This is a genomic window from Streptococcus sciuri (genome assembly GCF_024814375.1).
Classification (GTDB): domain Bacteria; phylum Bacillota; class Bacilli; order Lactobacillales; family Streptococcaceae; genus Streptococcus; species Streptococcus sciuri.
Window position 1 is genome coordinate 1 of the sequence record NZ_JANUXX010000008.1, and the last position, 93,843, is coordinate 93,843.

The 93,843-nt window shown below is 37.9% G+C and carries 96 protein-coding genes, 1 pseudogene and 1 riboswitch; of the genes and pseudogenes, 20 read left to right on the forward strand and 77 right to left on the reverse strand.

All coding sequences use genetic code 11. From position 1 onward, the window contains the following. Positions 1-793 precede the first annotated feature (793 nt). The gene (gene ccpA / locus NXS10_RS06870) at positions 794-1,795 is read right to left on the reverse strand and encodes a catabolite control protein A (protein WP_259139064.1); all 1,002 of its coding nucleotides are present in this window, start codon (positions 1,793-1,795) and stop codon (positions 794-796) included. Positions 1,796-2,055: 260 nt separating this feature from the next. On the opposite strand from ccpA, the gene NXS10_RS06875 reads away from it, so the two are divergent. From NXS10_RS06875 to NXS10_RS06900, 6 genes are all read left to right on the forward strand, one after another. Further along, positions 2,056-3,009: an IS30 family transposase gene (locus tag NXS10_RS06875; protein ID WP_259139065.1), complete on the forward strand. Its 954-nt coding sequence runs from the start codon at positions 2,056-2,058 to the stop codon at positions 3,007-3,009. Beyond that, positions 3,002-3,661, forward strand: coding sequence for an SdpI family protein (locus NXS10_RS06880; protein ID WP_259139066.1), 660 nt, complete (start codon positions 3,002-3,004; stop codon positions 3,659-3,661). The genes NXS10_RS06875 and NXS10_RS06880 overlap by 8 nt, the downstream gene beginning before the upstream one ends. Positions 3,662-3,820: 159 nt before the next feature. Beyond that, the gene (locus NXS10_RS06885) at positions 3,821-4,906 is read left to right on the forward strand and encodes a M24 family metallopeptidase (protein WP_259139158.1); all 1,086 of its coding nucleotides are present in this window, start codon (positions 3,821-3,823) and stop codon (positions 4,904-4,906) included. A 115-nt stretch (positions 4,907-5,021) separates the two neighbouring features. Beyond that, the gene (locus NXS10_RS06890; protein ID WP_259139067.1) at positions 5,022-5,696 is read left to right on the forward strand and encodes an NAD(P)H-dependent oxidoreductase; all 675 of its coding nucleotides are present in this window, start codon (positions 5,022-5,024) and stop codon (positions 5,694-5,696) included. Positions 5,697-5,714: 18 nt separating this feature from the next. Further along, positions 5,715-6,107 (forward strand): lactoylglutathione lyase, encoded by a 393-nt coding sequence (gloA, locus tag NXS10_RS06895; protein WP_259139068.1) that lies wholly within the window; start codon positions 5,715-5,717, stop codon positions 6,105-6,107. 82 nt (positions 6,108-6,189) lie between these two features. Beyond that, entirely contained in the window at positions 6,190-7,116 is a 927-nt protein-coding gene (locus NXS10_RS06900) for a glycosyltransferase family 2 protein (RefSeq protein WP_259139070.1), read from the forward strand. A gap of 105 nt (positions 7,117-7,221) precedes the next feature. Here the strand turns inward: NXS10_RS06900 and NXS10_RS06905 are convergent, their stop codons facing one another. From NXS10_RS06905 to rplK, 19 genes are all read right to left on the reverse strand, one after another. Beyond that, positions 7,222-7,497, reverse strand: coding sequence for a bacteriocin immunity family protein (locus NXS10_RS06905; RefSeq protein WP_259139071.1), 276 nt, complete (start codon positions 7,495-7,497; stop codon positions 7,222-7,224). A 632-nt stretch (positions 7,498-8,129) separates the two neighbouring features. Continuing rightward, complete coding sequence (gene smpB / locus NXS10_RS06910) at positions 8,130-8,597, reverse strand: SsrA-binding protein SmpB (RefSeq protein WP_259139072.1); 468 nt, start codon at positions 8,595-8,597, stop codon at positions 8,130-8,132. Positions 8,598-8,617: 20 nt separating this feature from the next. Next, positions 8,618-10,936, reverse strand: a complete 2,319-nt coding sequence (rnr, locus tag NXS10_RS06915; protein WP_259139073.1) for a ribonuclease R — start codon at positions 10,934-10,936, stop codon at positions 8,618-8,620. A 72-nt stretch (positions 10,937-11,008) separates the two neighbouring features. Beyond that, on the reverse strand, positions 11,009-11,245 hold the full coding sequence (secG, locus tag NXS10_RS06920; RefSeq protein WP_115268683.1) for a preprotein translocase subunit SecG: 237 nt from the start codon (positions 11,243-11,245) through the stop codon (positions 11,009-11,011). A gap of 46 nt (positions 11,246-11,291) precedes the next feature. After that, positions 11,292-11,438, reverse strand: coding sequence for a 50S ribosomal protein L33 (gene rpmG / locus NXS10_RS06925; RefSeq protein WP_259139074.1), 147 nt, complete (start codon positions 11,436-11,438; stop codon positions 11,292-11,294). Further along, positions 11,435-12,628 (reverse strand): multidrug efflux MFS transporter, encoded by a 1,194-nt coding sequence (locus tag NXS10_RS06930; protein ID WP_506005119.1) that lies wholly within the window; start codon positions 12,626-12,628, stop codon positions 11,435-11,437. The genes rpmG and NXS10_RS06930 overlap by 4 nt, the downstream gene beginning before the upstream one ends. A gap of 44 nt (positions 12,629-12,672) precedes the next feature. Beyond that, the gene (gene coaE, locus NXS10_RS06935) at positions 12,673-13,278 is read right to left on the reverse strand and encodes a dephospho-CoA kinase (RefSeq protein WP_259139075.1); all 606 of its coding nucleotides are present in this window, start codon (positions 13,276-13,278) and stop codon (positions 12,673-12,675) included. After that, positions 13,275-14,096, reverse strand: a complete 822-nt coding sequence (gene mutM, locus NXS10_RS06940) for a DNA-formamidopyrimidine glycosylase (protein WP_259139076.1) — start codon at positions 14,094-14,096, stop codon at positions 13,275-13,277. Before mutM ends, coaE begins: the two co-directional genes overlap by 4 nt. Before the next feature lie 185 nt (positions 14,097-14,281). Further along, a complete protein-coding gene (gene era, locus NXS10_RS06945) occupies positions 14,282-15,178 on the reverse strand; it encodes a GTPase Era (protein WP_259139077.1) in 897 nt (298 codons plus the stop codon). Positions 15,179-15,206: 28 nt separating this feature from the next. After that, complete coding sequence (locus NXS10_RS06950) at positions 15,207-15,608, reverse strand: diacylglycerol kinase family protein (protein ID WP_259139078.1); 402 nt, start codon at positions 15,606-15,608, stop codon at positions 15,207-15,209. Then, positions 15,589-16,086, reverse strand: a complete 498-nt coding sequence (gene ybeY / locus NXS10_RS06955) for an rRNA maturation RNase YbeY (protein WP_259139080.1) — start codon at positions 16,084-16,086, stop codon at positions 15,589-15,591. Before ybeY ends, NXS10_RS06950 begins: the two co-directional genes overlap by 20 nt. Positions 16,087-16,185: 99 nt before the next feature. Then, positions 16,186-17,268 (reverse strand): PhoH family protein, encoded by a 1,083-nt coding sequence (locus NXS10_RS06960; RefSeq protein WP_373318052.1) that lies wholly within the window; start codon positions 17,266-17,268, stop codon positions 16,186-16,188. A gap of 85 nt (positions 17,269-17,353) precedes the next feature. After that, the gene (locus NXS10_RS06965) at positions 17,354-17,569 is read right to left on the reverse strand and encodes a YozE family protein (protein WP_259139082.1); all 216 of its coding nucleotides are present in this window, start codon (positions 17,567-17,569) and stop codon (positions 17,354-17,356) included. Between the two features lie 87 nt (positions 17,570-17,656). Next, positions 17,657-18,523 carry an RNA-binding virulence regulatory protein CvfB gene (gene cvfB / locus NXS10_RS06970; RefSeq protein WP_259139083.1) on the reverse strand — a complete coding sequence of 289 codons (867 nt, stop codon included), beginning with the start codon at positions 18,521-18,523 and terminating at the stop codon, positions 17,657-17,659. Positions 18,524-18,749: 226 nt separating this feature from the next. Next, positions 18,750-19,307 (reverse strand): ribosome recycling factor, encoded by a 558-nt coding sequence (gene frr / locus NXS10_RS06975; protein ID WP_259139084.1) that lies wholly within the window; start codon positions 19,305-19,307, stop codon positions 18,750-18,752. Between the two features lie 6 nt (positions 19,308-19,313). Further along, positions 19,314-20,048 (reverse strand): UMP kinase, encoded by a 735-nt coding sequence (pyrH, locus tag NXS10_RS06980; protein ID WP_259139085.1) that lies wholly within the window; start codon positions 20,046-20,048, stop codon positions 19,314-19,316. A 108-nt stretch (positions 20,049-20,156) separates the two neighbouring features. Further along, complete coding sequence (locus NXS10_RS06985; RefSeq protein ID WP_259139087.1) at positions 20,157-20,342, reverse strand: hypothetical protein; 186 nt, start codon at positions 20,340-20,342, stop codon at positions 20,157-20,159. Between the two features lie 129 nt (positions 20,343-20,471). Then, positions 20,472-21,161, reverse strand: coding sequence for a 50S ribosomal protein L1 (rplA, locus tag NXS10_RS06990; RefSeq protein WP_259139088.1), 690 nt, complete (start codon positions 21,159-21,161; stop codon positions 20,472-20,474). 97 nt (positions 21,162-21,258) lie between these two features. Continuing rightward, entirely contained in the window at positions 21,259-21,684 is a 426-nt protein-coding gene (gene rplK / locus NXS10_RS06995; RefSeq protein ID WP_259139089.1) for a 50S ribosomal protein L11, read from the reverse strand. A gap of 160 nt (positions 21,685-21,844) precedes the next feature. Here rplK and NXS10_RS07000 point away from each other — a divergent pair, with 160 nt between their 5' ends. After that, positions 21,845-22,192 carry a DUF3397 domain-containing protein gene (locus NXS10_RS07000; protein ID WP_259139090.1) on the forward strand — a complete coding sequence of 116 codons (348 nt, stop codon included), beginning with the start codon at positions 21,845-21,847 and terminating at the stop codon, positions 22,190-22,192. 125 nt (positions 22,193-22,317) lie between these two features. Here NXS10_RS07000 and tuf read toward each other — a convergent pair whose 3' ends face one another. The 7 genes from tuf to ppc all read right to left on the reverse strand — a co-directional run bounded on the left by tuf (position 22,318) and on the right by ppc (position 32,005). Then, complete coding sequence (gene tuf / locus NXS10_RS07005) at positions 22,318-23,514, reverse strand: elongation factor Tu (RefSeq protein ID WP_259139091.1); 1,197 nt, start codon at positions 23,512-23,514, stop codon at positions 22,318-22,320. Between the two features lie 152 nt (positions 23,515-23,666). After that, entirely contained in the window at positions 23,667-24,290 is a 624-nt protein-coding gene (locus tag NXS10_RS07010; protein ID WP_259139092.1) for a putative bacteriocin export ABC transporter, read from the reverse strand. A 1-nt stretch (position 24,291) separates the two neighbouring features. Continuing rightward, entirely contained in the window at positions 24,292-26,310 is a 2,019-nt protein-coding gene (locus NXS10_RS07015; RefSeq protein WP_259139093.1) for a DUF1430 domain-containing protein, read from the reverse strand. Between the two features lie 48 nt (positions 26,311-26,358). Next, the gene (locus tag NXS10_RS07020; RefSeq protein WP_259139094.1) at positions 26,359-26,655 is read right to left on the reverse strand and encodes a lactococcin 972 family bacteriocin; all 297 of its coding nucleotides are present in this window, start codon (positions 26,653-26,655) and stop codon (positions 26,359-26,361) included. Between the two features lie 193 nt (positions 26,656-26,848). Next, a complete protein-coding gene (locus NXS10_RS07025; protein WP_259139095.1) occupies positions 26,849-27,733 on the reverse strand; it encodes a helix-turn-helix domain-containing protein in 885 nt (294 codons plus the stop codon). A 48-nt stretch (positions 27,734-27,781) separates the two neighbouring features. Continuing rightward, positions 27,782-29,083 (reverse strand): cell division peptidoglycan polymerase FtsW, encoded by a 1,302-nt coding sequence (gene ftsW, locus NXS10_RS07030; RefSeq protein ID WP_259139096.1) that lies wholly within the window; start codon positions 29,081-29,083, stop codon positions 27,782-27,784. 111 nt (positions 29,084-29,194) lie between these two features. Then, entirely contained in the window at positions 29,195-32,005 is a 2,811-nt protein-coding gene (gene ppc, locus NXS10_RS07035) for a phosphoenolpyruvate carboxylase (RefSeq protein WP_259139097.1), read from the reverse strand. A gap of 205 nt (positions 32,006-32,210) precedes the next feature. Here ppc and pepF point away from each other — a divergent pair, with 205 nt between their 5' ends. The 4 genes from pepF (at position 32,211) to NXS10_RS07055 (ending at position 36,165) form a co-directional block, all read left to right on the forward strand. Then, the gene (gene pepF / locus NXS10_RS07040) at positions 32,211-34,001 is read left to right on the forward strand and encodes an oligoendopeptidase F (protein ID WP_259139098.1); all 1,791 of its coding nucleotides are present in this window, start codon (positions 32,211-32,213) and stop codon (positions 33,999-34,001) included. 129 nt (positions 34,002-34,130) lie between these two features. Next, entirely contained in the window at positions 34,131-34,988 is an 858-nt protein-coding gene (locus NXS10_RS07045; protein ID WP_259139099.1) for a glycoside hydrolase family 25 protein, read from the forward strand. 50 nt (positions 34,989-35,038) lie between these two features. Next, complete coding sequence (locus NXS10_RS07050) at positions 35,039-35,518, forward strand: aminoacyl-tRNA deacylase (RefSeq protein ID WP_259139100.1); 480 nt, start codon at positions 35,039-35,041, stop codon at positions 35,516-35,518. Positions 35,519-35,526: 8 nt separating this feature from the next. Beyond that, entirely contained in the window at positions 35,527-36,165 is a 639-nt protein-coding gene (locus NXS10_RS07055; protein ID WP_259139101.1) for a histidine phosphatase family protein, read from the forward strand. Between the two features lie 34 nt (positions 36,166-36,199). Here NXS10_RS07055 and NXS10_RS07060 read toward each other — a convergent pair whose 3' ends face one another. After that, positions 36,200-37,102, reverse strand: coding sequence for an HAD family hydrolase (locus NXS10_RS07060; protein ID WP_259139102.1), 903 nt, complete (start codon positions 37,100-37,102; stop codon positions 36,200-36,202). A gap of 158 nt (positions 37,103-37,260) precedes the next feature. Here NXS10_RS07060 and lysS point away from each other — a divergent pair, with 158 nt between their 5' ends. Beyond that, entirely contained in the window at positions 37,261-38,751 is a 1,491-nt protein-coding gene (gene lysS, locus NXS10_RS07065) for a lysine--tRNA ligase (protein ID WP_259139103.1), read from the forward strand. A gap of 82 nt (positions 38,752-38,833) precedes the next feature. Here the strand turns inward: lysS and NXS10_RS07070 are convergent, their stop codons facing one another. The 3 genes from NXS10_RS07070 to NXS10_RS07080 all read right to left on the reverse strand — a co-directional run bounded on the left by NXS10_RS07070 (position 38,834) and on the right by NXS10_RS07080 (position 41,333). Then, a complete protein-coding gene (locus tag NXS10_RS07070) occupies positions 38,834-40,141 on the reverse strand; it encodes a DNA cytosine methyltransferase (protein ID WP_259139104.1) in 1,308 nt (435 codons plus the stop codon). A 73-nt stretch (positions 40,142-40,214) separates the two neighbouring features. Further along, positions 40,215-41,099, reverse strand: a complete 885-nt coding sequence (locus NXS10_RS07075) for a hypothetical protein (protein ID WP_259139105.1) — start codon at positions 41,097-41,099, stop codon at positions 40,215-40,217. A 6-nt stretch (positions 41,100-41,105) separates the two neighbouring features. Continuing rightward, a complete protein-coding gene (locus NXS10_RS07080) occupies positions 41,106-41,333 on the reverse strand; it encodes a helix-turn-helix domain-containing protein (protein ID WP_259139107.1) in 228 nt (75 codons plus the stop codon). Positions 41,334-41,891: 558 nt separating this feature from the next. Here NXS10_RS07080 and NXS10_RS07085 point away from each other — a divergent pair. Both NXS10_RS07085 and NXS10_RS07090 read left to right on the forward strand, forming a co-directional pair. Next, entirely contained in the window at positions 41,892-43,238 is a 1,347-nt protein-coding gene (locus tag NXS10_RS07085; RefSeq protein WP_259139108.1) for an Nramp family divalent metal transporter, read from the forward strand. Between the two features lie 16 nt (positions 43,239-43,254). Continuing rightward, positions 43,255-43,785 carry a biotin transporter BioY gene (locus NXS10_RS07090; protein ID WP_259139109.1) on the forward strand — a complete coding sequence of 177 codons (531 nt, stop codon included), beginning with the start codon at positions 43,255-43,257 and terminating at the stop codon, positions 43,783-43,785. Positions 43,786-43,827: 42 nt separating this feature from the next. Here the strand turns inward: NXS10_RS07090 and NXS10_RS07095 are convergent, their stop codons facing one another. The 8 genes from NXS10_RS07095 to NXS10_RS07130 all read right to left on the reverse strand — a co-directional run bounded on the left by NXS10_RS07095 (position 43,828) and on the right by NXS10_RS07130 (position 51,910). Continuing rightward, positions 43,828-44,985 (reverse strand): aminoacyltransferase, encoded by a 1,158-nt coding sequence (locus NXS10_RS07095; RefSeq protein WP_259139110.1) that lies wholly within the window; start codon positions 44,983-44,985, stop codon positions 43,828-43,830. A 106-nt stretch (positions 44,986-45,091) separates the two neighbouring features. Next, positions 45,092-47,089, reverse strand: a complete 1,998-nt coding sequence (metG, locus tag NXS10_RS07100; protein ID WP_259139111.1) for a methionine--tRNA ligase — start codon at positions 47,087-47,089, stop codon at positions 45,092-45,094. Positions 47,090-47,200: 111 nt separating this feature from the next. Then, entirely contained in the window at positions 47,201-47,836 is a 636-nt protein-coding gene (locus NXS10_RS07105; protein WP_259139112.1) for a DUF421 domain-containing protein, read from the reverse strand. Next, complete coding sequence (locus NXS10_RS07110; RefSeq protein ID WP_259139113.1) at positions 47,833-48,285, reverse strand: DUF3290 family protein; 453 nt, start codon at positions 48,283-48,285, stop codon at positions 47,833-47,835. The genes NXS10_RS07105 and NXS10_RS07110 overlap by 4 nt, the downstream gene beginning before the upstream one ends. A 68-nt stretch (positions 48,286-48,353) precedes the next feature. Further along, a complete protein-coding gene (lpdD, locus tag NXS10_RS07115) occupies positions 48,354-48,743 on the reverse strand; it encodes a prenylated flavin chaperone LpdD (protein ID WP_259139114.1) in 390 nt (129 codons plus the stop codon). Then, complete coding sequence (locus NXS10_RS07120) at positions 48,744-49,313, reverse strand: UbiX family flavin prenyltransferase (RefSeq protein ID WP_259139115.1); 570 nt, start codon at positions 49,311-49,313, stop codon at positions 48,744-48,746. A 148-nt stretch (positions 49,314-49,461) separates the two neighbouring features. Beyond that, the gene (locus NXS10_RS07125; RefSeq protein ID WP_259139116.1) at positions 49,462-50,937 is read right to left on the reverse strand and encodes a UbiD family decarboxylase; all 1,476 of its coding nucleotides are present in this window, start codon (positions 50,935-50,937) and stop codon (positions 49,462-49,464) included. 82 nt (positions 50,938-51,019) lie between these two features. Further along, complete coding sequence (locus tag NXS10_RS07130; protein ID WP_259139117.1) at positions 51,020-51,910, reverse strand: LysR family transcriptional regulator; 891 nt, start codon at positions 51,908-51,910, stop codon at positions 51,020-51,022. A 189-nt stretch (positions 51,911-52,099) separates the two neighbouring features. Here NXS10_RS07130 and NXS10_RS07135 point away from each other — a divergent pair. Beyond that, positions 52,100-52,820, forward strand: a pseudogene (locus NXS10_RS07135) (DUF554 domain-containing protein). Positions 52,821-52,916: 96 nt separating this feature from the next. After that, a complete protein-coding gene (locus tag NXS10_RS07140; RefSeq protein ID WP_259139118.1) occupies positions 52,917-53,744 on the forward strand; it encodes an exodeoxyribonuclease III in 828 nt (275 codons plus the stop codon). 34 nt (positions 53,745-53,778) lie between these two features. Here the strand turns inward: NXS10_RS07140 and NXS10_RS07145 are convergent, their stop codons facing one another. The 12 genes from NXS10_RS07145 to NXS10_RS07200 form a co-directional block, all read right to left on the reverse strand. Continuing rightward, complete coding sequence (locus NXS10_RS07145; RefSeq protein ID WP_259139119.1) at positions 53,779-54,126, reverse strand: arsenate reductase family protein; 348 nt, start codon at positions 54,124-54,126, stop codon at positions 53,779-53,781. Between the two features lie 12 nt (positions 54,127-54,138). Beyond that, positions 54,139-54,351 carry an MGMT family protein gene (locus NXS10_RS07150; protein ID WP_259139120.1) on the reverse strand — a complete coding sequence of 71 codons (213 nt, stop codon included), beginning with the start codon at positions 54,349-54,351 and terminating at the stop codon, positions 54,139-54,141. Between the two features lie 333 nt (positions 54,352-54,684). Beyond that, entirely contained in the window at positions 54,685-55,860 is a 1,176-nt protein-coding gene (locus tag NXS10_RS07155; protein WP_259139121.1) for a phosphoglycerate dehydrogenase, read from the reverse strand. Between the two features lie 50 nt (positions 55,861-55,910). Then, positions 55,911-57,002 (reverse strand): 3-phosphoserine/phosphohydroxythreonine transaminase, encoded by a 1,092-nt coding sequence (serC, locus tag NXS10_RS07160; RefSeq protein ID WP_259139122.1) that lies wholly within the window; start codon positions 57,000-57,002, stop codon positions 55,911-55,913. Positions 57,003-57,127: 125 nt separating this feature from the next. After that, positions 57,128-57,469 carry a P-II family nitrogen regulator gene (locus NXS10_RS07165; RefSeq protein WP_259139123.1) on the reverse strand — a complete coding sequence of 114 codons (342 nt, stop codon included), beginning with the start codon at positions 57,467-57,469 and terminating at the stop codon, positions 57,128-57,130. A gap of 18 nt (positions 57,470-57,487) precedes the next feature. Further along, entirely contained in the window at positions 57,488-58,723 is a 1,236-nt protein-coding gene (locus tag NXS10_RS07170; RefSeq protein ID WP_259139124.1) for an ammonium transporter, read from the reverse strand. A gap of 143 nt (positions 58,724-58,866) precedes the next feature. Next, positions 58,867-59,739 carry a 16S rRNA (cytidine(1402)-2'-O)-methyltransferase gene (gene rsmI / locus NXS10_RS07175; protein ID WP_259139125.1) on the reverse strand — a complete coding sequence of 291 codons (873 nt, stop codon included), beginning with the start codon at positions 59,737-59,739 and terminating at the stop codon, positions 58,867-58,869. A gap of 2 nt (positions 59,740-59,741) precedes the next feature. Then, positions 59,742-60,062: a DNA replication initiation control protein YabA gene (gene yabA, locus NXS10_RS07180; protein WP_259139126.1), complete on the reverse strand. Its 321-nt coding sequence runs from the start codon at positions 60,060-60,062 to the stop codon at positions 59,742-59,744. Further along, positions 60,055-60,855, reverse strand: coding sequence for a PSP1 domain-containing protein (locus NXS10_RS07185; protein ID WP_259139127.1), 801 nt, complete (start codon positions 60,853-60,855; stop codon positions 60,055-60,057). The genes yabA and NXS10_RS07185 overlap by 8 nt, the downstream gene beginning before the upstream one ends. Beyond that, a complete protein-coding gene (locus NXS10_RS07190; protein WP_259139161.1) occupies positions 60,852-61,730 on the reverse strand; it encodes a DNA polymerase III subunit delta' in 879 nt (292 codons plus the stop codon). The genes NXS10_RS07185 and NXS10_RS07190 overlap by 4 nt, the downstream gene beginning before the upstream one ends. Continuing rightward, the gene (gene tmk, locus NXS10_RS07195; RefSeq protein WP_259139129.1) at positions 61,730-62,374 is read right to left on the reverse strand and encodes a dTMP kinase; all 645 of its coding nucleotides are present in this window, start codon (positions 62,372-62,374) and stop codon (positions 61,730-61,732) included. The genes NXS10_RS07190 and tmk overlap by 1 nt, the downstream gene beginning before the upstream one ends. Positions 62,375-62,459: 85 nt before the next feature. Next, the gene (locus NXS10_RS07200; RefSeq protein ID WP_259139130.1) at positions 62,460-63,116 is read right to left on the reverse strand and encodes a CBS domain-containing protein; all 657 of its coding nucleotides are present in this window, start codon (positions 63,114-63,116) and stop codon (positions 62,460-62,462) included. 141 nt (positions 63,117-63,257) lie between these two features. Between NXS10_RS07200 and NXS10_RS07205 the strand changes: the two genes are divergently transcribed. Then, positions 63,258-64,106, forward strand: a complete 849-nt coding sequence (locus NXS10_RS07205; protein WP_259139131.1) for a beta-carotene 15,15'-monooxygenase — start codon at positions 63,258-63,260, stop codon at positions 64,104-64,106. A gap of 12 nt (positions 64,107-64,118) precedes the next feature. Here NXS10_RS07205 and NXS10_RS07210 read toward each other — a convergent pair whose 3' ends face one another. The 9 genes from NXS10_RS07210 to NXS10_RS07250 form a co-directional block, all read right to left on the reverse strand. Next, positions 64,119-64,823: an ABC transporter ATP-binding protein gene (locus NXS10_RS07210; protein ID WP_259139162.1), complete on the reverse strand. Its 705-nt coding sequence runs from the start codon at positions 64,821-64,823 to the stop codon at positions 64,119-64,121. Between the two features lie 8 nt (positions 64,824-64,831). Continuing rightward, positions 64,832-65,596 (reverse strand): ABC transporter ATP-binding protein, encoded by a 765-nt coding sequence (locus tag NXS10_RS07215; protein WP_259139132.1) that lies wholly within the window; start codon positions 65,594-65,596, stop codon positions 64,832-64,834. Next, the gene (locus NXS10_RS07220) at positions 65,596-66,549 is read right to left on the reverse strand and encodes a branched-chain amino acid ABC transporter permease (protein WP_259139133.1); all 954 of its coding nucleotides are present in this window, start codon (positions 66,547-66,549) and stop codon (positions 65,596-65,598) included. The genes NXS10_RS07215 and NXS10_RS07220 overlap by 1 nt, the downstream gene beginning before the upstream one ends. A gap of 3 nt (positions 66,550-66,552) precedes the next feature. Next, positions 66,553-67,422 carry a branched-chain amino acid ABC transporter permease gene (locus NXS10_RS07225; RefSeq protein WP_259139134.1) on the reverse strand — a complete coding sequence of 290 codons (870 nt, stop codon included), beginning with the start codon at positions 67,420-67,422 and terminating at the stop codon, positions 66,553-66,555. 101 nt (positions 67,423-67,523) lie between these two features. Further along, a complete protein-coding gene (locus NXS10_RS07230; protein WP_259139135.1) occupies positions 67,524-68,696 on the reverse strand; it encodes an ABC transporter substrate-binding protein in 1,173 nt (390 codons plus the stop codon). 132 nt (positions 68,697-68,828) lie between these two features. After that, complete coding sequence (locus tag NXS10_RS07235; protein ID WP_259139163.1) at positions 68,829-69,131, reverse strand: DUF2129 domain-containing protein; 303 nt, start codon at positions 69,129-69,131, stop codon at positions 68,829-68,831. Then, positions 69,121-69,573 (reverse strand): YlbF/YmcA family competence regulator, encoded by a 453-nt coding sequence (locus NXS10_RS07240; RefSeq protein ID WP_259139136.1) that lies wholly within the window; start codon positions 69,571-69,573, stop codon positions 69,121-69,123. Before NXS10_RS07240 ends, NXS10_RS07235 begins: the two co-directional genes overlap by 11 nt. 70 nt (positions 69,574-69,643) lie before the next feature. After that, positions 69,644-70,234, reverse strand: a complete 591-nt coding sequence (locus NXS10_RS07245; protein ID WP_259139137.1) for an ATP-dependent Clp protease proteolytic subunit — start codon at positions 70,232-70,234, stop codon at positions 69,644-69,646. A 154-nt stretch (positions 70,235-70,388) separates the two neighbouring features. Then, positions 70,389-71,258: a DMT family transporter gene (locus tag NXS10_RS07250; RefSeq protein WP_259139138.1), complete on the reverse strand. Its 870-nt coding sequence runs from the start codon at positions 71,256-71,258 to the stop codon at positions 70,389-70,391. Between the two features lie 112 nt (positions 71,259-71,370). Between NXS10_RS07250 and NXS10_RS07255 the strand changes: the two genes are divergently transcribed. Continuing rightward, positions 71,371-72,240, forward strand: a complete 870-nt coding sequence (locus NXS10_RS07255; protein ID WP_259139139.1) for a LysR family transcriptional regulator — start codon at positions 71,371-71,373, stop codon at positions 72,238-72,240. Positions 72,241-72,305: 65 nt separating this feature from the next. Here the strand turns inward: NXS10_RS07255 and upp are convergent, their stop codons facing one another. The 5 genes from upp to NXS10_RS07280 form a co-directional block, all read right to left on the reverse strand. Continuing rightward, a complete protein-coding gene (gene upp, locus NXS10_RS07260; RefSeq protein WP_259139165.1) occupies positions 72,306-72,935 on the reverse strand; it encodes a uracil phosphoribosyltransferase in 630 nt (209 codons plus the stop codon). A gap of 129 nt (positions 72,936-73,064) precedes the next feature. Continuing rightward, a complete protein-coding gene (locus NXS10_RS07265; protein ID WP_373318054.1) occupies positions 73,065-75,401 on the reverse strand; it encodes a glycoside hydrolase family 68 protein in 2,337 nt (778 codons plus the stop codon). Positions 75,402-75,553: 152 nt separating this feature from the next. Next, on the reverse strand, positions 75,554-76,714 hold the full coding sequence (locus NXS10_RS07270) for a MalY/PatB family protein (protein WP_259139141.1): 1,161 nt from the start codon (positions 76,712-76,714) through the stop codon (positions 75,554-75,556). Between the two features lie 10 nt (positions 76,715-76,724). Then, complete coding sequence (locus tag NXS10_RS07275) at positions 76,725-77,819, reverse strand: cystathionine gamma-synthase (protein ID WP_259139142.1); 1,095 nt, start codon at positions 77,817-77,819, stop codon at positions 76,725-76,727. Between the two features lie 131 nt (positions 77,820-77,950). Then, positions 77,951-79,585, reverse strand: a complete 1,635-nt coding sequence (locus NXS10_RS07280; protein ID WP_259139143.1) for a putative polysaccharide biosynthesis protein — start codon at positions 79,583-79,585, stop codon at positions 77,951-77,953. Positions 79,586-79,680: 95 nt separating this feature from the next. Between NXS10_RS07280 and NXS10_RS07285 the strand changes: the two genes are divergently transcribed. After that, positions 79,681-81,129 carry a UDP-N-acetylmuramoyl-L-alanyl-D-glutamate--L-lysine ligase gene (locus NXS10_RS07285; protein ID WP_259139144.1) on the forward strand — a complete coding sequence of 483 codons (1,449 nt, stop codon included), beginning with the start codon at positions 79,681-79,683 and terminating at the stop codon, positions 81,127-81,129. 380 nt (positions 81,130-81,509) lie between these two features. Here NXS10_RS07285 and NXS10_RS07295 read toward each other — a convergent pair whose 3' ends face one another. The 5 genes from NXS10_RS07295 to NXS10_RS07315 all read right to left on the reverse strand — a co-directional run bounded on the left by NXS10_RS07295 (position 81,510) and on the right by NXS10_RS07315 (position 86,326). Then, positions 81,510-82,163, reverse strand: coding sequence for a DUF1803 domain-containing protein (locus tag NXS10_RS07295; protein ID WP_259139145.1), 654 nt, complete (start codon positions 82,161-82,163; stop codon positions 81,510-81,512). 88 nt (positions 82,164-82,251) lie between these two features. Further along, positions 82,252-83,187: a manganese-dependent inorganic pyrophosphatase gene (locus NXS10_RS07300; protein WP_259139146.1), complete on the reverse strand. Its 936-nt coding sequence runs from the start codon at positions 83,185-83,187 to the stop codon at positions 82,252-82,254. Positions 83,188-83,263: 76 nt separating this feature from the next. After that, on the reverse strand, positions 83,264-84,013 hold the full coding sequence (locus NXS10_RS07305; RefSeq protein WP_259139147.1) for a DUF975 family protein: 750 nt from the start codon (positions 84,011-84,013) through the stop codon (positions 83,264-83,266). Between the two features lie 110 nt (positions 84,014-84,123). Next, complete coding sequence (pflA, locus tag NXS10_RS07310; RefSeq protein ID WP_259139149.1) at positions 84,124-84,912, reverse strand: pyruvate formate-lyase-activating protein; 789 nt, start codon at positions 84,910-84,912, stop codon at positions 84,124-84,126. Between the two features lie 79 nt (positions 84,913-84,991). Then, positions 84,992-86,326: a hemolysin family protein gene (locus NXS10_RS07315; protein WP_259139150.1), complete on the reverse strand. Its 1,335-nt coding sequence runs from the start codon at positions 86,324-86,326 to the stop codon at positions 84,992-84,994. 121 nt (positions 86,327-86,447) lie between these two features. Between NXS10_RS07315 and NXS10_RS07320 the strand changes: the two genes are divergently transcribed. Next, the gene (locus NXS10_RS07320) at positions 86,448-87,230 is read left to right on the forward strand and encodes an ABC transporter ATP-binding protein (RefSeq protein WP_259139151.1); all 783 of its coding nucleotides are present in this window, start codon (positions 86,448-86,450) and stop codon (positions 87,228-87,230) included. 19 nt (positions 87,231-87,249) lie between these two features. Here NXS10_RS07320 and NXS10_RS07325 read toward each other — a convergent pair whose 3' ends face one another. The 7 genes from NXS10_RS07325 to NXS10_RS07355 form a co-directional block, all read right to left on the reverse strand. Then, the gene (locus NXS10_RS07325; RefSeq protein WP_259139152.1) at positions 87,250-89,322 is read right to left on the reverse strand and encodes a cation:proton antiporter; all 2,073 of its coding nucleotides are present in this window, start codon (positions 89,320-89,322) and stop codon (positions 87,250-87,252) included. Between the two features lie 23 nt (positions 89,323-89,345). Then, entirely contained in the window at positions 89,346-89,546 is a 201-nt protein-coding gene (locus NXS10_RS07330) for a hypothetical protein (RefSeq protein ID WP_259139153.1), read from the reverse strand. 4 nt (positions 89,547-89,550) lie between these two features. Then, complete coding sequence (mnmM, locus tag NXS10_RS07335; RefSeq protein WP_259139154.1) at positions 89,551-90,099, reverse strand: tRNA 5-(aminomethyl)-2-thiouridylate-methyltransferase MnmM; 549 nt, start codon at positions 90,097-90,099, stop codon at positions 89,551-89,553. Then, on the reverse strand, positions 90,068-91,042 hold the full coding sequence (gene mnmL / locus NXS10_RS07340; protein WP_259139155.1) for a tRNA modification radical SAM protein MnmL/YtqA: 975 nt from the start codon (positions 91,040-91,042) through the stop codon (positions 90,068-90,070). Before mnmL ends, mnmM begins: the two co-directional genes overlap by 32 nt. A gap of 102 nt (positions 91,043-91,144) precedes the next feature. Continuing rightward, the gene (locus NXS10_RS07345) at positions 91,145-91,795 is read right to left on the reverse strand and encodes a phosphatase PAP2 family protein (protein ID WP_259139156.1); all 651 of its coding nucleotides are present in this window, start codon (positions 91,793-91,795) and stop codon (positions 91,145-91,147) included. Beyond that, the gene (locus tag NXS10_RS07350; protein ID WP_259139168.1) at positions 91,792-92,358 is read right to left on the reverse strand and encodes an ECF transporter S component; all 567 of its coding nucleotides are present in this window, start codon (positions 92,356-92,358) and stop codon (positions 91,792-91,794) included. Before NXS10_RS07350 ends, NXS10_RS07345 begins: the two co-directional genes overlap by 4 nt. A 69-nt stretch (positions 92,359-92,427) precedes the next feature. Continuing rightward, positions 92,428-92,565: riboswitch (FMN riboswitch) on the reverse strand. 41 nt (positions 92,566-92,606) lie between these two features. Further along, positions 92,607-93,843, reverse strand: a 1,237-nt coding sequence (locus NXS10_RS07355; RefSeq protein ID WP_259139157.1) for a GBS Bsp-like repeat-containing protein, incomplete at its 5' end; no start/stop codon positions are given.

Sequence of the window (93,843 nt, forward strand, 5' to 3'; positions counted from 1 at the left end):
TTGTGCTATAATGGCAGTGGATAGTTTTGGTGTGCCACTGATTTTTCAGTGGCTTTTTTTGCTTTACTGGAGCAAAAAGGGTTGATTATAAAACTCAGTATAACTATTCACATCACACAAACGCCCATGAGGATTGTCTGCTCTTAGCGCATCTCTTTTCTTCATGATCCTGTGCCAATAAAGCCACTCACTCAAAAAACCTTGGCTTCTTTAGCCAAGGCTTTATAGGACAATCCCCTCTCCTTTCACTCTGATAGAACATAGGCACAAACCAATAAAATGACTAGGTTAACACAATGGACTGTTGCCATCTTTAAACATCAAAATAATGTCTAAAAGAATACCCAGCAAAACCAATCAGTAATAATTTTTATTCATTGCTTTTTTCTTAAAATTTGATCTGATAACCAACAATAAGACTTGGAGCTTTCACCTTCTTATTAGCTTAATAGCTCTTTTTTAATGAAAAACTAGTATTACTTTCACAAAATCTAACTTAATAGCAAATCATGCTAGTTTTTTATTAGAGGGCTTTTTACCTCGCCTTAGTTTCATATCTGATTTCCTTCTTTGGATCTCCTTTATCTTATATCAAGTAGGATAGAATAAACAGTATCATTAGGCACTATTTTTGTTTGTAGAAAGACCCAAAATGAAAGTTTTTATACACTGAACCAACAATCAAGTGTCTAAAATCTAGGAATCTTATCGTTGACGATGATGAGGATTTACTAACCAATAACTACTAAAACGTAAAAAGACTAGAGCAACTTATTCCTCTAGTCTTTAGTGCTTAACGTGTAGAACCTCGCTTAATCAAACCATGATTAAGGACAATTTCCCTTTCAGCCAAATCTTCTTTGTGCATAATTTTTGTCAACATACGCATGCTAACAGCTCCAAGATCATAGACGGGTTGACTAATTGAGCTAAGATTAGGACGTGTAAACTGTGTTACAGAAGAATCATTGCTTGTAATGATTTCAAAATCCTCTGGCACAGACTTACCAGCTGCAAAGAGTCCATTTTGCAGCCCAGCTGCTAATTCATCATCTGCTACGTAGGCAGCCGTCGCTCCAGAATTAAGGACACGTTGAGCTAGATTATAGCCATCTTGATAGTGGTATTTAGCTTCAAAAATAAGACTTTCTTTAAACGATAAACAGTTGCGATTTAAGCCTTCTTTGTAACCATCCAAGCGCACCTTACCATTGATGTCATCAATAAGTGGACCTGATACAAAAGCAATATCATCATGCGTTTTGGCAAATAAATCCACGACCTCGCTGACTGCTTTTTGGTAGTCAATATTGACACTAGGCAGTTGATGTTCCAAATCAACTGTTCCAGCTAAAACAATTGGCGTGCGTGAACGTGAAAACTCAACACGAAGTTTTTCGGTCAAATGATATCCCATAAAGATAATACCGTCAACCTGCTTAGCAAACAGAGAATTGATAACACCGATTTCCTTTTCATCGTCTTCATCGCTGGAAGCTAAGACAATATTGTACTTATACATAGTAGCAATATCATCAATACCACGCGCCAAATTAGAAAAATAAGCATTGGCAATATTTGGAATCACAACTCCAACAGTTGTTGTTTTCTTACTCGCTAACCCTCGTGCCACAGCATTTGGACGATAATCCAGACGCTCAATCACCTCGAGAACCTTTTGGCGTGTGTTTTCTTTTACATTTTTATTACCGTTAACAACACGGCTGACCGTTGCCATAGAAACACCCGCTTCACGAGCAACATCATAAATCGTAATCGTGTCATCAGTATTCATATCCGTCTTCCCCTCATTTTCTTTTAAGCAGTAGTATAGCTTTTTCTAATAATTGAAAATTCGCTTTCAGTACAATTCTATCATGTTTTGTAAACACTTTCAAGATTTAACCTTAATTTTCTTACAAAAATTTTAGATCTGCTTTTTTATAAAAGTTCTTAAAAGTTCTAAAATGAAGTTAGCCAGTTTAAGAGTATGAAAAAACATCTCAGAGAGATATAATTGTAATCAATCACAACAACAATTAGAAGGCTTCTGAGATGCAAAACTATTATACACCAAAAGGGAAACACTTGACAATAGCTGACCGTCAATGTATTGAGCGTTGGCTTAAGGAAGGGCTCTCCAATCGTGAAATTGCTAGAAGATTGGCTAAGGCTCCTCAAACAATTAATAACGATGTCAAACGAGGGCTTGTTAGGCAACAGGTGCGAAAGGGAAAGTATGAGCTAGTCTATTCAGCTGACTTCGCTCAAAGCAATTACCAAAGGAAACGTCAAAAATCAGTTAAACCAACCTACCTCACTAAGGAGCTGAAAAAAGCGATTAGCCATTATCTAAATCAAAAATACTCGCCTGAGATGATGGGCAAAGCAGGAAGGGGAAGTGCACCTATCTCCACGATTTATGACTGGTGCCACAATGGGCAATTAGGATTGACAAAGGAGAACATGTTCTCCCCTCGCAATAATAAAGTTCAAACGAAGAAGGCTAGCCCTGTTTTCAAACCTGCTGGGAAATCCATCGACGAACGTCCAGAGAGTATTAACAAGCGCAAAAGGATTGGTGATTTCGAGATTGATACTGTCATTCAAACACGAGCTAAGAATGAGTGCTTACTGACTCTGACTGACTGTAAAAGTCGGCAGCAGTTGATTAGACTAATTCCTAATAGGTCTGCTTCTGCTGTCAATCTGGCATTGTTGGACATTTTAGAAGAATATGACATCAAGTCTATTACCACAGACAATGGGAGAGAATTTGTGCGATTGGCTAATGCATTTGACGAGAAGAATAGTTACTATGCCCATCCCTACTCTTCTTGGGAGCGTGGAACAAGCGAAAATTACAACCGCCTCATTCGGATGTGGCTACCTAAGGGAAGCAAAAATGCAGCTCAAAAACTGGTCGCTTTCATTAAACGTTGGATAAATCAGTATTCAAAGAAACTATTGGATGACAAATCTCCTCTGGAAGTTGAGTATAATGGCTAACTTGAACTTGAAATTTGCCGTTTGTATTCTCTCATATATTTTCTTGAAAATCCTAAAAAAAGAGTATAATCAAGATCGAGGAGGCGTTTTCAAAGAAAGTGAGGTACGGAATATGGAAAATAAAGGGTTTAATAAGTTGCTTATGATAGTAAGCTTTTTAGTTTTTCTTATTACTTATTATTTAACTAGCAGTCAATATTCTAGTATCATTGGATTGATTTACACCTTACTAATAACTATTCAGGTTTTGGTATTTTTTAATAACAATACTAAGAATAATTTACGTTGGTTACTAACGCTAGTTTTTGTGGTAATTATGGTTTTAAGTATTGTCAATTCCAACATGATTATAGATACAAAGTTATCGTTATTTCTTTTGTGCAGTTTCATTATTTTTATTGGGAATCTATGCTCTCTCATTCCTTATAATCCATTTATTGGGATAAGAATTTTTTCAACAAGGAATGATGAAGGAAACTGGAAAGCCACTCATAATATGTTAGCTGATTTAAATATACCAGTTAGCTGTTTGATTTTGTTACTTTCTAACTTTCTAAATATGAATATTGTAGTAACGGTTTCATTCACTATATGGCTTATTTTGCCAATCATTTATTCTATATGGATTTATCCTAAAAAAGGAGGAAACTAATATGAAGGTGGTAAGAAAAAATCCAAATGCCAGAATTTTTAATAAGTCTAATATAACAGACTTTCAATTACCTCTTGGCGGATAATTCTGCCGTAAATGCTTGCTTTTTGACATGATTTTTGGGAAAATAACACGTAGAAAGAAGGAAAGTCTATGTCTATGTCAAAACTTACTCAAATCCAAAATTACCTCCAGAACGAAAAAGCGAGCTTAGCTGTCATCTCTGATCCTGTCACTGTCAACTACTTAACCGGTTTTGTCTGTGATCCACATGAACGCCAAATGTTTTTATTTGTCTATGCCGACAGTGATCCTATTCTTTTTGTACCAGCGCTTGAGCTTGCTAAAGCGACTAGCCTAATTCAGTTCCCAGTCTTTGGCTATGTAGACTCTGAAAATCCTTGGGAAAAAATCAAGTCCGTCTTGCCATCAACAACTGGCAAAAAACTATTTGCCGAATTCGACCACTTAAATGTCACTAAATTTCAAGGCTTACAAAGTATCTTTGACGGACATTTTAACAATCTTACTCCCTTTATCCAACGTATGCGTCTTATCAAATCACAAGATGAAATTGATAAAATGCTAATCGCTGGACAGTACGCTGACAAGGCTGTTCAGATTGGGATTGATAGCATTTCTCTCAGTCAAACTGAGACAGATATTTTGGCCAAAATTGAATTTGGTATGAAAGAGCAAGGTATCAATAAAATGAGCTTTGAAACCATGGTTTTAACTGGTGACAATGCTGCCAACCCACACGGTGAACCTGGAGTCAATCAGATTGAAAATAATGCCCTCCTTCTTTTTGACCTTGGTGTCATGTACGATGGTTATGCATCCGATATGACACGCACTGTCGCTGTTGGACAACCTGACCAATTTAAACAAGATATTTACAAACTCTGCTTAGAAGCTCAACTAACCGCACAAGAATTTGTCAAACCTGGCGTTACTGCTAATGAAGTTGACAACGCTGCCCGCCACGTCATCGAAAAAGCAGGCTACGGTGAATACTTCAATCACAGACTCGGTCACGGTATCGGTATGAGTGTCCATGAATACCCCTCTATTATGGCTGGAAATAACCTTGAAATCAAGGAAGGCATGTGTTTTTCTATTGAGCCTGGTATCTACATTCCAGGTAAGGTTGGTGTTCGTATTGAGGACTGCGGTTATGTGACCAAAGACGGATTTAATGCCTTTACCCAGACACCAAAAGAACTTCAGTTTTTTGAAGGATAATCACTACAAAGGGAGTTTAATACTCTCTTTTTTGATATTTAGCATCATTAACCAAAATCAAGACTAGACCTTTTTCTCTGAACATGCTATTATAGGAGAAAAGCGGAGGTAAGATATGACTAAAGAAACCATCAAAGCACAGGTCAGAAAAGCCTTTGATCATCGTGTCTCTATTCGAGTCTACAATGACAAGGATATTCCAAAAGAAGATATGGACTACATTCTTGATATGGCTTGGCTTAGTCCATCTTCGATTGGGTTAGAGCCTTGGCGCTTCATCGTTTTGGATCGTAAAGCGATTTCTAAAATCGCCACTGACTTAAAGCCTGTTTCTTGGGGAGCAAAGTCTCAGCTTGATACAGCCAGTCACTTTGTTTTATTACTGGCTGAAAAGAAAGTCCGCTATGACAGTCAAGCCGTCAAAGACAGTCTCTATCGTAAGGAACTTGACAAAGAGATAATTGCTAGTCGTCTCCTGAGATATGAAGACTTTCAAAAAAATCATAAAACAATGGCAAATAGTGATCGTCTATTGTGGGAATGGGCAGCTAAACAAACCTACATTGCTCTGGCTAACATGATGACAGCAGCTAGTTTTATTGGTATTGATTCTTGTCCGATAGAAGGATTCCAAGATGAGCCAGTAAACGCTATTTTAGTCAAACATGGTCTTATTGATCCCAATAAGGAAAAACTAGCTAGCATGTTAGCTTTGGGATATCGTGCAAATACCCCCAAACATAAACGTGTCAGAAAAGATCGTCATACGGTGGTGACATGGGTAGATTAAAGTAAAAAGGAGATTATAATGCCATTTTTACACACTTGCATCCGTGTGAAAGACTTAGATGCTTCGCTCACCTTTTATCAAAAAGCACTTGGTTTTAAGGAAGTTCGACGCAATGACTTTCCAGATGCCAAATTTACCTTGGTTTATCTTGCACTAGAAGATGATCCCAACTATGAATTGGAGCTGACTTATAATTATAATCACGATGATTATAACCTCGGAGACGGATACGGACATATCGCTATCGGTGTTGATAATCTTAAGGAAAGCTACCAAAAACATAAGACAGTTGGATTTTCTGTCACAGATTTGTCTGGTTTACCTGAACACCCCAAGACATACTATTTCATCCAAGATCCAGATGGTTATAAGATTGAAATCATCGACTTAAAATATTCTAACCCTCTCTAGAACGCTACTCCATTTGGAGGATTAACTGTTCTGTTTAAGCTTTTCATGTTACAATAATCAAAAAGAGTTGAGAGGTATGAGCATGACTGTATTATCTATCGTTATCCCCTGTTATAACGAAGAAGAGACCATTTATCCTTTTTTGAAGTCAATGCAAAAGGTGGAAAAAAGTATGGAACACCAGCTCTCTTTTGAGTATATCTTTATCAATGATGGCTCAAAAGACAGGACATTAGAGCTGTTACGAAAAGTAGCAACTATCTATTCGAACGTACACTACATCTCCTTTTCGCGAAATTTTGGCAAGGAAGCAGGGATTTTAGCAGGACTTGAAGCGAGTACAGGTGATTTAATTACTGTTATGGATGCTGACTTACAGGATCCACCTGAATTACTCCCAAAAATGTACCAGAAAATCCAAGAAGGCTTTGATGTCGTTGGAACGTACCGTTCAAATCGCAAGGGAGAGCCTACTATTCGCTCTTTTTTTGCTAATCTTTTCTATAAACTCATCAATACCCTATCTGATACAGAGATGGTTGATGGAGTGCGTGACTTTCGTCTTATGACACGCCAAGTGGTGGATAGTATTCTCTTACTTGAAGAGGTCAATCGCTTTTCAAAAGGAATCTTTTCATGGGTTGGATTTGATGTGACCTATATCAAATTTGAAAACCGTGAACGTATAGCTGGTCAATCGAGTTGGAACTTTTTGAGTCTACTACGCTACTCTATTGATGGATTTATCAATTTTTCAAATATGCCTCTTAGTATTGCCACATGGATTGGGACATTAAGTTTTGTCTTTTCTTTTCTTGCCATTTTGTTTATCGTCATTCGTAAACTCATCTGGAACGATCCTGTCTCCGGTTGGGCAAGTACCGTATCCATCATCTTATTTATCGGTGGCATCCAGTTGCTCTGTCTTGGTATCATCGGTAAATACATTTCTAAAATTTTTACCGAAACTAAAAAACGTCCGATTTATATTGTTAAGGAGAAACGTTAATTGTATTATTATATTTATTCCAAAAACAAACCGATAGTTCGCCAAATAGACTATCGGTTTGTTTTTTTAACTTTCTATAAAGAAGTTCCTCATTACAACAAACTTCTACTTATTGTCCTTTGGCAATTTTCTGATAGGAACTCCCCACTCTCTCCCTGGAAAATCATGCAACAATTTAGCATAAAATTCAGAAGTAACAGGGGAGAGTTTACCTTTAATCCCAAGAAATCCTAGTCTCAATTTTAGATTAAATATAATCTTATAGAAAAATTCATTATTTTCTATATTATTTTTTGCTTCTATTATAATATTACGTTCTTCCATCGAAATATCTGAAAGGATGATATCTACAAGTTCTTCAGTAAACTCTTTTTCAGTCATACCTAACCTCCCATAAGGTGCGCATAGGCAGGATTATAGTATATGAAAGGTGATAAGGACTGCTTTGTTATAGATTGTATATAACCATTCACCATAACATTTGTGACATGATTAATAGTAGAGGTTGTTTGCAAAGCTCGCCATTCCCCTGTAGCAGAATTTTGATAGAAACTATAAGGATCTGCAGCATACTTCTAAATCCAACGTCCCCCATTTTCAAATGGAAGGTTAATATATACCAAATAGCGGGCTATAGTGGGCAAAATCCCCTCCCATGTCTGTAACAATAGCTTCTTTGATATTAAATGCATATAATTCCGACAATGTCACATGAGGAAGAGCGTCAGTTTGTTCATCCGCATAAACTGACGGAGCTACAAAAGGTAGAACTATCCACACTAATAGAAGTAATTTAACAATACTTTTTTCATATTATGCACTCTTTCTAAAGTAAATTAGTGAAAACAATATATAGAAAGTTGGGAAATACAAATATAGTTTCCGTTGATTTTCCCTCCCAGCGCAGTTCCCATTTTCTAAAAGAAGTATAATATATGTCTATCAAAATATAAACGATTACTTATCAGTGATTTCAATCGAAAAAGAGACGCTATCGTCTCTCTTTGAAGGTTTTATCGTCCATTAAAAGCTTTCATCTGTCTAGCGATGTTGCGGTCTTGCTCACGGCGTTTGATAGTTTCACGTTTGTCGTAGTCGTGTTTTCCTTTAGCAAGTCCGATAAGAACCTTAGCGAAGCCATTTTTGATATAGACTTTGAGGGGGACAAGGGTCATGCCAGTCCCTTTTAGCTCATCTTCTAATTTTGCGATTTCACGTTTTTTTAAGAGCAATTTTCGTGTTCTATCAGGGTCTTGATTCCAGATATTACCCTGATCATAGGGTGTGATGTAGACATTAATCAGCCAAGCTTCACCGTTTTTAATCTGAGCGTAGCCATCTTTTAGGGTGATTCTTGCGGAACGGATACTTTTAATCTCTGTCCCCGTCAAAACCAATCCCGCCTCAACGGTATCCACAATGATATAATCATGCCTTGCTTTTTTATTTTGTGCAAGTGCCTTATCTTTTGTTGTCGCCATCTCTACCTCCACTATCAGCTTTAGCGCTTACCTTTTTGCTTTTTATATGCGACATCTTTGTAAAAGAGCTTCTTCTTATTTTTACCTTTTTTATCGCCCTGTTCTTTTTTACGATTAGAAGCGTACGTTTCTTTCGAATAACGTGGTTTTCTGCGTTTATCATCCTTTTTATCGTTCTTGTCCTTAGGTACTTTTTCCACCACATCAAACTCACTTGGTAAATACTCAAAGTCAATGTCGCCTGTTTCCTTGTCTGATCGAACGAGTTTAACTCGGATTTGCTGTCCAACCTTAAAGACCTTACCAGACTTCTCACCATGAAGAGACATTGTACGCTCATTGTAGTAGTAAAATTCTGACAGAGTTGTGATATGGATGAGTCCTTCTATAGTATTTGGTAGCTCGACAAACAAACCAAATTTGACAACACTTGCTACCACTGCATCAAATTCTTCACCAACATGTTCTTCCATGTACTCAGCTTTCTTCATCGCCTCAACAACTCGTTCCGCATCAATCGCACGTCTCTCTAGGCTTGAGGTCTGACTAGCAATCTCAGGAATTTTAGATGCAAAATGCTCTGCATTGTCTTTTCTCTCCAGACTATACTCACGAATCATACGATGCACTAAAAGATCTGGATAACGGCGAATAGGACTGGTAAAATGTGTGTAATAATCTGCTGCTAAACCATAATGCCCATAATTATGCTCAGAATAGCGCGCCTGTTGCATGGATCGTAACAACATCGTAGACAACACATCACTCCCTGGTTTTCCCTCCACCTTTTTCATAAAATCTTGTAAAGCTGGCTGGCTAATCTTATTTGCCGTACCTCTGATAGGTACACCAAAGAGACTAGCGTAATCCATGAATTTCTGCAATTTTTCAGATTTTGGTTCCTCATGAATACGGTAAATGAAAGGCAAGTGTTGTCTTGTAAAATGTTCAGCTACCGTTTCATTAGCAACCAACATAAAAGATTCAATCATGCGCTCTGCAAGTCCACGCTCCCGCAAGATAATATCAACTGGGAAACCATTCTTATCGACGAGAATCTTAGCTTCCTGTGTGTCAAAATTCAGCGCTCCACGAGAAATTCTCATATCCTCTAAAATATTATGTAAAGCTACCATATAGTGGATGCTCTCAACAATAGGTTGATAACTGTCTATCAGCTCCTTGTGGCCTGCAATAATCTGATTGACATCGCTATAGGTCATTCGGAACGTTGTCTTGATAACAGATTGACAAATCTGATGTGAGACCACTTTCCCTTTAGGAGTAATCTCCATGAGACAAGACTGCGTTAAACGCTCAACGTTAGGGTTAAGAGAGCAGATACCATTTGACAAGCGCTCTGGTAACATAGGTACCACGCGATCCGTTACATAAACAGATGTTCCTCGACTGAGAGCTTCACGATCAAGCGCAGAGCCTTCTTTAACATAATAAGATACATCAGCGATATGGACACCTAGCTCAAAGTTACCATTGCCTAGTTTCTTGATATGAACCGCATCATCAAGATCCTTGGCATCCGCTCCATCAATGGTAAAAGTTATCTCATCTCTCAAATCAACACGTCCTACCAAGTCCTTATCTGTCGGACAATCAGGAACAGCTTTGGCTTCTTTTAAGACGTCCTCTGGAAATGCAGATACGATGTCCATAGATTCCAATACCTCTAGCACATCGATTCCTACATCATCCTTGTGTCCAATAATATCACGTACACTGGCTACAAAATAATCATGATGCTTAGTGGGATATTTCTCAATTGCCACCTTGATAATCTCCGTACCATCTAGGACAATCGGTTCTTTTTTGATATAGATTTTTTGTGTAATTTTCTGGTTTTTAGAGGTGATATAACCAGCGTATTTGGGATGTTCATCATCAAGGACAAACTTACCAACAACTGTTTTTAGACTACGCTCTATAATCGTAACCACACGTGCTTCTGCCGCCGTACCTTTTAGACGGTTAGCAGGCTTTTTAATAATCGCTTCAACGACATCACCGTCCACAGCGTAGCCTACATCGCCTCGCCCAATAAACAAATCTTCCTCGTCATCATCTACTACCAAAAATCCAAAACCTGCCTTATTAGCTCGAAAAGTCCCTGTCACAGTCACTTCTTTTTTGGTTTCTTTTTTAGCACGAAAAGAGAGATAACCAGCATCATCAAAATGGATAAGACCTTTACTCTCTAAGTAAGAGATGTCCTTTATCAACTTTGGAAAAGCTTTACTACCTGTCATCTCAAAAGCAACTGCCAAATCGTTAACACGGATTTTACCTTCTTTTTTTAGATAATCTAATATACGTTCTTTCATATGTTCTCAATTCTATTTCGATTTTGGAGGAAAAAGATAAAAAAGGAGCCAGACGTCGGTCAAGCTCACCTATTACTTACTTGATAAAACTACAAGTGCTAGAGCAATTGCTAACCAGAAAAAAACTAGAATTGCTGTCAAACGTTGCATAAACGCTTCAAATCCACGTGCCTTGGTACGTTCAAAAAGAGCTTCTGAACCACTACTATCAAACACATTGCTACTTGGATTTTTCTGAGGTTGCATAAAGACTGCAATGATAATCACTGCCGACAAAATAAGTAACAAGGTCAAGAGTAATTTATACATGTTATCTCCTCCACACTAGTCACTCTCCATTGTATCATAAAGCACCCTAACTTTCAATATGTAAAGTGACTTTTCTCTCTTTAGGACAATACTTGGGAACTTGAATTTTTTCAGGATGGGTTTGCTTATTTTTGCTGGTTAGATAATTGCGCCTACCACATGAAGTACAGACCAGATTGATTTTAACTCTCACACGATTTCCTTCACTCTAAGATATTTTCTAAAATTGATTAAACTCCACAAAAAGTTGACAAAAACAATGCCACATGTCACAAAAAAGACTGAACGATAACCTAGACTCGCTGCTACATTTGAACCAACCATTGGTCCTAGAACTTGACCTAGATAGCTAAACATCTGATTGTAGCTAAAAATCCTTGAAATTCCAGCTTTTGGTGTGATTTTAGTAAGAAGTGAATTGATACTTGGCATGAGAGACCCTGTTCCAAATCCGTAGAGAAAACGCAAAAGCCCCAATTGTAATGGTGTTGTAGCTAGCGCACAGAGAAAGTACATGCAAAAACTGTAAAAAAGAGCGATAAGTAGCAAACGATGGTTACCAATACGATCTCCCAAACGACCTAGATACGGACTGCTAAGCATACTCGAAAAGCCCATGGCAGAGACAATAAATCCAGAGACAAACATGAGATTTTCCTTTTGCCCCAAGTGGCGTATATAAAGCGTCAGAATCGGTGAAACGGACTGTGCAGAGACTTGGATAATCATACTCGTAATAAAAAGTCCAATCAAGATCTGTAAACTTTTTGCCTTCTTAAAAACCTCCCTAGTCGGCATAGTCTTTTCATGAGAGATAGGCTCAAAGTCCTCTCTGATGAAAAAGATCGTCATCAAACTGCAAATTAAGAGGAGGAAACCAACCAGTAAAAAAACACGACGAATCCCTAGCCATTCAGCTAAAATACCACCCAACAAAGGTCCGATAAGAGCACCACCGGTCACACCAGTTGCCAGTGTCCCAAGAGCATACCCAGAATGTTGCTTGGGTGCTTGCGAGGCAATCAATGCCGTAGAATTTGGTACATAGCCTGCAAACATCCCGTTTAATACTCTAAGAAATAGCAACCAGTGGACATTAGGTACAAAGGCAAGTCCACCCATCGTTAACGTCATAACTAGCCCCGCTCGCACCATCATAGGTTTACGTCCGTAACGATCGGCAAGCCACCCCCAAAGCGGTGCTACCAAAGCAGAAGCTAACGCAGACAAAGACACAGCAAGTCCTGCATACAACTCAACCAGTCCTTGTGGCGCACCTAGGTTCTCTACATATAGAACCATAAAGGGCATCACCAAAGAAAAACTGGCACCTGTGAAGAAATTCCCTAACCAAGCAATTTTCAAATTTTGTCGCCAATTCACCGTCTCGATTGGCATATCATCATCTTCTTTCTACATTAATTTTTTTATTGCGACTTATCAAGTGCTAATTGTGCTAAAAGAGCGTTTACCTTCTTTTTCAGCTCTTTTTTTGTGCCGTTATTGTCAATGACAATGTCGGCAAAGGTCTTCTTTTTATCAAGAGATAACTGGCTACTGAGACGCTTTTGTGCCTGTTCATCAGTATAGTGATTCCGCTCTTTAAGACGCTCAAGCTGTGTTTTTTTATCCACATAAACCAACCAAATAGCATCAAACCAGTCCGTATATCCTCCCTCTATCAAAAGCGGAATATCCATAAAAAAGAGGGGCTCACGTCCTGATAGTCTATCCCGTGCTTGTGCCAATTCTTCTCGGATAATATTATCTTGTAGCTGAGATAAAAGCAACAAATTGCTAGGATTACCAAACATCATCTCCGCTAATCTTGAACGATGAAGCTCTCCTGTATCATCTAGGATAGACTCACCAAAATGTTCAACCAACACTTGATAGAGCTTACCACCTTTTCTTTGTAAACTGTGAACTATCTTATCAGCATCAATAACCTGATAGCCTAACTCACGCAGTAACTCCACTACTGTGGATTTCCCTGACGCGATACCTCCTGTTATTCCAATAATGTTACTCATCTTTTCTGACAGAACGGACAAAAATGCGTTCCTCTTCCTCCAACCTTGATTTTCTCAATAGGTGTAGCACAACGAGGACAGGGCACACCTGTTTTGCCATAAACTTTCAGGTGGTCTTGCATAGTACCGTCCTCACCAAAGGCATTGCGATAGGTACGAATAGTAGAACCACCTTTTGCGATAGCTAACTGTAAGATACGAATAATATCATCGTGCAATTGCTCTACCTCTGTAGCTTTTAGACTACTTGCTTGACGTTCTGGATTAATACGACTTGCCCAAAGAACCTCATCCACATAGATATTTCCAAGTCCACTCACCAAAGTTTGATCAAGAAGCAGTGGCTTTATAGACTTATGATAACGAGCAAGATTACTCCTAAAAGGTTCTAGCAAAAAATCTTCCTTAGTCGGCTCTGGTCCGATTTTTTTGCGTTCAAAATATGCTAACAATTGTGACTTTGCCAAAAGTTCAAAAGTGCCGAACTTTCTGACATCTTGATAAACCAAAGTTGACCCATCATCGAGACTAAAAAAGAGATGAAAGTGTTTATTTTCTGGCACTTGTTCAGAAAAAAGCAAGTACTTGCCTTCCATACGTAAATGGGAGATGATAACCTTCTTATCAAGCTCAAAAATTAAGTATTTACCACGACGCTTCACTGCTTGAAAGGTTTGACCCAACAATTCATGTTGAAAATCCTGACTACCAAGTTTGACCAGTCGAGGAACCTTTATCATCACATCTTTGATTGTTCTTCCGACAATCAAATTCTCCAACCCTCGTCTGACGGTCTCAACTTCTGGAAGTTCTGGCATGGACATCCTCACTTTCTATAGTTAGTCATCAAAAGTCAAAACAAGAGAGTGCACAACAGCACACTCACACTCCATTTTTAACCTATTCATTCTATCATAAATTTAGCTAAAGTGCATGAAAGAAAACTACTATTCCTACCTTTACAACCATAAAATAGTTTGACAAAATCTGTCGTCAAACTGTCTTAATATTCTTTCTTATTGTAACCAAAGTCTGCAAGATCAAGCTTTTTGTCTCGCCAGTTTTTCTTGACTTTAACCCAAGTTTCAAGATACACTTTATCACCCAACATAAGCTCAATATCACGTCTAGCAAGACTACCAATTTTCTTGAGCATAGCACCTTTTTTACCAATAACAATGCCTTTTTGGCTGTCACGTTCGACCATAATCGTCGCTCTAATATGTACTTTATCTGTCTCCTCATCTCGCTTCATGCTCTCTACCACCACTGCTACAGAGTGGGGGACTTCTTCGCGAGTCAGCAACAACACTTTTTCACGAATCATCTCAGATACCAAAAAGCGTTCAGGATGGTCAGTAATCTGATCAGTTGGAAAATACTGAATTCCCTCCTCGAGATTGCTTTTGAGAATGTCTATTAGCCTTGGGATGTTATTGCCCTGCAGAGCTGAAATAGGTACAATTTCCTTAAAACTCATCTGACTGTTAAAATCCTCAATCTTCTCCAGAAGAGCATTTGGATGTACCTTGTCGATTTTATTGATGATAAGTATCACAGGTAACTTAGCCGCCTTTAGGCGCTCTATAATCATATCATCACCTTTTCCACGAGCTTCATCTGCTGGTACCATGAAAAGAACCGTATCTACCTCACGCAACGTACTATAGGCAGACTCTACCATAAAATCACCTAGCGCCGTCTTTGGCTTATGGATACCCGGAGTATCAATAAAGACAATCTGCTCATTTTCTGTCGTGTAAATCCCCATAATCTTATTACGAGTAGTCTGAGCTTTATCACTCATGATGGCAATCTTCTGCCCTATGACATGATTTAAAAAAGTAGATTTGCCTACATTTGGACGACCCAAAATCGCTACAAAACCTGATTTAAACATATATATATTAACTCTTCCTTTATTCTTTCTATCTAAAGATAAGCTTAAGTACCTTTGGCACAAAGATAATCAATCCTGTCAACACAGCATAGCAAGAAACAACTAGTACTGCTCCTGCTGCCATATCCTTTGCATTTTTAGCTAAAAGTGAAAAGTGATAACCACTAGCTAAGTCCACTACATTTTCAAGAGCAGAGTTAATCATCTCAAAAGCTACAACTAAAAAAATACTCAATAGTAAAAATAACCAATCAATAGCCGATACTTGAAAAATAAAGCCAGCAATAATCACAAGGATAGCTGTCACCATGTGCTTACGCATGTTGCGTTCTTCCTTAAACGCTGTCTCTATTCCTGTCATGGCGAACTCTATGCTAGTTAGTAAATCACGGTTTTTCCATTTTTTTTGATTATTGTCTTGTAAGTCCATAGGCGCTCAAAATCTCTTCTTGTAGCGTAAACATTTCTTCTTCTTCTTTTGGTGTGTAGTGATCATAACCATTGATGTGTAAAAATCCATGCACTGCTAAAAAACCCATTTCTCGCTCAAAAGAGTGACCATAGGCATGCGCTTGCTCGTATGCCTTGTCCACAGAGATAAAAAGCTCCCCAATATAGCTGTCAAACTCTGCCATCATTTCAGCCAATTCTGGATTAGAGTCCAGCATTTCCTCATCTATGGAAACCTCCTCATCTGGCTTATACTCCAAGCTGATGACATCCGTCGGACGATCAGTATTACGATAAGCGAGATTAAGCTCATGACTACGTTCATTCGTCACAAAGGTAACCCTCATTTCCTTATTCTCTTTTCCTATTTTTTCGGCTGCAAATTGCAACAATTCTATGGTTTGTTGTTTGATAGCTTCCGATACTTGATTGGTCTCATCAATCATTTCTACGTACATCTTTTTTACTCACATTCAACTATTTTATTAAATTTATTATACCATACTGGAATTTCAAAAGTCTCTTTAGAGGAAAACTGGTATAAATCTATCATAAAATCAACTCTCATCTGTAGTCGGCAAGTTGCCAATTATTTCGTAATTGGTCAAACCTGATGAATACTGTTCTGTTTTGATTGTTTTAGTCTCTTCTGCTATCTCCTTATCCTCATAAGCCGTGATGATTTCAGCAACAACAGGGTGACGTACCACGTCTTTTGCAGATAAATAAATAAAGTCAATCTGTTCGATATTTTTGAGCTTTTCGGTCGCATCAATCAAACCTGACTTAACATTACGGGGCAAGTCAATTTGACTAGTATCACCATTGACAATCATCTTAGAATTGAAACCAAGGCGTGTGAGAAACATTTTCATCTGCATAATAGTCGTATTTTGCGCTTCGTCAAGAATAACAAAAGCATCATCAAGTGTACGACCACGCATATAAGCAAGTGGAGCAATCTCAATAATCTCGCGTTCCATGAGACGTATCGTCTGATCTTTTCCAAGTATCCGATAAAGAGCATCATAAACTGGACGCAGATACGGATCCACTTTTTCTTTGAGATCACCTGGTAAAAAACCAAGACTCTCACCAGCCTCAACAGCAGGACGTGTGAGAATAATGCGCTTAACTTGACCGCGCTTGAGCGCCATCACAGCTATGGTCACTGCTAGAAAAGTCTTCCCCGTACCAGCTGGCCCTATACCAAAAACGATATCGTGCTTTTTGACGCTATCGATATAAACCTTTTGTCCAAGTGTTTTGACACGAATAGGATTGCCATAATTATCTTTTATAATTTCTTCTTCATAGAGTGCCACAAACTTATCAATATTGTCTGTTTGCACCATATTAAGAGCGGTAACGACGTCAGATGTATTGATTAACATACCACGTCCAACTAGCACTAACAGAGCATTAATGACGAGTCTTGCCTTCTCGACAGTCATTTTCTCACCGACAATCTGCACACGCTCAATTCGTGCGTGAATCGTCACACTTAATGCCTTTTCGATAACTTTCAAATGCCGTTCATTTGTTCCAAAGAGAATCATCATATCATCTGGATGAGCTAATTGAATATCAATTGAGTAATCTTGCAAATTCTCTGTCTCCCTCACTCTATACCCTTTCATTATATCATTTTATCAACTATGTGGTACGTAAAAATAATGGCTTACTATTTCAAAAACTTGATTTGATAGCAATCAGTTATCCTCTTCAATGTGCCAAGTACTCCTCCCAAATCTTATCAAAATCGCTCAAATTAAAAGAAAAACTCGCTTCATCTTCCAGATAACGACTAATTGTCTCAAAGTCTGTACTATGCTTTGGAAAAGTTGTTTCTTCAAAGACAAAACCTGCTAGCTGAGATGTAGCACTTGTTGTTTTTGCATTTCTTTGGGTCATTAACCAAGTGTAAAATGATTTTCGCATACTCGTCTCCTTTTTTAAAGATGATTCTTATTGTAACAAAAAAGCTGTTTAGAGGAAACTCTCAACAGCTCTCTTTCAACATTAATACTATTTGCCTGTCTCAATCAAATCTACACCAAATTGATCTTGTTTGATTTTCCCAGATTTCATGAGAACACCGAGGGATTTTTTAAATTGTCCTTTTGAGATACCAAAAGTTGCTTTAATATCAGCTGGCAAAGACTTATCATTTAGAGTCATATAGCCACCGTTTGCCTTTAGATAAGCCAAAATCATCTGTGCATCATTTTCCAACATTTCATAGGAACGAGGTTTAATTGAGAGGTTAAGTGTCCTATCCATCTTCCGAAATCCGATAACCCGAGCGTCTAAAACCTGACCCAAACGTGGCTCTACATAGCGTTCTGATGGGTGAATAAAGCCTAACATATTATTATCTGGTAAATAGACAAAAGTGCCACTCAATTTCAAACGATAGACAATCGCCCGTACATTTTGATTTTGCATATTATCATAGGCAGGAACTGCCAATCGCTGAAAAGTCATCTGATCCGCTAAAATTCCCCAAATCCGCTCCTTGCTATCCACCTCATAGCGGATATAAAGCTTGTCCCCCTTCTTTGGCCAGAGCTCCTTAAGTTCAGGCAAAATATCGATTGACACTACCACTTGCTTGTCAGGTAAGCCTGTATCGACAAAGACACCTAAATCCTTCCGAACATCTGTTACCTGCCCCCAACCAAACCTTGTTTTCGTTGCAGTTACCTCTAAGGTAGTTAAGCGCAACTTTTGTCTTATATCAGTATAAGCAAAGCCCTTGACAAGCTCCCCCAATTGGTGCTGCCCTTCTTCCTTTGCTAAGGCAAAAGTCACTCCGTCTTTTTGAATATAATAAAATTGGTCATTTTCGTCCGTCACAAGACCTGTGATGAACGTTGCTAATAATTGATTCATATCGTTCTTTCTATAGTGAAGAATTGGATTTACTCAAACCAGTCATTTGCTAGAAGAGCAAGCCCTATGATAGTAAAGAGAATATTATTTTCAAAGATTCTCCATATCAAGAGGAAAAAGTAGGAAATAAAACTAAGAATTTTCAGATGTTTTCTCTTCATTTTCTCACCTATTTTTCTAAAGGCAAAAAGGCTAAGGAAATAAGCCCTAGCCTAGCTCATCTATCTTAGACTTCTAGCAATTCTTTTTCTTTGTCTGCTGTCATCTGGTCAATTTTCTTAATGGCAACATCTGTCGCTACTTGGATGTCTTTTTCAAGCACTTTGAGTTCATCTTCTGTGATTTCTTTTGCTTTTTCTTGTTTTTTAACTACATCCATAGCATCACGACGAATGTTTCGGATAGCAACCTTAGCATTTTCACCGACTTTTTTCACGTCTTTTGCTAACGCTCTACGTGTTTCCTCTGTCAAAGCTGGAATGACCAAACGAATGACAGAACCATCATTTGCTGGGTTGATACCAAGATCAGACTCATTGATGGCACGCTCAATATCCTTAATAGAGCTCTTGTCAAATGGAGAAATCAATAGAACACGTGCTTCTGGTACAGTGATAGAAGCCAATTGATTAAGCGGTGTAGGTGCTCCGTAATACTCCACTTCGATACGATCCAGTAAGGAGGCATTTGCCCGTCCTGCACGGATACTTGCGAACTCACGAGCAAGAGAGTGATGCGACTGCTCAAAGCGCTTATTTGCTTTATCAATAATAGGATTGACCATAACTTTTTACTCCTCAGATATTTTATTTGATACTGTTGTTCCGATTTGCTCACCAAAGACAACACGTTTGATATTACCCGTTTCATTCATGTTAAAGACGACAAGGTCAATATCATTATCCATAGATAGGGTTGACGCAGTAGCGTCCATAATCTTAAGACCACGCTTAATTACTTCAACGTGTGTCAACTCATCAAACTTGATAGCATTAGCATCCTTTTTAGGATCAGCATTATAAACACCATCAACACCATTTTTAGCCATAAGAATAGCTTCTGCTTCAATCTCAGCTGCACGAAGCGCTGCCGTTGTATCTGTCGAAAAATAAGGGGAACCTATACCGGCACCAAAGATGACAATTCGTCCTTTTTCTAAATGGCGCAGAGCGCGCCCACGAATATAAGACTCAGCTACATTTTGCATTGGTATAGCAGTCTGGACACGTGTGTCTACACCATACTGCTGTAAACTATCTGCCATAACAAGAGCATTCATCACTGTTCCAAGCATACCAGTATAGTCTGCTTGGACGCGATCCATCCCTGCAGCAGCTGCAGGTTCTCCACGCCAAAGATTGCCACCACCAATCACAAGTGCAGTCTGCACACCGGATTGATGAACTTCTGCAATCTCCTTAGCGATATCCTGAACAGTAGATAAATCAATACCAACACCCTTGTCACCAGCCAATGCTTCCCCCGACAATTTAATTAAAATACGATGATATTTCGGTTCAACCATTTTAATTCTCCTTGTTTTATCCCATCTATTCTATCATATTTTACATGATTCTCCTAGTACTTAGATAGGATTTTTTAACAATCATAGCTGATAATAACTAGTACTATTTTATTTTTTCTTTAACCACTCGTGATATTTTCCGACCAGATTAATCGCCATTTGGCTAGCCAATGCCACTGAAAATGCCTCTGTCCCCTCTAAGTAATCATCTGTCACTTCCATCTTACTTTCATTGTAAATATCCATTAGACTCTCTTGCGACAAAGTCTTTTTAAATGCTTCAAATTCGTTCATATGCTTTTTCCTTCCTCTTTACTCTATTAATTAGTGTATCATCAAGTCTTCTAAAATACCATTATAAGCCTGCTAAATACGTGATTTATTTCACCACACAAAAAGACCCTAAACGGGTCTTTTTCACAACTAAAGTGAACTTGGATCAACCTTGATACCAATACCTTGAGTAGTTGTGATAGAAAGGTTTGTGATGTATGTTCCTTTAGTTGTAGCTGGTTTTGCTTTAACGATTGTGTCGTTGAAAGCCTTGAAATTTTCAACCAATTTGTCAGTATCAAATGACACTTTACCGATAAGAGCTTGAACGTTTCCTGCTTTGTCAGCACGGTAAGTAATCTTACCACCTTTAGATTCTTCAACAGCTTTTGCAACATCCATAGTTACAGTACCTGTTTTAGGGTTTGGCATGAGATTACGAGGACCAAGCACACGACCAAGACGACCAACGATAGCCATCATATCTGGTGTTGCGATGACAACATCAAAATCAAGCCATCCACCGTTGATTTTTTGGACAAGGTCGTCCTCACCAACAAAGTCTGCACCAGCAGCTTTTGCCTCTTCAGCCTTTGCACCACGAGCAAATACCAAGACACGTGAAGTTTTACCAGTACCATTAGGCAAGACCATCGCACCACGAATTTGTTGATCAGCCTTTTTCACGTCAATATTAAGGTTGTAAGCAACTTCTACAGTTGCATCAAATTTCGCAAAGTTAGTTTCCTTTGCAAGAGCTACAGCTTCTTCTACGCTGTATGCTTTAGTGCTATCAACTTTTTCAAGAGCAGCACGCAAGTTTTTACTTTTTTTAGCCATTATATTTTCTCCTTGTAATGTGGTCTAACGATTTTAGTGAAATCTCCCACGTCACTCATCAGATGTTGATGAAGTCGTGCGGGTTTAGTGGGGACTGTTAGTCAGTAACAGTGAACCCCATTGAACGAGCAGTACCTTCGATCATACGCATAGCAGACTCAATGTTTGCAGCGTTAAGGTCAGGCATTTTAGTTTTAGCGATTTCTTGCACTTGTGCACGCGTAACGCTAGCAACTTTCGTTTTGTTTGGCTCACCTGAACCTTTTTCAACACCTGCAGCTTTTTTCAATAGAACAGCAGCCGGCGGAGTTTTTGTGATGAAGTCAAATGATTTATCTTCATATACAGAGATAACTACTGGGATAATCATACCAGCTTGATCAGCTGTACGAGCATTAAACTCTTTAGTGAATCCCATAATATTGATTCCTGCTTGACCAAGAGCTGGTCCAACTGGTGGAGCTGGTGTCGCTTTACCAGCAGGAATCTGAAGCTTAACAACTTTTTCGACTTTTTTAGCCATTTAAATATCCTCCTGTTGTGGTTCTTTCGGTAATTATAAATTTTTACCTCCCACAGATATACTTTTCAGTATACCTAACTATTATAACTTATTTCTAAAATAAATCAAGTTTTTCTTTTAAAAAGTTTACAAGTTACTTTGCAAAAGGTAAAATAGAGACATGATATATAAGTTTATTGCCCTTCTGTTACTTGTCTTAACACCTATTTTTTCTTCTATCATTGTCAATCTACTTGGTTTGAAGCGCTTCAAGTGGCTTTTTTCAGATATTGCTTTTCCCTTGTATATCTTGGAAATTTTTCTTCTCTCCAGCAAATTTTTAGCGCATGGGCTTTTTCCCTATCTCATTTCACTATTTAGTTTCTCAGCGTTAATGATTGCTATCTTTCTTATCTTAAAAAAACATCATTTTAGTTATAGACGATTTGTTAAACTCTTTTGGAGAGTAGGTTTTCTGATTGCTTCATTAGCTTACTTTGGTCTTGTCATCTATATTTTTCTTATCTAAAATTTTACTGCCGTCTCTACCGAACGGCTTTTTATTTTACAAAAAATTAAAAAAAACGAGCCTCATGAGCTCGTTACAATTAAAGTTGTCTGACTATAATTGTTAATTTGGGAACTTAATACTAATTAAGCTTCGATTTCAGATACGATACCTGAACCAACAGTACGTCCACCTTCACGAATAGAGAACGTAGTACCTTGTTCAACAGCGATTGGGTGAATCAATTCAACATCAATAGTCACGTTATCACCAGGCATAACCATTTCAGTACCTGCTGGTAATTCGATTGAACCAGTTACGTCAGTTGTACGGAAGTAGAATTGTGGACGGTAGTTATTGAAGAATGGGGTGTGACGTCCACCTTCTTCTTTAGTAAGGATGTAAACTTCACCTTTAAATTTAGTGTGAGGTTTGATTGATCCTGGCGCAGCCAACACTTGACCACGTTCGATTTCGTCACGTTGGATACCACGAAGAAGTACACCAACGTTATCTCCTGCAAGACCTTCATCAAGTTGTTTACGGAACATTTCAACACCAGTAACAACTGCTTTTTGGATTTCGTCACGGATACCAACGATTTCAACTTCATCGTTGACTTTAACTGTACCACGATCAATACGTCCTGAAGCAACTGTACCACGTCCAGTGATTGAGAATACATCTTCAACAGGAAGAAGAAGTGGTTTATCAGTGTCACGTTTAGGTTCTGGAATGTACTCATCAACAGTATTCATCAATTCCATGATGATGTCTTCGTACTTTTCGTCACCTTCAAGCGCTTTAAGAGCTGAACCTTGAATAACTGGAATATCATCACCTGGGAAATCGTATTCGCTAAGAAGGTCACGGATTTCCATTTCAACCAACTCAAGCAATTCTTCATCGTCAACCAAGTCAACTTTGTTCATGAAGACGATAAGGTGTTTAACACCTACTTGACGTGAAAGAAGGATGTGTTCACGAGTTTGTGGCATTGGACCATCAGTTGAAGCTACTACAAGGATAGCTCCATCCATCTGAGCGGCACCAGTAATCATGTTTTTAACGTAGTCTGCGTGCCCTGGCGCATCGATGTGTGCATAGTGACGTTTTTCAGTTTCGTATTCAACGTGCGCAGTGTTGATAGTGATACCACGTTCACGTTCTTCTGGAGCAGCATCGATAGAAGAATAATCTTGTGGTTGGTTAACTGCAGATGGAAGACGGCGAGCAAGAACTGTAGTAATTGCAGCTGTCAAAGTAGTTTTACCGTGGTCAACGTGCCCAATTGTACCAATGTTAACGTGTGGTTTACTACGATCGTATTTTTCTTTTGCCATTTTAGGAAAAGCCTCCAATAAAATATATTTTATAGATAGACGGTAGGCAATACAGTCTAACTTTACCTTATTATTTTAACAAATTACGGTAAAATTGCAAGCCTTAACCACGTCTTTTTCAATTTTTGAATGTTTTGTCTATTTCTAAACTCTTAAAGCGCAATAATTTTATCTGTTCTTTGCCACACATTCTTATTGTGAGTAGCGATGATAATGATGCGCTTATCATTTTTCATATCAATCAAAAGATTCATCAATTCTGTTGCATTCGTTTCATCAAGTGCTGCCGTAGGCTCATCTGCCAAGATTAGTGGAGGATCTTTTAAGATTATCTTTGCCAAAGCCACGCGCTGTGCTTCTCCACCTGATAGCGTATAAATTTTCTGTTCTAATCGTAAATACTCAAGTCCTACTTTGGACAATGCAGCTAGTTGTAAACTTTTACGTTCACTCTTTGATAAACGCTTACCGATAAGTCCTAAATCCAGATTTTCTCTAATACTATCATTTTCTAATAATCCAAAGTTTTGAAACAAATAGCCCAACGTATCTTTAAAATAGCGGTTTGTTTTAATCTGCTTAAGCTCTTGATTATCGTAAATTATGCTGCCTTTATCGTAAGTTTCGAGCTTAGCAATCATATTTAAAAGTGTTGTTTTTCCTTTGCCACTATTACCTATTAATGCATAGATTTTTCCGGTCTCAAAGGTGATAGAAAAGTCAGTAAATACCTGACGTTCTCCAAAGTGTTTGGCTATATTCTTTACTGTGATCATACTATTTTCCTTTCAAGATAGACACTGATTTAGCATTTTCACGAGACGCTTGATACCCCAGTGTCGCTAAAAGATTTCCTAAAAAAATAAGTCCTACGAAGCTTACTATGCCTACCAACCTAGTTAAATAGAAAACGGGACCAATAGCTATCACTAAGCTAGCAAACTGTATGAGTATGTAGGTCTTATGCAGTTCTAAAAAACGCATACCCGCTAATCTTTTGATGAAAATATCTCTTCTAAACTGTTCAAAATAGACTAAATTCATTACATCAAATAACAAAATAGAAGTCCCAACGCTTAAGAACACACCTACAATCATAGTCAATAAACGTACATCCTCATCATGTACTTGCTGAAGAAACTGTAGTCTATCATTCGTAATGTAGGATACACTACTATATAAATCCTTATTTTTCAACAATTTAACCAATTTATCATAACTATTAAAGTGCATTGAGTTTACAGCAACACCTGCCCAATACTGATACGAATTTGGCGTAGTGCCCGTTGACTTTGGTGTCACTACTACAAATACAGGCGAGATAACCAATTGTTTTTGCGTTGCCCTAAGGAAAGCATTGTATAAGAAACAATCTCTATCTTTGATATAATCTACCCTTGGTTCTTTTAAATCAAACACCTTTGGACTGGTGATGTCTTCTGTCTCATGTGACAAGTCATCCAACAACTGGCTAGCTTTCTTTTGATAGGCAGCTTCTTGTCCCTTTAGACTTTTTGGAAATACGAGAGCATATTCTCCTGTTGAGAAATGTGTGATATAATCCTTGGTTTCTTTAGATAAGTGTACATTTCCTTTTTTAAAATAATCAGGTGTCACATACAAAATAGGATGGTTATCCAAAAGAAGAGACTGAAAGTTTCTGCTTTCAACACTATTAGCGCTGGTAAAATCAACTGCTATTGCTTGGTGAGAAGCAACTGCCTCTTCACTCATCTGATACCACTTTTTATCACTTTCTTGCATTTTTTCTTGTGTCTCAAGACCAGCTCCGAAGTTAAGTCGAGGCTGTACCTCAGATTTGTGCCTTGTCCAATCATTCTCTCCTTTTTTCAAAACTAAGTGGTTATCATAAGCTGCTTTCCCCTCTTGTATAGCCCACCCAACCGTAACAATAGTTGCTATCTGACAGACAATTAAGAGAAAAAATACATTTTTTAGCGGAAGTTTTCCCTTTAACAAATCGCATAAGTGAACTTCTTTTACTGCTAAAATATAAACACCCGCAAGTAAAATAGACATAGACATTAAGATAAGAATATAAAAAAGAGTACCAACTAAAACAAGGAGAGCTTGCGTGGAATATAGTTCACCAAAGCCCAGCAGTATAGAGCAACCGATGCCAATCGATAATAGAGCTGAAGTTAGTAATGTCAAACCATCTTGATAACAGAGACGTTTAAAAATACGGTAGGAACTTTCACCGGAGATGAGACGTACACTGACCGAACGCATATCTTTGATTTTAGTTGTCACAGCGATAGAAAAGAAAGTGATTACAAAAATTAGAACTGTTATTAGACTCACTTGATTAAGAGCTACCGAAGCAAGTATCATGAGTAAAGGTGTTTTGGTATCAGCAACTGCGCTATAGCCTAAACTCATGAATTTTTGCGCTAACTCTTTTGAACTCAATCGTCCTCCTATGATGAGATAACTATTGACAAGGTCGCTTTCACTTGCGCTTTTGGCATTAGCAACTGTTAGTTTACGAGGCCTCTTTCCTTTACCATAAAACTGATAAGTAAAGTCTGTTTTTCCTTTCTGATTTGGCTCTACAATCCGTCTTGCAATAACACTCTCTTTATTGTCGGCTAGCTTTGTCAGAGCACTAGTCAACTCTTTTCTATTGGCTACTTTTTTGCCTGCTATATTTGAGCCGACAACAGTTGCTGACGGATAACTGATGAAATGTACAATACTACTATTAACTAAAATCATCTCTGTCAAGAACAACGATACTATCAGCGTTGATAATACAATAAAAACTCTCTTCATATTTCACCTCCTAAAAACAGTAGGCTATTGTAGCCTACTGTTTTTAATCTATCTAAAATTATAGTAAAAAGCTACTTGCTCTCCAAAAGAGGTTTTAATTCTTGCATAAGAAGTCTTTCCAGCAGATGCTTCTCCTTTGTCTGAATGAGAATCCCTGCGACTAACAACCGTGGAGGTATGGTAGCGACTTCCGTGATAATAGTTTGAAAAAGCTCCTCCATTGTCAGATCCGTAAGTCCAAACACCACCACTAGGATAGGCTACAGCAGCAGAAACAGTGGTTACCAGTGTTGTAGAAGCAACTGTAGCTAAAACAGCCTGTGATAAAATCTTTCTTACTTTCATCTTAAGACTCCTTTTCCGTAAAAACGCTTGAGCATCAACATGGATGCTATAAGGTGCAATAACGACAATATTGCTAGCAAAACTCAATAACTTATAAGTTAAGTCATATTATAGCTCAATAATACAACGCTTTCAATGTCTTTGACGTCCTCTTTTTTAAAATAGCGATCCTTATGACCTTATCAAAAAGGACTTATAAGTCCTCTTTGATAAGAGAGTTTAAGTCAGCTGTCATTTCAGTTTGAATATGATCTCTATAATCATTTAACTCAAAAAGACTAGCTAACTCTAAGGCTTTATTATAATCAGCAACCGCCTCTATGACATCCTTTTTTATAAAGAGTTCATATTTTGCCTCATAAAGAATAATAAGAGGCATTTTAGTGAAATTTTGCAGGGCTCGCATGACATCTTTACTCGTTTGTGTCACACTATCCAATAGATGGTAATAATGCGACCGTGAAAGGGAGACTAACAGCATAAATAGCACCCTTTGCATACAGATAAGCTCTTGCTTAGTAGCATGTACTACTCTATTTTTAACGTAATTTAAAATATTTTTACTGAGTTTTTTTAACGCTTTATCGCCAACTAAATTGAGCACATGCACATTAAGCACACTGTAGTCTGCTAAGGTCAATTCTTGCGAAAAATCAATAATTTCAAAGTGCTTATTCAAGTCTTTATTAATCGGTAGATTCCCTTTTTTAAACGATAATCTTTCAAAAAACAACACATCTATAAACCATTTTTCCTCATCTGTTAACTCATCGTAATAATCATTATACAAGGATTCAAACAGGGGGTGATGCACTCGAAAGTCTTCAACTGCCAATAATTTATTTTTTAACTCTATGTAGGCTTGCGATTTTTCGAGTTGAACCTCTCCTAATAAAACAGCAAGCGTTACTCCAAGTTGTCTCGCAATATACTCAATCGTAGACAACTTAGGCGATGCAATCCCCTTTTCAATTCTAGAGAGTTGTCTTACAGTTAAGTATTTTTCATCTCCACACAATGTTTTTCGTGTTATTTTTTTCATACAGCGTATATTTTGAATGCGCTCTCCTAATAGCATAGACTTCACCTCCATCTTATCATTATTATAACAAAAAAGCTTGAGCTTTCACTCAAACTTTTCATCGTGACGGTTGAAAGGAATGATTCTATCATCTGTTGGAGCAATCCTATCAGCTTGCTTACTTTTTACTTTTTGCTTTGCCTCTTCTTCGTAGATAGCCTCACGTTTTTCACTCGCATCAATATTTAGGACAAGCCCTACCGCTACAGAGAGAACTAAAAGACTATTTCCTCCTTGGGATAAAAAAGGAAACGTTACTCCTGTAGATGGGATAAGCCCTGAGATACCACCGATATTGACAAAAACTTGCATCAAGAGCATACCACCAATACCCAGTGCCACCATAGAATTAAAAGGATTTTTCGCCTTGATACCGACATGAAGGATACGTAAAATCAAGAAGAAAACTAGACCTAAAATGAGACAGGAACCGATAACTCCCAGCTCTTCTATCACGATAGAAAAGACAAAATCCGTTGTTGACTCCGGTAAGTATCCTCTCTTTTCAATGGAGTTTCCCAATCCTAGACCAAACCAGCCACCATTACTCATAGCATAATAGGAATTTGCTAACTGATGTCCAGAATCTGTCAAGTCCTTAAAAGGATTATAGAAAGCGCTAAAACGTTTGGCAACATATCCAAAAATCGGCACCTTTGCCATCGTATTAACACCGACAATAGCAATCATCCCAAGAAAAACGGCTGATATTGTCACAATAGCGCTCAAAAGTCCCGAAAACCAACGGTAACCAACTCCGCTGACAGAATACATAATAATAGCTGTCAAGACGATAATAGCTGCATTTCCAAGGTCTGGTTGAATGACCACCATTCCCACTAATACAATCGCGTAAACTCTCCAATCTCTAAGATCTGACCACTGTTTAGGAATCCAACGTCGCTTCGTTAAGGCTTGATAGTCATAAGTCTCAATTAACTTTTGCTTTCTAGCAAATATGAAAGCTAAAAGCCAAACAATAAGCACTTTGAGATATTCTGCAGGCTGAAAGCTAATAGGGCCCAATACAATCCAACCGTGTGCTCCATTAACCGTTTTTGTGAAGAATCGTGCGATAAAGAGCAAAACCACTTCAATCATCAGAATAAAACGCAAAACATTTCCATTTTTTAAGAAGTTTAATTTGAGCTTATAGATAAAAGCGATTGCCATTAGACTCACTATCCAAAATCCTAATTGATTGAAGACGGACTTAAACGGATTGAGACCACTACTAATCAAGCTAACACTAGTTGTTGAATAAATGATAATCAGACCTAGCACCGATAATATCAAATAGGGAATGAAGATAGAGTAATTTAGCAAATGTCGTTTCTCAATTTTCATAAAGACCTCGTTCATTCAAAACTTGCATTTCCCATTATAACATCTTTAAAGATAAAGTAAAAGCGCAATAGCAAGATAAAAACCTATAGTCCAAAACTATAGGTTTCTCTATTAGCCTGAATTACGCAATCCTGTTGCAATACCATTAATAGTAATATGGATAAGTTTTTCGTAGTCTTCATCTAGCTGATCATTGCGTAAACGTTTGATGAGTTCGATTTGGATGTAATTGAGAACATTGAAGTATGGTAGGCGATAATCAAGACTGGCACGTAAGCTTGGACTTTCTGCCAATAAATCATCATGACCTTCGATAGCTAAAATCACATTTTTTGTTAATTGCCATTCGTCCAAGATGATATTAAAGACATCCCTAACCTCTTCTTCCTTAGCTAACTGAGCATATTGGAAAGCGATATTCATGTTTGATTTTGAAAGAACCATATCCACATTTGATAGCAATGAATTAAAGAATGGCCAAGTCTTATACATATGTTGCAATTTAGCGAGATTTGCCTCATCTTGATCAATAAAATGCTTAAAAGCAGAACCAACACCATACCAACCTGGGAACATGATACGGTTTTGTGACCATGAGAATACCCACGGAATCGCACGTAACCCTGAAATCTCAGTGATTGTCTTACGAGCAGCTGGACGCGATCCTATATTGAGACTTGATACCTCCTTGATAGGACTAGCTTCAAAGAAATAATCATAAAAATGAGGATTGCCAAACACCAAATCACGATAAATAGCATTACTATCCTTCACAATAGTATCCATAATTTCTCTAAAACCATCTATCTCACTTGGATCAGCAATCATTTGAGTCACCATACGGTTGATAGAAGCTGAAATCAACATTTCTAAATTGTAGTAAGCAGCATCTTTGTTTCCGTATTTATTTTCGATGATTTCTCCTTGCTCTGTCAGGCGGATACGGTCTTTTATAGATCCAAATGGTTGAGAGGTAATAGCCTCATATGATGGACCTCCCCCTCGTCCAACCGTTCCACCGCGTCCGTGGAAGAAAGTGACCTTGATATCATGGTCATCACCAATCTTGGTCAAATCGTTCTGAGCTTTGTAGAGCGTCCACCCTGAAGCAAGGTAGCCTCCATCTTTATTAGAGTCAGAGTAGCCCAACATGATTTCTTGATAACCTTTTTTGGAAGCAATCCATTTTTTAACAATATCATATTCAAGATACTGTGTCATGATAGCACGTGAATTATCCAAATCTTCAATTGTTTCAAAGAGTGGCACGATTTGAACACGAGCTGATTTACTGTCTATTAGCCCAACTTCTTTTAGCATAATGGCTAACTCAAACATATCAGAGACACTTTCGGTGTGTGATATAATGTGCTGTTTGATGACATCATCGCCCAGTTGATCTTTCAATTCACGCGCAACCCTAAAGATAGCCAACTCTTTTTCTAAAAGTTCTGACTTAGGCGCATTAGTCACAGAGAGAGGGCGTGGATCTTCTAAAAGTTCTTTTAATAAAACTTGACATTTCTCATCCTCTGAGAGTTCGCTATAATTATCAACGATATGCGCAGATTTGAGCAATTCTGCGACACAAGTTTCATGGACACTAGAGTCTTGACGCATATCAATGCTAGCAAGATAAAAACCAAAAACATCAACAGCTTGAAGCAATTCTTCAAAATCACCCGTGATAAGCACATGATTTCCATTAGCTTCTAAAGACTCTTTAATAACGAGCAGGTCTTTTTTTAAATCAGTAGCACTTTCATAATAAGGAAAAGCTTCTTGCTTAAATTCTGACGCCATTTCAGTGAGCTTATCTTGAACATAGCGAGCAACGACACTAGCATTGTTTGTACTAGTGTAAACATCCCCTAAGCTTGTAATGCGTTTTGGAATACCATCTGTCTTGAGCTCAATAAGTGTTTGGATTACCTTTGATTGAATAAAATTAAAAGCTTTTCGATAAGGTTCGTTTTCACGATAAACAGAGGTATCCTTTGATTTTTCCGCCATTTCCTTTACCGCTTCAGACGCTTGACAAAGCGTTGTTGATAATGAAAATGTGCGGTAGAGACTCGTTAATTTTTCAATGTAGTAATTGAGGATAACTTCACTTTGCACAGTTGCTGACATATGCAAGGTCTCAGCTGTGACATATGGGTTCCCATCACGGTCTCCACCAATCCACATTCCCATCGTTATAGGTCGTGGATTATCCAGCGTCAAACCACGTTCACTCGCTAGTTTTTTATACTCGGTAGTTAGTTTTGTAATGGCTTTAATCAAGGAAACATTATAGTACTCCATAACATTTGTAATTTCATTTTTGACCTTGAGTTTGCGTTCACGGATAATATCTGTTTGCATGATAATCTCAACATAGCGCCGCAACTCATCAAGCCACTTTTCTCTGTTAACGATACCCGCCTGCACATCACGATACTTGCGCAACAAGTCATGAATCTTAGTAGTCAACTCAAGAACCGTTTTACGCTGCACTTGCGTTGGATGAGCTGTCAAGACCGGAACAACATTGACTCGCTCTAGAATTTCCTTGGCATTATCCTTATTACTTACAGTATCAATAGTTGCAGACAGTTTACCAAGATAATCACTATCAGTATTATTAGCATAATTGACCTTATAGGCAAGATCAACATCCTCAGAGATGTTGATGAGAAGTGGTAAGATAGCGAAATATCGTGCTACCACAATCATCTCGTCATTGCTAAGGGTCGCAACGAGCTTTTCTAACTCCACATATTGATCGGTAGCAGAGAGAGCAACTAACTCTTGGATAGTCTCAAAAGTTTTCTCTCCTACCAATTGCTGAGCCGTTTCATCAAGCAAGCTCTTAAGAATTGCAACTTCTTCGGTGATATGCCCATTGCTACTGCTACTTTCTAATTTTTTAGTCGTCACAGATTTCACTCCTCTCATCTGGCTTTAATAACAACTAAAGACTTATCTAGCTATTATCATACCCTTTTTACCCTTAAAAGTAAACTATTTCTAAAAGATTACCTGTTATTTACGAATATTCCGACAAAAAAGGGAGTAAAAAATAGTTGTTATCGTTTTCACTTATGATATACTGATTAGTAAAATACACCTAAAGGAGATACCTATGAAACTCAAAAAACGTTCAGAATTTCCAGAAAATGAACTTTGGGATTTGACTGCTCTTTATAAAGACCGTGAAGATTTTTTATTAGCTATCGAAAAAGCCTTAGCTGATGTTACTATTTTTCGTCAAAACTATGAAAATAAACTCTTTACTGTTGACGACTTTACACAGGCTTTAATGGAAATTGAACATATTTATATCCAGATGAGTCACATTGATACCTATGCATTTATGCCACAGACAACAGATTTCAGCGATGAAGTATTTGCCCAGATTGCCAAAGCTGGTAGTGATTTTATGACTAAGGCTCAAGTTGGACTTCGTTTTTTTGAGACAGCTCTCGCACAGACCGATGAGGCTATATTGGATGAATTAGAGAAAAATCCACACTTTAGTGCCATCATCCGTCAAGCAAAAATCCAAAAAGACCATCTCTTAGCACCAGAAGTCGAAAAAGCACTGACCAATCTCAATGAGGTGATGAATGCTCCTTACGATATATACACTAAAATGCGCGCTGGTGATTTCGACATGCCGAACTTTGAAATAGACGGTAAGACCTACACGAACTCATTTGTCTTATATGAAAATTTCTATCAAAATCACGAAAATGCTGACGTTCGTAAAAAAGCTTTTCGATCCTTTTCATCGGGGTTGAGACGACATCAAAATGCTGCAGCCGCAGCCTACCTTGCCAAAGTTAAATCTGAAAAATTAGTTGCTGATATGCGTGGTTACGACTCCGTTTTTGACTATCTCCTTGCTGAACAAGAAGTGGAACGTGCCATGTTCGACCGCCAAATCGATCTGATCATGACCGAATTTGCTCCAGTTGCTAGAAAATTCCTCAAACACGTTGCCAAAGTCAATGGACTTGAGAAAATGAGTTTTGCCGATTGGAAACTTGATATTGACAATGCTCTCAATCCCGATGTGACCATTGACCAAGCTTATGACTTTGTCATGAAATCTGTCTCTAGTCTCGGAAGCGAATATACAAGAGAGGTTGAGCGTTATCAACAAGAGAGGTGGGTCGATTTTGCAGCTAATGCCAACAAAGATTCTGGTGGTTATGCAGCCGACCCTTATAAAGTTCATCCCTATATCCTCATGAGTTGGACAGGTCGTATGAGTGATGTTTACACCCTCATCCATGAGATAGGACATTCTGGACAGTTTATCTTTTCTGATAACAACCAGAGCTACTTCAACACTCACATGTCTACCTACTATGTCGAAGCACCATCGACTTTCAATGAACTTTTGTTAAGCGATTATTTGGAACACGCTTTTGACACGCCTCGCCAAAAACGTTTTGCTCTAGCTCACAGATTGACAGATACCTACTTTCACAATTTCATTACACACCTTTTGGAAGCTGCTTTCCAACGAAAAGTCTACACGATTATAGAGGAGGGGGGAACTTTTGGAGCAGAGCAATTAAATGCCATAATGAAAGCTGTTTTGAATGAATTTTGGGGTGATGCTATTGAGATTGATGACGATGCAGCTCTCACTTGGATGCGCCAAAGTCACTACTACATGGGACTATATAGCTATACTTATTCTGCAGGATTAGTGATTGCAACTAGTGGTTATCTGCACCTTAAATCAAGCCCTAATGGAGCTTCTGATTGGCTTGATTTTCTAAAGTCTGGTGGCAGTAAAACACCACTTGAAACAGCAAAAATCATTGGTGCTGATATTAGTACTGACAAACCACTGCGTGATACCATTCAATTCTTGAGTGACACAGTTGATAATATTATCGCCTATAGCTCAATGATTTAACAAAAATACGCTAAAAATCTGCTTGTAGAGACTCTTTGAGTAATGATAGTGATTATTAACATTACTAACTGAGAAGAAAAGGGCGAAAAATTTTGCTATTTTTTTCATTTTACGATACAATGAAACCAAATGAGAAGAAGAATCAAGCCTATTGTGGTCTATCTCTTTCTTGGTTTTTTTGTATTTTGTTTGCTCTGTAGTTACCAAAAAATGCAAAAAGCTTACGAGCAACAACTGATAAACGCTAAAAATAGCATCCCTTCCGTCAGTGCAACAGATACAACCAAAACAAAGACAAGCACCACAGATAAAGACGAATTTGTTCTAAAACCAATAATTGATATATCAGGTTGGCAACGTCCTAGCGAGATTGACTATGACACTTTATCCAACAATATCTCCGGTGCCATTGTCCGTGTCTATGGCGGTTCACATATTAACAGTCGCAACAACGCTGCCCATACCACAGGTGTGGATAAAGCTTTTAAAAAACATATCACCGCCTTTCAAAACCACCATATCCCAGTTGCAGTTTATAGTTATGCTCTTGGTAAAAATATCAAGGAAATGCGCTCAGAAGCTAGAAGTTTTTACAAATATGCTTCCCCTTATAACCCTACTTTTTATTGGATTGATGTCGAAGAAAAAACCATGTCCAATATGAATAAAGGAGTCAAAGCCTTTAGAGATGAACTCAAAAAGTTAGGTGCTAAGAAAGTTGGACTTTATATTGGTACTTACTTTATGGAAGAACAGGGTATCTCTACTAGAGGATTTGATGCCATTTGGATACCAACTTATGGTACCGACTCTGGCTACTATGAAGCTGCACCAAATACGACACTTGCCTATGATTTGCATCAATACACCTCGCAAGGTGTTTTACCTGGTTTTGATAACACTCTTGATCTCAACCAAATCGCAGTGACCAAAAACACCAAAAAAACCTACGAAAAATTATTCGGAAAAATAACTTCTAAGAACTAGTGTGCCCATTTAGATTACATGCGTTTTACGACAACTTAGAAAGGATAAATATGGTAAAAACAAAAAAACTCAAAAAAACGCTAGTCGATCAGATACTAGATAAGGCAAAAATAGAACATGATAGTCTCGCCCTAAATGCCCTATCAGATGACCTACCAGATGATATTGACAAGTCTGATATTTACAAGACCTTGGCGCTTATCGGTGATAGGACGGGACCTATCATTGGTATTGTCCCTATCACAGAGCATCTCTCTGAAAAGAAACTCGCCAAAGTATCTGGTAACAAAAAAGTCAACATGATTCCACAGAAAGACTTGCAAAAAACAACAGGTTATATTCACGGAGCAAACAATCCTGTTGGGATTCGGCAAAAACATGCTTTTCCCATTTATATTGACAACACTGCACTCAACAAAGGCTTTCTTATCGTCTCTGCTGGAGAGATTGGACGTTCGATTCGCATTGAGAGTAAAAAATTGGCAGATTTCGTCTCTGCTGACTTTGCTGATTTACTAGAAAAACATTGAATAATACGATGAAGATTTATTTTGTAAGACACGGTAAAACCGAGTGGAATTTAGAAGGACGTTTTCAAGGAGCACAAGGAGATTCACCACTCCTTATCGAAGCTAAAGAGGAGCTAACCAGACTTGGTATCTTTTTATGCGATATCCAATTTGATGCAGCTTTTTCCAGTGATTTAAAGCGAGCAATAGACAGTGCCATGGTGATTATGGCACAAAACAAACAGCCTGTGTCGATAATCACCACTCCCACTCTTCGTGAGTGGCATTTAGGTAGGCTAGAGGGTCAAAAAATCTCTATCATCTCCGCTATTTATCCACAGGAAATGATAGCCTTTAAACGCAATCTAGCTGCTTTTCATTCAGGTTATTTTGGCGCAGAAACACCTCATGATACCACTAGACGCATCCAATGCTTTTTGCAATCATTAGCTAACAAGGATTATCAAAACATCCTCATCGTTGGGCATGGCGCCAATCTGACGGCTTCTATTCGCACCCTTTTAGGCTATGATATTGGGGAAATTCGCCAAAATGGGGGTCTTGACAATGCTAGTCTGACTATCCTTGAAACAACAGATTTCAAACACTACGATTGTCTCACCTGGAACGATAAAACATACCTTGAAGCAACGGAAATCATTACTTAAAAAGGATTTTGAAAACTCCAAAATCCTTTTTTGTTTAACTTGCGTACTTCATTCGCAAAACTTTTTCTTGTTGTGGAGTTAAACGCAATAAAATCACAACTTTATCAATACTGATATTACTCTCGAGCAAACGCTCGGCTGCCATCATCAAACCATTATTAATCCCTAGTTCAAGAACAGGATTCTTTTTATCATTGACATCAAAGATAAACTTATTATCCGGTAAATCAAAAAGAACTTTAACCGCCCCATAGAGTTGTTCAAAATTATCAATTTCAAGGTCATAAACCGGTCTTGTACCTGGCTTTAGCTTACGTCCACGGTGATTAAACCACATAGAATGCCAACCACCATTAAAAGCACCCATAATATCGTTGTCATAAGAATCACCTACATAAAGAGTTGTCGCAGGGTTCATATCAAATTGCTGAGCAGCAAGATTAAAAATTTCTTTTTCAGGCTTTTGAAAGCCAGTCGCTTGGCTGACGATGACACGCTTAGGATTGATATAATCGTAAAGTCCCAGTTTTTTCACTTTTTTGAGCTGATGTTCTGTCGGACCATTCGTAATCACTCCCATTGGCACGTTTTTAGACTTCAAAAAATCAAGTGTCATACGCATTTCATCTAGCATGGTGATATTTTCTAGTTCTTTTTCATACACTTGTTGAAAGTGGATACCCTTGGCTTGATCGATCTCACAATAACCAAATTCAAGGAGTGTCTCTTTACAACGCCAGAACCTAAAATACTCTGTCGTCCATTCACCAGTCATTACACGTGGAAAACCAATATCAGAATAATGACGAAAGCGAATGTAAGCCTGATTGATACAATTCATATCAAAATCTGGAAAACACTTCTCAACAGCTAACCTATAAGGTGCTTGTTGATCATAGATGGTGTCATCAATATCAAATACAATAGAAGTAATCATACTAAGTCCTTTCTAATCCATATTAGTATACCTTTTTTAGAGCATTATTGCAATGTGATATCTATCACAAGATTAAGAAGTCTAGCCAGACTAAAAATATAGTGAAGTCTCTTATGATTTGTGATATAATAGCGGAGAAAAACTACTTGGAGGAAATAATGTCAAACGAACATAATAAAACATTAAACGACCAACAAATTGTTCGTCGTGAAAAGATGTCCGCTTTAATCGCTCAAGGAATAGACCCTTTTGGCAAACGATTTGAGCGCACAGCAACATCTGGTCAACTAAAAGCAAGATACGCTGACAAAACCAAAGAAGAACTACACGAAATCAACGAGACAGCTACCATCGCAGGACGTCTGATGACCAAGCGTGGAAAAGGTAAAGTTGGCTTTGCACATCTCCAAGACCGAGATGGTCAAATTCAAATCTACGTCCGAAAAGACACTGTTGGGGAAGAAAACTACAACCTCTTTAAAAAAGCTGACCTTGGAGACTTTTTAGGTGTCAAAGGCGAGGTTATGCGTACCGATATGGGGGAACTCTCCATCAAAGCAACACATATCACTCACCTCTCAAAGGCGCTACGCCCATTACCTGAAAAGTTTCACGGACTTACAGATGTTGAGACTATCTACCGTAAACGTCACCTCGACTTGATTTCAAACCGTGACAGCTTTGAGCGATTTGTCACACGTTCACAAATCATCTCTGAAATTCGCCGTTACCTTGACAATCTTGGTTTCCTTGAAGTGGAAACTCCAGTTCTTCACAACGAAGCCGGTGGTGCTGCTGCTCGCCCATTTATCACACACCACAATGCTCAAGATATGGATATGGTCTTACGAATCGCAACAGAATTGCACCTAAAACGTTTAATTGTTGGTGGTATGGAGCGTGTTTATGAGATTGGACGCATCTTCCGAAATGAAGGTATGGATGCTACACACAACCCTGAATTTACCTCCATTGAGGTCTATCAAGCTTACGCTGATTTCCATGACATCATGGATTTGACAGAAGGCATTATCCAACACGCTTCAAAAGCTGTTAAAGGTGACGGTCCTATTTCATACCAAGGAACTGAAATTGCCATTGACAAACCATTTAAACGTGTTCACATGGTTGATGCCATTAAAGAAGTCACTGGTGTTGATTTCTGGAAAGAAATGACTCTCGAAGAAGCGCAAGCTATTGCCAAAGAGAAAAATGTACCAGTTGAAAAACACTTCACTTCAGTTGGGCACATCATCAACGCCTTCTTTGAAGAATTTGTCGAAGAAACATTGATTCAACCAACATTCGTTTATGGTCACCCTGTAGAAGTATCACCACTTGCTAAGAAAAATGTAGACGATCCACGCTTTACAGACCGTTTTGAACTCTTTATTATGACAAAAGAATATGGTAATGCCTTTACTGAACTCAATGACCCCATTGATCAACTTGAGCGTTTCAAAGCACAAGCTGCTGCCAAAGAGCTCGGTGATGACGAAGCAACTGGCATTGACTACGACTACGTTGAAGCTCTTGAGTACGGTATGCCACCAACTGGCGGACTCGGTATCGGTATTGATCGCCTTGTCATGCTACTCACTGATACGACGACTATTCGTGATGTCTTGCTATTTCCGACGATGAAATAGAGTTTCTTAATACAAAAACCCGAACATCTCATTTAAAGATGTTCGGGTTTTTGTATTAAGAAACTCTATTGATGAAACAAGTCTATCTTCTAATTTCTGCAAGGTTATCGTTGAGAAAGTCAGCAATAGGTTGAATTACCGCTCTTGCTAGTAATACAGGAACAGCATTCCCAATTTGCTTATAAATTTTATCAATCTGAGCATTCTTTGATATTTCTCTTCCTGACTTTCCGATAGCTGATCCCTTACTAAATTCAAACCAATCTGGAAATGTTTGAATTCTAGCAATTTCTTTTGTTGATAATCGTCTATTATCTCCATTAAACTTCCAACGCTTATGCTCTTCTTCATCATAATAACTCGTCATCGGTAAACCACCTGGATGTTGTGGAGCTTGTCTTCCACTTGCCTGTATTGTAAAACTTTGGTCATTCCATGATTTTTTCCTATTTCGAGACATATAGATTGTACTATATGTCCCCTCGAAAACTTCTCCCGGATTACTTTCTAAATCTCCAATAGCTTCTCTCAAAGTAACCCATGGCACCTTCTCAGACAATAAATCTATTTCAGTTGGACTTCCATGAGTAGGTAATGGTAACTTATAGTGATAATCAAAATTTTTTTCAATTTTGTCTTTATGAACACCAACTAAAAATACACGTTCTCGAGATTGTGGTACACCATAGTCTCTTGCATTTACAAGGTGAGCCGTTACAGTATAGCCAGCACTTGAAAAATCTTCTATCATTTGTTTCAATACCTCACCTTTTCCTAACGTCATCATTCCTTTTACATTTTCTGCAACAAAAAATAACGGTTGGGTTTGAACTAACTCACGAATAAAATGTATGTACAAAAAATTTCTTTCGTCATCTATCAAACGAGGACCCGCCTCACTAAATCCAGGACACGGGAATCCACCAATTGTTAAATCATTATTTGGAAAATGTGCCACTTTTCTTATATCCTTTTGATGTTGGATAATATATGAACTAAAATTCTTTTTGTAAGTTTCATTAGCTTCTACAAACATGTCATTTGTATAAATAGTATGAAATAAACTTTTACTTCTAACGTCGTCAAATAACGCTTTATTATTAAACGCTTTAATTGCTTCGGCATACCCAATTCTTGATACCAAACCTGCAAGTTCTGTCCCTAAATCTAACCCACCAGCTCCAGAAAATAGTGAAACAACATTAATGCGATCATTTCTAGTTTGTACTTTTTGAACTAATTCTAAATCGGATGAATCTTCAATAATCTTATTCGTTTCTTCTTTTATTTTTTTTAGTAAAACATCTTTTACCTCTTCAGTAGTTAAATTGGATGCTGATTTAAATTTTCCTCTAGATTTTTCTTTTTCATCTTTTATATTTTTTCTCATTTCTATCTATATTGTCTTTCTAAATATTCGTCTTATCTATCTTAGCAAAAATTTAATATAAAGGCCAGAAAAATTATTCATTCATTAAATCTGGTCGGCAGCAGTTTTCTGAACTAATATCATCTGTATTCTTAATATTTAATTCTCTTAAAGTCTCAAATAGTTTACTTGCCATTTCATTTCCCTTCCTAATCAATGGAGAATCGTAACGAAATACAGGAAGTAATTTTTCTTCCTGTACTTCCCAATCTATTTGAACAGCTAATGGTCTATCACCATCAAACTTACCCTCAAATGTTCTATAATTTAATGCTTTACAAGCAAAATATACATCTGGGTGCTCATCAACATATTCATCAATCGCCTGTAAATTATTGATAAGTACTTGGGAATCATCTAGTTCATCGGTTCTTAGCATATAATTCGCAACGCCTGAATTAGGAATTTTAACTCCATCAACCATTGCATCCTTTTTATCTACTGGCAAATTTTCTCCAGAATAAATATCTAAAATTTGCTTTTTAGTTAGTTTAAGTTTAGTTGATAATTTTCCACTTTTAACATCAAGAAGTTCATACTTCCACCCCAAAGTTATAGAACCATTGAAGCGCCCTTTTTTAATTATAATAGGTCTGCATTCAAATTCCTTTTTTATTTGAGTAGTACCAGACTCTATTATCTTCATCCAATCACTTCCCAAAAGCGCTTCTGCTCTCTCAGCTTTCATTTTATTTTCTATAAATTGGGCATTCTCTTGCTTATATGAAATTTTAAATTCATATTTTTTAGAATGATTATCTTCTGCCTCGATATAAATATCAGTCTTACACTCTCCTGAAGCAACTGTTGGTTTAGCAACCCTTAAAACTTTTAATTTTTCTCCTTTAAAATCAAAAACAGTGCCCACTGATAATGTCTCAGCAATCTTATGTTCATTTCTTGAAAAAGTTTTTCCCATATCCTATCACTCCTTATTCTTTTCATCACCGATACCGATAAATAACTGAGAAATTGAAATATTAAATCCACTTGCAATTTTTTCAATATTTTTTAATGAAACATTTCGTTTCCCAGATTCTATCGAAGCATAGTAAGTTCTATCCATTCCAATTTTAAATGCAAATTTTTCCTGACTTAATCCTGTTTGTTTTCTTAATTCTTTGATTCTTTTCCCAAATACAACTTGTATCATTAATTCAGTCTCACTTTAGCAGATTCTTTAATTTTTATTTTAAAGATTTATGCCTATTTAGCAACGGACTATGAGCAACAAAAAATTACCTCTTTTATTAAACATTTTATAATCATTAAACCCATTAAAACACATTTTATATTTTTCAAAAATTTCTTGTTGAAAAGCTCTAAAATTTTTCAGCTCTTTTTATACATATAAATTAAAACTTATACTATTTTTATTTCAGATTTATCTTTCATTTTTAAGCTCCTTTGCTACAGCATAGTCAAATAAATAAGCATTGTACTATGCTTATTTCCTTAATCTCCTAGCATTTATTTTTAAGCACGATTAATTTTTTAAAAAAGCATACATATTTTTCTTTTAATCTGAACTTTTTTACGCTATAATGAAAATATCACTATTGGAAGTGAAAAGTCCTACGTATGATGTTCAGCTATCTGCTCTACTTTTTCATTAGCACTATCCTTATGGGATAAATTTTACTAGCAGAGTAATCGCTGAATTAGTGATACATCTAAAAACAGGCTTAGGCTTTTCTTAGAAAGAAGTTTTATGAAAACTCATCACACAACATCAAATATTTCTCTAAGCGAGGTCAATCAGAGTATTGATGTTCCTAAAAATGCCTCCTTTTGGCGAACCTTACATGCTTTTTTAGGTCCTGGCGCACTTGTCGCTGTCGGCTACATGGATCCAGGTAATTGGATTACCAGCGTCGTAGGAGGAGCTAGCTACAAATACCTCTTACTATCGGTTGTATTACTCTCTTCTCTCATGGCAATGCAACTCCAACAAATGGCAGGAAAACTAGGTATCGTCACTCGTCAAGATTTAGCACAAGCTACTGCCAACCACGTGCCACGAAGTATTCGCTATATTCTCTTTGTTATCCTAGAATTGGCACTTATGGCGACAGACCTAGCCGAAGTTATCGGTTCAGGAGTAGCCCTTCATTTGCTGTTTGGCTGGCCACTACTCTTTTCTATTCTTATTACGGTCTTTGATGTCTTCTTGCTCTTGTCCATCATGAAATTGGGATTTCGCAAAATTGAGGCTATCGTCGTAACCCTGATTTTGACGATTCTAGTGATTTTTATCTATTTGACAGTCATCTCAAAACCAAGCATTTCTGGGATTTTGATGGGATATATTCCACAATTATCTGTCCTTGATAGTAGTGAGGTTGTTGCTGATAATACGAGATTAACTCTAGCTTTAGGAATCATCGGAGCGACCGTTATGCCACATAACCTCTACCTGCATTCCTCTATCTCACAGACACGTAAAGTCAACTATGACAAGCCTGAATCTATCAGACAGGCGGTTAAATTTATGACATGGGACTCTAATATTCAACTATCTGTAGCTTTTATCGTCAACTCTCTTTTGTTGATTTTAGGGGCTTCTCTCTTTTACGGTCATGCTAACGAAATTAGCGCCTTCGCACAAATGTATCATGCTCTCTCAGATAATACTATTGCTGGCAGTATAGCAAGTAGCCTACTCTCAACACTTTTTGCCATAGCCTTACTGGCTAGTGGTCAAAACTCAACCATCACAGGAACACTGACTGGACAGATTGTTATGGAAGGGTTCTTACGCCTTCGTATGCCTCAGTGGCTTATCCGCTTAGCCACTCGTTTTCTCGCACTACTGCCTGTCATCATCGCAGCAATACTCTTTGGAGATAAGGAAACAGTACTCGATGAGTTGATTGTCTACTCACAAGTTTTCTTATCAGTAGCTCTACCGTTCTCACTTTTCCCATTGATTTACTTTACATCTCATAAAAAACTCATGGGAGAATTTACAAACGCTAGATGGAATACTATTATCGCTTATGTAGGCGCTACTGTTTTGACTTTCTTAAATATCAAACTAATCTTTGATCTCTTTTAATACAAGGAACTTATCTATGTCTGCTATTTATCGACTACTAATCATTAGTCTATCGACAGCGATTCTAGCTGTCCTCTCACAACTCACCATTCCTATCGGTATCACACCTATCACCTTACAAACCTTTGCCGTTGGGCTTATTGCTAGTCTTTTAAAATGGAAAGAGGCGTTGCTTGCAGTGATACTTTATATCCTTCTCGGAGCTCTTGGACTACCTGTTTTTTCAGGGGGAACTTCTGGAATTGCCACTCTAGTCAGTCCCAACTCTGGCTTTATCTGGGGCTTTCTCCTCTTTGCGCTTGTCACTAGCCTCCTACCCAAAACAAATATCTTAAGTTTATTTCTTGCTAATGTTTTTGGTGATTTGTGCATTTTTGTCTGCGGTCTCTTATCCTTACATTACCTTGGACAGTTGTCTTGGGAAGCTAGCTTTTTGGCAGGTTTTCTTCCTTTTATTCCTGTCGAGCTTATCAAAATCCTCCTTATCAGCATCATTGTTCCAAGATTACGCCAGAGTCTAAAAACAATTACCTATTTTCAATCCTAATAAAAAGCCCAGTTGCTTGTTTAACTGGGCTTTTCAGAACTGCTAATAACGACCTAGCAGTTTTTTAATTCCTTGAATTATCTTATATTTTACAGGTCTTGGGTAATAACGAAAAGTTCCCATTTTCCGAACAATGTACCCATTAAAATTTTGCTTAAAGCGAAGTACGCCGTCAGTGCCGTCAAAGACCCCCATAATACCTAGAAAGTTATACAAGGGAATGTTGGCATCAATAGCTTGAAGCATAGTAGTATATTGGAGGAGAAAAGGTGCTGATAATTTTTTAAATTGGTTATCAGAACCTCCGAATAAGTAGGTTACCTCTGATGGTAGATAAATCATTAAAGCTCCTGCTAGTGGCACTACTTCATCTTTATAGTCTTGTGCAAAAGGTTCTAGCAGGGTAATTGCTTTTTCGATGCTTGCTTTTTCTTGTTTACTGTTAGCAGTAGTTAGAGCTGTTTGTAGCTTGTTGAGGGCTTGAGTAAATTGTATCTCAGCAACTACAAAAGCCGTTTTCGTCTGAAAGCTATCAAAAAATTGTTGGTAATAGTGAATGTCTTTACTTGAAAATCCCTGACGTTCTCCCGTTTTTTGCACTAGCCAAGAAAATGTCTCTAATTCATGACGTTCAAGAGCTCGAATAGTGATACCTAGTTGTTTCGCTTTCTTGATATTGCGTTGACTATTCTTATTAAAAGACTTTAATAGTTGGTTGTTGTCAAGATTTGACAGGTCTTTAATATAGTGCCAATGAGGCTCACCATCTGGATACCCTGTCTGCAAACCATCAAACTGATAACCTAAGTCTACCAAGTCTGTAATCAGCTCTTTTTTCTCCTTACTTGTTGCTTGACCATTGCTATCAAAAGTTTGATAAGTATCGTAGGGTTTGATGAGTAACTCTAAAGCACCATTTTCTTTAGCATAATCACGAAGTGCACTATAAAAAAGCTTTAAATCTTCTTGTTTTGATGATACTGGACCAGAGTTGATTTCCATACGGAGACCACCCCTCTCTGGCATGCTATAGAGAAGACCTGCCACAGTTAACTCTCCATCAGATTCCCAACCAAGATAAGTGACATCAAATCCTCGGCATCTTAGCAAATCTGCCATTTCCACCGTTTGCATAAAAGAACGCTCACTACAGCAATTGCTAAATTTTTCATAGGCTTCCCTAGATAGTTTTTTTAACACTTTTTTCTCCCTGTTCTATTTTCAAGAAAATCACTTAGACGACTGTTTAAGATTTGACTAGTAGTCTCTCGGTCTTAAAAAGCTTGAGTGAAGCTCAAGCTTTTTATTAACCGATAATACTGCCATTTGGGACAGACTCATCCACAGTGAGGAGGGTTAAGTTACCCTCATGTTCAGCAGATAAAATCATACCTTGACTGATATATTTCTTCATCATCTTACGTGGTTTGAGATTAGCAACAATCTGAACCTTGAGTCCAATCAGTTCTTCAGGATTGGGATAAAAGTGGGCAATACCTGAGAGAATCTGACGATGCTCGCTATCTCCAGCGTCCAAGCGGAACTGAAGGAGTTTATCAGAACCTTTGACTTTTTGACAGTCGATAACCTCTGCTACACGAATTTCTGCCTTATCAAAGTCCTCAAACTTGATTTGTGCCTTGTTTTCGAGAAGTTCGACATCTTCTGGTATCCATTCTTTTTCTTGAGCAGGTTTACCAGCTTCCATTTGCTCTTTGATGTAGCCAATTTCCTCATCCATATCAAGACGTGGGAAGATTGGTGTACCTTTGGCAACAACTGTCGTACCTTCTGGTAAATCACTAAGTGCTAGATTTTCAAGGCTTTCTACTTCTGGTAAACCGAGTTGGGTCATGATGGCGTTTGATGTTGTCATCATAAATGGTTGAATAAGGTGCGCTACCACACGCAAACTTGCTACTAAATGACTCATGACTGCAACCAATTGTGTCCCTCTATCTTGTTCTTTCGCCAAGACCCAAGGTGCTGTTTCATCAATATATTTATTGGTACGAGAGATGATAGACCAGACTGCTTCTAGCGCTCGTGGATAATCCACTGCCTCCATTTGTTCATGGTAAATAGCTAATTGACTAGCAATCTCCATCTCAAGACTACTATCAAAAGCGGTCACACCTCTCACAAAAGCAGGTACTTTCCCATCAAAGTATTTATTGACCATAGCGACTGTACGATTAAGGAGATTGCCAAGATCATTTGCCAGTTCATAGTTAATTCTTCCCACGTAATCCTCAGGTGTAAAGGTACCATCAGAACCAACAGGCAAACTTCTCATGAGATAGTAGCGTAATGCATCAAGCCCATAGCGTTCTACCAGCATTTCAGGATAAATGACATTTCCCTTAGACTTAGACATCTTGCCATCTTGCATGATATACCAGCCGTGTGCCACCAAACGCTTTGGAATCGGTTGACCCAGCGCATGTAAGAAGATTGGCCAGTAGATGGAATGGAAACGCAGAATATCCTTTCCTACCATGTGAATATCTGCAGGCCAAAATTTTTCCACACGATTTTCAAGATCGTTTTCAAAACCAAGTGCTGTATAGTAATTAAAGAGAGCATCTAACCAAACATACATAATATGCTTAGGATTGCTTGGTACAGGTACTCCCCAAGTAAAGCTCGTTCGAGAGACTGCTAAATCTTCCAACCCTGGCTCAATAAAGTTTTTAATCATTTCATTCATGCGACCATTTGGTGTGATGAAGTCTGGATGTTCTTTGTAAAATTCTAGAAGCCAATCAGCATATTTGCCCATGCGAAAGAAGTAAGACTCTTCAGAAACCCACTCAACAGTATGGCCGCTAGGTGCTATGCCACCTATCACCTTACCGTTTTCATCACGAAAAACCTCAGCCAACTGATTTTCAGTGAAAAACTCCTCATCAGAGACCGAATACCAACCTGAATATTCGCCAAGATAAATATCATCTTGTGCTAGTAATTTCTCAAAAATACGCTGAACTGCCTTTTCATGCTCAGGATTAGTCGTACGATAAAAAACGTCGTAAGAAATATCCAATAACTTCCAAAGTTCTTGGATACTTTTTGCCATGCCATCCACGTAAGTCTGTGGGGCAACTCCCGCCTCTTTTGCTTTTTCTTGTATCTTTTGTCCATGCTCATCAACTCCGGTCAGATAGTAAACATCATAACCCAAAAGACGCTTATAGCGTGCTTGAACATCGCAAGCAATCGTTGTATAAGCAGAACCAATATGAAGCTTACCTGAAGGGTAGTAGATCGGAGTCGTAATGTAAAATGATTTTTTTTCTGTCATGATAATCCTTTCCAAGCAAATGGGCTTGCCTTTCTGCTCTATTATAACATAAAAAGAGAGATTTTGCGAGATAGAAAAAGAGAAGAAAGATACTCCAAATAGGAAATGAAGCTATTCATAAGCAACAACATCCAATTGACCATTGCTATACTCAGCAATAAAGATCTGAGAAACATCAGTATAGCCCTCTTCTGCTAACTTATCTAAAAGCCAGCTCTCGCTTTTATCCATACTATCTAAAATATCTTGTTGAATGACACCATCTGTTACCAGCGGATACTTAGGATTTTCCTCCCCTGCTTGCACTACGATAAGCTGACCATTTTGCTCTAGCACTGCCCGCTTAACATCCTTAATTTTAAAAATTCCCTGTCCGCGAAGTTTAAGTGCCACATCTGATGCAGATAAACCTGCACTACGACTAGCCTCAACATCCAAAATACCTCGTTTGATGAGAACAATAGGCTTTCCGTCCACTACTCGTTTGACAAAGGCAGAGTTCGTTTTTAGCCACTTTAGAGACAAGACCAAGACTGTCCAGATAAGTAGGATAATACAATATTGCAAAATGGAGATGGCTGGACTGTAAATGACACCACCAATAATGCCTCCCAACACATAGTTTTGTATCTGATCGCTAGCTGAAGTTGGTGCTAGATTACTCTTTCCAGAAATATTGATAACCAAAATTAGCGATAGTAAACCTATAAACAATTTAATAGCGACATCCATATAATTCAAGGTCATTTATCAACCTCCACAAGTTCTACATCTGCATTGACTAGCTTTATTTTTTCTAACAAATAAGTATCTACTTCGCTACCCGAAATCGCACGATAAAACTGTTTTCCCACTTTGAGAATGGCGCCATCTGTCTCTGCTGAGGTATTGACATAAACTTTGGACTTGTCTACCCCCAGTTCTTTTGAGACAACTTCAATAAAATGAAGCGAGGTTCGGTATTGATTGTCCGAAGCACTATGTGTCTGAAAATTGCTGATACTAATACAGAGCACAAGTCCCATGATAAGCACAAGGATAATGACCAACTCGCGATACTTGCTATCTTTTTTGTGCCTATAAGCCTGAACAGAAGAGACCATCGTCGCTAGTAAAAGTAAAAGAAAAAAGCCCATCATCAGCCAGTTACTGGAACTAATTTGACTTAAGACATAATCGTAAGAATAAAATTTCATAGCCTTATTATAAAAAATATTCGCTTCGTTTTCAAGGCCCCTACAGCTTTGATAGACTTATCATTTTTTTAATACTTGGGTTTACTTGCTCGTAATTTTTCGTGTTTTAACCATGTGGCAATCTTGCTAGCAAGTTCTTTAGTCATTTCAAAAGCGCCAGCAATTTGTTCTTTACTAATACCGTCAACATGAACACCTGAGGTAATCACACAATTTTGTGGCAACAGCTCTGCTATTTCTTCCAAAAGAACATCAGCCAAGACGTCATCTTTATGAAAACGTCCTGAATGACTTGGAAAACGCACCACTTGCTTGTCCGCATTTTCTTGACAATAGGTGGTCACCGTACCAATATGAGGATGGCTTCCACCTGTCAATTGAATAAACAAGTCAGCGCCAATATAGTCAACTTGCGCTTGAATAGAATACCCATAGTCTGTCACTTCAAATATTGCCATCTAATCACCATCCCAACGTCCATCATAATCATTATGGATATGTAAAGCATCTAACAACTTAGCAGTATTGTGATCAATAATATCTTGTAAAGTTTTAGGATGATTGTAAAAAGCTGGCACAGGCGGAATGACCTGCACACCCATCCGTGATAATTTTGTCAAATTTTCCAAATGAATCGTATTTAACGGTGTCTCACGTGGGACAATGATGAGTTTACGTTGTTCTTTTAAAGCCACATCAGCTGCACGACCGATTAGATTGTCTGAAAAACCGCAAGCAATACCTGCAACAGTTTTCATGGAAGCTGGAACAATCACCATGCCATCTGTCAAGAATGACCCAGAAGCAATTCTAGCACCCAAATCTTTGTTAGAATAAAGCACATCACACAAACTAGCGAATGCATCACGTGGCATATTTAACTCCAATTGTAAATTCTCGTGTGCCCAATCAGACACAATGACATGTGTCTCAATTTCGGGATATTCCTTAAATTTTCTTAATAAATTGATAGCATAGATTGTGCCTGAAGCACCAGAAATAGCTACCACAATACGCTTTTTGTTCATAAATACCTCTTGTTTATAAATGTTCATCTACTACGATGACAATCAAAATAAAAGGATGGAAAAATTCCTCTCCAACCTCTTAGAAACATTTTCTTGTTCCTACTCAATTTTTCAAGCAAAGATAAACATTATGTTAGTAAAATAGCCATCAATCTAAATATTTTTTCCAATCAGAAACTTCTTTAAATTTAGCACGTTCAAACTCACCTTTCATGTCAAATGGAACAGTACCATCAAGGACAAGTTTAGATGACATTCCACGGACACGAATGTGTTCAGGGGAATATTCCGGACGCTCAGATGGATCAAGTGGATGGTTACGCATACCTTCCAATGTCATAATATCTTTGTGGGCTTGGAAACGTGTATTAATAGTCCACATGACATCATTCATATCAAAAATATCCACGTCCTCATCAACCAAAATAACGGTTTTTAATTCTTTAAATGAAGAAAAGGCTAGTAACGCTGCTTGCCGTTGAATCCCTTCGTCGGCAGGATTTTCTTTGCGGATTTGCATGATGGTCATGAACTTTCCACCTCCAGCTGGTGGATTGTAAACATTAAGTACTTTACCAGGAATAGCTTTCTCAACCAGGTTAAGGATAGAAGCTTCTGTTGGGATACCTGCCATTGACACGTGTTCTTCAGAAGGTCCAATTGTAGTTTGCATAATTGGATTGTCTTTACGGTGAGTAACGGCTTTAACTTTAATGATATTCAAGGCTGGGTTAGCAGGACCATTGTAGCCTGGAAATTCAGGCATAGCGTGCCCTGTATGTGTATTGATATCTTCTTGAATTGTTTCATTTGGAAGGATTTCACCTTCAATGATAAATTCAGAACGTGCAATACCCACTTCATCAACAGCGATAGAATCAACCAACTGTACTGGTTCGTTACGAAGGCTACCTGCAACCCAGAGTTCGTTATAACCAAGTGGAGTTGTTGGAGGTTCAAATGTTGCCCCAATTAAGATAGCAGGGTCAAGACCAATATTAATTGTAATTGGCATTGGTTTGTTCAGTTTTTGATATTCTGACAAGAAAGCACCAATGTGACGACCACCAGGCATGATATAAATACCAATAGTATCTTTATCTTCCAAAACCATACGGTGAATTGTAACGTCACTCATTGATTTATCTGGCGTTGAACCATAAACCAAACCAGCTGTGATGTAAGGTCCTGCATCATATTCTGTATTTGTTGGCGCAGCAATGAGCTTACGAATATCAAAATCATCATCAGTTGCTAAGTGAACAACTTCTTGAGCAGGTGCTTGGTTCTTAGAAACCTTAATCGGTTTCACGGGGTTTTCAACAGCCTGATTTAAAAGATGTCCAAGCTCTTTGTAATCATGATGAAGAATATGACCAACACGTTTACGGCTTGCCATTGTACCAATATTGACACGAACATTAGGGAATCCCTTAATGTTATTGAAGGTCATTGCTGGACCTTCTTGAGTTGGACGTTCTACAGTACCTCCAGCTCCGATATAACGATAAACACCAGAAATTTCAGCGTTTGGATCGATTTCAACATTCGTTTCATGGTATTGTCCTGGAATTTCTTTCAGTTCTTCCAAGACTTTACGCAAATCATAAGGTTGTTCTGACATAAGATTTACTTCCTTCTTAAAGATTTCATATTAAAAGTGTAAACCTCCAATCACCGATAAACAATTCAAGTTAGGCATTTTCCTATTCCTGTTTGGAATATTTTTCTTGCATTCCTTTCCAGAATACATCCAAAGCTGGTGTTGTTTTCTTCTTACGACGGATTAGATTCATTTCTGACACCATATCAACCTCCAACGGACGACATATAATTGCTTTCGTTTTAAACGGTGCAACCAATTTTTCCATCATCACCGAAACACCCATTTCTTTTTCAATAAAGTCAATGATGAGATTGATACGATTTCCTTGATAGCCCATTTTCGGTTCAAAACCATAGGTGTGACAAAGTTCTCGTACTTTTTGGAGCAACTGCGTTTTATTGCCAAGTTGGAAGAATGTCTCATCTTTCAATTCAGCCAAATCAAGTTTTTCCTTGTTAGCTAGTGGATGATTTTCAGGCAAAACCAAAACAAAACGATCATAATCCAAGGTCAGACTATCATAAATATTAGAATTAGCTTTGGTAAAAGAGCGCATAAAGACCACATCGCAGATGCCATCATCTAAATTATGCATCAGCTGATTAGTCTCTTCTTCCTCAACAACAACCGTGTAATCAGGATACTGCTTTTGAAAAGCTGCAATATCTGAAATAATGTGATAAGAAGACATACTCGGAATACCATGAATGGTTAGTTTATGTTTTTCTTGTTCAGATAAATCCTCTAATTTTTCTTGCATTTCTTGAAAAGTGCCCATAATCTTTTGAACATAAGCTCGCACAATCTCCCCTTCTTCTGTCAGAGAAATGTGACGATGTTTACGATTAAACAAAATCACACCCAACTCTTTTTCAAGCGCAATGATTTGCTTTGAAATGCTTCCTTGCGTTGTATAAAGTTGTTCTGCTGTCTCGGTGTAATTCAACGTTTCACACAAGCTAAGAAAGACTTGAAATTTTTGAAAATTCATCTCCTACTCCTATTCTTAATACTATTCCATTTTAGAATAATATAGCACAAAAAACTGAATTGTTTTTTTAAATTGGGGTTAAAATGTATCAGAAAAGAAAGAATTCACAATAATAGAACACGGTCTAGCAGTCAACACTAATGTTTTCAAACTGTTAATGACTTTGTTCTTATGAAGGAAGAAAACTGTATATCTACTGGCGTCATCATTAATGCCCTATCAGTTGTTTTTGGAGGGCTACTAGGTAATCTTGTGGGAAACAAATTATCAGAAGACTTCAAGACACAAATCAATATAAAGGATCTGCTCAATGGGAATGGATATTTCATCTATCGGATTGATGAAATATCTGTCCGCTGTTATCTTTGCCATCGTTATCGGAACAGGGGGTGGACTTGCTCTCCATCTTGGTGATTGGATTAACAAAGGTGGTGCCCTCATGCAACGTAGCATGGCAAAAATCGTGCCAAACGACCATTCATCACTATCTCATGAAGATTAGCTTGCTACCTTGTTAACTGTTATCGTACTTTTCTGCGCAAGCAGTACTGGTATTTATGGTAGTCTAGATGCAGGGATGACTAGAGACACAACAATCTTGATTTCAAAATCAATTTTAAACTTCTTCACAGCAGCTATTTTTGCTTGTAATCTAGGTTATGTGGTATCACTTGTTGCCATTCCACAATTTATCATTTTCTGCTGCCTCTTCTTATCAGCCTTCATCGTGCCACTTACAACATCTGATATGATTGCTGATTTCAAAGCCTGCGGTGGTTTTCTAATGCTTGCCACAGGTTTCCGTATGGTCAAACTGAAAATGTTCCCAATTGCCGACATGATACCAACCATGATTCTCGTCATACCACTTTCTTGGTTTTGGGTTAACATCATTTTACCATTGCTATAAAAATGAGCATTAAAAAATATCTAAAAGACAAGCACAGACAAGGCAAAATCTGTACTTTTTTGCTATAATGAGGGTAAAAAATACTAAAGGATGCTTATGAAACTCATATCTTGGAATATTGATTCGCTAAACGCTGCACTAACAGGTGAGTCTGATCGTGCATTACTTTCTCGTAAAGTGCTTGACAAAATGGTTAAAGAAAACGCAGATATCATTGCCATTCAAGAAACAAAACTCTCTAGCAAAGGACCAACTAAAAAACATATGGCTAGTTTAGAAAACTACTTTCCAGACCATATCATTGCTTGGCGCTCATCTGTTGAACCTGCAAGAAAAGGCTATGCCGGTACTCTATTTTTATACCGCAAATCGCTAAGCCCTCTCATTACTTATCCTGAGATAGATGCACCATCTCCTATGGACTGTGAAGGGCGTATCATTACCCTTGAGTTTGATAATTTTTTTGTCACACAAGTATACACACCAAATGCCGGTGATGGACTCAGACGTCTAGCAGAACGCCAAGTATGGGATAAAAAATATGCTAATTATCTGGCAACATTAGATGCGAAAAAACCTGTCCTAGCTACTGGAGATTACAACGTTGCTCACAAGGAAATTGACCTTGCACACCCCAGTGCCAATCGTCGTTCCCCTGGTTTTACAGATGAAGAACGTCACGGTTTTACACAATTATTAAACAAAGGATTCACCGATACTTTTCGCTACATCCACGGAGATATTTCAGGTGTTTATAGCTGGTGGGCTCAACGCAGTAAGACTAGTAAAATCAATAACTCAGGCTGGCGTATTGATTACTGGTTGACCAGCAATCGTATCGCAGATAAAATTATAAAATCTGATATGATAGACTCTGGTAGCCGACAAGATCATACACCTATTGTATTGGAAATTGATTTATAAAAAATACTGGCTTAACCAGTATTTTTTATTTGTTTCATAACTCTTTATAACTTGTTCGATGACCAATCTGAAGAAGTTCACCATCCTTAACAAGCAGAGGACGTTTGATGAGCATGCCATTGCTAGCCAGTAATTCCAGAGCTTCTTTCTCACTCATTGTCGCTAGCTTATCCTTTAATCCTAAGTCACGATAAACTTGACCACTAGTATTAAAAAACTGTTTAAGCTCAAAGTGACTCTGTTCTAGCCACTTTTTAAGTACATCTACTTGCGGTGGATTTTCTTTGATATTAATATCGTCAAAATCAAGTCCTAACTGTTCAAGCTCACTTTTAGCTCGCTTACAGGTTGAACAAGGTGGATACTGATAAAATTGTAACATTTCTTCTCCTTTTTACAATGAAAGGTTTTGAGTCACATCTACACCTTCATGCTCGAGCAACCATAGCTTTTTCTCTAGGTCAGCAGCATAAACCGTCAATTTCCCTTTAGAGCTCAGCACTCTGTAGTAGAGCACAAAGATAGCTAAGGGATTGCGACTAATGGCGCTACCGACTGCTTGAGCAGAATGGCATAATAAACGATTTACAATGTTGCCGTAAGTCACAACATCTCCTTTTGGAACGTCTCTAGCACTTGCCAGACTTTTTGCTAAAAAGGGGTTCCTATAGGTAAGAAAAGGGGGGTATTAAATGTACTAACTCCAGCAAAGTAAGAATCTAACCAAAACATAGTTTTTCTCAAGACAGATGAATTTGTTTGTTGGATTTCAACTTCATCTAACCTAGCCTCGTAATACTTTTGCCCTAAAAACCAAGACCCTATCAATGCTTCATCAATTGCAACTAAAGATAGCTATCCTATTGGTGAAATATAAACCGTTTTGCATACCATGATAGATGTTATGCTTAAAATAGCCTTTCTCACATTAAATATCGCCTTATCTTTCAATCAAGCGTACACGTACGATATTATCACTTGCTTCAAATTTTGCAACTAATTGATTGATTTTTGCTCTGTCATCTTCGTCAAGATCCAAAAGTGTATAAGCATAATCACCCTTAGAGCGATTAATAATATTATCGATGTTAATGCCCAAATCTGATACAGCAGTAGAGATACGAGCGACGATATTTGGAACGTTCTTATTGATTAAGGTAATCCGATAAGGTGCAACTAACACTTGCTCCACACGCGGAAAGTTAACTGAATTGATAATTTCACCCGTTTCCATAAAACGACGAATTGTTTTACCGGCCATAATCGCACAATTGAGCTCTGCTTCTGCTGTTGACCCTCCTACATGTGGAAAGACCGTAATACGCTCTTTTCCTAACAATTCTTTATCTCCAAAGTCTGTCACATAATGCTTGACAACACCTGTTTCAATCGCATCAAAAAGGGCTTGATTATCAACCAATTCTGCACGCGCAAAATTGATAATAGTTGTACCTTTTGTCATGTTAGCAAAAGCAGCTTTATCAAAGGTATGGCGAGTATCATCTGTCAAAGGAACATGAACTGTGATATAGTCAGAATGGGCAAAGATTTCTTTCAAATCATTGACACGCTTTACATGACTTGAAATATTCCAAGCTGCCTCTATAGAAACATAGGGATCATAACCAAGGACATTCATACCAAGACGCCTAGCATCATTTGCAATACGCGCACCAATAGCTCCAAGACCTATGACACCAAGTGTCTTTCCAGCAATCTCACTTCCTGCAAACTGCTTTTTCCCCGCCTCAACTTGCTTAGAAATATCGTCACCTTCTAGCTGATTTACCCAAGTATTAGCTGCGATATAATCACGAGCAGACAACAGCAAAGACGCTATAACAGCTTCTTTAACCGCATTTGCATTGGCTCCTGGTGTGTTAAAGACAACAATTCCTTGCTCTGTTGCCTCATCAATTGGGATATTATTTGTTCCTGCTCCTGCTCTTGCAATTGCTTTTAAATTGTCTGGAAAAGTTTTTCCATGAAGGTTTTGACTGCGAATAATAAAAGCATCTGGGTTGTCCGCTTTATCACCATCTACTTGGAACTGATTTCCTAACTCTTTAAGACCAATCTGATTAATATTATTATACGTTCTAACGCTAAAAACCATATTCATCACACTCGTTATGACTAACGCCCTTCTCTTTGTATTAACAACTCTTAGTTATTTTCTTTTTCAAATGTTTTCATAAACGCAATCAAGTCAACAACCCCCTGACGTGGGAAAGCATTATAAAGGCTAGCACGCATACCACCTACAGAGCGGTGACCTTTTATGTTTTTAAAACCAAGTGGTGTTGCCTCAGCCACAAACTTGCTATCAAGCTCTTTACTTGGTGTCACAAAAGGAATGTTAGCAACTGAACGATCTTTTCTGTGAATGACAGGGCTAGTATAAAAATCAGATTGCTCAATGTAATCGTAAAGCAACTGTGATTTCTCACGATTAATCGCCTCCATTCGATCAACACCACCCATTTCTTTAACCCAATCAAAAACAAGTTTTGAAATATAGATACTGTAAGCTGGTGGGGTGTTGTAGAGAGATCTAGCCTCGGCTTGAATGCGATAATCAAGCATACTAGATAAGGTCGGTGTGTCATTTAAAAAATCCTCACGTACAATGACCACCGTCACCCCAGCAGGTCCAATATTTTTTTGAGCACCTGCATAAATCATTGCAAAATCCTCTACATTGTAACGTACAGCTAAGATATTAGAAGACATATCAGCAATGATAGGTACACCGTTGGTATCCGGTAAATCATAAATAGCTGTTCCCTCAATAGTGTTATTCGTTGTGATATGCACATAAGATGCACTAGAATCAATCTCTTGAGCTTCAAAAGTTGGAATATGGTTAAAGCTGTCTTTTTCAGATGATGCTAATAAAATAGGCTCAAATGGAATGGTTTTTGAAAGCTTAACAGCCTCAGAGTAAGCCTTTCTTCCCCAAGAACCACCTACAAGGTAGTAAGCTTTACCTTTTTTTGCAAAATTGAGTGGAATCATTGAAAACTGAGTGGAGGCACCTCCTTGTAGAAAAATAACTTTATAATTATCTGGAATTTCCATTAACTCTCGCAAGGTTAATTCAGCAGTCTTGATGATTGTATCAAATTCACTGGAACGGTGAGACATCTCCAGAACACTCATCCCACTACCTTGATAATCAAGAAACTCACTCTGTGCCTTCTCCAGCACTGGTTTTGGCAACACTGCAGGTCCTGCAGAAAAATTATAAATTGTCATAAGAATACCTCCGTTATATCTTATGATTATAACATAATTTTCAGAATTTTGTAAAGATTTATAAAGCTTTTTACCCTTTTTTCTCAAAAAGAAAAGGAAGACTAACCTTCCTCTTCTACTTTATCTTACAGAGCATCTGCTCCATGCTCACCCGTTCTAATCCTAATCACATCATCAATAGGGAGGATAAAAATTTTACCATCACCAACATCGCCAGTTTGTACAGCTTCTCTCACTAAATCCACTATTTTTTCGACATCATTGTCTTTAGTGACCACTTCTACTTTAACTTTAGCAAGAAGTGTTGGGATAACTTTTTGACCACGAACATACTCTGCAAAACCTTTTTGATTACCATAACCTAAGACTTGGGATACTGTCATCCCCCTAGCAATTCCTTTTTTTGTCATTGCTTCTTTTAAATCTTCTAGTTTATCCGAACGGATAATCGCTTCTATTTTTTTCATTGTAAAATCCTTTCTATACTATGAGTCTAGTCCCATAAAGGTTGGGTAGGCTGTCTCACCGTGCTCACTATCATCAAGACCAATCGCTTCGGCGTGATCTGTAACACGAATCGGCATGATTTTTTTAATAACTGCAACAATGACAAAAGTGGCTACCGCAGACCAAATTACTGTCACAAGGATGGCAATAATCGTGACCCATAACAGATGACCATTACCATAGATAATACCGATATTCTGTTTATCTAAGGCTAAGCTAGGTAAAGTAAAAATACCTGTCACTATACCACCAAAAATTCCACCAACACCGTGACAACCAAAAGCATCTAGAGCATCATCATAACCCAGACGATGTTTCAAAACAGAAATAGCAAAATAACAGATGGGACTGACTAAAAGACCTATCAAAACAGAACTCCATGCAGATACATAACCAGCTGCAGGTGTTATGGCAACAAGCCCCGCAATCAGTCCAGTAGATGCTCCAACAAGGGAAACTTTTTTGGCAAGACAAAATTCAATGATTAACCATGAAAACATAGCTGCTGCTGCAGACAAATGAGTTGTTACTAAAGCATGAACTGCTAGACTATTAGCTGAGAGAGCAGAACCAGCATTAAAACCAAACCAACCTAGCCAAAGAATACCTGCTCCCAGTAGGACAAAGGGAACATTATGCGGACGATATCCCAAGCGTTGATAATCTCGCCTCTTTCCTAACATCAGCGCTAAGACCAAGCCAGAAACACCAGAACTGATATGAACTACATCTCCCCCTGCAAAGTCAATAGTGCCTAATTGAGCTAAAAAACCTTCGTCCCACACCATATGAGCAAATGGATAGTAGACTAATAAAAGCCAGAAAGTCACGAAAATAACCAGTGGCATAAAGCGCATACGACCTGCAGCAGACCCTGTTAAAATCGCCACCGCTATAATAGAAAACATCATCTGAAATACAGCAAACAAGGCGTCCGGAATATCTAAACCTCTACTACTTTTCGCCTCACTAACTCCTGCAAAAAAGAGATGTTCAAAATTACCGATAAAACTTCCATTTCCACTAAACGATAATGAATAACCTACTGCAAACCATAGCAACGTTCCTATAGCAATCGGTACAACACACATCATCATATTATTGATAACATTTTTACGTCTACCAAGCCCTCCGTAAAAGAAAGCCAAACCAAATATCATAAAAAATACCAAGCCGGTACAAATAAACATGAAAGCTAAACTACCATTATTCATAAATGTTCCTCCAAATTATTATGTTAGATAATATAACACAATAATTTAAGTAAGTCAATAGCTTTTTCTGATTTTTCTGAATTTTCTTTTTAATAAACATGTCTTGTTAACTAAAAAATAAGTAAGCGAACAATACTGCTCGCTTACTTATTCAGTTGATGATAGGCGTTATAAACGTATTGGCGTGTTTTCCCAAACTCTTTTGCCACTCTTTTAATAGCTTGCGTAGGCTTTGTACCATTAGAAATGAGAATTTTGACAGCTTGTATCAAGTCAATATCAGATGTTAGGTTTTTTAACTCTTTATTTTGCGTTTTCCCAGAAACAATAATCAAACACTCTCCCTTTAATGGTATCTGGGTAATCCTATCTAAAATTTCTTGAATGCGACCACGCTGATATTCCTCAAAAACCTTGGTTAATTCTCTCACTAAAACTACTTGACGATTACCATAAATACCCTCCATATTAGCTAGTGTACTCGCAACACGGTGAGGAGATTCATAGAAAATCTGTGTTTCAGGGTAATCTTTTTTCTCCTCAAAGAAAGCTTGCTGTTGCCCTTTTTTACGAGGAATAAAACCATAAAATAGATGAGGCTGTGGCACTAGTCCACTAGCTATAAGCGCTGTAATACCAGCACTAGCACCAGGAAGTGCCACAACAGGGATATTCTTTTCAATAGCTGCTACAACTAAATCATGCCCAGGATCAGAAATTGATGGCAACCCTGCATCAGAAACCTGTGCTAACGATTTTCCAGAAATCAGTAAATCAAGGAGATAGGGGATTTTCTCAAAAGCATTATGCTCATGAAAACTGATTTGCTTTGTCGTAATCTCAAAATGCTTTAAAAGAAGCCCTGTATTTCTCGTGTCCTCTGCACAGATAAAATCGACCTCTTCTAGTGTTTCAACCGCTCGATAGGTCATGTCTTTTAAGTTACCAATAGGAGTAGGCACCAAATAGAGTCTGCCTGTCTCTTGGTTATCTGTGAAACTTTTTTGTATTTGCATAGCTAACCTCTATCTAATAACTCTTGACAGAACATACACTCTTCTCCATTTTCACGACGTTGTCCATAAAAAGAATTGCAAATATGAAAGCCGTCTTCATAGATACTACCTAGATGCTCTTTCCCTTGTATTGAGTTTTTAGCCTGCTTTTCATGTTCTAATTGTCCCAAACGCTCTCTTAACTTAGTATTTTCAATACGTAATTGAGCATTTTCTTCAATGAGCTGTTGAAATTGTTTTTTTAATGTATCCGCTTCTGCTAGAGTTACCATCAAATTTTGAGTCAAATCATCAAAAGCATCAAACAATTCTTTTTTATCCATGTGATAAAAACTCCTCCAAGGTATAAATAACAGGAACCACCGCTCCTTTCAGGGAGACTTTGATGGTTTTAGCAAAAACATCAATAGCAAGAACTTCTCCCTGACCATCTTGAGTCTCAATAAACTCACCAACATCGGGAAAATCGGTCATCGCTTCTTCGTAAAAATCATCTTCATAGCTGAGGCAACATTTTAATCGTCCACATAATCCATTATTTTTACCCGATGCCATTGAAAGCCTTTGATTTTTCACCATCTTGATAGAGACAGGCGGAAACTCTCCTAAAAAAGTGGAACAGCAAAGTAGTCTACCACAAGGTCCAAGACCGCCGTATACTTTTGCTTCTTCTCTAGTATTGATTTGACGCAGTTCAATCCGCATGCGAAAATAGCTCGCTAAATCACGTAGCAATCCCCTAAAGTCAACACGCCCATCGGCAGTAAAAGTGATTAGGACATGGTCACGATCAAGAGGAAAACTAATTGTCACTAAACGCATTTTTAATCCGCTTTGTTTGATGAGAACATTAACATCATTAAAAACATCATTTGCCAACTGACGATTTGTTTCTGCTATCTGAAAATCACGCTGATTTGCTTGTCTTACAAAAGATGGAAGTTTGCTAGGTAAATGATTTACCTCTATCTCTCTGGGAGCTGTAATAACTTGTGCCAAGTGTATTCCTTTTTTCTGCTTAACCACAACAAAACTCTCAAGCAAAAAGGTTTTTTTACTTTCTAGATAGCTCACTTGTCCTGTTTCTATATCTTTAATTTTTACTACTTGTGTCATGATAATACCATATATTCTAATGCATTTTGAAAACTGACATTTCTTCGCCACATATCATAAGAATGATGTAACTCTTCTAAAAGCTTTCGAACCTTTTTTTCAGAAAGATTTTTAGCGAGTAGCAAGGTCAAAAATTGATAAGCAATATCCTGTTCTGGCTTGTCACCTACTAGTGCTACTAAGCGTGAGACCTCCAGATAAGCTTGATAGCGATTTTTGAGCAATAAGTCTACAAACTCTTGACACTCGTTGATTAGTGTCAAACTTTGCTTATTAGCCATCAACCGCTCCAAGTCTGACTTATCCTTTGCTACACTAGCTAAAAGATAAGCTTGACTCTTTAGAAAGCCTTTCTGTTCAGCCTCGTTCTCAAGATATAATTGATTTTTTGGAAAACGAAAAATTTGAGTGCGACTTTTTATAGTCGCTAATACTTGATTTTCATCGTTAGTTAATAAAATAATCAAAACCGAACTTTGAGGATCTTCGATAACTTTTAGAAGACTATTGGCAGCATTGACATGCATTTTTTCGCAGTCCTTGATAATGAATACCTGACTTTTTCCCTCAAAACCAGATTGTGAAAATTCTTTAATCAAAGTTCTAATGGTGTCCGTTTTAATGACATTACCATTAGGTACTATCAACTTGACATCAGAAAATTCACCTTGGGAAATTAAACGACAAGAACGACAAACACCGCAGGGAAGCTTATTTTGGAGATTGTCACAGAAACGACTCTGTGCTAAAAATAAAGCCATCTCAAAACTCGCAAAACCACCCGAAAAGAGATAAGCATGACTGAGACTATCCATCTGTAAAATGGTTTTAAATTGCTGAAAAAGTGTTGGTTGAAGTTGTTTTATCTCTGTCATCATATCGAATGTTTCTCCAAAAATCCAATGATATGGCTATAAGCTATTTTAACCACTTCATTTAATGGTTTTGTCGCATCAATAGTCACTATACGATCATGATTGCTATTAACTAGTGCCAAATAGCCACTTCTAACCTTCTGGTGAAGTTCTAGCGCTTCTAAATCCAAACGATTAATCTCACGATTTTCATTTTGGCTAATCCTCTTTAGTCCTACTTCAGATGGTACATCAAAGTACAGCGTCATATCAGGCTGTCTTTTATCTGTAGCGTAATCATTTAACCAACTAATTGCCTCCTTATCAAGCCCTCGTCCCGCCCCTTGATAGGCAACTGAACTATCAATAAAACGATCTATCAAAACAAGATGACCTTCTTCCAAAGCGGGTGCTACCTTTTCTACCCAATGCTGGCGTCTAGCAGCGATATAAAGTAAAAGCTCAGTCTTACTGTCCATCTGTGTATGATTAATATCTAAAATCACATCACGAATACGCTCCGAAATCTGAACGCCACCAGGTTCACGAGTGATTAAAATAGGCTGAGAAACTTTTTCCTTTAAGAGAGGAAAAAGCATCTCTAAAACCGTTGTTTTGCCTGCTCCATCTGGTCCTTCAAATGATAGCAAGTAACCATTTGTCATAACCTATAGCGCTCCTTTACCATTTTCTTCTATTGTATCAAAAAATCAACAAAAAAACACCGCTCAACAGAGCAGGTATTTTCACTTATAAAGCCTTAGCCTGCGTTTGCTCGACAGCCTCAATAATGACAGGAACCTCTGAAAAAATGGATTTGACCTTATCGTCAGAATGATGTCCTTCTAGCTGTATCTCGATAGTTGACTGACCAGACTTATGTTCTGCTATCACAGTCCGTCTGATATTAATTTCTGCTTTAGCAATAGCATCAACTGCTTTGGCTAGTGTGCCAACACTATCCTCACCTAAAAGCACAAGACGGGTTCCAACTTCCCCATATCCTGAGACCTCTAGAAAAGCTTTGAAAATATCTTTATCTGTGATAATACCATAGACTTGATTATTATCGACAACAGGCAAAACTCCCACATTATGTTTCATCATGATGTAGATAGCATCTTCAAGACTGGCATAACGTGACACTGTGTAGACTTTCCTAACCATAAGATCACGAATTTTAGTCTTATTAAGCAAGTAATTCATTTCATAGATAGATAGACTTGTTGCTTTTGATGGTGTTGCTTCTGCCATAACCCCTTCTGTAACAATACCTACAAGCTTGTCATTTTCAATCACTGGTAAACGACGTAAACCTTGCTCACGAAGAAGATCTGTTGCTTGTGCCACCGTAGTATCTGGTGAGATGAAAACAACCTTTTTTGTCATATAATCTTTAACTGCCATAATTCCCTCCTCTTTCTAAAAATGAAAACTATTTCTAGTCTATATTATATCACTTTTTTCATCGTTTTCTTGTCATCTTTTCAAAAATAAGAGATTTTGCTATAATAGCACCGAAAAGAAAAAACGAGACAGAGAGTAAGCATGTTTGAAAAAATATTAGGTCTGACAAAAAGATACTGGGTAGGAGTGGTTTTACTTAATGGTGTCATGCTAGTTTTAGGGATATCTGTCATTGAGAACGTTTTTGATGATATGCCATTTCTAAAATACATCGCTTCTTACTTATCCGCCTTTTTCGCTTTTGGAGATATTTTGATTCTTATCGCTTTGTGTCAAAGCGTGAGACAACATAGTCGCTTTTTACAAAATACTTATCTAAAGCTTTTGATTAGCACACATATTAGTTTGATTTATAACATCTGCTATGTTTTCTTTGCGATTAGCGTTGGATTTTTTACCAAATCATCTTGGTATTTTATCTATGCGTTATATCACTTCATCTTTGCACTCAGTAAATCGTCTATAGTCCGATTTTTACACAAAGAGAATAGTCCTATCTTTTTTTGGCAACTCTATAGGCGATTAGGTTATTTTCTCATCCTATCTGCCATTATTTTTCACCTTGTGGTCATTTTTGTATCATCTGGAAGGGATAACGTACATATCCAATATCCTTTTATGGTTTATTTCATAGCTTTGATGACTTTTATCAATCTTATTAGTAGCCTTGTTCATTTATTGTCATCAAAAAGCAACCGAAGCCCTCAACTCAGATCTGTTCGCCCAATCAATTTTGCAACATCGCTCTTTTCTCTCTTTTTCCTACAAACCATGTTATTAAGACTTTATGGTAAAGGAGAACCTAACTTTCAACGCTTGATGACTATTCTTTTAGGAACGAGTATTTTTTTTATCTTGATTATTTTAGGAATTTCCATGATTGTCATAGCTCATCACAATTTCAAAATTATTAAAAAAGCAGAAGCTTAGGCTCCTGCTTTTTTAACCACCAAGATAAGCTTTACGTACCTCATCAGAAGCCAGTAACTCTTGCCCAGTTCCTGAGAGAACAATTTTTCCTGTTTCTAACACATAACCACGATTGGCGATAGCTAACGCTTTATTTGCATTTTGTTCAACTAAAAGGACAGTTGTGCCTTGTTTTTGTATATCTTGGATAATATCAAAAATTTCTTGAATGAAAATCGGTGCAAGTCCCATCGAAGGTTCATCAAGAAGAAGCAATTTAGGGCGACTCATCAATGCACGCCCCATGGCAAGCATTTGTTGCTCACCACCTGACAAAGTTGCAGCATCTTGATTTTTGCGTTCTTCTAACCGTGGGAAACGGTCGAAAATCATTTTAAGATTTTTTTGATTTTGCTCACGGTCATTGTGCAAGAAAGCGCCCATTTCTAGATTTTCCATAACGGTTAAGCCCGAAAAAACATGACGCCCTTCTGGAACTTGCGATAAACCATTTGCAACAATTTTTCGAGCAGGAGCTTTATCAATAGACTCCCCTAAAAATGTGACAAAGCCTTCACTTGGGCGAATAAGCCCCGAGATGGTACGTAAAATAGATGTTTTACCAGCACCATTAGCTCCGATAAGGGTGACAACCTCACCTTCATTCACTTCAAAAGAGACATTTTTCACAGCCTGAATAACACCATAATGAATGGATAGATTGTTAACTGTCAACATGGCACTCACTACGCTTCACCTCCCAGATAAGCTTCAATCACTCGCTTATCACTTTTAATCTCATCTGGCGTGCCATGAGCAATCACACGTCCATACTCAAGAACATAGATACGCTCAGTTACTTCCATGACAAGACTCATATCATGCTCAATCAACATAATCGTGATATTAAATTTTTCCTTAATTTGACGTATTAATTGGGTTAATTCTGCTGTTTCCTGAGGGTTCATCCCAGCAGCAGGTTCATCTAAAAATAAAATTTTGGGCTCAGTAGCCAGAGCTCTAACAATTTCTAGACGACGTTGTTGTCCATAAGGTAAATTTTTAGCTAATGTATCTGCTTTTTCATTCAAATCAAAAATAGCTAACAAGTCTAAAGCTTTTTTTCTCAGCTCCTTTTCACCACTATAGTGACTCGGTAAGCGTAAAAAATCTGCGATAAGATTCGTCTTGTGGCTATTGGATAATCCGACAAGCACATTATCCAAAACTGTCATTTCCTTAAAGAGACGAATATTTTGAAAGGTACGTGAAAGTCCGAGAGCTGCAATTCGATAAGGATTTTTGCCGTTCAACAAATTGCCATCAAGTGTAATCGTCCCTTCACTTGGTTCGTACACTCCTGTCAAAAGGTTAAAAAGCGTTGTTTTACCAGCACCATTGGGACCGATAAGACCTACCAATTCTCCTTCGTTCAGCTCCAAAGTCACATCACCAACAGCTGTTAATCCACCAAAATTTTTCGTTAAATGTTTGACATCAAGAAGTGCCATTAGTTTTTGACCTCCTTATCTTTCTTAAAAAGAGTTGACAGTTTCAATTCACGAGTGCCAAGAAGCCCTCCTGGACGAAAAACCATAACTAAAATGAGTGCTAAAGAGTAGATGACCATACGCAAATCAGAAAAATTCTGCAAATACATATTCAAAACACCTAGCACAATCGCAGCAACAATCGTACCAGTCATTGAACCTAAACCACCCAACACAGCAATAATCAGATAATCAATTGATTTCATAATCGTAAAATCTTTTGGTACGACTGTTCCGATATAGCCAACGTATAGAGATCCTGCTATACTTGCTGTCATCGCTGCAAAAGCAAAAGTCATCACTTTGATTTTTGTAGTGTTAACACCCATTGATTCAGCTGCAATTTCATCTTCTCTCACTGAGATAACTTCGCGACCAATAGAACTACGCAAAAAATTTAACATCAAAATAGCAATCACAACAACAAAGGCATAAACAACAGGCCAAGATGTATATTGAAGAATATCAGTGAGTCCAGCTGCGCCATTAGTTACTTCACCACCATTGACAATAGCGATACGAATGATTTCTGCAACCCCAAGTGTTGCAATAGCAAGATAATCTCCCTTTAAACGGAGTGTTGGAAAACCAACAATAATGGCTATAAAACCAGCAATCAAGACACCTATCAGCATTGAAAGATAAAATCCTGCATAAGTGTCATTGTAACCTGTGATAATAGCTGTTGCGTAAGCCCCAATCGCCATAAAGCCCGCTTGTCCCAAAGGAAACTGTCCTGTAAAACCAAGCACTAAGTTTGTTCCCATCGCCATAATGATTGAGATACCTACTCCCATCATAATCTGAATGTAGTAAGCACCCAAAACACCTGTACCTGTTAAAAAAGCAAGAAGTAGATAAATCACGACAATAACAGCTGCCCAAGAAAGTATCGGTTTTAAATTTTGTTTCATGTTTTACACCTTCTCCTTTACATTCTTCCCAAGAATACCTGCTGGACGAATGAGTAAAATAATAATCAAAACAGCATAAACAACAATATCTCTGAAACTTGACCAACCAACTGAGATAGAGAAAGTTTCTAACAATCCAATAAGCACACCGCCCAATGCAGCTCCAGGAATAATACCAATTCCTCCAAGAACTGCCGCAATGAAAGCTTTGATACCTGGTGTCATTCCCATTAGAGGATCAATAGAATTGTAATAAAGACCAATTAATACTCCTGCAGCTCCTGCTAAAGCTGATCCAAGAGCAAAGGTAAAACTAATAGTATGGTTGACATCGATTCCCATCAACTGTGCAGCGTCACTATCGACTGATACAGCGCGCATCGCTTTACCCATCTTTGTCTGCTTAACAATGAACTGCAAAGCAAGCATCAAAATAATAGAAACACAAAGAATAATCAATTGCACATTTGTAATGCTAATAGAGCCTAAATTATATTTGACCGTCTCAATGGCTTGCGGAAAAGCACGCTTATCAGCTCCAACAAAATAGACCATGATATACTCCAAGAAAAAGGATACTCCAATCGCTGTAATCAAAGCGGCAATCCGAGTTGAGTGACGCAATGGACGATAAGCTAAAAATTCAATAACTACTCCTAAAAGAGCCGTTACTAGCATTGTCAAGATAAGCGCCACAAAGAAGTTCATATGATAGGCATTGATGAAATAATAACCAATAAAAGCTCCCATCATATAAATATCACCGTGAGCAAAGTTAATCAATTTGATGATACCATAAACCATTGTATATCCTAGCGCCAGTAGTGCATAAACACTTCCTAGGATAAGGCCATTAACGAGCTGTTGTAACATGTTGTTCACCCAACTTTCTAACATATAATAAGGGAAGCAGAAGAACCCTGACACGACTTCAATCACTCTACTTCCCATCTTACTTACTCTATATAAATTTGTTATTCATCGGGGTTGACGGTTATAGATGATGTTTCTTCACCGTTTGTCAAACCAATCACAGGTACTGATTTGACAGGATTGTGCTTACTATTCATCGTCATCTTACCTGTCACACCTTCAAAATTTTTCAATTTAGCAAGTGATTTTGCAATATCTTTTGAGTTGTCAGCTTTTTCACTCGCCTTTGCAATCATATAAACAGAGTCATAGGCCAAGGCAGCAAACATTGAAGGTTTTTCTCCATATTTTTCCTCATAATTTTTAGCAAAAGTTGCTGCCTTTTCAGAACTAGCTGCTGAAAATCCTGAAATATAATAAATATCATTCACATTTTTCTTACCAGCTAACTCTATGAGTTTAGCATCCGCAAAGCCATCTGGTCCAGCAATTGGCTGACTAATGCCCATCTCACGAGCTTGCTTGATAATAGTACCTGTTTCATTGTAATAACCCGGCATGATGATAGCATCAAAGTCAAGTTTTTTGATATTAGTTAGAGCAGATTGGAAGTCTGTATCTCCAGATTGAAAAGCAAGCTCACTAACGATAGTCCCTTTGTAGTGCTTTTTAAATTCCTTTGCAATTCCTTTTCCATAATCACTAGAGTTATCATAATAAAGGATAACCTTTTTAGCTTTTAACTTATCAGAAGCAAAGGTAGAAAGGATTTGACCTTGATAGCTGTCAATAAAGGTTGTTCTAAAGACGTACTCTTTTGTTTCACCTTTTTTAGTAACGGTTAAATCATCCGTTGTACCAGAAGGTGTCACTAACGCAACACCTGCCAACTGAGAACTTGGTGCTGCTGAAGCAGTCGCTCCAGAAGTCGCCGGACCAACGATAGCATTAACTTTTTCTTGAGTCGCAAGACTCGTCGCTACTGTTGCTGCTTCACTATTATCAGATTTATTATCTTTAGAGGTGACTTCAATTTTCTTTCCATCAATGCCACCGACTTTGTTCAACTCTTCGACTGCCATCATAGCACCTTTTTTCTCAGCTGAACCATAAGCAGAGACACTTCCTGTCAACTCAAAGTTCAAACCAAGCTTAAATGTCTCACCAATTTCTGTGCCGGCTGCTGATGAGCTGACGCTAGGCGGAGAACTACAAGAAGCTAAAAAAACTGTAGTGACAAAGGCAACTGCTACAAGAGCAAATTTTTTTTTCATCTGTTTTTCTCCTTAATTCTATCTTAAAATGAAATACATGTATAAGGATACAGAATTATCAGAAAACTGTCAAGGTTTTTTTACCCATTTATTGCAAATCATTCAAAAAGTTTTCTAAAAACTCTCTTCTCTCTATTTAATCAGTGTTATATCCTGTTGAGGTATCAGTTCCATCTGTTCTTCTGCAATTTTAGAAAGATTTCCAACAAAATCTCTATCAATATCATCTTGTTGCGAAGGTCTTACTTTTTTAATAAATTTTAATTTTTCTAATTCTGTTATCACATCTCTATACAAAATCGCATCTATATACAAAATCACGTAATGCATACGCCTAGAGTGATATAAAATATCACCATATTTCTGTAACTTTTTTGCATCACGGTTATAATAAAGATAGATTGCTAAACTCTTTCGTTTCATACTACTGTTCATCTTCATCACTTTCTCTAATAGTGCGTCCCTTTTTTCTATGAGGAGCTTTATGAGGAGCAAGGGGCAGCCCTGTATCTACAAAAATTTTTGAGGAGACTGCCTGAGCTAAGGCTTTTGCCACGGTTGCTAAAAGCTCTTGAAGAGCCACCTCAGATTGTCTAAAAGCTATAACAGTTGGATATAAATCAAGTTTTCGTTTAAGCTTGTAAAGTTCTTTTTTCTTATCCATAACCTCTGGAAGAACTGTTCCGTAAGCAGCCAAATTCTCATAATCTTCTTTTTTAGCACTAAAATCTGCTAGCATATCTTGTAACACATCATCTGTATCAAAAGCTGCTTTGGTGTTCTGATAAGCTTTTGCTTCATCTGTTTGTACTATAGCTAGGACAAGCTCCTCTATTGCATCATCTAACTCCAACAATTGATTATCAACGATTAACATACTTTCATTATACACTATTTTGACATGCAAAAAAAGCATCAATCACCAGCGATCAATGCTTGATTAGTCATTATTGTAAAGAGTTGTTGACCATGATTTCATCAATAAAACCATATTCCAGTGTTTCTTGCGCACTCATCCAGTTATCACGCTCAGCATCAGCATGAATTTTTTCCAATGTTTGGCCAGAGTTGTCAGCCAAAATTTGCTCCAAGTTTTGACGTGTTTTCAAAAGGTGTTCAGCAGCTATTGCCATATCTGTTTGTTGTGTACCACCACCAGTACCACCCATTGGTTGGTGAATCATATATTCAGCATTTGGTAACATGAAACGTTTACCTTTTGTACCTGATGATGCAATAATTGTCCCCATTGAAGCTGCCATCCCCATAACAATCGTTTGAACATCTGATTTGATGAAGTTCATTGTATCAACGATAGCGAGTCCTGCTGAGACAGAACCACCAGGAGTATTAACATAAAGGTAAATATCTTTAGTGTTGTCTTGCGCATCAAGGAATAACAATTGGGCAATGATAGAGTTAGCCATATTATCTTCAACCGGTCCAGTCAACATGATAATACGATCCTTCAAAAGGCGTGAATAAATATCGTATGAGCGTTCGCCGCGACTCGTTTGTTCAATAACTACAGGAATCATATCTTTTCTCCTTTATTAAGATATTCGGACAAATTGAAACGGTGACTATCACCCTTTAGTCCATGTCTAATTTTAATAATCAATCTGAACCTATTATAGTCAATTGGTCAAAAAAGGTCAAATAAAAAACACTAAGAATTTATTTTCCTTGAAATCATATGAATTGCCGAGCTTTTTTAGGCTGATAAGTTGCTAAAAATACACCAAGAAAAATCAAAATACTTCCCAAATAAGATAGACCTCTCAGACACTCTCCTAAGCATAAAAAAGCAAAAAAAGCTGTAAAAATAGGTTCTAGCGAAAACATAAAACTAGTAAACTCTGCACTGACATAAGCTTGAACATTGGTTTGCATCACCCAGCCATAAGCCGAGCAAATCAATGCTAAACCAAGGACAGCTGCCCAAACCGTCCCACTATGAGGCAAAACAGGTCTTTCAAGCGCAAACGTCCCCACTAAAGCATAGAGACTAGCAAAGCCCAACTGCCAAATGCCCAAACTCATCGCATCTACTCGCTCAACAAAATATTTAGAGAGAATGATATAGATAGCATACAAAGCTGCAGCCATTAGACACATCATCGCGCCGAAATTAAATTGCGATAAATCGGCACCAGTCAATAAAAAAAGCCCTGATAAAACAATCAGAATTGCTACTATTGTCTTTAAATCTGGTATTTTTCGTGTCATAATAGCTTGAATGATAGGAACAATAACTACCGTAGTAGAAGCCAGAAATCCTGCTGTTGAAGCTGATGTGTCAACAACACCAACGACTAAGCCATAAAAGACAGCAAATAGTAATAATCCTGCAAATGCACTGTAAATCATCATTTTCCACGAGAACGTCTTTTGCAAATGGCGCAAAAAAAGCAAACCGAGTGCCACAAAAGCTAGACCACAGCGTAAAGAGACTAACTCTATGGCTGGAATTTCAGAAGCTCCAAGTGCCATAAAAAGATAAGACATTCCCCACACAAGAGGAACAGTTGCTGAAAACAATTTAGCGTGTTTCTGAATCATAACGTCACCTCTTCATTTTTCGTTTCTTGTTTTATTATAAGTTGATATTAGCCATAAGTAAAATTAAAGTTTATAATATAACTATAAGTGTTACTTATTAGGAGATACAGTTATGGTTTCAAAATATGCTATTTTTTGCTCAGTTATCGAATTGGGCTCATTTACCAAAACGGCAAAGCAACTAAATTATTCGCAGAGTGCTGTCAGCCAGACGATTAAAAATCTCGAAGAAGAGATTGGAACACGTTTACTAATGCGTGGCAATGAGGGAATAAAGCTCACAAAAGACGGACAAACACTTTATCCTTATTTCCGACAAATCGTCCAAGGTGAAAAACAGCTAACCAAAAAAATCAAGGAATTGCAAGGGTTGGATAAAGCCGAGATACGTATTGGTCTCTTTACGTCGGCTAGTCGGAATTTCATTTTACCTTTTATCAAAGAATTCAAGGCGAATTATCCAAGTGTCAATTTTGTGCTCAAACAGGGAGAATATACTAGTATTTACCAATGGCTAGAAACTGGGCAAGTTGATTTAGGGTTTACCCATATGGACTACGTTGGGCAACTGCAATCGCAAATTCTCTATCAAGATTCTCTTTACGCCGTCTTGCCTAGCAAACACCTCTTAGCTCAGCAATCCGAAATCTCACTAGCTGATTTAGCTCAGACAGAGTTAATTCTACTTGATGAAGGTGACTACAGTTTGACACGTACCGCCTTTGCTAGGGAAAATATCGTGCCGACCTTTACCTATGAAATTTATGACGACTATACGATCTTGGAGATGATTCGACAAGGATTGGGAGTCAGTTTGCTTTATGAAAATTTCCTTGATGGCTTATCTCTTGAGGATTTAGCTGTTCGTCAGATTAGCGAAAATCCATTTAGAACCGTTGTTCTTGCATGGAAAAATTGGCAGACACTTCCCTTAGCAGCGCAACAATTTGCCAAAAATATTTCTAGCACTATCTGCGACTAACAAAAAGTTTGCGTTCATTATAGAACACAAACTTTTTTATTATTAGTTAAGCAATCACCTTCATCTTATTTGGTACCAAATAGACGATCACCAGCGTCACCGAGACCTGGAACAATGTAACCGTGTTCGTTAAGTCTTTCGTCAAGAGTAGCTGTGTAAATATCGATATCTGGATGTGCTTCTTGGAGAGCTTTAACACCTTCTGGTGCAGATACGAGACAAACAAACTTAATGTTAGCTGCACCACGTTTTTTAAGAGAATCAACGGCTAAAATAGCTGAACCACCTGTTGCAAGCATTGGGTCAACCACAAAAATTTGACGTTGGTCAATATCTTCTGGTAGTTTCACAAGGTATTCAACAGGTTGCAATGTTTCCTCATCACGATACATCCCAATATGTCCAACTTTAGCAGCTGGAACAAGGCTAAGGAAACCGTCAACCATACCGATACCAGCACGCAAAATAGGAACAATTGCTAATTTCTTTCCTGATAGTTGCTTTTGAGTTGTTTTGGTAATCGGTGTTTCGATTTCAACATCTTCAAGCGGAAGATCACGCAGTACTTCATAACCCATAAGCATCGCAATCTCATTGACCAATTCACGAAAATCCTTGGTTGATGTAGAGGTTTGACGTAAAATTGATAGCTTGTGTTGAATCAATGGATGTGAAATAACTTGGAATTTTCCCATTTTCATAACCACTTTCTAATTTTTAAAGTTTATAGCTTTTTATATTATATCATAAAACGTCATCTTTTACGAGCTTTCCCCAACTATCAGACAATTAAAAAGGGGGAGTATCCCTCTTTTTAATAATTCTTATCGGTACTTACGTTTATAGCCACCATAAGATACATAAGCTGTCATAGAAGCAAGGTAAACAAAGCCAACAGTTGCTACCAAGCTATTATCACTATCACTTGTACTTGGTAATAAAGATGCCTTGGCAACCGCTGGAATATTTGGTGTTTCTCCCTCGCCCTTACTTGTAATGACTGAATTTTTTGGTGTTGTTGTAGACGAATCATCTGTCGGTGTATTTGGACTATCTGGTGTTTGATGAGGAGGAATTGAATCATCTGGCGTATATGGTGTATGTGGCTTCAAATTATAGCCACCGATAACATTCCAATCAATGTAGCCATCGTTTTCCCCCAGTAGATAAGATGTCTCAAGTGTTCCAACAGTATTTTGTGTTTCGCTACTTTCATCCCAAATCCAATCACCTTGTTCAGTCATTTTAGCTAAGACTCGAGTAGTTCCATCAGGAAAGATTTTAATCAAAAAGCTAGGTGCCCAAGTAGAATTTTTTCCCTTACCAGCTACTTCATTACGATTAGTCATATATGCTGTTACAAGAAGAGTGTCATTTGAGCCTTCAACTGGCACAGCATAATATGAATAAGTCGCAGTGCGCCAATCTGCTGGAACAGATGCCGTTAAGACAACACCTGATTTGTTCAACGGTTTATAACCCGATGTTAACTTATCAGACACATAACCGAGCATAACAACATTATCGCCAACTTCATCATTTGCCTTATTCCAAGCAATATCATTGCTACCATGGTTCAAGCGAGAAGCTGCAAATAGATAATATTTATCTCCCAATCGAACAACATTAGGACGTTCAATTTCGTCACTCACCATCGTTGATGTGAGAAGTGGTGTATAATACTGTGCGATACTTGGCGTTTTTTCATTACCACTCAAGCGAACAATACCAATGGCCGCATTAGCAAAAGAAGCACGGATGTACATGTCTTCATTTGCTAAAATATCAAAGAGACTAGAAACATTAAAGGCTGCGTCTCCTCCGTAATTTTTCCAATTGTAAATCTGGTTTTCACCTTGGTAATTTTGAGTACCAGTACTTGCTTCAAAGACTAAATAACGTTGCCCATCTCGATCTTCAATGACATGTGGATCACGCATGGCAATATTGTCAGCTCCTGTAAAGGTTGAGCGCCATTGTTTGTAGCTTTGATAATAGTAACCATCTCCACCTTTAGGCGTTAAAATACGGTTGTTATCCACAGACTTAATCACAACTTGACCATTCTCAACAGCTAAAGCCAGCGTAGCTGTTGCTAGCATTTGGTTGTTAGAATTGTTATCTGATGTATCAACATTTGTATAGTAAAGTTGAATGGTTCCATCTGAGTTGACGATTGCTGAACCTGACCACTGTTGTGTCAGAGCATCAAGACCATATCCAAAGATAGAACCTGCATTTCTCCAATGATCAAAGTCATTATCTCTGTAGTCATTGTATAAAAGGTAGAGGTGGTTATCGTTGGTATTAGGAATACCCATCATAGCAACGACAAGTTGGTAACCATTCCAGTTGACCACTTCACCTGTTTTCACATCTTGAACTGGCCAAGAATCCCACACATCAAGATCTGCAATCTGCTTAGTTTGAGCATCGATAGTAGTGGCCGCTTTCATATTTTTAATAGCTGCAGCGTTAAAATATGGAATCGCATAACGGTCATCTTGAGCAACCAAAGTATCTGCAATTTCTTGAAATTGCTTATAGGTCATTTGAGTACCAGTTTCAGCAGTGCTATCCATATAAATTTTATTGAGTGCCGCTTTTTGAGTATCTGTTAATACTGTAACGTCAAGTCCTGCTTCTTGTGCAATCTTTTTAGCTTGGTCAGTCAAACCATTTTCATCAACAGCTAATGTTGATAACTCCGATGTCGCCTTTTCTTTATCTGTTTCAACAACTTGAGAAGCAGATGTCTGATTAGAATCAGTTACGGGATCAATAGCATTTTCTTGAATATTATGTGTTGTTTCAACAGTTTCTGGAGATGTACTGTCTTCCTTAGTGCCACTAGTGTTTACTTCATTTGTAGTTGCCTCTTGTGTTTTCGCTACTACACTATGTGTTTCAGAGACAGATAAACTGTTTTCTTCTTGAGATATCATCTCATCATTGGTACTTGCATTATTATCCACATGGGTAGGTGTTTCCTCCGTAGTTGTTATCACTACGTCCGCTTTAGCTTGTGTAGATATGAAAGCGATGCTTCCAATCAAAGCCGAAGCTACACCAACCGCTGAAACTTTCCGAATGCTGTATTTCCGTTTTTCCTGTTTCATCGATTGTTCAGCTTGCAAGCGTGCTAAACGCGAATAAGTCATATCGTCCTCCTAGTAAAATAAAATTTCACTTCTATTTTACCCCCCCCCCCGATGCCTTTTGTCAAGCGGTTTTTCAAAGTTCCTTAGACTTTTTTCGATGATTGCTTGCTTATACCAGATACACATTATTACTGAAGTAAATCACTCAAACATCACACTGCAAATACTCTAACAAGTCGTTCAAGAGCTTCTCGAATAACTGACTTGGGCGCTGCAACATTCAGTCGAAAGTGCTGTTTTCCTTCTACCCCAAAAGTTCGTCCATCGTTTAAGACTAATTTTGCTTCATGACGAATTTTGTCATGAAGTTCTTCATGTGGCAGATTGTAAGCTGAAAAATCTAGCCAAACTAAATAAGTTCCCTCGGGTTTCATCACCTTAATAGCTGTTTTCTGACGCAATGTATCAACAACCTCATTGATATTGTCCTCAAGGACAGGTTTTAATGCTTGTAGCCACGCTTTCCCCTTAGTGTAAGCTACTTCGGTAGCTAAAAGTCCCAAAGTTGATACATCGTGTTGATTATTGATAAGTTGCTGATGGCTAAAATTCTCTCGTAGTTTAGCGTTTTCAATAATGGCAAAGCTATTTTTTGTTCCTGCAATGTTAAACGTTTTTGTCGCACTGGTTAAAACAATGCTAAAATCCTTGAAGTTAGTATCAACTGTATTGATACTGTGGTGTTTATTCCCATAAAGTGTCAGATCCTGATGAATCTCGTCTGATACTAAAATGACATCATACCGATGGCAAAGCTGCCCAATTTTTCTGAGTTCCTCTTTTGACCACACACGACCACCAGGGTTGTGCGGATTACACAAGACATAAATTTTAACATCATTCTCAACAATATCTTTTTCTAATCGTTCAAAATCAATTTCAAAATGTCCGTGGCGCTCAACAAGCGAATTGCTAATCAAACGACGTTTATTGAATTCGACAGTTCTAGCAAAAGGCGGATAAACAGGCGTATTGATAAGTACCGCCTCTCCTTCTTTTGAGAAGGCTTGAATAGCCACACTGATAGCAGGAACGACCCCTTGAATAAAAAGCAAGGCTTCTTTGGCGAAAATATAATCATGTTGTGTGGATTCCCAATCTACAATCGCTTGATACAGACTATCTTTAGGAGCATCATATCCAAAAACTTGTGTTTTAGCAAATACTTCGAGTGCCTCTGTCATTTCTGGAAAAACGACAAAATCCATATCAGCTATCCAGAGTGGTAAAACTTCCTTATCTTTTTGTGTTTCCTGCCATTTATAAGCATTCGTTGTAAAACGCTCAGGTAGCGTTGTAAAATCATATTCCATATTTTCCTCCTCATGCTTCAAAAGCTAAACGCAAATCCTCTATCAAATCATTAACATCCTCGATACCGATAGATAAACGCAACAAATCATCGGACAGCCCATATGATAAGCGCACCTCACGTGGAATGTCAGCATGTGTCTGGGTAGCTGGGTAAGTGATGAGACTTTCCACACCTCCTAGACTCTCTGCAAAAGTAAAAACCTCAAGATGATTTAAAATAGTTGGTATCTTATCCTGATTTTTTACTCTAAAGGAAATCATCCCTCCTTTGCCCGTATATAGCACTTGGCTGACAGCAGGGTGATGCTCCAAAAAAGAAACGATGGCTTGTGCATTTTGTGTAGAGCGCTCCATGCGTAGTTTTAACGTTTTGAGTCCTCGCATAAGAAGATAGGAATCAAACGGAGACAATGTTGGTCCTGTTGTATTGGCATTGTAAAATAATTGGTTATAAAGACTCTCGTCATCTGTCACGACAACACCAGCTAAAACATCATTGTGTCCAGAGAGGTATTTGGTCGCTGAATGAATGACAATATCTGCACCCAGCGCAATCGGATTTTGATAGATAGGACTATAAAAGGTATTATCTACAATGACCTTAGCACCGACATTGTGAGCTTTTTGAACAATTTTAGCAATATCAAATTCAATCATTAGAGGGTTAGTCGGTGTTTCGATAAAAATAATATCTGTCTCATCTGTGATAGCCTTAATCATTTCCTCTTGCGTATTGGTATAGGTAAATACAAAGCGTCCTTCTTCCTCTTTATGATTGAACCAACGAAAAGAGCCACCATACAAATCACGCGCTGCCACAACTTTTGCACCGACAGGAAAAATTTCCATAGCTAACACTAAAGCACTCATCCCTGAACTGGTAGCCAGTGCAAAGGAAGCTTTTTCAATAGTTGCCAACGTTTTCTCCAATGTATAACGCGTTGGATTTTTTGTACGAGTGTAGTCATAACCAGTTGACCGCCCAAACTCTGGATGTTGATAAGTCGTTGAAAAGTGAATCGGTGCTATCAACGCTCCTGTCGCTTCGTCTGAATGTATGCCAGCATGTGCTAAAACCGTATCAATTCCTTGTTCTCTAACCATTATAGTCTCCTTCTATATCTACTTGCTATCTATTGTACCATGATTTTTATGACTCATATAAACAATTAGCATTGTCATTTTTCATATTTAGTTATAGTTTAAAACTATAAAAAAGAGGACCTCTGCCTCTTTTAATTAATGTGAAATTTTTGGCGTAACACATCTGCTCGACTGCCAATAATCTTGTCTAATAGACGAGTCAATAAAGCTAGACTACCGTAGACAGCTAAGCCAATCAACCCAATAACAAGGAGATAAATAAAGCTAGTCATACGCCCACTTGCTGGTAGTACTAAACTCAGTAAGGCATAAACAAACCAAACCACAACTCCCATAATAGCAGTTAATAGACAAATCAACAACGTTGATTTCTTGACCGTTTCACGATTAAAGTTCGTAATCATATGAATCTCACAATACATCAAGATAATCGGAACAATAAGTCCAATTGATGTTGATAAAAGTGGACCATAAGCGTGAAACACGTAGATAAATGGAATCTGAATAATAAGCTTGATAAGCATTCCATAAACAAAAAATTTGATTGCTTTCTTATTTTCAAACAAGGCTTGAAGCATGGGAGCCAAAACGGTGTAGACAGCTAAAATAATCACCTGAAGCAAAGAAACAACAAACAATCCCAAAGCTTGTCCCTGAGGTACACCATAAAAAACAGTATAAAGTGGTTTAGCTAAAATAGTCGCTCCAATAACCGCTGGAATGATAAAGGTAAGGAGCATACGAATGTTATTGATAACTAATCTAGCTGTAGCAACACGATCTTTCTTGACAAAATTTTCTGTTAATAGAGCAATTCCGACGCCACCGATAGAACTCGCTACAGCAATCAAAATCATCGTGACCTTACTTGGATTACTGGAAAAGTAAGAAAAGAGAACTTGCAATTCTGTGTTAGAATAGTGAGTGAACCACGCCATAGTGTTGCCAAAAGTAAACTGGTCAATAATCTTAAAAACTTGAACAGCTGATCCTGTTATAATAAAAGGAATCGCTTCTCTCACCGTCTCAATAACAAGTGCATTGGTATCAATGACAATCTGGGTCGTATGACTCTTTTCAAAGAGAATACTAAGGGAGTCATCTTTCCACAAAAAGTAAAGCAAGACAGTAATACTAGCAAACATGCCAACAAAAGCAGCAAAAGTGGATTGAGTGACAGCACTCACATAATCTCCTGATCCAAACTTCATAATATAAAAAGCAGTGACAAGCATCCAAATAACACGCACAATCTGCTCAGCAATCTGACTCATAGCTCCAGGTTTTAAATCACTATGCCCCTGAAAATAACCTCTTAGAACACTCATCGAAGGAAAAACAAGAACAGCTAGAGTTAGACTTCTAAGCACCCTCACTAAGTCATCTCCTCCATGACTCAGTGAAGCAAAGAATGGTGCTCCAATATACATAATAGTCGCAAAAATAGCACCAAGAAGTGCCATGATACGAAGCACTTTTTTGACCATATAAATACTGGTCTCTGGCTGACCCAAGGTATTGTACTTAGAGACGAGCTTAGCAACTGCAACAGGTATCCCTACTGTTGATACGGAGAGAAAAAGGGCATAAATTTCATATCCCATTCCAAAGAGAGCGTTGGCTTCAGCACCATGCTTTCCCATCCAAGCATACCAAGGGATAATATAGAGAGCTCCAATGAGACGACTAATAAAATTTCCAGCTGTAGACCAAGCAGTTCCACGCACCATTGTCTCTTGTTGAGATAGTTTTCTAGTTTCTGACATAGCTTTCTTTCTATAAGGGTATTTAACTTGTTAAAGTTATTATAAACTTTTACACAAGACTTGTAAAACGAGAACATTAAGTCTAAAATAGACGTATGATTACTTTAGCAGATATTTTAGATATTTTAAAAAAAGACCAAAATTTTAGAGAGATTATCACTGACGGCACGTATCATTACAACTGGTCTAAGCAGAAAACATTTCACAAGCTTTCTTATGACAGTAGAGACGTTGATAGCGAAACCCTGTTTTTTATCAAGGGAGCGCAGTTCAAACCAGAATTTTTAGAAAAAGCTGTTGCTGATGGATTATGTTACTACATATCAGAAAAAGACTACCAGATGGGGATTCCAGCAATCCTTGTCAATGACGTCAGACAGGCTATGAGCCTCATCGCTAAATCCTTTTACGACAATCCACAAGAGGAGTTAACTATTCTCGCTTTTACAGGGACAAAAGGAAAGACAACAGCAGCTTACTTTGCCTATCATATATTGTCTGAAAGCCACAAACCAGCGCTCATTTCAACCATGAACACAACGATTGATGGCAAAACTTTCTTTAAATCACAACTGACAACGCCCGAGAGTCTAGATCTTTTTCGATTGATGGCACAAGCACGAGATCATGGCAGAACACACCTTGTCATGGAGGTATCTAGCCAAGCTTATCTTATGAAGCGAGTGTATGGTTTAACCTTTGACGTAGGTATTTTTCTCAATATCAGCCCTGATCATATCGGACCAATTGAGCATCCTAGCTTTGAGGATTATTTTTATCACAAGCGTCTATTGATGGATAATAGCAAATCTGTTGTTGTCAATAGTGATATGAATCATTTTGCTATCATAGCTGGGCAGGTGGCGACAAAAGTTCATGATTTTTTTGGTAGTAAAAGTGATAACCGTATCACGAACTCCAAAGCTTTCAGCTTTAGTTTGACAGGTAAATGCGCAGGAGATTATAGTATCCAACTCATTGGACATTTTAATCAAGAAAACGCTACAGCTGCCGCTCTAGCCTGCTATAGACTTGGAGTAAATCTTAGTGATATTCAAGCAGGTATTGCGAGGACAAGTGTGCCTGGTCGTATGGAAGTTTTGACACAAAAAAATGGTGCCAAGGTCTTTATAGACTACGCTCATAACGGTGATAGCCTTGAAAAACTCCTCTCTGTCGTCGAGCCACATCAAACTGGTACTATCACATTGATTATTGGAGCAACTGGCAATAAAGGAGAAAGCAGGCGAAAAGACTTTGGCAGAGTCATCAGCCAACATCATCGTATCAAGGTCATTCTCACTGCTGATGATCCTAATTTTGAAAACCCAGAGGCTATTTGTTCTGAAATAGCCAGCTACATCAACCGCCCTGTGCAAATCATTGTCGATCGCGAATTGGCTATCAAAACAGCTCTTACGACTACTAAAACAAGCGATGATGCTGTCATTATTGCTGGAAAAGGTGCAGATGCTTTTCAATTGATAAATGGTAAACGAACCGTCTACAAAGGTGACCGTACCATTGCTAGCCAATATCTATAACTTGCCTCTTTTTAACTGTTCTAGTCTATCAAAACACTTAAAAGAGACTTGAGTAAGTCTCTTTTCCTCATTACAATAAACTTCTACTATACTAAATCAATCAGAAAGAAGGCAGCAGTTTACATATCTCGGTTACTTATGAAAGCAAGGGCATTACAGAGGGTTTATTTCTTAAACTTCTTCATAGCACTATAACTACCATCATTGAGGACAATATCATGTCTGGTTTGCTATGCTATGACATTAACCCAAGGTACAGACATCATCCTCCTAAACGAACCCATAACTTATTTGGATAGGAAACACCAACTGAAAGTCCTAGAGTTCCTCTATAAACTCAATAATAAAAATAGCTAGGTATTAAATCCTAGCTATTTTTATCAATAAGTCATCACTGCTAAACTTTCTTTATCTACCGTAACACAAGATTGATACGTCACATCATCCACCTTTTTGATATAACCAAGTACAGCTAAAGCCTGTACAAAAATATCAGGGCGCTTTTGTTTAACCAATTCTTTACGAGTGAACTTCAATAAAAAACTCGTCATGTATTTAAGGGCATATTCTGGATTGACATCACCTAACAAAGCATATAATCGCTTTTGTGATGGTGATAATTCATAGCCATGCGCTAATTTGTAAAAATAATTAGATAAGGTCAAACACTCACGATAAAAGTCTGTTTGCTCAAAAATAACAAGTTCATTGGTTTGATTGGGTAGCTTTGTTTGATAGACGGTTTGCTGTAAATCAATTGCTAGCTGAGAAGCTGTCTCAATAAAAATCATCTCATCTAACTGAGGCAAACTATCCCTTTCTAACAGTGGCAAAGCAAGGTTGTAACGCTTATTAGTACGTATAACATAACCAGCCTGAACATAAGACTCCACCGCTCTATCGATACGCTTCACTTCTGAAAACATCTTTTTTATCTGGCGAAGAGTCACATCATCATGTTCATAAAGGTAGTTAATAAAGTCTTTAAAGAAAGCTTGACCGGTTATTCTATCAGGGTTAATCACAGTAATCATACTTTTTATTATAACACTGCTAAGTCGAGTTGACCATTAAAATAACGAAAAAAGACTTTGAAAAACTCTCAAAGTCCATCTGTATGATCTAAGCATTAAAACTTTCAGTTAGTTGAGGAATGACTTGTTTCTTACGTGATACAGCTCCTGCTAGGAAAGCATGGTTGTTTTCTAGGACAAAGTTAAAAGCCGCTTCAACCTTGTCTGTGTTATCTCCAAGCGCCAAAATTTCAGAATTAGAATTGATGATGTCTGTAATCATCAAGACAAAGTCTGAGTAGCCATGTTCAACTTGCGCTTTTTTGATGGCTGTTTCAATCTCTGCTTGACGTTCCAACACTTCAGCAATATCAACAGTGTTGACTTGTGCAACACGCACCTGATTATCATTGAGCTCAAAAGTTTTGGCATCAATATCAATTAATTCTTCAGCAGATTTACTAGAGAGATTTGTACCCGCTTTGAGCATAGCCAGACCGTACTCTTCTAAATCAACACCTGCGATTGCTGCCAATTCTTTTGCAACTTGATAATCCGTTTCATGTGTTGTTGGTGATTTCAAGAGAAGCGTATCTGAAATCAAACCTGATAGCATAAGACCTGCTAAGTCTTTAGGGACTTCAACCTGACTTTCTTTAAACATTCGATAAACAATAGAAGATGCTGATCCAACAGGCTCTAGACGCATGTAAAGTGGACTTGCTGTCTCAAAGTTAGCCACACGATGGTGATCAACTACACCGTAAACCGTAACATCAGCAATATCGGAAATAGATTGTTGAAATTCATTATGGTCTGTCAAAATAACAGTATCCACTCCTTCTTCTTTAGCAGATGTGACAACACGTGGTGCTTTGACATCAAAATAATCAAGTACAAACGCAGTTTCTTCATTTGGAATGCCGAGCGCAACAGCTTCTGTGTCTAAGCCATAAGCTTTCTTTGCCAAGTAAGCAAAAGCAAGCGAGGAACCAATCGCATCAGAATCGGGATTTTGATGACCAAAAACAAAAATTTTAGACATAATATTACCTCTTTATACCATTTCCTTTATTGTAACAAAAATAAGAACTCTAAACAAGTCAGAGTCCCCTTTTCTATTAGTCAATAACTGTAGCAGATTCACGTAAATCCTTGTGATAAACAGCTAAGGTCATATTGTAATACGGTACGAGCCAGATGAGACCAATCCCAAAGCTAAAGAGGGAAAGAAGAAGCCATCCGATAAAACTCAATTGCAAAACAAAGTAGTTTAGTTTGTTGCCGTCCATGAGCTTACGACTCTCTGTGATGATTTCCCCTGATGTCAGCACATCTCCTTTTTGTCTGTAGATGTAAGCTGTTTGTGAGTAAGCAATTGTCTTAACAAAACTGATGATAGGACCTATAACTGGAATGAGTCTCCACAACCAAATATAGAGTACCTGCTTAAGAGATAGAACAAAAACTTTCCAAAAATCCTTGGTGCTAAAATAGCGAAAAGCTCTCACAAAACTAGCATCGCTCGCATTTCCTGCCTTAATCCAGTCAAGGTCACTTGCTGCAATACCAATCGTCACGATATTTGTCGCAAACGAGATGAGGATAGAAAGAACAAACATAATAATGCCTAAACTAATCCCTCCAAGAATGAGACCAATATCACTGACCCCTGTCGTGTATGTGTAGTTACCTTGAAGTAGCCCTAGACCAACCAAAGGCAACAAAACTGGGAAAATAGCCATCCACGACACACCACCAACCAATATATTGATGATAAGATAGGGAATGGTATTGAGACTAATTCCTGACCACCAATTACCTCGCAGCAAATCCTTAGCTTCTGCTTTTAAACTCGCTCTTGTTCTCACGATAAACTCCTTTTTCTATTTCTTTAAGAGTATTATATCATTATTGTACTAGATTTACAATACATATAAGCTTTTTTCGCAAAAAAACCAGCAAAATCTTGCTGGTTGTCTTAGCCATGGATACGTTTGAGATAATCAGTATAGCGTTCTGTCTTCATAATCTCTTTGGCGTGTTTGACACGAGCTGGCGTTGGTGGCTTGACTCCCTCAAGCGGATAAGGAATGCCCAACTCACGCCATTTGAACTCACCCATGGTGTGGTAAGGCAGGATTTCAAATTTTTGCACATTTTTTAAGGTTGCGACAAACTCTCCTAGTTTTTCCAAATCCTCATCAATGTCTGTAAGACCTGGCACAAGCACATGACGAATCCAAACAGGAACTCTCTTGTCTGAGAGATATCTAGCACACTCTAGAATGTTTTTATTGGTGTGCTTAGTGACAAACTTGTGCTGTTCATCTCGGATTTCCTTGATATCAAGCAATACCAAGTCCGTAACTTCCAGAAGTCTATCAAAAACATCTAGGTACTCAGGCGTCTTTTTAAAAGGCATCGCACAAGTATCTAGTGTACAATGAATACCTAACTTTTTAGCTTCTGTAAAAAGAGCTATGACAAAATCTATCTGAAGCAAAGCTTCTCCACCTGAAATCGTTATCCCACCTGTGTCGCCCCAAAAATGCTTATAACGAAGTGCTTCATCTAAAACATCTTCAACCGTTCGCACACAGGACTTGTTCGTCTCCATCTCCCATGTATCAGGGTTGTGACAATATTGGCAACGCATCTTGCACCCCTGCATAAAGACAATAAAGCGAATACCTGGACCATCAACAGAACCAAAACTTTCTGTTGAATGCACCATTCCTGTTACTTGTTTATAATTTATTTCTGTCATGATGGTAGTCTCCTCCTATGTAACCGTTTCATCTTACTATTATTATAACACTTCCCATGAAAAAAAGACCAGATTTTGCCTAGCCTTTTTCATCTTGAGGAGCTCTATCTGTCATAAACAATTTTAATTTTGTTACACGACCATCACGGACTTTATCATTGGTCAATTCGAGATGTTTCTCTTTACTATCAAAACTATACGTTTGCTTATCCTCTTGATTTGGGATACTGCCAACGCCCGTTAGGTAAAATCCAGCGATTGTATCGACATCATCACTCTCTAAGTCTGTATCAAAATAATCATTAAATTCATTGAGTGTCATAGTACCCACGACAATGTAAGTAGCGTCTGCGATTTCGTGTACAAACTGCTCTGACTGATCTGTCTCATCATCAATTTCACCGACAATCTCTTCGAGAAGATCCTCAAGTGTCACAAGCCCCGCCATACCACCATATTCATCTAATAAAATAGCCATTTGATTTTGCGTTTTACGTAGTTCACGTAGTAAATCATCTACAAAAATTGTCTCAGGGACAAACAAAGGCTCTTGTAAAATCTTGCGCAACTGAAGTCTATCAAATCCTTCTTCAAACCCTGCCTTTAACAAACGTTTGGTGTGTAAAATACCGATTACTTTGTCCTTATCATCATCGTAGACAGGGATACGTGAAAAGCTCTGACGTAGAATCTCTTTTATATTGGTCTGTGTATCGTCATTGATATCAACCATAAAAGCGTCTGTTCGAGGAACCATGAGCTCACGCGCCATTAACTCATCAAGAGAAAAGATTCCCTGAAGCATCTCAATCTCCTCGGCATCTAGTGTCTCCTCACTATTAGTGAGCATATATTCAATTTCATCACGCGTCAATTTTTCATCAGCATCATCCAAAGTCATCGGAGTTATGCGACTAAGAAGATTAGTTGAGGCTGAAAGTAACCAAACGAAAGGGCGCATAACTAACCCAAGTCCACTGATAACAGGAGCCGTGATGACAGCTAGATTATCCTTTAGATTAAGAGCGATACGTTTGGGGTACAATTCGCCAAAAACGATTGAAACATAAGTCAAAAAGATAAGAGATAAAACACTTCCTGCTGTCTTTGCCCAAGCATAATTGCCAAACCAACTCGCAATCACCTCTCCTAAGCTAGCTGACAAGCTAGCCCCAGACAGTAAGCTGATAAAAGTAATACCTACTTGAATAGTGGATAAGAAATTATTGGGATTATCAAGAACTTTGAGGAGCCGCTGATATTTTTTACTACCTTCTTCGGCTTTTTGCTTGACACGAGAACGGTTTAAGGATACCAAAGACATCTCCGTCGCCGAAAAAAAGCCATTTAAAATGGTCAAAATAACTAATAAAATAAATTGAAACAGTAGATTCTGACTACTAGAATCTTCCATGAAATCTTTTCTCCTAAAAATATAATAATTTCATTATACCATACCTTACCTCTCTTATGCTATAATAAAAGGTGCAATCTATACAAATAGCGCTCTCATAGAAGCGATAGGAGAAAAAACAATGGTAGTGATTTCATTAGAGAATGTCAGTTTAAAGCGACAAGGTAAGCTTTTGTTAAACAATCTGAATTGGCAGGTAGAGAAGGGAGAGATGTGGGCTATTCTAGGATTGAATGGTTCTGGTAAATCCACACTGTTGAAAATGATTATGGCAGAATATTTTCCCTCAAGCGGAAATATGAAAGTTTTAGACTATCATTTTGGACAAGGAGATATTACAAAAGTACGCACTAAAATCGGAGTGGTTGGATCATTTATCTCTGAGCGTATCGCAGGCAGTATGCGTGCTGAAAAAGTCGTCCTGACAGGAAAATATAAGAGCAGTATCCTTTATAAAGCCTATACAGAAAGTGATTTGGAAGAAGCACGCCAGATGCTTATATCTCTTGGTGCAAAGCAACTTATTGGGCGCATCTACGCTAGTTTATCTCAGGGAGAAAAGCAACTGCTCCTCATTGCAAGAAGCCTTATGGAAGATCCTGATATCATTATCCTAGATGAGGCAACCACTGGACTTGACCTCTTTGCTAGAGAAAAATTACTTTCCCAAATAGAACATATTGCTGATTTGCCTCATGCGCCGACAGTACTTTATGTAACCCACCATGCCGAAGAAATCACCTCTAAAATAACACACATCCTTTTATTACGTGAGGGGACAATTGTCGCAAAAGGTAAAAAAGAAAATATTTTCACCCCACAAATCCTCGAAAACTTTTATCAAAATCCGATTGAACTCTTCCCATTAAATGACACACGTTTTTTTATTAAACCTCTAATATAAAAAGTGCCTTTGGCACTTTTTAGTTATTCAAACGATTTCTAGTATAGTTAAAGAGATCATAAGAAAGGGTATTGACCGTTTCTTTTAGAGAGTAGTTTTCAAGAGCATTAACTTCTTTACGCAGTGCCTTAGCGTATCTGTGACTAATCAAGTTGTCTGATTCATACTCAGCAATGACCTTACGCTCTAGATAATAACCACGCAACATCTCATCAACATTATCAGGAACGTTTCGAGTAATAACTCGCTCAACAAAAGCCCCTGACTGGATGATTTGTGCTTCCTGTTTTCTAGAGTGAATCAGATATCCGACAAGATCAGCACTGTAGATATCATCAAGGTTTTGTAAGGCTTCTAAAACCAGATTAGTATTAGCTTGATACAGAGCAATTAAATGTCGTCTGTTTTCCTTTGTGAGAGCTTGCCGATTACTTTGAGTTCGCAAAAACTGTCGAATAGTTGAGCCAAATGTAAACACTTCATGTAATACTTTCGGAAGTGAGCGTAAAAGAATCGTCAAGACATAAGTCAGATTAGAAATAAAGCCACGGTTAATCCGTCTTTCCAAAAATTTGAGATAACCTTGATAGATACGATATTCTTTCATATCAATCTCGCCGTTTAAAAAAGCATTTTCAAGACCATCACTCTCAATTCCTAGAATCATGATATTGATAAGAGCAAGGTCAGACTTCACTTCGTTGGACTCTTGATCTAAAATCAGAGTTTCTAAACGTTTATTGTAATTATCAATTACAGCATAGAGTGCGGTTTTACTTTTATCTTCTCTGATATCTTGTTGTAATTGCCAAATCACATCGTTTAAAATCGCAATTTGCATATAGTGATCCATATCGCTACTCGTTTCGCTGGCTAATTTGGGCAAGACGACTATGCCAATCAAAAAACTCAAAAGAGTAACACCTGCTACTACAAAGAGCAACATACTATATTCAACCGTAGAAAGACTTGGTAAAAGGAGAATGGTCGCAACAGACACAGTTCCTTTAACACCAGAAAAAGTCAAAACTAAAATATCCTTGAGATACCTTTTAAGTTCCTTTTTGAGTTGGTGACTACGATAAGCATAAAAAAGCCAAATCATCACAAAACGAATACCAAATAGCAACAAAGTAACTAGTACAATCACTCCTAAAATTAAAAATGTGTTAATCTCTTGACTCAAAAGAACAGGTCTTGCAAACTTGGTCAACTCAGCTCCTAACATCAAAAAGACAACACCATTGAGTAGAAAAGATAGCATGCTCCATATAACGCTACCGACATTATCGATTTGCGCATCCAAAAGGGTAATTTTCTTAAAGCGACTAGCTTGTGAGATACCAGCAATCACAACTGCAATGATGCCAGAACCGTGGATTTCTTCTGCTAAAAAATAAGCGATAAAAGGCAAGGTCATCTCCAATAACATAACCCCTGATACATCAGCAGCATCCATACTGTCTAAAATAGCTAAAAAAAGACGATTCACAAAAGCCACAATTAAACCAATCAAAACCCCACCTGAGACAGATAACACGAGCTTGAAACTAGCGTTTTGTAGAGAAAAGACACCTGTCACCAGAGCTGTAATAGCGACTTGAAAGGAGACTAGACCACTAGCATCATTTAATAGTCCTTCTCCTTTTAGGATATTTTGGACATGTTTTGGGAATTGGAAACGTTTAGATAGCGAATGAAATGCTACTAAGTCTGTAGGACCTAGTGCAGCACCTACTGCTAGACAAGCGGCTAGGGAAACCTCAGCAGGTAAAAGTTTATAGGTTGCTAATCCCAAAGCCAGTGTACTGATGAATACAACGGGAAAAATCAAATATAAAATAATCTTCCAATGCCTTAGAACGTTTGTAATATCACTCTCTTCGCCCTCACGAAAAAGAAGTGGAGAAATAACAAATGCCAGAAACAGTTCACTATCTAACGCAATAAATCGTTCTCCAAAAATCAAACATAAAAGTCCACCAAAAACAATCTGAATTAAAGGTAGAGGCACCCTTGGAAAAAGTCTGTTAATTAAATTAGAAAGGATAAGTGCAAATAGAAAAACAATAATCAAAACAGCAACGTGCATCTTCACAAAATCCTCAAATAGCTCTAACGCTTGTTTTCACAAATCTTAGCATAAGCTGTCTTATGGTCAGCAATTTTTTTGTCCACCGCTGTCACGTCACAATGCGTCATCTTCTTTTGGCAGCGCTCAATTTCAAGCGTCATCAATTTTTTCTTAATTTTTGCCATTTTTTTCGCTTCACGTATTTTTTCAAACTCTGTTGGATTTAACCATTCTTTTAACATTTTGTTACCTCAATTTTTCAATCATAATCAAAAAAGGTGGTGTGTTCACCTGATTAAGTGGTTGATAGAGCATGGTAGCAAAGTCTCCCTGTGGTAATAAAGCCACAAAAGAAAGCACCTCATCTCTTTCAATATCACCGCCAATATGCCCACTATAGACCATCACAGATACTCTGCCACCAACCACTAAATGCTTTAAAATCTTACCTAAAGCTTCTAGGGTTGTTTTGGGTTTTGTGATGATCTTTTTATCTGCACTCGGCAAATAACCGAGATTGAAAATAGCAGCTGTAATAGGTTCTTTGACATAACTATCCAAAGTCTCATGGCCATCTAGGATCAGCTCGGTATTGGTCAACCCTTTATCTGCAAGCAATTGGTAAGTCTTCTTAATTGCTTGCTTTTGGACATCAAAAGCATAAACTTTTTTTGCTATTTGGGCTAAAAAAGCTGTATCATGACCATTTCCCATTGTAGCATCAACAGCAACGCTCTCTTTATCAATGACCTCAGATAAAAAGTCATGAGAAAGTGCAATCGGACGTTTTATCATTATTTTTCTCCCAATATTTCTGACACAGTCGGCAACCTTGGTAGGCATCTCGTCTCTGCATTTCCTTATCAATAGCGTTTAGGACTTCCCACTTATTGAGACTCCACATAGGACCTATTAGCATATCTCTTGGAGCATCTCCTGTAATACGGTGAATGATAATCGTTTCAGGGATAATCTCTAGCTGATCGCAGACAATAGAGACGTATTCTTCTTGACTAAGCAGTTGCAAACGCCCTTCATGATAATCACGTTGCATACGTGTGTTGGTCATTAGATGCAACAGATGCAACTTGATACCATTGATATCGTTATCATTCACACAACGCCGAACATTTTCTACCATCATTTCATGCGTTTCACCTGGTAAACCATTGATAAGGTGTGAGACAATTTCTACTTTCGGTGCTTGACGACGTAAACGCTCAACAGTTTCTTTGTATAGTTCATAAGAATGGGCTCGGTTGATAAGCTTTGACGTCTTTTCATAAGTCGTCTGAAGTCCTAATTCCACCGTAACATGCATACGCTCTGATAATTCTGCTAGGTAAGCGATGGTCTCATCAGGCAAACAGTCTGGACGTGTCCCTATGTTGATTCCCACCACACCTGGTTCATTGATAGCTTGTTCATAACGCTCACGAATAACTTCCACACGATCATGCGTATTGGTAAAATTTTGAAAATAAACTAAGTATTTCTTGACATCAGGCCATTTGCGATGCATGAAGTCAATTTCTTTATAAAACTGTTCACGAATGGAAGCCTCTGGTGCAACGATAGCATCACCAGAACCTGATACCGTACAGAAAGTACAACCACCATAAGCTACCGTCCCATCACGATTGGGACAATCAAAGCCTGCATCAATCGGTACTTTGAATATCTTCTCACCAAACATTAAACGATAATAGTCATTTAGGGTGTTGTAACGTTTTTTCATGACTCTATTGTAACATAAATCATGGAAAATTCACTAAAATTGCTTACCAAAAAGAGACTAAGATAACACAACCTTGGTCTCTTCTTTTAAAAACAATCAATGCTATTTTTGTTTGCTTTGGAAGCGCCACTCAAAGCGCTTTTGAGCATAATAAGGAAAACATAAGTTATGAATGCCATAGGCTAATACAAAACCAGCTATAACATCTGTTGGGTAATGTACTCCCAGATAAATCCGTGACAAACCAATACAAACAATCAACAAGCCCAAAAAGATAGCCACTGTCCACTTTACCACTTTTGAGTTCAATCGTTGAAAACATATGACTAGGAAACTACCAATAATCAAGAATGTTCCCATAGAGTGTCCACTTGGAAAAGAATAACCACTAGCATGAACCAAATGAGAAATGCTAGGTCTCGGACGCTGATATATATACTTTAATGATAGGATACAAATGGCAACAAAAATGCTATTTGCCATAACATAAAGTGCTTCAGCGTACCATTTTTTTAGAAATAAACTGAGAACAGCTGTAATAGCTATTACAATCTGTGTTCCAGTATTTCCAATAACGGTTATAGCTTTAAAAAAAGTCGTTAAGGGAAGTGGTAAATTTCCTCTTATAGCACTTTGAATCTTAGTATCAAATGGTTGAAGAACTTCAGGGTAAAATTTCACCAAATAACCTAACATCACAAAGGCTACCAAAGCAAAAGAGGCTCTCACCCAACACTGCTGTCTTTTGTTCATTTCAACTGATATCTTTCTATAAACGGTTTACAAGATGTATAGACGATATAAAAAATCAAAGCTAAAATAACCCCTTCAGCGATATTGAAAGGCACTACCATAGCCACAATGTAACGACTGGTACCAAGTATTTTAGCAATATCAAAATTAGCAAACTCAGCATAAAGAGGCATAGCATAAAAAAGATTTAATACCACCATTGCAACCGTCAAAACAAACGTTCCTAATACCGTTGCTTTGAGGTAGTCTTCTATTCTCATACGTTTTTTCCAAATAAAGGCGAAAGCCCACAAAAAGAGAAATAGAGCAATGATATTCATCGGAAGCCCAATGTACGTCTCTACTCCATGATTATTTAAGATAAGTTTTAAGAGTGAACGTAGAAAAAGAACAGCTACGCTACTCTTAAAATCGAATAATGCCAATGCTAAAAGCATAGGAATCACACTAAAGTCAAGCTTTAAAAAGCTTGCCCCAGGAATAAGGGGAAAACTCACATACATCAGCACAAACGATAATGCAGAGAGTATCGCTAAAAATGTCAAACGTCTTGTGTGTGTTATTGTCATAAAAAAATTCCTCCAATTTTTACAAATTGAAAGAAGTCCAAAAGGTATGCGTACATGCAAAACCTCTGCCTTCTCCCATCCAGACTATACTGTCGGTCGTGGAATTGCACCACGTCAGCTTGCGCTCGCGGACTTCACTCATCAAAACGATACATAAGTGTCACCGCCGATCGGGAATTACACCCTGCCCTGAAGACATTCTCATCATAACAAAAAAGCCTTGCATTTGCAAGGCTTCATGGCTAAATATCTGTAATTTTGATAAAGGGAGAAGGTACACCAATGCGATCTTCTGAATGATAACTTTGTTCAGACCATAGTTGAGGGACAGAATACCAACCTGACAACATTGGTGTGTAAGGATCTGATACATATGTTTTACTATTATTATAGCCTTTTAAGACAAGCTCATGACTACCTCTTCTAACAAAAATATCATTTTGTACAGTCGCTAGTACATGATAACCTTCTTGCAAAGCTGTTGTAACAGCATTGAGATTAGAAAGTGGTGTTGCCTTATAGCCCCAATGGTCAACAGCACTTAATATACCCTGAGCACCTGTACCTTCCCAACGCTTGTTAAATTGATCAGTGTTATTATAAAGATAATCTGCCACTGTCGTTGGGAGTACTTCTTTACCAGATAGAGAACTAAAGACCATAGCTAGTGCAGTCGGCGTACAGCCTGAACGATCCATGTTAGATAAACCATAGACATTAGCTGCCCATCTAGGATCTCGTTGGCGATAATAAGGAGTTTTGTAGTTAGATTGATTAACGATAAACGTATAACCTATCAAAAAATTGGGTTTATCATTTTCAAATTGATACACATGAACGTTGTAAGTCCCTGTATCTGCATGATCTGCAACATTTATCTTAACGATTGCTTGACCATTTTGACGAGTAGCTGCATACCATCTGAGGTCATCCTGTCCCTTTTCATCTGACCAAACAGCAAACGAAATAGATCCTGAACTTGGCACTCCTGTCACTTTTAGTTCATAATTTCCAGTTCCTTTATAGGTTGCCACCCCCACTTTTGGAATATCAATATGGTAAGAACCTAGATTCACTGCACTGGTCGTGCCATCGGTGTAGTCTGTGTAGACATGAACAATGTAGTCATCAGTATTACCAGCGTGGTCTAAAATATTTATCGTCTGATGAACTTGGTTGTTCTTAACTACTGGAGCGTACCATTTGAGATCGTCTTGACCTTTGTCTGATGACCATACAGCGATATGCGCATCTTTAATCTGTTTCGTTTTTTCACTACCTCTTACGACAACATCAAAGGTAGGTTTATCTTTGCTATAGTTCTCAACTTTAATTTCTGGTTTTTCTGGTTCTGGAATATCAATATGGTAAGAACCTAGATTCACTGCACTGGTCGTGCCATCGGTGTAGTCTGTGTAGACATGAACAATGTAGTCATCAGTATTACCAGCGTGGTCTAAAATATTTATCGTCTGATGA

What these genes read in the sequence shown, in the direction of transcription:
- ccpA (WP_259139064.1), bottom strand. Translation starts at nt 1,795, where the DNA reads ATGAATACTGATGACACGATTACGATTTATGATGTTGCTCGTGAAGCG.
- NXS10_RS06875 (WP_259139065.1), top strand. Translation starts at nt 2,056, where the DNA reads ATGCAAAACTATTATACACCAAAAGGGAAACACTTGACAATAGCTGAC.
- NXS10_RS06880 (WP_259139066.1), top strand. Translation starts at nt 3,002, where the DNA reads ATGGCTAACTTGAACTTGAAATTTGCCGTTTGTATTCTCTCATATATT.
- NXS10_RS06885 (WP_259139158.1), top strand. Translation starts at nt 3,821, where the DNA reads ATGTCAAAACTTACTCAAATCCAAAATTACCTCCAGAACGAAAAAGCG.
- NXS10_RS06890 (WP_259139067.1), top strand. Translation starts at nt 5,022, where the DNA reads ATGACTAAAGAAACCATCAAAGCACAGGTCAGAAAAGCCTTTGATCAT.
- gloA (WP_259139068.1), top strand. Translation starts at nt 5,715, where the DNA reads ATGCCATTTTTACACACTTGCATCCGTGTGAAAGACTTAGATGCTTCG.
- NXS10_RS06900 (WP_259139070.1), top strand. Translation starts at nt 6,190, where the DNA reads ATGACTGTATTATCTATCGTTATCCCCTGTTATAACGAAGAAGAGACC.
- NXS10_RS06905 (WP_259139071.1), bottom strand. Translation starts at nt 7,497, where the DNA reads ATGACTGAAAAAGAGTTTACTGAAGAACTTGTAGATATCATCCTTTCA.
- smpB (WP_259139072.1), bottom strand. Translation starts at nt 8,597, where the DNA reads ATGGCGACAACAAAAGATAAGGCACTTGCACAAAATAAAAAAGCAAGG.
- rnr (WP_259139073.1), bottom strand. Translation starts at nt 10,936, where the DNA reads ATGAAAGAACGTATATTAGATTATCTAAAAAAAGAAGGTAAAATCCGT.
- secG (WP_115268683.1), bottom strand. Translation starts at nt 11,245, where the DNA reads ATGTATAAATTACTCTTGACCTTGTTACTTATTTTGTCGGCAGTGATT.
- coaE (WP_259139075.1), bottom strand. Translation starts at nt 13,278, where the DNA reads ATGAGTAACATTATTGGAATAACAGGAGGTATCGCGTCAGGGAAATCC.
- mutM (WP_259139076.1), bottom strand. Translation starts at nt 14,096, where the DNA reads ATGCCAGAACTTCCAGAAGTTGAGACCGTCAGACGAGGGTTGGAGAAT.
- era (WP_259139077.1), bottom strand. Translation starts at nt 15,178, where the DNA reads ATGTTTAAATCAGGTTTTGTAGCGATTTTGGGTCGTCCAAATGTAGGC.
- NXS10_RS06950 (WP_259139078.1), bottom strand. Translation starts at nt 15,608, where the DNA reads ATGGACTTACAAGACAATAATCAAAAAAAATGGAAAAACCGTGATTTA.
- ybeY (WP_259139080.1), bottom strand. Translation starts at nt 16,086, where the DNA reads ATGTACGTAGAAATGATTGATGAGACCAATCAAGTATCGGAAGCTATC.
- NXS10_RS06960 (WP_373318052.1), bottom strand. Translation starts at nt 17,268, where the DNA reads ATGAAAGGGTATAGAGTGAGGGAGACAGAGAATTTGCAAGATTACTCA.
- NXS10_RS06965 (WP_259139082.1), bottom strand. Translation starts at nt 17,569, where the DNA reads ATGCGAAAATCATTTTACACTTGGTTAATGACCCAAAGAAATGCAAAA.
- cvfB (WP_259139083.1), bottom strand. Translation starts at nt 18,523, where the DNA reads ATGAATCAATTATTAGCAACGTTCATCACAGGTCTTGTGACGGACGAA.
- frr (WP_259139084.1), bottom strand. Translation starts at nt 19,307, where the DNA reads ATGGTCAATCCTATTATTGATAAAGCAAATAAGCGCTTTGAGCAGTCG.
- pyrH (WP_259139085.1), bottom strand. Translation starts at nt 20,048, where the DNA reads ATGGTTGAACCGAAATATCATCGTATTTTAATTAAATTGTCGGGGGAA.
- NXS10_RS06985 (WP_259139087.1), bottom strand. Translation starts at nt 20,342, where the DNA reads ATGAACGAATTTGAAGCATTTAAAAAGACTTTGTCGCAAGAGAGTCTA.
- rplA (WP_259139088.1), bottom strand. Translation starts at nt 21,161, where the DNA reads ATGGCTAAAAAAAGTAAAAACTTGCGTGCTGCTCTTGAAAAAGTTGAT.
- rplK (WP_259139089.1), bottom strand. Translation starts at nt 21,684, where the DNA reads ATGGCTAAAAAAGTCGAAAAAGTTGTTAAGCTTCAGATTCCTGCTGGT.
- NXS10_RS07000 (WP_259139090.1), top strand. Translation starts at nt 21,845, where the DNA reads ATGATATATAAGTTTATTGCCCTTCTGTTACTTGTCTTAACACCTATT.
- tuf (WP_259139091.1), bottom strand. Translation starts at nt 23,514, where the DNA reads ATGGCAAAAGAAAAATACGATCGTAGTAAACCACACGTTAACATTGGT.
- NXS10_RS07010 (WP_259139092.1), bottom strand. Translation starts at nt 24,290, where the DNA reads ATGATCACAGTAAAGAATATAGCCAAACACTTTGGAGAACGTCAGGTA.
- NXS10_RS07015 (WP_259139093.1), bottom strand. Translation starts at nt 26,310, where the DNA reads ATGAAGAGAGTTTTTATTGTATTATCAACGCTGATAGTATCGTTGTTC.
- NXS10_RS07020 (WP_259139094.1), bottom strand. Translation starts at nt 26,655, where the DNA reads ATGAAAGTAAGAAAGATTTTATCACAGGCTGTTTTAGCTACAGTTGCT.
- NXS10_RS07025 (WP_259139095.1), bottom strand. Translation starts at nt 27,733, where the DNA reads ATGCTATTAGGAGAGCGCATTCAAAATATACGCTGTATGAAAAAAATA.
- ftsW (WP_259139096.1), bottom strand. Translation starts at nt 29,083, where the DNA reads ATGAAAATTGAGAAACGACATTTGCTAAATTACTCTATCTTCATTCCC.
- pepF (WP_259139098.1), top strand. Translation starts at nt 32,211, where the DNA reads ATGAAACTCAAAAAACGTTCAGAATTTCCAGAAAATGAACTTTGGGAT.
- NXS10_RS07045 (WP_259139099.1), top strand. Translation starts at nt 34,131, where the DNA reads ATGAGAAGAAGAATCAAGCCTATTGTGGTCTATCTCTTTCTTGGTTTT.
- NXS10_RS07050 (WP_259139100.1), top strand. Translation starts at nt 35,039, where the DNA reads ATGGTAAAAACAAAAAAACTCAAAAAAACGCTAGTCGATCAGATACTA.
- NXS10_RS07055 (WP_259139101.1), top strand. Translation starts at nt 35,527, where the DNA reads ATGAAGATTTATTTTGTAAGACACGGTAAAACCGAGTGGAATTTAGAA.
- NXS10_RS07060 (WP_259139102.1), bottom strand. Translation starts at nt 37,102, where the DNA reads ATGATTACTTCTATTGTATTTGATATTGATGACACCATCTATGATCAA.
- lysS (WP_259139103.1), top strand. Translation starts at nt 37,261, where the DNA reads ATGTCAAACGAACATAATAAAACATTAAACGACCAACAAATTGTTCGT.
- NXS10_RS07070 (WP_259139104.1), bottom strand. Translation starts at nt 40,141, where the DNA reads ATGAGAAAAAATATAAAAGATGAAAAAGAAAAATCTAGAGGAAAATTT.
- NXS10_RS07075 (WP_259139105.1), bottom strand. Translation starts at nt 41,099, where the DNA reads ATGGGAAAAACTTTTTCAAGAAATGAACATAAGATTGCTGAGACATTA.
- NXS10_RS07080 (WP_259139107.1), bottom strand. Translation starts at nt 41,333, where the DNA reads ATGATACAAGTTGTATTTGGGAAAAGAATCAAAGAATTAAGAAAACAA.
- NXS10_RS07085 (WP_259139108.1), top strand. Translation starts at nt 41,892, where the DNA reads ATGAAAACTCATCACACAACATCAAATATTTCTCTAAGCGAGGTCAAT.
- NXS10_RS07090 (WP_259139109.1), top strand. Translation starts at nt 43,255, where the DNA reads ATGTCTGCTATTTATCGACTACTAATCATTAGTCTATCGACAGCGATT.
- metG (WP_259139111.1), bottom strand. Translation starts at nt 47,089, where the DNA reads ATGACAGAAAAAAAATCATTTTACATTACGACTCCGATCTACTACCCT.
- NXS10_RS07105 (WP_259139112.1), bottom strand. Translation starts at nt 47,836, where the DNA reads ATGACCTTGAATTATATGGATGTCGCTATTAAATTGTTTATAGGTTTA.
- NXS10_RS07110 (WP_259139113.1), bottom strand. Translation starts at nt 48,285, where the DNA reads ATGAAATTTTATTCTTACGATTATGTCTTAAGTCAAATTAGTTCCAGT.
- lpdD (WP_259139114.1), bottom strand. Translation starts at nt 48,743, where the DNA reads ATGGCAATATTTGAAGTGACAGACTATGGGTATTCTATTCAAGCGCAA.
- NXS10_RS07120 (WP_259139115.1), bottom strand. Translation starts at nt 49,313, where the DNA reads ATGAACAAAAAGCGTATTGTGGTAGCTATTTCTGGTGCTTCAGGCACA.
- NXS10_RS07125 (WP_259139116.1), bottom strand. Translation starts at nt 50,937, where the DNA reads ATGTCAGAACAACCTTATGATTTGCGTAAAGTCTTGGAAGAACTGAAA.
- NXS10_RS07130 (WP_259139117.1), bottom strand. Translation starts at nt 51,910, where the DNA reads ATGAATTTTCAAAAATTTCAAGTCTTTCTTAGCTTGTGTGAAACGTTG.
- NXS10_RS07140 (WP_259139118.1), top strand. Translation starts at nt 52,917, where the DNA reads ATGAAACTCATATCTTGGAATATTGATTCGCTAAACGCTGCACTAACA.
- NXS10_RS07145 (WP_259139119.1), bottom strand. Translation starts at nt 54,126, where the DNA reads ATGTTACAATTTTATCAGTATCCACCTTGTTCAACCTGTAAGCGAGCT.
- NXS10_RS07155 (WP_259139121.1), bottom strand. Translation starts at nt 55,860, where the DNA reads ATGGTTTTTAGCGTTAGAACGTATAATAATATTAATCAGATTGGTCTT.
- serC (WP_259139122.1), bottom strand. Translation starts at nt 57,002, where the DNA reads ATGACAATTTATAATTTTTCTGCAGGACCTGCAGTGTTGCCAAAACCA.
- NXS10_RS07165 (WP_259139123.1), bottom strand. Translation starts at nt 57,469, where the DNA reads ATGAAAAAAATAGAAGCGATTATCCGTTCGGATAAACTAGAAGATTTA.
- NXS10_RS07170 (WP_259139124.1), bottom strand. Translation starts at nt 58,723, where the DNA reads ATGAATAATGGTAGTTTAGCTTTCATGTTTATTTGTACCGGCTTGGTA.
- rsmI (WP_259139125.1), bottom strand. Translation starts at nt 59,739, where the DNA reads ATGCAAATACAAAAAAGTTTCACAGATAACCAAGAGACAGGCAGACTC.
- yabA (WP_259139126.1), bottom strand. Translation starts at nt 60,062, where the DNA reads ATGGATAAAAAAGAATTGTTTGATGCTTTTGATGATTTGACTCAAAAT.
- NXS10_RS07185 (WP_259139127.1), bottom strand. Translation starts at nt 60,855, where the DNA reads ATGACACAAGTAGTAAAAATTAAAGATATAGAAACAGGACAAGTGAGC.
- NXS10_RS07190 (WP_259139161.1), bottom strand. Translation starts at nt 61,730, where the DNA reads ATGACAGAGATAAAACAACTTCAACCAACACTTTTTCAGCAATTTAAA.
- tmk (WP_259139129.1), bottom strand. Translation starts at nt 62,374, where the DNA reads ATGACAAATGGTTACTTGCTATCATTTGAAGGACCAGATGGAGCAGGC.
- NXS10_RS07200 (WP_259139130.1), bottom strand. Translation starts at nt 63,116, where the DNA reads ATGGCAGTTAAAGATTATATGACAAAAAAGGTTGTTTTCATCTCACCA.
- NXS10_RS07205 (WP_259139131.1), top strand. Translation starts at nt 63,258, where the DNA reads ATGTTTGAAAAAATATTAGGTCTGACAAAAAGATACTGGGTAGGAGTG.
- NXS10_RS07210 (WP_259139162.1), bottom strand. Translation starts at nt 64,823, where the DNA reads ATGTTGACAGTTAACAATCTATCCATTCATTATGGTGTTATTCAGGCT.
- NXS10_RS07215 (WP_259139132.1), bottom strand. Translation starts at nt 65,596, where the DNA reads ATGGCACTTCTTGATGTCAAACATTTAACGAAAAATTTTGGTGGATTA.
- NXS10_RS07220 (WP_259139133.1), bottom strand. Translation starts at nt 66,549, where the DNA reads ATGAAACAAAATTTAAAACCGATACTTTCTTGGGCAGCTGTTATTGTC.
- NXS10_RS07225 (WP_259139134.1), bottom strand. Translation starts at nt 67,422, where the DNA reads ATGTTACAACAGCTCGTTAATGGCCTTATCCTAGGAAGTGTTTATGCA.
- NXS10_RS07230 (WP_259139135.1), bottom strand. Translation starts at nt 68,696, where the DNA reads ATGAAAAAAAAATTTGCTCTTGTAGCAGTTGCCTTTGTCACTACAGTT.
- NXS10_RS07235 (WP_259139163.1), bottom strand. Translation starts at nt 69,131, where the DNA reads ATGAACAGTAGTATGAAACGAAAGAGTTTAGCAATCTATCTTTATTAT.
- NXS10_RS07240 (WP_259139136.1), bottom strand. Translation starts at nt 69,573, where the DNA reads ATGTTAATCGTTGATAATCAATTGTTGGAGTTAGATGATGCAATAGAG.
- NXS10_RS07245 (WP_259139137.1), bottom strand. Translation starts at nt 70,234, where the DNA reads ATGATTCCTGTAGTTATTGAACAAACGAGTCGCGGCGAACGCTCATAC.
- NXS10_RS07250 (WP_259139138.1), bottom strand. Translation starts at nt 71,258, where the DNA reads ATGATTCAGAAACACGCTAAATTGTTTTCAGCAACTGTTCCTCTTGTG.
- NXS10_RS07255 (WP_259139139.1), top strand. Translation starts at nt 71,371, where the DNA reads ATGGTTTCAAAATATGCTATTTTTTGCTCAGTTATCGAATTGGGCTCA.
- upp (WP_259139165.1), bottom strand. Translation starts at nt 72,935, where the DNA reads ATGGGAAAATTCCAAGTTATTTCACATCCATTGATTCAACACAAGCTA.
- NXS10_RS07265 (WP_373318054.1), bottom strand. Translation starts at nt 75,401, where the DNA reads ATGACTTATTCGCGTTTAGCACGCTTGCAAGCTGAACAATCGATGAAA.
- NXS10_RS07270 (WP_259139141.1), bottom strand. Translation starts at nt 76,714, where the DNA reads ATGGAATATGATTTTACAACGCTACCTGAGCGTTTTACAACGAATGCT.
- NXS10_RS07275 (WP_259139142.1), bottom strand. Translation starts at nt 77,819, where the DNA reads ATGGTTAGAGAACAAGGAATTGATACGGTTTTAGCACATGCTGGCATA.
- NXS10_RS07280 (WP_259139143.1), bottom strand. Translation starts at nt 79,585, where the DNA reads ATGTCAGAAACTAGAAAACTATCTCAACAAGAGACAATGGTGCGTGGA.
- NXS10_RS07285 (WP_259139144.1), top strand. Translation starts at nt 79,681, where the DNA reads ATGATTACTTTAGCAGATATTTTAGATATTTTAAAAAAAGACCAAAAT.
- NXS10_RS07295 (WP_259139145.1), bottom strand. Translation starts at nt 82,163, where the DNA reads ATGATTACTGTGATTAACCCTGATAGAATAACCGGTCAAGCTTTCTTT.
- NXS10_RS07300 (WP_259139146.1), bottom strand. Translation starts at nt 83,187, where the DNA reads ATGTCTAAAATTTTTGTTTTTGGTCATCAAAATCCCGATTCTGATGCG.
- pflA (WP_259139149.1), bottom strand. Translation starts at nt 84,912, where the DNA reads ATGACAGAAATAAATTATAAACAAGTAACAGGAATGGTGCATTCAACA.
- NXS10_RS07315 (WP_259139150.1), bottom strand. Translation starts at nt 86,326, where the DNA reads ATGGAAGATTCTAGTAGTCAGAATCTACTGTTTCAATTTATTTTATTA.
- NXS10_RS07320 (WP_259139151.1), top strand. Translation starts at nt 86,448, where the DNA reads ATGGTAGTGATTTCATTAGAGAATGTCAGTTTAAAGCGACAAGGTAAG.
- NXS10_RS07325 (WP_259139152.1), bottom strand. Translation starts at nt 89,322, where the DNA reads ATGCACGTTGCTGTTTTGATTATTGTTTTTCTATTTGCACTTATCCTT.
- NXS10_RS07330 (WP_259139153.1), bottom strand. Translation starts at nt 89,546, where the DNA reads ATGTTAAAAGAATGGTTAAATCCAACAGAGTTTGAAAAAATACGTGAA.
- mnmM (WP_259139154.1), bottom strand. Translation starts at nt 90,099, where the DNA reads ATGATAAAACGTCCGATTGCACTTTCTCATGACTTTTTATCTGAGGTC.
- mnmL (WP_259139155.1), bottom strand. Translation starts at nt 91,042, where the DNA reads ATGAAAAAACGTTACAACACCCTAAATGACTATTATCGTTTAATGTTT.
- NXS10_RS07345 (WP_259139156.1), bottom strand. Translation starts at nt 91,795, where the DNA reads ATGAACAAAAGACAGCAGTGTTGGGTGAGAGCCTCTTTTGCTTTGGTA.